This is a genomic window from Micromonospora sp. BQ32 (genome assembly GCF_059358895.1).
The window spans coordinates 571575-684828 of sequence record NZ_JCADBI010000001.1; the positions used below are offsets into that span (position 1 = coordinate 571575).

Consider the following 113254-nt stretch of genomic DNA (forward strand, 5'->3'; position numbering starts at 1 on the left):
CAGGTCCCAACTGGCCGCCGACGAATCCGGGGCGACCAGCAGCAGGTGCTGCGCGTCCGCGACCGGCAACAGCAGGTCCAGTCCCTGCCGCGCTGAGCCGCCCGCCCCGTGCAGGAGCAGCACCAACCGGTACGCCGAACCGTCGGGCGCCGGCTCCGGGGCGTACCCCAGGGCCAGTTGCTTCCCGTCGGGGCCGGTCATCGGCACGAGCCCGGTGTGGCCCGGTGCCACCGGCGGGTGGTGGCGGACGGTCAACCGGCCGTCCCGAGGGCTCGGCGCCGGGTCCCAGTGTGACGGCGCGGAGTCGGACACGGGTCGGCGCTCCTCGTGGTGGACGAAAGGTCCGACCCGGTTACCCGGCCCGTGCGGGGTTAACCGTTCAGCGTTCACCTGGTCGTCGACTCAGGCGCTGGCGCGTGCCACCAGGGCGGACGGGAAGAGGGTCACCGGAGCCGCCGGGCGCCCGTCCAGCAGAGCGGTGGCCGCGGCGACGGCGATCCGGCTTACCGGATGACTCGCCGTCGTCAGGGCCGGGGCGGTCATCCCGGCCAACGGAATGTCGTCGAAGCCGGCCACCGCGACGTCGCCGGGCACCCGGGCGCCGGCGTCCCGCAGGCCCGCGATCACCCCGAGCGCGGTGTCGTCGCTGATCGCGTAGATCGCGTCGATGTCCGGCCAGCGGCGCAGCGCCTCGCCGGCCGCCGTCCGGCCGCGCGCCGCCCTGAAGTCCCCGGGCAGGATCCGCTCCGGTAGGCCGGCCTCGGCCATGAGCCGGCGGTACGTCTGCACGGGGCGTTGCGCGCAGGGCAGCCACCGAGGGCCGGTCACCATGGCGATCCGGCGGCGACCCGAGGCGTACAGATGGCGCAGCACCGCTTCGGAGCCGGCGGCGTTGTCGACGTCGAACGACGGCACGGTCGCCGAACCGACACCGATCGAGACCACCCGACCGCGTAGCGACCGTGGCACCGCCTCCAGCAGATCCTCCGTGGTGTTGACCAGGATCACCCCGCACACGCTGCGATCCCCGTCGAGTTGGTCGAAACGGCGGGGGTCGCCGAACGGCAGCCAGTACAGCGCCACCCCGACACCGGCGGGCGTGCAGACCCGGGCCGCCGAGCCGACCACCTGGTGCACGTACGGGTCGTCCAGCACCGCGGCGCTGGTCCCCTGAACGGCCACGACCAGGCGTACGCCGCCGCCGCGGACCAGCGCCCGGGCGGCCGGGTTGGGCACGTAGCCGAGCTGGTCGACGGCTGCCGTGACCTGTTGCCGGGCGGCTGGCGAGGCGAACCCCGTGCCGGCGATCACCCGCGACGCCGTGGACCGGGACACCCCGGCGACCCGGGCCACGTCCTCGAGGGTGGCCGGTCGGTGTGCCGCTGTCGTCATCGTCGCCTCCTGCGGCGGCCCGTCCGGTCGGGCCAACGCCTGCTCACATCATGCCCCGGCCGGACCAGCAGCGGTAAGGGGCGGTCCCCGGTTGTGGTGGTAGCGCTCTCAGGTGTGCGATCGTGCCAGGAGATCACCCCGAGAAAGAGGACACACCCTCGTGAGCGCCCCCACCAGTCGACCCGTCGCCCCGGACACCGCATCGCCGACCCTGCGGACGGTGCGGCTCGCCCGCAACGGCGTCGCTGTCACCTTCACCCTCAACGGGCTGGCCGTCGGCAGTTGGTTCGCCCGCGTCCCGGCGGTCCGTGAGGCGTTGGACCTCTCCGCCGGTCGACTCGGGTTGCTGCTGCTGGCGATGAGCATCGGCGCGCTGCTCGCCATGCCCACCTCCGGCCTGCTCGCCCAGCGATTCGGCGCGGCCCGCACCGTCACGATGGCCACCGTGCTGGTCGCGGTCGGCCTGACCGTGGCGGGGCTGGGCGCCACCATGACCGGGTCGTTCGCCATCGTCGCCCTGGGGTTGGTCGCCCTCGGCTACGGCTCCGGCGCCTGTGACGTGGCGATGAACGTCGAGGGCGCTGCGGTCGAACGGCGGCTGGGCCGGACGATCATGCCCCGTTTCCACGCCGGGTGGAGCCTCGGTTCGGTGGCCGGCGCGGCGCTCGGCGCCGGGGCGGCCCGGTTCGACGTGTCGGTCGGCGCGCACCTCGTCGCGGTGGCGGTGGTCGTGTTGGCCGGCACCGCGCTCGCCGCCCGGACGTTCCTGCCCGTGGGTAGCGATCACACGGGCAACCCGGCGGACGCCACCCCGGCCGCCCGCCGACGGGCGCAACTCGCCGCCTGGCGCGAGCCGCGCACCCTGCTGATCGGGCTGTTCGTGCTGGTGGCGGCGTTCACCGAGGGCGCCGCCAACGACTGGCTGGCGGTTGCGTTCATCGACGGACGGGACCTGAGCGAGGCCGCCGGCGCGGCGGTCTTCGCAGTCTTCGTGGTGGGCATGACCGTCGGGCGCACCGCCGGCACCATCGCGCTGGACCGGTGGGGTCGCGTGCCGGTGCTCACCGGCACCATCGGGCTCGCGGTGGTCGGCGCCGGCTTGGCCGTGCTGGCGGGCTCTGGGCCGGTGGCCATCATCGGCGTCGCGCTGTGGGGCCTCGGTGCGTCGCTGGGCTTCCCGGTCGGGATGAGCGCGGCGGCCGACGACGAGGCGCACGCGGCGGTGCGGGTGAGCGTGGTCGCGGTGATCGGCTACACCGCGTTCCTCGGTGGCCCGCCGTTGCTGGGGCTGGTCGGCGACGAGGTCGGCACCCTGCGCGCGTTGCTGGCGGTGCCGCTGCTGCTGCTGCCGACCCTGCTGTTGGTGCCGGTGCTGCGCCCACCGCACAACGCGGGAACGGCTCCGTCGGTAGGTAAAAACTAACCCATCTCGCCGCCGGGCGGTATCGGGTGCGTGGCCGACTGCGCCGCGCACCCGTACTGGTTACGGTCGCCCGATGCCAACCGACAAGATCACCGCCGCTGCGGCGGGCACCTGGACCCTGGGCGATCGCACCGTGCGCCGGATGGGCTTCGGCTCCATGCGGATCACCGCGAACCCCGACCCTGACCGGGCCGTCGCCCTGCTGCGCCGCGCCGTGGAACTGGGCGTCAACCACATCGACACGGCCGCGTTCTACGTCTCGCCCGGCGGCACACTGCGCGTCGGCACCGGCCCGGCCCGCTACGCCACCGAGCTGATCCGCACGGCACTCGCCCCGTACCCGGACGATCTGGTGATCGCCACCAAGGTCGGTTTCGGGTACGACCCGGAGGCGGGCTTCACCGAGGCGTTCACCCCGGCGCAGTTGCGGGCCCAGGTGGAGGAGAACCTTCGGCGGCTCGGCCGCGACCAGCTCGACGTGGTGAACCTGCGCCTCGGCCGGGGGCCGGGCCCGGTGCCGCTGGCCGACCGGTTCGGTGCGCTCGCCGAGTTGCGGGCCGCCGGGCTGATCCGGCACCTCGGGCTCTCCAACGCCCGGCCGGAACAGCTGGACGAGGTGGCGGGCATCGCGCCGGTGGTCTGTGTGCAGAACAACTACGGGGTGGACGCCTACCGGGAGCAGGACGCGTTCGTCCGGCTCTGCGGCGAGCGGGGCATCGCCTACGTGCCGTTCTTCGCGCTGGCCGGCACCGGACGGGAGGCGGGCGCGAGCACCGCGCGGAACGAGGCCGTCGAGGCGGTCGCCCGGGCGCACGGCGTCACCCCGCAGCAGGTACGCCTCGCCTGGACCCTGCGCCAGGGCCCCCACGTGCTCGCCATCCCCGGCACCTCGGACCCGGAGCACCTGGCGCAGAACATCGCCGCTGGAGCCCTACGCCTGACCCCGGAAGACCTGACCCGTCTCCACTGATCGTCCACCCCGTCGCCGCTCAGGCCCGCACGACGTGCACCACAATCTCCTGGCCGTCGCCCACCGTGCCGGAGAACCCCTCCGACAACGCGTCCGCAACCGTCAACTGGAGCGCAAGGGTCTCGTGCGCGATGAGCTTCTGATGCGCGGAGATCGCCGCGGCGACCTCCGCGGGCGCGGCGATCGACACCGTGATCCGGTCGGAGACCTCGAATTCAGCGTCGCGGCGGGCTTGCTGGATGATGCGTACGACGTCGCGCGCGACGCCCTCGGCTGCCAGTTCGGGGGTGATCTCGGTGTCCAACGCGATCGTCGCGCCGCGCTGTGACTCCACGACCCAACCGGTGCGCGGCACCTCCGTGATCAGGATGTCGTCCACGCCCACCTCGACCTGCGCACCGTCGACCGACAGCGGGTACGTCCCGTTCGCCCGGACACCGTCGACCAACTCCCGGGGGGCCACGGCGGCGATGGCCTTGGCGACGTGCTGGGTGCGGTTGCCGAACCTGCGGCCCAGGGTCCGGAAGTTCGCTTTGACCCGCACGTCGATGACCCCGCTTTGAGGATCGAGCGGCTGGAGAACCTTGACGTTCAACTCGTCGCCGATGTCGTCCAGCAACGCCTGCGGGAGAACGGTGCCGGCCGGCAGCCCCACGAGCGCCCGGCTCAACGGTTGACGGATCCGCAGACTGCTCGCCTTACGCGCGGACCGGCCCGCCTCAGCCAACGCCCGCGCCGTGGCTACCTGGGCCGACAACTCCGCGCTGATCAGTGTGGTGTCGGGGGTGGGCCAGGTAGCCAGGTGCACCGACTCCGGGGCCGACGCGGCCCCGCGCCGGACGACCTGCTGCCACACCTCCTCCGTGACGAAGGGAATGAACGGCGCGAGCAGCCGCGTGAGGATGTCGAGGCACTCGTACAGGGTGGTGAGCGCGTTGGGGTCGCCCTCCCAGAAACGCTGCCGCGAGCGCCGTACGTACCAGTTCGACAGATCGTCGATGAAGTCGGCGAGCAGTCGGCCGGCGCGCGCCGTGTCGTAGTTCTGCATCCGTTCGTCGACGGCGGCGGCGAGGGCGTGGACCTCGCCGACGATCCACCGGTCCAGCACCGGTCGCTGGGCGACCGGCTGCGCCAGGTGCGGCGCCCACGTCGAGTTGGCGGCGTAGAGGGAGAAGAACGCCGCGGTGTTCCAGTAGGTCATCAACACCTTGCGGACGATCTCGTCGAGTGGGCCGGGCCCGATCCGGCGCGGCGACCACGGTGAGCCGGAGCAGGCCATGAACCAGCGCACCGCGTCGGCGCCGTGCGTGTCCATCAACGGGATCGGCAGCAGGATGTTGCCCAGGTGTTTGCTCATCTTGCGGCCGTCCTCGGCCAGGATGTGCCCGAGGCAGACGACGTTCTCGTACGGGGACCGGTCGAAGACAAGCGTGCCCACCGCCATCAGCGTGTAGAACCACCCCCGCGTCTGATCGATCGCCTCGCAGATGTACTGGGCCGGGTAGGTGCGTTCGAAGATCTCCTTGCTACCCGGCACGTGGGGGTAGCCCAACGACGCGAACGGCATCGCTCCGGAGTCGTACCAGGCGTCGATCACCTCGGGGACCCGGGTGGCGACCTGGCCGCAGTCCGGGCAGGCGAAGGTGATTTCGTCGACGTACGGGCGGTGCGGATCCAGCTCGGACAGATCGGCGCCGGCCAGCTCCCCGAGCTCCGTACGGGAACCGATCGCGGTCACGTGGTTGTCCGGGCATCGCCACAGCGGCAGCGGGGTGCCCCAGTACCGGGAGCGGGACACCGCCCAGTCGATGTTGTTCTTCAGCCAGTCGCCGTAGCGGCCGTGTTTGATGTGCTCCGGGTACCAGTTGGTGTTCTCGTTCTCCCGTGTCAGCTCGTCGCGGACCTCGGTCGTGCGGATGTACCAGGAGGGCTGCGCGTAGTACATCAGCGGGGTGTGGCACCGCCAGCAGTGCGGGTAGGGGTGCTCGAACGGTTCGTGCCGGAACAGCCGGCCAGACGTCCTGAGACGGTCGATGAGCAACGCGTCGGCGTCCTTGAAGAACACCCCACCGACCAGGTCGATGCCGTCGTCGAACCGCCCGTTCGGCGCGACCGGGTTGACCAGCGGCAACCCGTAGCCGCGGCAGACGGCGAGGTCGTCCGCGCCGAAGGCGGGCGCCTGGTGCACCAGGCCGGTGCCGTCCTCGGTCGTGACGTACTCCGCGAGGACCACCCGGTGCGCGTCCGGGATGTCCACCAGGTCGAACGGCCGCTCGTACCGCAAACCCTCCAGGGCCGACCCCGGTACCGTCGCCAGGATCTCCGCCTCGTCGCCGAGGACCCGCCGGGCCAGCGGTTCGGCGACGACGAACGTGCCCTGCCCGGTGCGGGCGAGGGCGTACGTCACCGTGGGATGCACGGCGACGGCGGTGTTGGACACCAGGGTCCACGGGGTGGTGGTCCAGATCAGCAGGTCGACGCCGCTGTGTCCGGCTACCTCCCCGCGCACCGGAAACCGCACGTACACGGACGGGTCGGTGACGGTCTCGTACCCCTGCGCCACCTCGTGGTCGGACAGGGTCGTGCCGTCGCGGGTGCAGTACGGCGCGACCCGGAAGTCCTCCACCAGGCGCCCGCCGTCGTGGATCTGCTTCAGTGACCACCAGACGCTGTCCACGTACTCCGGTGACATGGTCTGGTACGGATGCTCCAGGTCAATCCAGTACCCCATACGTTCGCTGAGCTGGACAAACTCGTCCACGTGCCGCAGCACCGAGGTGCGGCACAGGGCGTTGAACTCCGCGATGCCCATCTTCTCGATGTCGGGCTTGCCGCCCAGCCCCAGTTCCTTCTCCACCGCGAGCTCGACCGGCAGGCCATGGCAGTCCCACCCGGCACGGCGTGGCACCGAGAAACCCCGCATCGTCCGGTACCGGGGGAAGAGGTCCTTGAAGACCCTCGCCTCGATGTGGTGGGTGCCCGGCGTGCCGTTGGCGGTCGGCGGCCCCTCGTAGAACACCCACGGCTGACCGTCGGCCGTCTGCTCCAGACTCCGGTTGAACACGTTGTTGGTCTGCCACCACTCGATGACCGCACGGTCCATCCCACCAAAATCGATCTTGGTGGGCAGTGGCACGAATGGCGACTTCGACGGACCGTCCGGCACCGACGTTCTCCCTACACTTCACGTCCGCTCGCGCGGGCATCAGCTCACTGCCCACGCGGGGACGAAGCGCCGGGCGTATGGCCAGGACTCCGCGGTACCACCCCGCTTGCGCCTCGACGGTGCAGGCGCCGCTCAATTTCGCGGCGTGACGTGCCGCTACGTCCGGTTCTACTGGGGCAGCCGAGCTGCCCGTTCTTCCGGAGGCTCCCCGGTGATGGCCGGATCGGTGCCGATGCCGCCCAGCATAGCTGTCCGTGCGCGGAGCCAGTGGCCGGAGCGCTAGGTGTGCAGCCAGACGCGCAGAGGGCCGGTGGTGGTGAAGCCGGCGCAGAGCGCCGGCGTCAGGTCCGGGGTGGTTTCGTAGCCGACCAACGGCGCGTTGGGCAGAGTGGCGCACACCGCGCGCCAGATGTCGCGGGGGTTGTCGGTGCGGGTGAACAGGTTGGAGACGCCGTACGGGTTGTCGCCGCTGAGCACCGCTCCACCGGTGATCACACCACGGTCGTCGTGGCGGGCGAGCACCCGTACGCGGGGGTCGGCCAGGAGTGCGGGGCGGAACAGCTCCGCGCCGCCGTGGGCCGCCGCCCAGGAGGCCAGCTCGTCGGGTGTGGTGACCGCGGCCAGCGGCGTGTCGACAGGTGGTGCCGACGGTGGCCGGTGGATCCACTGCGCGTCGAAGAGCACCCCGAACCCGTACCCGGACAGGTCGAGGTCGGCGAAGCTGTCCTTCACCGACGCGCCGGGTCCCGCGTCGATCCGGGCCAGCAGGGCCTCGGCGTCGACGCCCGGCCGCACTGTGACCGCGTCCGGGTACCACTGTGGCGAACGGTGGGGGACCGACCAGGCGTCGCCATCGGTACGGCCGGCCAACCCATGGCTGCGGCAGACGATGTCGCACCATTCGGCGTTGTTGCGGGCCGCCGCCGCCCGCGCGTCCATGGGCATGATCGGCAGCCTAGGCGGCCCGAGGTGCGGTCAGGGGGCGTAGACCAGGTCCATCGTGTCGGTGTGCCCGGACCAGCGCAGGTCGAGGCGCCAGCAACCGGCCTGTGGCAGGTCGATGATCGACGGACCGGGGCCACCGGGGACCTCCCGGATCACCCGGGTATCGGTGCCGTCCAGCGTCGCGGTGATCACCAGGGTTGCCGGTGCGGTCGGGTCGGGCGAGGTCGTGGCGGCGCGGGCCACCCAGAGGATCTTGTTGTTCGACCCGTCCGTCCGGACCTGTCGCAGCGGATGGGCGAACAGCACCGCCACGATGTCACCCTTCGCGCCGAAGACGTGCGGAACCCGAGCGTCCCCGCTGAACCCGGCGTCCGCCCAGTCGGGCAGCGACCCCGTCTCGATCCGCGCCGCGCAGGCGGTCGCGGTGCTCGCCGTGGTGGCCGTACCCGCCGCCGGCGCCGTGCCGCTGGTCGTGGGCGTGCACCCCGCCAGCAGGACCACCGAGGATGCCAGCATCAACCTGCCCCAGGAACCCATCTCGCCCCTTCCGGTACGCGTCGACGACTCGTCGCATCTAAGCGACACCGCCCAGGCCCGCCAGGTTCCTACGGCAACGAGCGCGCGATCTCGATCGCCTCGGCCTTGGTGAGGGTGCCCTCAAGCCGGTAGCTCACGTCGTCGTCCTGCCAGATCAGGGTCGAGGCGGCCAGTCGGGCGGTCTCCCTGCGGGTCTCACCCGCCCGGTCCACGTAGGACAGGGCGTGTGAACCGCCGACCCAGATGGCGAAGTCGCCGTTGACCTCGACCCAGTTCGCGCCCGGCGGGCTGACCTCCTTGTGGAACGCCAGGTCGAGGCGACCGTCGAACGCGTCGACGCGCAGCGCGCCCCCGTCGTAGAGCAGCGTCGCCACCCGGTACCGGCCCGTGGTGTCCGGGTCGGCGACCAACACCTGCTCGGGCGGGCCCAGCCTCGCCGGCAGGCGGATCGGAAACCGCACCGCCTGTTGGGCCTCGTCCAGGGCTACGGCCCGCTGCCCGGGCAACGACGACGCGGTGCCGCCGGGCGGCGTCGGGGCGGGTGAGGTGGCGATGCTGACTCCGGCGAAGCGCAGCAGCCCCGTGACGACGTCGGCGATCGCGGCCCGCGTCGGCGGCAACACCGCCACCAGCAGGGTGACGAGCGCCACCGCGGCGAGGGACCGCCACCGGCGCCGCCGGGGCGCGGGCGTGCCGAGTCGTACGCGGACGCGGGCGGTCACGTCGGGCGGATCGGGGGTGTCCAGCCAGGCGGCGAGGTCACGCAGTTCCCGTTCGAGGTCACCCATGCCGGACCTCCTCACGGTCGAGCAGGTGGCGAAGTTTCGCCAGCGCCCGGGACGTACGCGACTTCACCGTGCCTCGGGGCCAGCCCAGAGCCGCCACCGTCTCCTCCTCGGTGAGATCGAGGAAGAACCGGCAGACGATCACCTCGCGGTCCCGTACCGGCAGTTGCCGCAGCGCCTGCACCAGCGACGCCCGGCGCTCCCCGGCGAGGACCGCGCCGACCGCGTGGTCCTCGACGATCTCGGGCGCCGGGTCCGCTGCCGCCGCCCGCAGGACGAGCCCGTCCCGCCGCCCCCGCGAGCGGTGCAGGTTGCGGGTCTCGTTGGCGACGATCGCGAGCAGCCACGACCGGAAGGATGCCTCGCCCCGGTAATGGGACAACTTCCGGTACGCCTTCACAAACGCCTCCTGGATGACGTCCTCGGAGTCCGAGCCCGCGCCGAGCAGCACCGCGGTCCGGTACGCGGACGCGGTGTGCCGGGCGACCAGGAGGTTGTACGCCTCCAGGTCACCTGCCCGAGCGCGGGTGACGAGCGCGTCGTTGTCCAGGGGAGACCTCCGTTCGGATCACACTCATGACACCGCCCACCCGCCGTTGGTTCCACCGGTGATTCCTGGACGAGCCAGGTGTCTCCCACCCGGCGTGCAGCGTATTGCCAGGAATCGGTGCTGCACTGGAGGGCGTCGAGGGAAGGGGTGGGGCATGAGCTGGTTCAATCGCCGGTCACGGGGTGCCGAGGCGACCCCGACGAAGCTGGACCGGGAGGCGACCCGCGACGACCTCGCGGCGCTGGAGGCGTTCGTGGCCACCCGGCGGGGGGTGGAGTTCTACCTGGAGCCGGAGACGACCGCGACGGACACCACAGTGGTGGCGATCGCCCACGACGGCGAGTGGATCCGTCGCCGTACCGGAACGCCCCGCGCGGCCGGGGCCATCGCCCGCAAGCACGCGGTGCCGCTGTACGAGGCGGCGCGCACCGGCTACCCGGAACGGATGCGGACCTGGAGCCGGGCCCACCCGGAACGCCACGCCCGCTGAACGCCGGCTCTGCGGATCATGACCGTGCCGCCGGCTGACCCCGATGTCGAGGTCGATCATGGAGGCGTGGTGCCCAGTTTGAAGATGAAAGGCCGTTTTGTCGCTCAGCACAACTCCATGATCGGCAAGGCGAGATGTTGCGCTAGCTGTACTGCCCAGCTAGCTAGGTCGGCGATGGCCTTCCATCCTGGTCGGGTTCCGCACCTGCGAGTGATCGCTGAACGAGCTTGAGGATGGGCGGAAGGAGCAGGTTGTTGCCGCCGACCGTGGCGACAGCGTCCACGCTGTGCGGCGTGCCGTCAACGTCGACGACCAGGGCACCAGCCTCGCGGGCGACGACGACGCCAGCGGCGGTGTCCCAGGGCTTGTTGTTGAGCATGATGAACGCGTCGATCCTGCCGTGAGCCAACCAGGCGAGGTCGATCGCGGCAGAACCATGCATGCGTATTCGTTGCACGTGCCGGGTGAGCTGCTCGGTGATGGCAAGTCGTTCGGCGTTCTTCCGGCTGGCCTCGTTGCCGACCGCGTAGTCGCCGATGGCGACCACGGCGTCCTTGAGGTCGGTGACCCCGCTGGTGTGGATGAGTCGGTTGTTGGCGTAGGCGCCGTGTCCCCTGGCGGCGTGGTAGCGGGTGCCGAGGAAGGGAAGGTCGATGACGCCGAGGACGGCCTCGGCGCCGTGGACGAGACCGAGGGAGATCGCGCACAGGGGTGACCCGTGGATGAAGTTGACGGTGCCGTCGACGGGATCGAGTGCCCAGGTGAGAGTGCTGTTGTCGTCGCTGCTGCCGTACTCCTCGCCGAGGAACCCGACGTCAGGGGCCTTGGCGGCTAGATGATCGCGAACCCTCCTCTCGATGGCGTAGTCCAACTCGGAAGCCATGTCGCGGTCACCCTTGAAGGTCAGCGCGCCGGGCTGAAGCGTCCGCATCAGATCCTGCGCCAGGTCGACGGCCTCCTGTGCGAGGGGAAGGAGGCGGGCGTAGTCGGTCATAGCTGGCGGCTGCGATCCCAGAGCGAGCTGAACATCGCGTCGAATATCGGGTAGAGGCCGGAGGGGCCCGCGCTGCGCTCGATGACCATCGTCGGGCAGTCGACGCCCCGCATCTGCGGTAGGTAGTGCTGAACGACGCAGAGCCGGTCATCGATCAGAAGCACGTTGGCCCGAACGGACTCGTCGTAGACGCCGATGGTGAGGTGGTCCCGGGCACCTGCGGGGAGCCGGTCACGAATGCGGCGGGCCAGGTTCTGGATGTTGAGTTCGGTGAGAGCGCTCAGGTGTCCGTCCGGATAGTCGTCCTCACGCTCCTGCCGCCTGATCGCCTCACCGGCCGGATCAAGGAACAGGCAACGGAGGTGGGTGCCGGCGGCGAGGAGCTTCAGGAGGCGGTTGTCGGCGTACTGCTGACAGATGAGGTTGAGCGACAGGCCGGACGCCCGGATGTCCGTGGCACGGTCGAAGAGAACGTGCGGCGGCAGCTCCGCCAGGAAATCTGAGCGGCTGGAATAGATCGCGGTGACATCGGCGCATTGGTCCCGCGCAGTCTTCGCGGCCTGCGGGCCACTGACGTCCCGCTCGGCCGGCATCCGGTCGCGTTCGCCGAGCAGGAGCGTCATACGTGCGTGGCGCGGCATCGACAGGCCGGTGCAGATGCGGTTGAGGACATCGATGCTGCTGACCCGGCGGGCACCGCTGGTGATCTCGCTGACCTGAGCCTGGCTGAGACCGGTGGCGACACCGAGGGTGGTTTGGCTGGCGCGGGTGGCTCGCTGGACGAGGCGGAATACTTGAGCGACGTCGCGAGCGGCCAAGGCATCAAGCATGTCGGTGCTGTCCCACAGCAGGTCGGAGATAGAAAGCGTGGTAGTTGTCCGGACGCTCACGGATGGCTCCCTTCCTGCTCAAGGGGTGAGGGTCAGCTTATCCAGTGGCCGGATGGCCGCACCGGGAGGACATCCGGAGGGCGGAAGAAAGTTATCCGCCGAGGAATCACCCGCTGTGATGGATGGTGGCAGTTGCGGTGAGCAGGGTCGTGGTGTGAGTCTCCGGTCCCGTCCGCACCTACCCATGCGCCCGGCCTGGTTGTGCCGCAACTGCGCCGCCGCGTGGCCGTGCTCCCGCGCCCAACTTGATCTCGTCGCCGAGTTCTACGGCCACTCGCTGGCGCTGGCTCTCTACCTGACGTCCTGCATGAACGAGGCCATCCACGACATGTACAGCCTCGGCGGTCGCCCCGACCCTGCCGTGATGCATGTACGTTTCCTCGGCTGGCTGTCGTTGACCCGCCGGCCGCGCCGCTCTGAGCACGAGTAACCCAGGCTGACCGCGTCGTCGATGAACCCCGCCGGAGCTGAATCGTCTACGACATCAGCTCCAAAGGGGACCGCACACGCACTGTCCCGCCATGGGATGGTTCCGACACGGATCAACCAGCTCAACAGCCCGCCGTCGTGGAAGGCGACCCCCCGCGCCGATATTTTCGCAGGTCAATGTGGTGAGCGAGGCCGGGTGACAGCGGGGTCCGCGTTGACCGGCGGCGCGGCGGTGTGGCAGCATTCGCGGCCTGACGGCAGTGAAGGAAGTCGGTGCGAATCCGACGCGGTCCCGCCACTGTCACCGGGGAGCGATCCCCCCTCGTGAGTCACGGCCGTGTGTCTGCGGTTGGAAGGCCGGGGGAGAGCGTCGATCCGGAAGCCAGGATACTTCGGCCGTCGGGACGTACCCCAGGGCGTGGACACCCGAGGAGGACCCGATGACGCACGGCGTCTCACCCATCGACGATCATCGTCATAACCTGTGCGCCGGTCGCCGCGCCGCGCCCGGAACCGGCCGCGCCCGCACGCCTCGGGCCGGCCGCTGCGGCGTGCGCCAGGTCGCTGGCTTCCGGTACCGCTGAGCCGGGCGCCCGCCGCTGACCGGCCCCGACGCCCGCGTCGGTGTGTCGTTCACCCGGGCCGTCGTACCGGCTGACGCCGTACCCACCCGCATCGTCCCGTCGCCCCCGTTGGGCGCAGGACGTCACTTTCCGGAGCCTGCCGTGCGCATTCTGCTGCTGTCCACCGCCGACACCGACCTGCTGGCCGCCCGCGCCAGCGGCGCCGACTACCGGTTGGCCAACCCCGCGCGAGTCACCGCCGAGGAGGTGCCCGCCCTGCTCGACGGAGTCGCCCTCGTCGTCGTACGCCTGCTCGGCGGTCGGCAGGCGTGGCCGGACGGCCTCGCCGCGGTGCTCGCCACCGGCGCGCCGACGGTCGTGCTCGGCGGTGAGGCGCTGCCCGACGCGGAGTTGATGGCCATCTCCACCGTGCCGTCCGGCGTCGTCACCCAGGCGCTGGCGTACCTGGTCGAGGGCGGCCCGGACAACCTGGGGCAGCTCGCCCGGTTCCTCTCCGACACGGTGCTGCTCACCGGCGAGGGGTTCGCCCCACCCGCGCCCACCCCGGCGTACGGCGTGCACGGCGAACACCCCGCCGACCCGAACCGGCCCACCGTCGGCATCGTCTTCTACCGGGCGCACGCCCTCGCCGGCAACACCGACTTCGTCGACGTGCTCGCGGACGCGGTCCACAAAGCCGGCGGCAACCCGCTGCCGATCTTCTGCGGCTCGCTGCGCGGGCTGACCGCGGGCGCCGGCCCCCTCGGGCTCTTCGCCCGGTGTGACGCCCTGCTGGTCACGGTGCTCGCGGCCGGCGGTGCGGTCGCCGCCGACGCCTCCGGTGGCGGCGACGAGGACGCCTGGGACGTCGGCGCCCTGGCCGCCCTCGACGTGCCGGTCATCCAGGCGCTCTGCCTCACCAGCACCCGCGCGCAGTGGGCCGACAGCGACGCCGGGCTGTCCCCGTTGGACGCCGCCATGCAGGTGGCCATCCCCGAGTTCGACGGCCGGATCGTCACCGTGCCGTTCTCGTTCAAGCAGATCGACGCCGACGGGCTCTCGGTCTACGCCGCCGACGCCGAGCGGGCCGCCCGGGTCGCCGGGATCGCGGTGCGCCACGCCCGACTGCGCTACGTGCCGCACGCCGACAAGCGGGTCGCCGTGGTGCTCAGCTCGTACCCCACCAAGCACTCCCGGGTCGGTAACGCCGTCGGGTTGGACACCCCGGCCTCGGCGGTCCGGCTGTTCGCCGCGCTGGCCGAGGCCGGCTACCACCTGGGCGACGCGCCACCGCCCGACGACGGCGACGCGCTGATCCACGCGCTGATCGCCGCCGGTGGTCACGACGTGGAGTGGCTCACCCCGGAGCAGTTGGCCGCCGCCGAGGCCCGGATACCGGGGCCGACGTACCGGCGCTGGTTCGACCAGGTCCCGGCCGAGCTGCGTGAGCGGATGCGGGAGCACTGGGGTGAGCCGCCCGGCGAGCTGTACACCGAGGGCGGCGACATCGTGCTCGCCGGGCTGCGCTTCGGCAACGTGGTGCTGCTGATCCAGCCACCCCGCGGCTTCGGGGAGAACCCGATCGCCATCTACCACGACCCGGACCTGCCGCCCAGCCACCACTACCTGGCCGCGTACCGCTGGTTGACCGCGCCCGTCGCGGACGGCGGCTTCGGCGCGGACGCGGTGGTGCACCTGGGCAAGCACGGCACCCTGGAGTGGCTGCCCGGCAAGGGCCTCGGCCTGGCCGCCGACTGCGCGCCCGACGCGGTCCTCGGTGACCTGCCGCTGGTGTACCCGTTCATCGTCAACGACCCCGGCGAGGGCACCCAGGCCAAGCGGCGGGCACACGCCGTGGTCGTCGACCACCTGGTCCCGCCGATGGCCCGCGCCGAGACCTACGGCGACCTGGCCAAACTGGAGCAACTGCTCGACGAGTACGCGACCGTGCAGGCCCTCGACCCGGCCAAGGTGCCCACCGTGCGGGCCCAGATCTGGGACCTGGTGCGCGCCGCCGAGCTGCACCACGACCTGCACGCCGAGGCGATGCCGGACGCGGACGACTTCGACGACTTTGTGCTGCACCTCGACGGGTACCTCTGCGAGGTCAAGGACGTGCAGATCCGCGACGGGCTGCACATCCTCGCCGACGCGCCCACCGGCGAGCCACGGGTCAACCTGGTCCTCGCGGTGCTGCGCGCCCCGCAGATCTGGGGCGGCGCCCGCGCCCTGCCCGGCCTGCGCCAAGCCCTCGCCGTCGGGTACGGGCTCGACGAGCAGGAGCTGCTCGCGGCGCCGGGACGGCGACTGGCGTTGCCTGCGGCGCTGACCGACGTGGTCGACGGGCCGGCCGGCACCGCCGCCGACGCGATCGACCTCATCGAGGCCCTCGCGCGGCGGCTGGTCGTCGGCATGGAAACCCTGGACTGGGCCGTGGACGCGGCCGACGCCGTGGTGACGGAGGTGACCGGTCGGTCGATCCCGGACGTCGCCGCGGTGCTGCACTTCGCCGCCACCGAGCTGGTGCCCCGACTGGACCGGACCACCGACGAGCTGACCAACACCCTCGGGGCCCTCGACGGGAGGTTCGTGCCACCCGGCCCGTCCGGCTCACCCACCCGGGGCCTGGTCAACGTGCTGCCCACCGGGCGCAACTTCTACTCCGTCGACCCGAAGGCCATCCCCAGCCGCAACGCCTGGGACGTCGGGGTGGCCCTCGCCGACTCGCTGCTGGCCCGACACCTCGCCGACACCGGCGCGTACCCCCGGTCGGTGGGGTTGACCGTGTGGGGCACCAGCGCCATGCGGACCCAGGGCGACGACATCGCCGAGGTGCTCGCGCTGCTGGGCTGCCGGCCGGTCTGGGACGACCGGTCCCGGCGGGTCACCGGCATCGAGGTGGTGCCGACCGCCGAGCTGGGCCGGCCCCGCGTCGACGTCACCGTGCGCATCTCCGGCTTCTTCCGCGACGCGTTCCCGCACGTGGTGGCGCTGCTCGACGACGCCGTCCGGCGGGTCGCCGCCCTGGACGAGCCGGACGAGGACAACTACCTGCGGGCGCACGTCGCCGCCGACCTCGCCGAGCACGGCGACGAGCGGCGGGCCACCGCCCGGATCTTCGGCTCCAAGCCCGGCGCGTACGGCGCTGGGCTGCTGCCCCTGATCGATGCCCGGACCTGGCGCAGCGACGCCGACCTGGCCGAGGTGTACGCGGTGTGGGGCGGCTACGCGTACGGCCGGGGCCTGGACGGGCGGGAGGCGCGCGCCGACATGGAGCGCTCGTTCGCCCGGATCGCGGTGGCGGTGAAGAACCAGGACACCCGCGAGCACGACATCGTCGACTCCGACGACTACTTCCAGTACCACGGCGGGATGGTGGCGATGGTCCGTCACCTCACCGGCACGTCACCGCAGGCGTACGTGGGTGACTCGGCGATGCCACACGACGTGCGCACCCGCACGCTGGGCGAGGAGACCCGGCGGGTGTTCCGGGCCCGGGTGGTCAACCCGAAGTGGATCGCCGCGATGCGCCGGCACGGCTACAAGGGCGCGTTCGAGCTGGCGGCCACCGTGGACTACCTGTTCGGCTACGACGCCACCGCCGGTGTGGTCGACGACTGGATGTACGAGCACCTGGCCGCCGCGTACCTCTTCGACGAGACCACCCGGGAGTTCCTGGAGCAGTCCAACCCGTGGGCGCTGCGCGGCATCACCGAGCGGCTGTTGGAGGCCGCCGACCGGGGGCTGTGGGCCAAGCCGGAGCCGGCCACCCTCGACCGGCTACGCGACACGTACCTGGCCAGTGAGGGCGACCTGGAGGACCGGGCATGACGACGACCTACCCGTTCAGTGCGGTGCTCGGCATGGCCGACATGCGACTGGCGTTGCTGCTCAACGCGGTCTCCCCGGCGATCGGCGGGGTGCTGGTCCGGGGTGAGAAGGGGACCGCCAAGTCCACCGCCGTGCGGGCCCTCGCCGCGTTGCTGCCCCCGGTGCGCAGGGTGGCCGGCTGCCGCTTCGGCTGTGACCCGGCCGAGCCCGACCCGGCCTGCCCCGACGGCCCACACCCGGCCGACGCCACCGCCGAGACCCGCCCGGCCCGCCTCGTCGAGCTGCCGGTGGGCGCCGCCGAGGACCGGGTGGTCGGCGCACTGGACCTGGAGAAGGCGATCGGCGAGGGGGTACGCGCCTTCGAGCCGGGCCTGCTCGCCGCCGCGCACCGGGGTGTGCTCTACGTCGACGAGGTCAACCTGCTGCACGACCACCTCGTCGATCTGCTGCTCGACGCGGCGGCGATGGGTCGCAGCCACGTCGAGCGGGAGGGCGTCTCGGTCAGCCACGCGGCCCGGTTCCTGCTGGTCGGCACGATGAACCCGGAGGAGGGGGAGCTGCGCCCGCAGCTGCTCGACCGGTTCGGGCTCACCGTGGAGGTGGGCGCCAGCCGGGATCCGGAGATCCGGGTCGAGGTGGTCCGCCGCCGGCTCGCCGCCGACGCGGACCCGGTCGGCTTCGCCGCCCGCTGGGCCGACGCCGACGCGGAGATCGCCGCCCAGGTGGCCGCCGCCCGCCGCCGGCTTCCCGGGGTACGCCTGCCGGACGCCGCGTTGCGGCAGATCGCCGAGGTGTGTGCGGCGTTCGACGTAGACGGGATGCGGGCCGACATCGTCACCGCCCGTACCGCCCTCGCCCACGCCGCCTGGCACGGCCGGGACCGGGTCACCATCGACGACGTTCGGGTGGCCGCCCGGCTGGCCCTGCCGCACCGCCGCCGCCGCGACCCGTTCGACACCCCGGGGCTGGACGAGAAGCGCCTCGACGAGGCGTTGCAGCGCGCCCAGGACGCCCACCCCGACGACCCGGACGACGCCGGCCCCGACGACCGCGGGCCGGACGACAGTGGCCCGGACGGCGGCGGCCCGCAGGGCGGTGGCCCGGCCGGTGACGGCGACCCCAACGGGGGAGGCCCGGCTGGCGACGGCTTGCCGGGCGGCGACGGCGGCGGCGACCGGGGTGAACCCGGGTCGGCCGGACACTCGTCGGCGCGGAATGGCGTTGGCCCGGACGCGCGCACCGACGGCCCGGACGGTGCCGACGGCTGGCCGCAGCGCCAGCCGGGCGACCGAGGCGACGACGATGGCTGGCCGCAGCACCCGACCGGCGACGACCGGGGCGACGACGGCCAGAACTCGAGCCCGCGCGGTGGCCGGCAATCGGCGACCGGTGACGACGACCCGGCCTGGGGCGGAGACTCCCAGCCGGTGGCCGTACCCCGGGGTGGGCTGAGGGCTCGGACGTTCACCGCGCCCGGCCTGGGTGACGGGGTGCCGGGCCGCCGGTCGCGGGCCCGCACCGGGCGGGGCCGCACCACCGGCGCCCGGGTGCCGGCGGGTCGGGTGAGCGCGCTGCACCTGCCGGCCACGATCCGCGCCGCCGCGCCGCACCAGGCGGCCCGGGGCCGGCTCACCGGTCCGCTGCGTCTGCGCCGGGACGACCTGCGCGAGGCGGTTCGTGAGGGACGCGAGGGCAACCTCGTGCTCTTCGTGGTGGACGCGAGCGGCTCGATGGGTGCCCGGCAGCGGATGACCACAGTGAAGGACGCGGTACTCGCCCTGCTCACCGACGCGTACCAGCGGCGGGACAAGGTCGCGGTGATCGCGTTCCGGGGTGCCGACGCCCGGACCCTGCTGCCGGCGACCTCGTCGGTGCTAGCCGCCTCGACCCGGCTGGCCGAGCTGCCCACCGGCGGGCGTACGCCGCTGGCCGAGGGGCTGCTCGCCGCCGCGGACCTGTTACGGGTGGAACGCCTGCGCGACCCGAAGCGCCGCCCACTGGTCCTCGTCGTCACCGACGGCCGGGCCACCGCCGGCACCCGCCCGCTAGACCGGGCGGCGGCAGCGGCAGCCGTCCTGGCGGCCACCGGCGCCCCGTGCGTGGTCGTCGACTGCGAATCCGGCCCCGTCCGCCTGCACCTGGCCGCCCGCCTGGCCACCCAGCTGAACGCCCCCCGAACCCCCCTGGAAGCCCTCACCCACCCCCGCGATCGTGCACTTCCTGTCGCGGCATAACGGACCAAGCGCACGTATGACCAACAGAAACCGCAAGATCGCGGGAGTGCTGACGCGAGGGAGTGAGTGCTGATGCCGCAGGGACAACCGAGTTCGGTGCCTCTTGACGGGTTGACCACCCGGCAGCGGCGGCACCGGCCACTGCTGATCGTGCACACCGGACAGATGAAGGGGAAGTCGACGGCGGCCTTCGGGCTGGCGTTGCGGGCCTGGACGGCCGGCCTGCCGGTCGGGGTGTTCCAGTTCGTCAAGAGCGCCAAGTGGCGGGTGGGGGAGGAGAACGCCTTCCGGGCGCTCGGCGAGGTGCACGAGCGCACCGGCCAGGGCGCGCCGGTCGCCTGGCACAAGATGGGCGAGGGCTGGTCCTGGATCCAGCGCGGCGGCGACGCCGACCACGCCGCCGACGCCCTGGAGGGGTGGCGGCAGATCCAGCGTGACCTGGCCGCCGAGCGCTACGGGCTGTACGTGCTGGACGAGTTCACCTACCCGATGAAGTGGGGCTGGGTGGACGTCGACGAGGTGGTCGCCACCCTGGCCGACCGGCCCGGCTTCCAACACGTCGTGATCACCGGTCGGGACGCCGACCCGCGCCTGGTCGCCGCCGCCGACCTGGTCGCCGAGCTGACCAAGGTCAAGCACCCGATGGACGCCGGCCAGAAGGGCCAGAAGGGCATCGAGTGGTGAGCGCGCACTGGACGCTGCCCCGGGTGGTGGTCGCCGCCCCGGCCAGCGGCCACGGCAAGACGACGGTGGCCACCGGGCTGCTCGCCGCGCTACGCCGTCGGGGCCTGACGGTCAGCCCGCACAAGGTCGGCCCCGACTACATCGACCCCGGCTACCACGCCCTCGCCGCCGGGCGAGGAGGGCGCAACCTCGACCCGTTCCTGGTCGGGGCCGACCGGATCGCCGCCCTGCTGCGCCACGGGGCGAGCGTCCCCACGCCCGCCGACATCGCCGTGGTCGAGGGCGTCATGGGACTGCACGACGGCGCGGTGGGCCGCCGCGACTACGCCTCCACCGCGCACGTCGCCCGGCTCATCGAGGCACCCGTGCTGCTGGTGCTGGACACCACCGCGCAGGGCCGGTCGGCCGCCGCGCTCACCCTCGGCATGGCCGCGTTCGACCCGGCGGTACGGATCGGTGGGGTGATCCTCAACCGGGTCGGCTCACCCCGGCACGAGACGCTGCTGCGCGACGCCCTCGCCGAGGTGCGCGTACCGGTGCTCGGGGCGGTCACCCGCGCCGCCGAGGTGGCCGCGCCGGCCCGGCACCTCGGGTTGGTGCCGGTCGCCGAGCGGGCACCCGAATCCGTCGCGATGGTCACCGCCCTCGCCGAACTGGTCGAGGCCACCGTGGACCTCGACGCCGTGCTCGACCTGGCCCGGACCGCCCCGCCGCTGACCACCCCGGCGTGGGACCCGGTCGCCGCCGTCGGTGGGCCGGCCGGCGTCGAGCGGCCACGGGTCGCCCTCGCCGGTGGTCCGGCCTTCACCTTCTCGTACGCGGAGACCGCCGAACTGCTCACCGCGGCCGGCGCGGACGTTGTCACCGTCGACCCGCTGCGCGACCCGGCGCTGCCCACCGGCACCCGGGCGGTGGTGATCGGCGGCGGCTTCCCCGAGGCGTACGCCCAGAGGCTTGCCGACAACACCACGCTCCGCGCCGAACTCGCCGACTTCGACGGGCCGATAGTGGCCGAGTGCGCCGGGCTGCTCTACCTCGGGCGGTCCCTGGACGGCGTACCGATGTGCGGCCGGCTGGACCTGACCGCCCGGATGACCGACCGGCTCACCCTCGGCTACCGGGAGGCCCTCGCCGTCACCGATTCCCCGGTGGCGCGCGCCGGCGAGCCGGTACGCGGCCACGAGTTCCACCGCACCACCACCGACCCGGGGCACGGCGACGCACCGGCGTGGCGCTGGAACGACACCGAGCATGGCTTCGTCGCCGCCCGGGTGCACGCCTCCTACCTGCACACCCACTGGGCCGGTCACCCGGCCGCGGCCCGCCGACTGGTCGAGGCGTGCCGATGAACGCCGACGCCACGCTCACCGGGGTCGGCGTCGGCCCGGGCGACCCGGACCTGCTCACCGTCAAGGCGGTGCGGCTGCTGCGCGAGGCCGACCTGGTCTTCGTACCCGTGATGGCGGACCGGGTCGCGCCCACCGCCATCGCCGGTCCGACGACGACGGACGCGGACGCCGGGCGGGCCGAGGCGACCGTGCACGCCCACGTCACGGCGGACCGGCTGCGCCGGCTGCCGTTCGCGCTGGACGACCGGGGTGGGGTGACCGCGCGCCGGGCGGCGGCCTGGGACGACGCCGCCCGGGTGGTGGTCGAGGCGATCGACGCGGGCGCGCGGTCCCTCGCGTTCGCCACCATCGGCGACCCCAACGTCTACTCCACCTTCGGTTATCTGGCCCAGAGCGTCCGCGCGCTGCGCCCGGCGGTGCGGGTGGCGACCGTGCCCGGCGTCACCGCCATGCAGGAGTTGGCGGCGCGCAGCGGCACCCCGCTCTGTGAGGGACGCGAACCGCTTACCCTGCTGCCGGCCACCGCGGGCCTGGCGCTCTTCGCCGACGCCCTCGCCGGGCCGGGCACCGTGGTCGCCTACAAGGGCTGGCGGCGGCACCCGGAGTTGCTCGCCGAGCTGCGCCGGCAGGGCCGCCTCGGTGACGCGGTGCTCGGCCGCAGCCTGGGGCTGCCCGGCGAACGCATCGGGCCCGTCGACGACACCGAGCACGACCTGCCGTACCTGTCGACGCTGCTGGTTCCGGCCCGCCGCGAGCACCGAGGAGGAAAGCTGTGACCAGCGACGGCAAGGTGTGGTTCGTCGGAGCCGGCCCGGGGGCGGCGGACCTGCTGACCCTGCGGGCCGCCCGGGTGATCGCCGAGGCGGACATCGTGATCTGGGCGGCCAGCCTGGTGCACGCCGACGTGCTCGACCACGCCCGCCCCGGCGCGGAGATCGTCGACTCGTCGCAGCTGCCCATCGAGGGTGTGCTGCCGCTCTACCGGCGCGCCGCCGAGCAGGGGCTGACCGTGGCCCGGATCCACTCCGGAGACCCGGCGCTGTGGGGCGCGGTGCAGGAGCAACTGGACCTGTGCCGGGCGCTCGACCTGGCCGTCGAGATCGTGCCCGGGGTGTCCTCGTTCACCGCCGTCGCGGCGATCGTCGGCCGGGAGCTGACCGTGCCCGAGGTGGCCCAGTCGGTGATCCTCACCCGCCTCGAAGGCGGCAAGACCCCGATGCCGCCCGGTGAGCGGGTCCGCGACTTCGCCCGGCACGGCACCACCATGGCGCTGTTCCTCTCCGCCGCCCGCTCCGGGCAGGTGCAGGTTGAGCTGCTGGCCGGCGGCTACCCGGAGGACACCCCGGCCGTGGTGGCGTACCAGGCGACCTGGCCCGACGAGCTGGTGGTGCGCTGCACCGTCGGCACCCTGGAGGCGACGGTCAAGCAGCACAAGCTGTGGAAGCACACCCTCTTCCTGGTCGGGCCGGCTCTCGCCGCCGAGGGCACCCGCTCGCACCTGTACCACCCCGGGCACTTCCACACCTTCCGCCGGGCCGAGCCGGCCGCCCGCGCCGAGCTGCGCCGCCAGGCCAGCGCCCGCACCGGGGGGACCGCCACACCGGGGCACACACCGTGATGTACGACGAGCCGCCGCTGCGCGAGCCGGACCTGCCGCGTACCGCGAAGGTCCGGCCCACCGCGCTGCGCACCGGCTGGACCACCGGCGCGTGCGCGACGGCGGCGGCCAAGGCCGCGGTGACCGCGCTGGTCACCGGCACCAGCCAGCAGGAGGTGGAGATTGGGCTGCCCGCCGGACGCCGGGTCCGCTTCCCGGTGGAGCGCTGCGAGGTGACCGGCAGCCCACCGGTCCGGGCCGAGGCGGTGGTGGTCAAGGACGCCGGGGACGACCCGGACGTCACCCACGGAGCCGAGCTGACCGCCACCGTGAACTGGACCGACGTGCCCGGCCTGCGGCTGGCCGGCGGCGCCGGCGTCGGCACGGTCACCAAACCCGGCCTCGGGCTCGCGGTCGGCGGCCCGGCGATCAACGACACCCCCCGCCGGATGATCGGCGAGGCGGTGGCCGAGGTGGTCGACCTCAGCGAGGTCGGTGTCCGGGTGGTGATCAGCGTGCCCCGGGGCGAGATCATGGCCCGCAAGACCACCAACCGCCGGCTCGGCATCCTCGGCGGCATCTCGATCCTCGGCACCACCGGGATCGTCCGCCCGTTCTCCACCGCGTCGTGGCGGGCCAGCGTCGTACAGGCCGTGCACGTGATGGCCGCCCAGGGCGAGCCGACCGTGGTGCTCTGCACCGGCGGGCGCACCGAGCGGGCCGCCCGCGCGCTCCTGCCCGACCTGCCCGAGGTCTGCTTCGTCGAGGTCGGCGACTTCACCGGGGCCGCGGTGACCGCCGCCGTGGGTGACGCGATGACCGGGGTGGTCTTCGTCGGCATGGCCGGCAAGCTGGCCAAACTCGCGGCCGGCATCCTGATGACCCACTACACCCGCTCCACGGTGGACCTCTCCTTGCTCGGCGCGGTGACCGCCGAGGCCGGCGGCGACCCGTCGCTGGTCGCCGCCGTGACCGAGGCGAACACCGGGCGGCACGCGTACGAGCTGTGGGAGGCCGCCGGGCTGCTCGCCCCGGCCGGAGACCTGCTCTGCCAGCGGGTCCGCCAGGTGCTGCGGCGCTTCGCCGGGCCAACGGTCAGCGTGGACGTGGCGATGGTCGACTTCGCCGGAGCGCACGTCGTCGCCTCGTCCGGCAGGTGGCCCCGATGACGCTGGTGGCCCCGGTGACCGGCGTGACCGTGGTCGGTCTGGACGCCGCGGGCGCCCCGCCGCACCCCGCCCTCGCCCCGGTGCTGGCCACCGCCGGGCTGGTGGTCGGGGCCGCCCGGCACCTGGCCGCGGTGCCCGTACCGGCCGGCGCGGACACCGTCGCCCTCGGGCCGCTCGCCCCCGCCCTGCGCCGCCTCGCCGAGGCTGTCGACGCCGGGGTGCCGGCCGTGGTGCTGGCCAGCGGCGATCCCGGCCTGTTCGGCATCGTCCGGCGACTGCGCGTGGCCGGGCTGCCGCTGCGGGTGGTGCCGGCGGTGTCCAGTGTGGCCGCCGCGTTCGCCCGCGCCGGGCTGCCCTGGGACGGCGCCGCCGTGGTCACCGCGCACGGGCGTGACCCCCGAGCCGCCCTGAACGCCTGCCGGGCGCTGCCGCTGGTCGCGGTGCTCACCGCGCCGGGCGCCGGTGCGGCCGAGCTGGCCGCCGGCCTGATCGGCTGGTCCCGCCGCCTGCTGGTCGCCGAGCATCTGGGCACCCCCGCCGAACGGATCCGTGCGGTGACCCCCGAGCAGGCCGCCGCCGCGACCTGGGCCGACCCGCACGTCCTGCTCAGCCTCGCCGACGCCGCGCCCGCCGACGACGCCGCGCCCGCCGCGTCCGGTCGGGCTACGGCCGGCGGGATGCGCGCCGACAACCAGCCCGCCGCCGCGCCGGCCGGCGGCTGGGCGCTGCCGGAGGCCCGGTACGCCCACCGCGACTCCATGATCACGAAGTCGGAGGTGCGCGCCCTCGTCGTCGCCCGGCTGCGCCCCCGACTGGGCCGGCTGATCTGGGACATCGGGGCGGGCAGCGGCTCGGTCGGCATCGAGTGCGCGCTGCTCGGCGCGGCCGTGCTCGCCGTCGAACAGGACCCCGAGGCCGGCGCGACCGTCCAGGCCAACGCCGCCGCGCACGCCGTGCACGTCCGGCTCGTCACCGGCTGCGCCCCGGCGGCGCTGGCCGACCTCCCCGAGCCCGACGCGGTCTTCGTCGGCGGTGGCGGCGTCGACGTCCTCGCCGCCGTGGTGGCCCGCCAACCCGAGCGGGTGGTGCTCACCCTGGCCGCACTGGACCGAGTCGCACCGGCCATGGGTCTGCTGCGCGCCGCCGGCTACACGGTCGAGGGCAGCCAGCTCTCCGCCGCCCGCCTCGCCGACCTGCCCGGCGGGTCGATCCGTCTCGCGGCCACCAACCCGGTGGTCGTCCTCACCGGAGAGCGCCCGTGACCAACCAGAATTCGCCCGCCCGGATCGGCCTGGTGGCGGCCACCGCCGCCGGCCGCCGGCACGCCGACACCCTCGCCGCCGCATGGCCGCACGCCCGGCTGGTCCCAAAAGAGACCGTCGCCGACGCGCTGCGGACCGCCTGGGCCGAATGCGACGCGGTGATCGCGTTCCTGGCCACCGGGGCGGTGGTGCGGATCGTCGCGCCGCTGCTCGACGACAAGCGCACCGACCCGGCCGTGGTGGTCGTCGACGAGGCGGCCCGGCACGCCGTGGCGCTGCTCGGTGGGCACGCCGGCGGGGGCAACGCCCTCGCCGAGCAGGTCGCCGCCGTGCTGGGCGCCCGACCGGTGATCACCACCGCCACCGACGCGGTCGACCTGCCGGGGTTGGACACCCTCGGCTGGCCGGTGCAGGGCGCGGTCGCCGCGGTGTCCCGGGCCATCCTGGACGGCGAGCCGGTCCGGCTGATCGCCGACGCCGACTGGCCACTGCCCGCCCTGCCCCCGAACGTGCGCGCCGCCGCCGAGGACCCGGCGGACGGCGGGTACCGGTTGCTGGTCACCGACCGGGTGGTGCCGCTCGACGGGCGGACCGCCGTGCTGCGGCCGCCGTCGCTGGTCGCCGGCGTGGGCGCGAGTCGGGGCGTACCCGCCGCCGAGGTCGCGGAGCTGCTGCACCGGGTGCTGGCCGAGGCCGGCCTCGACCCGGCGAGCCTGCGCTGCCTGGCCAGCGCCGACATCAAGGCCGACGAGGCGGGCATCCGCAGCACCGCCGACGCGCTCGGCGTACCCCTGGTGACCTGGCCGGCGACGCGGCTGGCGGCGGTCGACGTGCCGCACCCCAGCGAGGTGGTCCGCGCCGCGGTCGGCACGCCGAGCGTGGCGGAGGCCGCGGCCCTGCTCGGCCCGGACGGCCGGGCCGACGACGCGACGCTGCTGGTTCCGAAGACCGCGACGGCGATGGCCACCGTGGCGGTGGCCCGGCACGCGCCACGCGGCCGGCTGGCCGTCGTCGGCCTCGGGCCGGGCGCCGCTGACCTGCGCACCCCCCGCGCGGTGGCCGAGCTGCGTCGCGCCGCCGTGGTGGTCGGCCTCGACCAGTACCTCGACCAGGTCCGCGACGTGCTCCGCCCGGGCACCCGGGTGCTCTCCAGCGGGCTGGGCGCGGAGGAGGCGCGGGCGCGCGCCGCCGTCGCCGAGGCCACCGCCGGCCGGGCGGTCGCGCTGATCGGCTCCGGCGACGCCGGGGTGTACGCGATGGCCAGCCCCGCCCTGGAGTACGCCGACGAGCGGATCGACGTGGTGGGCGTGCCCGGCGTCACCGCCGCGCTGGCCGCCGGGGCGCTGCTCGGCGCCCCGCTCGGCCACGACCACGCCTACCTGAGCCTGTCCGATCTGCACACCCCGTGGGACGTCATCGAGCGGCGGGTGACCGCCGCCGCCGAGGGTGACTTCGTAACGCTCTTCTACAACCCGCGCAGCCGGGCCCGCGACTGGCAGCTCGGCAAGGCGCTCGGCATCCTCGCCGCGCACCGGCCACCGGACACCCCGGTGGGCGTGGTGCGCAACGCCAGCCGTCCCGGCGAACGGGTGCACCTCGCCACCCTGGCCACGCTCGACCCGGCCATCGTCGACATGTACAGCGTCGTGGTCGTCGGCAGCAGCGACACCCGGCTGGTCGCCGGCCGGATGGTCACACCCCGGGGGTACCGGTGGCGCTCGTGACGATCGACGCCTGCCAGGGCTGCGGCGCCTGCCTGCTCACCTGCCCCACGCACGCGATCCGACCGGTCGCCGGTGGCCTCACGGTCCGCGCCGACCGGTGCACCGGCTGCCTGGAGTGCCTGGAGATCTGCCCGGTCGACGCGATTCGCGTCGTCGAGCCCGACGCTTGTGGAGGAACCCGGTGAGCCGGGTGGTGCACCCCATCGAGGCCGAGTCGTACCGCATCCTGCGCGAGCGCGTCGACCTGTCGCACCTGCCGCCGCTGAGCCGCGCGGTGACCGAGCGGGTGGTGCACGCCAGCGCCGACCTCGCGTACGTCGACGAGCTGGTCTGCGACGAGGCCGCCCTGGAGGCGGGGCTGGCCGCGCTGCGCGCCGGGGCGCCGGTGGTCACCGACGTGGCGATGGTCGCCGCCGGCATTACCCGGGCCGGCCTGGAACTGGTCTGCCCGGTCGCCGAACCGGCCGCCGCCGCCCTGGGCCGCTCGGCCGGCATCACCCGCTCGGCGGCGGCCGTCCGGATAGCCCTGGAGCGGGTCGGTCCCGGAGCGGTCTGGGTGGTCGGCTGCGCGCCCACCGCGCTCGTCGAACTGCTCACCCTGGACGCCGCACCGGCGCTCGTCGTCGGCCTGCCGGTCGGCTTTGTGGGCGCCGCCGAGTCCAAGGCGGCGCTGCGGGCCAGCGGCCTGCCCGCCGTGTCCAACGTGGGGGAGAAGGGTGGCTCGGCGGTCGCCGCCGCCGCCCTCAACGCCCTGCTCTACGTCGAGGAGAAGTCATGACCGGGTTGGTCATCGTCGGGCACGGCACGCGCAGCGCGGCCGGGGTCGAGCAGTTCGCCGCTCTCGTCGAACGGGTCCGCGGTCGCGGTGACATCGGCGACGTCGAGGGCGGCTTCATCGAGCTGTCCCGCCCACCGCTGACCGACGCGGTCGGTGCGCTCGTCACCCGGGGGCACCGGGCGCTGGTGGCGCTGCCGCTGGTGCTCACCGGCGCCGGTCACGGCAAGGGCGACATCCCCGCCGCGATGGCCCGCGAGCAGCAGCGCCACCCCGGGCTGAGCTACCGCTACGGCCGCCCGCTCGGCCCCCACCCGCTGCTGCACGAAGCCCTCGAACAGCGCATCGACGCCGCACTGGCCGGTGCGGACCGGGCCGGTACGTGGGTGGCGTTGATCGGGCGGGGGTCCACCGACCCGGACGCCAACGCCGAGGTCGCCAAGGTCGCCCGGCTGCTTTGGGAGGGGCGCGGCTACGCGGGTGTGGAGCCGGGGTTCATCTCGCTGGCGCAGCCGTCGGTGCCGGCCGTGCTGGAGCGGCTGCGCCGCCTCGGCGCGCGGCGGATCGTGGTGGCGCCGTACTTCCTGTTCGCCGGGGTGCTGCCGGACCGGATCGTCGCCCAGTCGGCCGAGTTCGCCGCCGCCCACCCCGACCTGGACGTCCGCGTCGCCGAGGTGATCGGCGACTGTGACGCCCTCGCCGACCTCGTCCTGGAGCGGTACGCCGAGGCGCTGGGCGGGGACATCCGGATGAACTGCGACACCTGCGCGTACCGGGTGTTGATGCCCGGCTTCGCGGACAAGGTCGGTCGCCCGCAACGCCCGCATGACCACCCCGACGACCCGGTCGGCCACCACCACCACCACGGCCACCACCACGCGCATGACCATGGTTCGGTCGCCGTGGTCGGCGGCGGGCCGGGACCGGACGACCTGATCACGGTACGCGCGAGGGCGCTGCTCGACGCGGCGGACGTCGTGGTGGTCGACCGCCTCGCCCCGCAGGGGCTGCTCGCCGGGCTGCGCCCCGACGTGCTGGTGGTCGACGCCGCGAAGGTGCCCCGTGGCCCGTCGATGGCCCAGGAGGCGATCAACGAGGCCCTCGTGTCGCACGCCCGCGCCGGTCGCCGGGTGGTCCGGCTCAAGGGTGGTGACCCGTACGTCTTCGGGCGCGGCCACGAGGAGGTGCATGCCTGCGTGGCGGCCGGCGTTCCGGTGACGGTGGTGCCCGGGGTGAGCAGCGCGCTCGCCGCACCGGCCCTCGCCGGGGTGCCGGTGACGCACCGGGGCGTGGCGCACGACGTCACCGTGGTGTCCGGGCATTTGCCGCCCGGGCACCCCGACTCGCTTGTCGACTGGGCGGCGCTGGCCCGGGCCCGGGGCACCGTCGTGCTGCTGATGGCCGTCGACACCATCGCCAAGATCGCGACCGTGCTGATCGAGCACGGTCGCGCCCCGGAGACCCCGGTGCTGGCCGTGCAGGACGCCGGGCTGCCCGACCAGCGGTCGGTGCCCGCCCGGCTGGACGAGATCGGCGCGGTCGCCGCCCGGGAGGGCGTCGGTCCGCCCGCCGTCTTCGTCCTCGGCCCGGTGGTCGCTCTCACCACCACCGGGCCGACGGGATGACGACTACTCGCTGCGGGCGGTCTCCGGCCCGGTGATGCGTTCCAGCAGCGGCAGGGTGGAGGCGATGACGCCGAGGCAGGCTGCCAACCCGACGACGACGATCACGTAGAAGCCCGGCTGCGGCGCGACGAGGGTGTAGTCCATCTGCGCCCGGAGGAACAGCTGGGCGGCGAGGAGGCCCATGCCGATGGCGACGGCGGCGACGGCGAGCATCGGCACGGCGCTCTCCAGCGCCACCACCCGACGCAGGACCCGCACCGGAGCGCCGCTGAGGCGCAGCAGGCTGAACGGGCGTCGGCGTTCGGTGAGACCGCCGATGACACTGACCGCGAGGCTGCACCCGCCGAGCGCGAGGCTGGCGACGATGATGACATTGGCCAGTTGTTCCCAGCCGCGCAGCGTGTTCGCGAAGTCCGACTCGAAGTCGCCGGGCACGTTCGGCCCGACCCAGAAGGTCGGGAAGGCGACCTCCAGCACGGTGCGGGTGCGCTCGACGGCGGCGGCGGAGCCGTCCGTGCCGATGACCATCGATCCGACCGGTAGCCGCTGGAGTTCGTCGAGGGTGAGCGACGCGGCGGGCCAGACGGTCGCGGGCGACGCCGACTCCCGCCAGCGACTGAGGCCCAACGGCACCTCGATGACGCTCGCGCCGTCGGCGCACCGGCCGTACGCGCTCGGGAGGTCGGTGCAGGCGATCACCCCGACCTCGCCGGAGTCGGTCATCACCGGGTTCTCGCGGATGGCGGTCACGGACCGCACCCCGCTGATCGCCCGCAGCTCGGCGAAGACCGTGTCGGGCACCGACGGCACCTTCTCGTTGAAGACGGTGGTCACCGTGCCCGCGTCGGTCGAGCCGGTGGGCGCCGGGCCGCGGTTGGCGACGATCGTGGTGATCACGCCGACGGACACGCTCGTGACGAAGAGCGCGAGCATGATGCCGCTGATCGCCCGGAAGCCGGCCTTGGGATTGTCGGCGAGGCGTCGCGCGGCGATGAGCGTGGCCGGGCGGTTGGCGTACCGGGCCATCACCCGGGCGCCGACCATCGTCAACCAGGGGCCGGCGAAGACCAGACCGGCCATGATGAGCAGCAGGCCGGGTAGGAACACCGCGGCCTGGCCGTCGGACGTCGCGGGCCGGAAACCGATGGCGAGGACCAGCACGGCGACGCCGAGCACCATCGGGATCAGCCGGTACGCGCGCGGTGCCCGGGGGGTGACCCGCCGGGTGACGCCCAGCGGCGAGATCCGTACCCGGCGCAGCGAGACCTGGGCCGCCAGCGCCGCGCCGGCGGGGACGCCGAGCGCCACCAGCAGGACGTCCAGCACGCCCAGGGACATGTCGCTGGGGAAGAACGGCATGCCGCTGAACGGGATGCCCGCGAGCAGGTCGCGGAAGGCGTAGAACAGGCCGAAGCCGACAGCGGTGCCGGCGACGGCGGCGGCGGCCGCCTCCACCGCGGCGACCATCGAGATCTGCCGGGGCGTCGCGCCGACCAGGCGCATCGCGGCGAAACGCTGCTCCCGGCGGGCGGCGCTGAGCCGGGTGGCGGTGCCGATGAAGATCAGCACCGGGAACAGCAACCCACCGGCGACCACACCCAGGATGAGGTTCACCGTGGCCTCGGGGAGGGCGGGGGTGTCACCGACGCTGGTGACCTGCCGCGCGTTGGGCAGTTCGGCGACCTGCTCGGGGGTGCCGCCGGCGATGACGAGCAGGGTGTCCGGCGAGGTCAGCGCGGCCGGGCCAACGGTGCCGAGGTCCCGCCCCGGGTAGCGGTCGCGCAGCTGGTCGGCGGGGTGGGCGGCCAGCAGTTCGCGGAACGCGGGCGAGGCGTAGTACTCGCCGGGGCCCGGCGTGTCCGGGATACCGACCGGGGTGGGCGCGGTCGAGCCGGTCGCGGCGACGTCGATCCGAATGATCTGCTCACCGTGGAAGTAGTCCTGCCGGTTCGACCACCACAGTGGGTCCGCGTCGCCGGCCGAGGCGCTGGGATACATCGACGCGTACCGGGTGAGTTGGGCGTTGACCGCGTTGACCCCGGCGAGAGTGGTCAGCAGCAGCCCGCTGCCGACCGCGACGGCGGCGGCGATGACGACCAGGCGGGTGAGCGCCTCACGGCCGCCCGCCAGGGCGAGGCGGAGCCCGAAGCGGATCATGAGGCGATCCGGTCCGGCGCGTTCACGCGCCCGTCGCGGACCATGACCTCGCGGTCGGCGTACGCCGCGATCCTGGGTTCGTGGGTCACCAGGATGACCGTGGTGCCCTGCTCACGGGCGGCACCGACCAGCAGGTCCATCACCTGCTCGCCGGTGAGCGAGTCGAGCGCGCCGGTCGGCTCGTCGGCGAAGAGCACCTGCGGCTCGGCGACCAGGCCGCGAGCCAGGGCGACGCGTTGCGCCTGCCCGCCGGAGAGCTCACCCGAACGGCGCTGCTCCAGGCCGTCCAGGCCGAGGCGCGCGAACCAGGCCCGCGCCTTCGGCAGCGCCTGCTTGCGGTGTACGCCGCTGAGCAGCAGCGGCAGCGCGACGTTCTCCACCGCGGTCAGCTCGGGGACGAGCTGGCCGAACTGGAACACGAAGCCGAAGCGGTCCCGGCGCAGGCTGCTGCGCTCGGTCTCGGCCATGGCGTGCACCCGGGCCCCGTCGAAGAGGATCTCGCCGGAGTCGGGCACCAGGATGCCGGCCAGGCAGTGCAACAGGGTGGACTTGCCCGAGCCGCTGGGGCCCATGACGGCGAGGATCTCGCCCGCCTCCACGGCGACGCTCGCGCCGCGCAGGGCGGGGGTCTGACCGAAGGAGAACTCCACGTCGCGCGCTTCGATCACGACGCTCATGGCCGTACCTCTTTCCGCAGGGCGTCCAGTCGGGCGCCGGTCATCTCGATCCATCGGAGGTCCGCCTCCAGGTGGTAGAGGCCATGGTCGGCGAGCAGCGCGTCGACCAGGCTGCCGGCGCGCTTGATCTCGGTCAGCTCACGCATTCGGCGCAGGTGCGCGCTGCGCTGGGTGTCGAGGTATTCGGTGGCCGGCCGGTCCAGCATCAGCGCGAGCACGACCTTGGCGAAGAGCACCGTCTGCAGGTGCGGTTCCGGGTCGACCGGCTGGGTCAGCCACTGTTCGACCTCGGTCGCGCCGACGTCGGTGATGATGTAGCGCTTGCGGTCGGGGCCGGAGCCCGGGGCGACGTCGCTGATCACCACCTTGCCGTCGCGGGCCAGTCGGCTGAGGGTGGAGTAGACCTGGCCGAACGGCAGCGGCTTGCCCCGGCCGAAGAAGGCGTCGTAGTCGCGCTTCAGGTCGTAACCGTGGCTGGGCTCCCGTTCGAGGAGGCCGAGGAGGGTCAGTGGCACGCTCATGCCAGCAGACTACACCGAGGGTATACCTCGCGTATATACCCTCGGTGTGTTGCTGATCGACGCCTGGTCCAGGCGTTGGTGTCGACGGGATCGGGCGTGGCGCGGCGGGTGCCTGATCAGCCGCCCAGGGCGCGGGCCAGGGCGTAGCCGGCGGTGGCGGCGACGAGCCCGGCGGTCACGCTGCCCAGCACGTTGACCAGCGCGAGGAGCCGATGGCCGCTCCTGGCCAGCCGCAGCGTCTCGTAGCTGAAAGTGGAGTAGGTGGTCAGCGCGCCGCAGAACCCGGTGCCGAGCAACGCGCCGACCGCCGGGCCGGCCGGCCAGCCGACCAGGACGCCGAGCAGCAGCGACCCGGCCACGTTGACGACCAACGTGCCCCAGGGAAACGCCGAGCCGTGCCGGGACTGCACGGCCCGGTCGGTGAGGTAGCGCAGCGGCGCGCCGACGGCCGCGCCCAGGGCGATGAGCAGGACGGTCACCGGGTCGACCGCCGCAGCAGCCCGGCCGTGACGGCGTCACCCAACCCGACCGCGACGAGCGCCCCGAGCACCGTCGCGGCGAGGTACGCCAACGCGGTGCCCGGTGCGCCCGCGACGATCGCCTGCTGGACGTCGACCGCGTAGGTGGAGAAGGTGGTGAACCCGCCGAGCACCCCGACGCCGAGGAACGGACGCGCCAGCGGGGGGCCGCCGTCGAGGTGCCCCAGCACCGCCATCAGCACGCCGATCAGCAGGCAGCCGGATGTGTTGATGGTGAACGTGGCCCACGGAAAGCCGGTCGGCGGGTGCGGAACGGCGTGTTGCAGGCCGGCCCGGGCCAGCGCGCCGAACACCCCGCCGGCCGCGATCGCGGCGAGAACCGTCGCGGGGCGCGCGGTCAGCTCCCGGCGGTCGGCGGGGACGCGCAGGTCGACGTCGGGATCGGTACGCGGCTCGAACGGCTCTGGCACGGCTCCTCAGCGTAGTGCCGGCCAGGGCGGCGTCAGCGCGGTGCCGGCGAGGGCGGCGTCAGCGCACTGCCGCGACGGCGGCGTCCGGGCCGCCTCGCCAGACCGTGCCGACCTCGCTGAAGCCGGCCGCGGTGAGCGCGGCCAGGTGCCAGGAGACCGGTGGGTTCCACTCGGGGCTGTGCCCGGTCGGGTAGATCGCCTGTCGCTGGGCGACCAGCGGGGCGAGCGCCGGGTCGGCGCCGGCCCGCTCCCACCAGTCCGACCAGGACAGCATCGCGCCGGCGGCGTACCGGGCGTCGCGCCGGTCCCGGGCCCGGTCCATCAGCCGCTTGGTCAGCTCCGGCAGGGTGTCGTCCGGCATGTGGTCGGCGTTGACGAAGACGCCGCCCGGGCGCAGCACGTCGCGCAGTTCGGCGTAGAGCTGCCCGAGCCGGTCGGCCGGCAGCCAGTGCAGGGCGGTGGCGGTGAGGACGGCGTCGTACTCCTGGTGGGGGAGCGTGGAGCGCCACTCGGGGGTGCCGAGGTCGGCCGTGATGATGGTGGCCCGGTCGGCCAGCGAGGCGGCGGCGATGGCGAGCAGTGCCGGGTCGAGGTCGACCACTGTCGTCTCGGCGGCGGGGAAGCGCGCCAGCGTCCGCAGCGAGATGGTGCCGGTGCCGCCGGCCAGGTCGAGCACGCGCGGCGGCCGGCCGTCGAGGACCGCGTCGACGGTGTCGAGCATGGCGGTGAACCGGTGTTCCCGGTCCGGGAGGTAGGCCTCCTGCTGGCGGTCCCAGCTCTCCTGCCAGGCCCAGGGATCCACAATGTAAGGACTCATAGCGATCAGGCTAGTTACGGCACGAGGGTGCTGTCCAGACCTTGTTGCACATCTTTTGCAATTGCGAGAAGATGGCAGGGCGATGATCAGAGCGACGCCGGGCCGGGCAACCGCCCGGCCCGGCGTCCTCCTCGCGGCGGGGTCAGACCGTGCTCTCCACCAGGCTCGCGTCGGCCCGGGCCGGCTCGTCGCGCCGGGCCAGCCGCAGCGCCCCGAGGAGTACGCCCAGCCCGATGAGGGTGAGTGCGGCGCCGGCCCAGATCGGCGAGGTGTAGCCGAGTCCGGCGGCGATGGTCACCCCGCCGATCCAGGCGCCCAACGCGTTGCCGAGGTTGAACGCGGCGATGTTCGCCCCGGACGCCAGGGTCGGCGCCTGGTGCGCGTACCGCATGATCCGCATTTGCAGCGGCGGCACGGTGGCGAAGCCGAACCCGCCCATCAGCACCAGCGCGACGATGGTCAGCGCCGGGTTCGCGGCGGTCAGCGCGAAGCCGACGAGCACCACGGTGAGCACCGCCAGGACGGTGACCAGGGTGCGCGACAGTGACCTGTCCGCCGCCCGGCCGCCGAGCAGGTTGCCCGCGAAGAGCCCCACGCCGAAGAGGACGAGCAGCCACGGCACGGTGCTGGTGGCGAAGCCGCTGACCTCGGTGAGCGTGTAGGCGATGTAGGTGAACGCGCCGAACATCCCACCGAAGCCCAGGACGGTGATCACCAGGGAGAGCCAGACCTGCGGGTGGGTGAAGGCCCGCAACTCGCCACGCAGCCCGCCGGCCGGACGGTCGGCGGTGGCGGTGTCGCCGGCCGGGATGAGCAGGGCCAGCCCGATCAGGGCGACCACCCCGATGGCGGTGATCGCCCAGAACGTCGACCGCCAGCCGAAGTGCTGCCCGAGGAAGGTGCCGAAGGGCACGCCGAGCACGTTCGCGATGGTCAGGCCGGCGAACATCATGGCGATGGCGCCCGCCCGGCGGGCCGGTGCGACCAGCCCGGCGGCGACCACCGCGCCGATGCCGAAGAACGCCCCGTGGCAGAGCGCGGCGACGATCCGGCCGGCCATCATCACGGCGTAGTCGCCGGCGACGGCGGAGAGCAGGTTGCCGATGATGAAGAGCACCATCAGGCCGAGCAGCACCGGTTTGCGCGGCAGGCGGGTGACCGCCGCGGTGAGGGCGACCCCGCCGACGGCCACGCTGAGCGCGTAGCCGGAGATCAGCCAGCCGGCCACCGGCTCGGTGACCGCGAAGTCGGCGGCCACCTCGGGCAGCAGCCCCATGATCACGAACTCGGTGAGCCCGATGCCGAATGCGCCGATGGCCAGCGCGATCAGGCCAGGCGGCAGGGACTTGTGGCGTACGGACATGGTCTTCCCATCGAAAGAGGGCAGATATCAAGCGCATGCAACTACACGCGCCAGCAACGAAATACTTGCACGCGCTCTATATCGGCGCAAGCGTGGTAGCCTGGGGCCCGTTCAGATCACACCGAGGAGGCCGGCATGGGCATCGCCGACGACGCGGTCGAGATCCGCGCGCAGGGCTGGCGCACCCTCGCCGCCCTGCACGGGCTGATCGAGACGTCCCTGGAGCGGGCCCTACAGGCCGGCCACGACCTCTCCGTCGTCGAATACACGGTGCTCGACGCGCTCTCCCGGCAGGACGGCTGGCACATGCGGATGAGCCAGCTCGCCCGCGCCGCCGCGCTCTCCGGGAGCGCCACCACCCGGCTGGTCACCCGGCTGGAGCAGCGGGGGCTGCTCACCCGCATCCTCTGCGCCGACGACCGGCGAGGCATCTACACCGAGCTGACCCCGGCCGGCTCCGAGCTGCTCGCCCAGACCCGACCGACGCACGACCGGGTGCTCACCGACGCGCTCGCCCAGGCGGAGGCCACCCCCGAGCTGGCACCGCTGGTCGACGCCCTGCACCGGCTGCCGGCCGCCCGCTGACCGCCCCGCCGCCCGGGCCACGGCGGGCGTACGGTACCCGCAGCCCCACCGGGACCGCCGCGCCAAGGAGGCAGCCGATGCAGGACCGCACCCCTCGTCCGGAGGAGCTGGAGCCGATCGAGCGCGCCGGCATCGACGAGCTGCGCGCCCTGCAACGCGACCGACTGCGCTGGTCGTTGCGGCACGCGTACGACAACGTGCCGCACTACCGGCGGGCGTTCGACGCGGCCGGGGTGCACCCCGACGACTGCCGGGACCTCGACGACCTGGCGCGCTTCCCGTTCACCGGCAAGGCCGAGCTGCGGGAGAACTACCCGTTCGGCATGTTCGCCGTACCCCGGGAACGGGTGGCCCGCCTGCACGCCTCGGCCGGCTGGACACCCTGACAGTGCGGGTGGAGCGGCGAGCCGACGTCGACATGGACGCCGCCGAGCGGGCCGGCGGCGCCCTGGTTCAGCTGGTGAAGAACACCATCGGGGTGAGCGTGGCGGTCGACGTCCTCGCCCCGGACACGGTGGAACGGTCGATGGGCAAGATGCGCCGCATCGTCGACCAGCGACCTGCCTCGATGTCGTCGTCGACATAGGATCCTGTTCATGCGCGTGCTGGTGGTCTCCGCCCCGCTCGTCGGGCACGTCTTCCCGCTGGTGCCCCTCGCTGTCGCGTTGCGCGACGCCGGCCACGACGTGCTGGTCGCCACTGGCGGCGGTGCTCTGGCCGCCGCCGACGCCGGCCTGCCGGTGCACGACGTCGCGCCGGGCTTCGACTTCGGCCGGATCGCGCTGCGGGTCTTCCCCCGCCATCCGCTGATCGCGCGGGCAGAGCTGGCCGGCACCGCCGGCACCCGGGGCGCCGGCCTGCTGTTCGGCACGCTCAACGACCAGCTCACCGACCCGGTGGTCGCGCTGGCCACCCGATGGCGGCCGGATCTGGTGCTGTACGAGCCGTTCGCGGTCGCCGGCGCGGTGGCCGCCGCGCGGCTCGACGTGCCGGCCGTACGCCAGGAGAACGCCCTCTTCGACGGCCGGGACCTGGTCCGCGCCACCGTCGCCCGACTCGGCGCCGCACTGCGCCGCCATGGCCTCACCGAGCTGCCCGCGCCGGCCGCCGCCCTCGCCGTGGCCCCGCCCAGCGTTGCCACGCAGAGCGGTTGGCCGATGCGCTACACGTCCTACGTCGGCGGCGGGGAGCTGCCGGCCTGGCTGCGCGAACCGGGTGAACGCCCCCGGATCCTGGTCACCCGCAGCACCCTGACCGGCCCCGGCGACCGGGGGCCGATGCCCGCCGTGGTGGCCGCCGCCGCCGAGGTGGACGCCGAGATCGTGCTGGTCCGCCCCGACGAGCGGTCGGCCCGCTCGTTGCCCGGCAACGTGCGGGTGGTCGACTGGATCCCGCTCGACGAGGCGTTGCCGGCGAGCGCGGCGCTGGTGCACCACGGCGGGGCGGGCAGCGCCTTCGGTGCCCTCGCCGCCGGCCTGCCCCAGCTGGCCACCACGGGTCCGGGGGACCGGCGACACAACGCCGAGCTGGTGGCCCGCCGGGGCGCCGGTCTGGCGCTGCGACCCCGGGACATCACCGCGCGGGCGCTGACCCAGTTGCTCACCGACGAGCGTCTACGCACCGCTGCTGGGCAGGTCAGCCGCGAGATCGCCGGGATGCCGCCACCGACGGACCTGGTCGCGCGGCTGGCGGCACTGGTCTGACGCCCACCCGCGTGGCCACCCGGGACAACCGGCCGACTGCGGCAGGATGACCGGATGCGTAACGTCGTGCTGTTCCACTCCGTGTACGGGCTGCGGCCCACCGTGCGCGCCGCCGCCGACCGGCTGCGCGCCGCCGGGCACCAGGTCAGCACCCCCGATCTGTACGGCGTCCCGGCCACCGACACCGTCGAGGAGGGCTTCGCGCTGCTCGACAAGATCGGCCAGGAGGTGGTGCTGGACCGGGCCCGGGCCGCGCTGCGTGACCTGCCACCGGAGACGGTGCTCGCCGGCTTCTCGATGGGCGCCGGGGTGGCCGGGGCGCTGCTGGCCGAGCGCCCCGACGCCGCCGGTCTGCTCCTGCTGCACGGCACCGGCGGCGCCCCGGACACGGTCCGACCCGGGTTGCCGGTGCAGCTGCACCTCGCCGACCCCGACCCGTACGACGCGCCGGACGAGGTCGACGAGTGGCAGCAGGCCATGACCGACGCCGGTGCCGACCTGACGGTCTTCCGCTATCCCGGCGTGGGCCACCTGTTCACCGATCCGGACGTGGCCGAGTACTCCCCGGACGCCGCCGCGGCGGCCTGGCCGCGCGTGCTGGCCTTCCTGGCCGCCGGCTGAGCGCCCGGCCAGCGGCGGCCAGTGGGGCCGACGCCGCGGCGTCGACGTCGGCGAGCGGCGCAGCCGAAGGTTGACGAACGGCAGGTGTCGACCCTAGGGCTGACTCGACCCTGAGTTACCTGGTGGCCTCCGTCGTGCGCTCGGCTGACCCGCCATGTCGATCTGCCGAGGAGCGGTATACCTCAGAGGTATGAATATGCCCCTGAGGTATACCGCTTGATGCCGCAGCCGCCACGACAAGCTGACCGACGGCCGCGTCGAGTCGTCGACCTGGCAGCCGGGCGGGCTTGGTCGCCGACGTCGCGCCCGGGTCGGGGGACTCGCGGCCCTCGCTCAGCGCACGCTGGCGCCGATGCGCGGGGGCGTGGCGGTGCCGTGCACCCGCTTGGCGTGGCTGGCGAAGAGCCGGGGTGCGATGATCGGCATGAGTAGCCGCGCCGGCAGCGGGGCGTGCGCCAGCACCGCCTTGACCACCTCCGGGTCGCCCTCGTACATGGCCAGGCCGAAGGCCAGCGGCAGCTGCTTCTTCGGGGACTTGCTCATGCCGTGCTCGCCGAGCTGCATCCACTCGCGGGCGGTGACGTGCCGTTGCGCCAGCGGCAGGATCTCGCTCTCCTCCAGGGCCATGTGCGCGATCAGCGCGGCGCGTAGCTGCTCCAGGGCGTCGGCGAGCGGCTCACCGCCGCGAGCGGTGCGCCGCCACTCGGGGAGGAGGGCGACCACCGCCGCGTGGGCGTCCTCGATGGCGTGGTGCTGCGCCTCCATGGTGGGGACGATGGCAGCGGCCTCCGCGCCGCCGCGCTCCAGCAGCCGGGGCCACAGCAGCAGGTCCTCGCCCTCGTGGTGCACGTGCAGGATGTGGCAGAGCATCTCGGCGTGGGCGCCGACGACCTCCGCGCGCGTGGCGTCGCCCGGGGTGACGTCGCGGACGAGCTGCGGCAGCAGGCTGAACTCGCGACGGAGCGCGGAGTGCGCCATGTACATGTCGCGCACGTCGGCCATGGCTTCGCGGTGGTTCTGGTTCACGGTGACCTTTCCGAGGGATCAACTGGCACAGATCTGTTGATCATGCTCGGTGCCACTTGGAGCCGGCTTGGAATCCACCAACCGTGGCCGTCAGCGGGCCAGGGCGGCGGTCGCCTCGGCCAGCCAGTGCGGCGACTCCCATCGGCGGGCCACCCGGGCGGCGAGGGTGAAGTGCCGGGTCGCCTCCTCGGTGCGGCCCACCAGCCGGAACAGCTCCCCGAGCGTCAGCGCGACCGGTCGCACCACGGCCGCGGTGGTGGAGAAACCGGCCAGTTGGTCGCGTACCGGCAGCAGCGCGTCGATCACGGGTTGGGCCAGGTCCTGTCGCCCCAGCGCCGCGACCACCATCCCGCGCACGCTGAGCAAGGCCGACTCGAAGTAGTCCGGGCGGTAGGTGTGCCGCCCGATCGGCATGGCCCGCGCTTCGTCCACCCGTCCGCTTTCGATCAGCGCCAGCGCCAGCAGGTCGTCCACGATCGGACCCAACGACCCGCGCACCCTCCGGGTCGCCTCCAGGTGCTCCCCGAACCGTCCCTGACTGATCAGCAGGGTGCCGGTGGAGAAGTAGTGGAAGGCATCGGCGTGCAACGAACCCTGCCGCCGCATCTGCACGGCGACCTGGTCGTAGTGCCGCCGCGCGGCGGCGAAGTCGCCGGCGACGTGCGCCAGGGCGCCCAGCGAGCACAGGTTGATCGTCTGCGCCTCGTTCAGCTGGTACGTCTCCGCCAACCACCCCTGCCGGGCGACGCTGAGGCGCAGTTCGTCCGGCTCGTTGAGCGCGGCAGCGGAGTGGCCCAGCACCTGCTCGGCGACCGAGCGGTACGTCACCAGCCCGTGCTCGTCGGCGAGGTCACGCAGCTCAAGGGCGAACTCCCGGCGGTCCGGCGCCTCCCGCTCATAGCTCATCGTGCGCATCCGCGCGGCCAGCCCGAGGGCGCGCAGCTCGGGGTCGTCCAGCCGCCGCGAGAGGGCGAGCGCCTCCCGTCCGGCGGCCACGCCTCGCGGATCGGACTCGCCGTCCAACTCCGTGGCCAGCGCCTCGAGCAGCCGGCAGCGGGCGACCGGGTCCAGGTCGTCGGCGCGCAGCAGCCGGGTGAGTAGCTCGACGACGCGGTGGTCCACCGCGCCGTACTCGTGGGTCAGCCACGGGGTGGGGACGGTCCACGCGGTGAACGCCGCGACCAGCAGTTCGTCCCGGCCGGACGCCGCGGCGACGTCGATCGCCCGAGCGCGGGTCTGCCGGGCGGCGGCCACCGCACCGGCCCGCGCCTGGGCGCGCAGCAGCCGCCCGAGCAAATCGACCCGGAGCGCGTCGCGATCCCCGGCGACCGTGGCGGCGGCCTCGACAGCGTTGCCGAGCAGTTCGATCGCGGCGTCGTACGCGTACCGCCGCTCGGCCAGTTCGGCGGCTCGGATGGCGTAGTCGACGGCGAGCGGCGCGGTGTCGGCCGACGCGGCGCGGGCGTACTGGTGAGCCAGGGCCGGGTAGTCGTCGGGCCGCAGCCGGCGGGTGGCGGCGGCGATCCGCGCGTGCAGGCGGATGCGGCGCAGCTGCGGCAGGTCGGTGTAGATGGTGTCGCAGACCAGGCCGTGTACGAACCGCACCCGCCCGGGCGCCGGTTCGGTGAGCAGCCCGGCGGTCAGCCCGGCTTCCAGCGCCCGCAGGACGGTGCCCTCGTCGGTGCCGGCGGCGTCGACGAGCGTTCGCACATCGGCCTCCCGCCCGACGGCCGCGGTGAGGCGCAGCACCGAGACGGCCGTCGACGGCAGGCGGGAGAGCCGTCGGCGCAGCACGTCGCGTACGCCCTCGGGCACCTCGGAGGTGGCGACGAGCGTGCCCTCCGCGGCGAGCAGCCGCGCCGACTCCCGGACGTAGAACGGGTTGCCGCCGGTCCGCTCGGCCAACGCGGCGACCGTGTCCGGGTCGACGGTGGTCCGGGTCAGCGCGCCGAGCAGCCGTTCGACCTCGAACGTGGTCAGACCGCCCAACGGGATCCGACGGGGTGACCGGCGGGCCAGGACGGCCATCGTGTCGGCGAGCCGCTCGGCGCTGTCGGCGGGCCGCAGCGCCGCGACGAACAGGACGGTGCCGGTGGTCATCTCGGTGACGCTCTGCAACAAGAGCAGCGTCTCGGCGTCGGCGGCGTGCAGGTCGTCGAGGACGACGGCGACCGGTCTGCCGGCCGCGGCGGCGTCCAACCAGGCGCCGACGGCGCGGTGCAACCGGAACCGGCCGGCGGTGACGTCGCCACCGGGCTCGCCGTCGCCCCCGCCGAGCAGCGGGGCGAGCGCCGGTGCGAGGTCGCCCGGGGGTGCCTGCTCGGCGAGCTGCCGCAGCGCCTCGACCCAGGCCCAGGCCGGTGGGGCACCCTCGACCTCGGGGCAGCGGCCGACGGTGACCAGCCAGGCGTGGGCGGTGAGCCCGTCCCGGAACCGGGTGAGCAGGCTCGTCTTGCCGGCCCCGGCCTCCCCGCTGAGCAGCGCGACGCGCGGCCCGCCCGCCACCGTGTCGGCGGCCGCCTGCCGGAGCGCCTCCAGCTCGGCCTCCCGACCGACGAAGACGTCCTCGGGCACCTGTCGCTCGACGCGTACCGTCGTCGCCGGCACGGGTGGCAGCAGGTCGAGCCGCTGGCCCAGGATCGCGGACTCCACCTCGACCAACGCCGGCCCCGGGTCCAGACCGAGCTGCTCCGCCAGGGTCGCCCGGGCCCGGCGCAGCGCGGCGAGCGCGTCGCCCTGCCGACCGGTACGCCACAACGCCAGCGCGAGCAGCCGCCAGCTCTCCTCCCGCAGCGGCGCCTGCCGGGTCAACAGTTCTGCCTCCGGCACCGCCTCGGCCGCGTCGCCGCAGCGCACAGTCACGTCCAGTAGCAGCTCCCGGGCGCCGAGCCGTAGCTCCTCCAGCCGCAGCACCTCCGGCTGCGCCCACGGCTCACCGGCGAACTCGGCGTACGCCCGACCGCGCCACAGCTCGAGCCCGCCGCTCAGCAGCTGACGTGCCCGGCCCGGGTCGGCGGGGCCGACCACACGCGCCTCGGCGAGCAGTGCCTCGAACCGGCCGGCGTCGACGGCGTCGGCGGGCAGCCGCAGCGCGTAGCCCGGCGGCGCGGTGACCAGGACCCGGGCCGGCGCCCGGCGCTCGCGGGCCGGCTCCAGGATGCGACGCAGGTGCGAGACGTACGCCTGGAGGGAGGCGATAGCCCGTGGCGGCGGGTCACCCCGCCACAGATCCTCGATCATCTGACCGACGGAGACGACCTCGCCGCGGGCCGCGAGCAGCAGCGCGAGCACGGCGCGTTGACGGGGGCCGCCGAGGTCGACCGGCCCGCCTGTGTCGACCTCGACCTCAAGCGGCCCGAGCACCCGTAGCAGCATGACAACACCAATCCTAGTCGCGCTGGTGAGCAGCTCACCCGTTCCCACGGGACACGGGGCAGCCAGCTCACCGCGGGGTGCGTTCGGCGGCCCACCACCGCGCGGGGCCGCCTCCCGTTCGCCTTCCGGTCGTTCGGCACGGCGCTGCTGGCCCCGGGCGTCCGTGCCGAAGCGGCCAGGGCGACACCCCGGCCCGGCTGGGTGAGCGGCACTGCGGCGAGAATGCGGCGTGGAGTTTCTCTGTTACCACAGTGACCGGCCCGGCTCGGCGGCGTTGCGCGACGAGCTGTTGCCTGAGCACTGGTCCTATATGGACCGGTACGCGGCGGGAATGATCGCCCGTGGCCCGACCTTCGTCGGCGACACGCCCACCGGCAGCGTGCACATCGTCGACGTGCCCGACCCGGCCGCCGCGCGGGCATTCGCCTTCGAGGAGCCGAACTACCAGGCCGGCGTGTACCGGGACGTGGTGCTGCGCCGGTGGCACAACACGCTGGGCCGCACCATGTGGGACTTCCCGGGCGGCCGGACCGGCGGCCGCCGTTATCTGGTGCTCGGCCTCGGTCTCGGGCCGGCCGCCGATCTGGCCGTGCCGCCCGACCCGGACGAGCTGATCGCGTACGGGCCCCTGCTGGCCGACGACGGTGTCACCTGGCTCGGCACCGCCGCGCTGCTCCGGGCGCCGAACCCGGACGCGGCGCGCGCGATCCTGACGGCGGACCGGTACGCCGACATCGAGGTGCACAACTGGCAGTTCGGCGGGCGACCGTCCTGAGCTGTCCTTTCCCGCAGTCAGGCGGTGGCGGGCAGGTCGTCCAGTCGGCGGATCAACGACGGGCGGGGTATCGCCCGTACCGCGCCCGGCGGAGTGCCGGCGTCGGCGAGTGTCCAGTGACCAGCTGAACTCGCCGGCGTGCGGCGAATCGGCGCGGCGGGCCGTCCGATGTCCCGGGGCGGGACACCGCCCGCACTGCGCGGAGACCGGGTCGCCGCTGGGCCCGGCGTCGGGGGTACGTCGCCCGCCGAGGCGACGGCTCGGAGCCGGCGTGGGCCCGCCGTACGGTTCGCGCCGGGGTTCGACACGGCTGGCCGGGCGGCCATCGCCGGAGTGGGGCTACCGCGCCTCAGCGCTGTCGGGCTGGTGACACCCTCCGGCCCCGCCGGGGTCAGCGCCGCGAAGACGGCGTCGAGGCGGCCGGTCCGAGCGCCAACGGTGTCGAGGCGCACGATCTCGGCGCTCCTCGCCGCCGAGCCGTTGACCGCAGCAGCGCGCTGCTCCGGCGGGTTGGCGTCCCGGTGCACGGTGTCGAGGCGCGGCACGTCGGCGGCTCGGCTGGCGAAGACGGCCCGCAGGGCGCGGGGCAACCGCTCGGCGGCGACCTGGCGCAGCGCGGGCGCGGCGAACGCGTACCCGTCGACGCGGTGGGGGAGTAGCAGCCCGGCGGCGACCAGCCCGCGCAGTGCGGGTGCGGACCGGCCGGGCGTCCAGCCGAGTGCCCGGTCCACGGCCGCGCCGGAGATCAGGCCACCGAGGGTGCCGGCGGCCATCAGCACCGCCCGCCGCTCACCGTCGAGGTGGTCCAGCTCCGCGCCGACGGCCCGGCGTACCGCCTCGGGCAGCGGGAGCGCCGCCGGATCGGCACCGTCCACCAGCGACGTGACGTACGCCGCCGCGTGCCCCGGGCGGCCTCCCACCAGCGGCAGCAGCCGATCGACCAGGGCCACCGGCTGCCCGGCCCGGGTGAGAAGGTGGCGCAGCAGCCGCCCGGACTGCACCGTGGCCAGCGGTCGGATCGTCACCCGGCGGGCCGGACCGGGTCGGGTGTCGGCCCACTGCGGCTGATGCACGGTGAGCAGGGCCAGCGGCAGCCCACGCTCCGTCGCCGCGCTGAACAGCGCGTGCAGGAACCGGCTCACCGTCGGCGCGGCGCGGTCCAGGTCGTCGACGGCCACGATCAGCGGCTGGTGGGCGGCCAGGCGCAGCAGGACCTCCCGGCAGACCGCCGCGCCGGCGAGGGCGACGGCCGAGCCGTCCGGGGTGGTCAGCATCCGTTGGAGCGCCGGGACCGCGGTGGCCACCCTGGTCGGCGGGAACAGCGGCGTCAGGGCGGCGACGAGCCGGTTGTGGACCGCCGTCGGGCCGTCGCTGTGCCGGATCCCGGCGAGGCCGCGGAGCAGGTGCGCGACCGGCGCCAACACCTGATCGGGGTACGGCTGGCAGGTCGCCACGCACCAGCGCACCGCCAACCCGTCCACCGTGGTCAGCCCACGGGTCAGTTCGTGCAGCAGCCGGCTGCGGCCACTGCCGGTGGGGCCGACCAGGGAGATCCAGCGCGGCGTCCGGTCCCGAATGGCCCAGCCCAACTGGTCGCGGATGGTGGCCAGCTCGCGGCGTCGACCGATCAACGGGCCGTCGTGCCGGTCGACGCCGGGGCGTACCGGGCCGACGGCGTGCCAGACCGGCACCGGCGGCACCCGACCGGCGACCGGCACCGGCGTCAGCTGACGCTGGGTGATCAGACCAGCGGTGGCGCGAGCGGTGGCCGCACAGAGCGCGACGGCGCCGGGTGGGGCGTACTCCTGCAGGCGGGCGGCGGTGGTGATCACCGCGCCGCTGGCCACGCCGTGCCCGCCGCTGACGGCGTCGCCCAGGTCGACCACGACCTCGCCGGTGGCGACCCCGACCCGGACGCGCAGCCTGATGTCGCCGACCATGGGTCGCCGGTCGAGCGCGGCCTGGATCTCGAGCCCGGCGCGCACCGCCCGGTACGCGTCGAAGCCGTCGGAGTGCCGAGCGCCGAAGAGCGCCATCACGGCGTCGCCGATGTACTTCTCCACCACCCCCTGCCAGCGGTGCAGCACACCGGCGACGGTGTCGAAGTAGGCCCGCTGCAACGCTCGGACGTCCTCCGGGTCGAGCTGGTCCACCAAGGCGGTGGAGCCGACGATGTCGGCGAAGAGGACGGTGACGATGCGCCTCTCCTGGGGTACCGGCCAGAGCGGGGTGACGGTCCGTTGCGTGTCGACGATGATGCTGGTGGTCATGGGTTTCGCACCGGCCTTTCTCCCCGCTGTTGCCTGATCACCTCCGGAGATTGGCATTCCTGGGCCGACGGGGGATCTGCCGAACGACGTATGTCGGCCACCTGCAACCTTTAGTCGCAAAGTCGACGCGAGGAGTACCACAAGCGGCAGCCGGCCGTAGAACGGTGTGGGGCTCTGTGATTAGGCTGCGTTGCATGGCCAGCGATGTGGACACCGCACCGCTCGTGGGCCGGGCCGAGCTGGTGCAGACGGTTCGGTCCGCGTTGCTCGGTGACGCCGCGCACGGGCAGACCGCGGCGGTCTTCCTGACCGGCGAGAGTGGTGTGGGAAAGACCCGGTTGTTGGGCGAGATCGGCGACCGCCTGCGCGAGCGGGGTGCCGTGGTGCTCACCGGCAGCTGCCTGGACATCGGTGACGCCTCCCCGCTGCACCCGCTGTTGCAGGCGCTGCGTCGGTTCGACACCGAGGTGTCCACCTCGCACGCCCGCACCTCCTCGGCGGTGCGAGGGCTGTTGCAGATGTTCGCCGACGAGACCGCCGGCCCGGACGGCGCGGGCGCGTTGCTGGAGCGGGTCTCCCGCGGCCTGCACCTGATCGCCGAGGGTCGCCCGCTGGTGCTGATCCTGGACGACCTGCAGTGGGTCGACCGCAGCACCCGGCAGCTCCTGCTCTACCTGCTCGCCGGCCTGGGTGACCTTCAGCTGTCGGTGCTGGCGGCGGTACGCGCCGAGTCGTTGCAGGGCGCGCACCCGCTGCGCCGGGTGCTCACCGAGCTGCGTCGGCTCCGTACGGTGCGGGTGCTCGACCTGGCGCCGTTGGGCCGGGCCGACACCGAGACGCTCGCCGCCGCGGTGATCGGCCGGACGCTGACCGCCGACGCGGCCGAGCAGGTGTGGCAGCGCAGCGGTGGCAACCCGTTCGTCATCGAGGAGCTGGCCCGGGATCTGCGTGACGGCCGCGACGGCCTGTCCGAGACGCTGCGGGAGATCTTCCTCGATCGGGTCGACGCGTTGCCCCAGCACGCGCACGCAGTGGTGCACGCGGTGGCCGCCGGTGTCGAGCCGGTGCAGCACTGGCTGCTGGCCGAGGTGCTGCGGATGCCGGAGGACGAGCTGATCGCCGCGGCCCGGGCCGCGGTGGCGCACCGGCTGCTGGTCGGCGCCGACGAGGGCTACCGGCTGCGGCACCGCCTGGTCGCCGAGGTGCTGGCGCACGAGCTGCTGCCGGCCGAGCGCTCCGGGCTGCACCGCCGCTACGCCGAGGCGCTGACCACGGCGCCGGGTGAGCTGCACCAGGCCCGGCTGGCGCACCACTGGCGGTTGGCCGGCGAGCCGGCGCGTGCCCTGCCGGCGGCGGTGGCCGCCGCCCAGGAGGCCGAGCGGCTGCACGGTTACGCCGAGGCGCATCGACACTGGTCGGCGGCGTTGCAGTTGGCCGCCGAGCCGGGCCCGTTGACGGTGGACCGGGTCGAGTTGCTCGAGAACGCCGCCGAGGCGGCCCACCACTGTGGGGAACACGCCCGCGCGTTGGCCCTGCTGGAGGAGTTGGTCGCGCTGCGGGGTGGCGAGCCGAGCTGCGCGTTGCACATCCGCCGCGCCCGCTACCTGGCCGCCGCCGGTCGTTCCGCGCTGGCCGAGGAGGAATACCAGCGGGCGCTGAAGGCGGAGGACTGCTCCCCTCGGGACCGGGCGAGCGCCGCCGCCCGCCTGGCCGAGCTGCTGCTGCACCTGGGTCGGTACGCCGACGCCGGCGAGCGGGCCCGCGAGGCGCTGGCGTTGGCCGAGAACGTGGAGGGCTCGGCCACCGAGGTGGTGCTGGCCAGCTCGGCGCTGGGCTTCAGCGACGCCTGTCTGGAAGACCCGGACGCCGGTCTGGCGGTCATGCGCGACGCCCTCGACACGGCCGAGCGTGCCGGTCAGCCCGAGGACGTGGCCTGCGCGTACCTGCACCTGGCGGAACTGTTGACCGGGCCACTGAACATCCTCGAGGAGGGCGTGGTGGTGGCCCGGCGGGGCGCCGAACGGGCGGCCGAGCTGGGGCTGGGCCGCACCTGGGGCACCCGGCTGCTGGCCATCGCCATCAACGGGCTGTTCCGGGTGGGCCAGTGGGCCGAGGCGGAGAAGGTGGTGGCCGCGGCCCTGCGGCACCGACCGTCCGGTGCGGACGCGGTGGAGCTGCTGCTGGCCCGGTGCCGGCTCTCGGTCGGCTACGGCGACATCGAGGCCGCCGGTCGGGACCTCGACGCGGTGGCGACCCTGCTCGCCGGCGGCGGGGCGCGACACGTCATCCCGCTGCTCACCCTGCGTTCCGGGTTGGCCATGTGGGAGGGCCGGCATGACGTGGCGCGGCAGGCGGTGCAGCGCGGTCTCACCGAGAGCCGCTCCGACGACGTGATGATCCTCTCCGCGTTGGTCTGGCACGGCCTGCGCGCCGAGGCGGAGGCACACGCCAGCCGCACCATGGAGGTGGACCCGACGGCGGTGCGCCGGCTGCGGGACGTGGCCGAGCGGGTGGCCCGCAAGAGCGCCGGGGCCGCCCGGCCGGTGCGCTCGGTGGTGGAGGGCTTCCTGGCGCTGTGCGCCGCCGAGGTGAGCCGCCTCGACGGCAGCGACCCGGAGCTGTGGGCCGTGTCGGCCGCCGAGTGGGATCGACGTCATCACCCCTATCCGGCGGCCTACTCGCGGCTGCGGCAGGCCGAGGCGCTGCTGGCTCGTCGCAGCCGGGTGGCCACCGCCGGCAAGCTCCTGCGGGAGGCGTACCGGATCGCGCAGGGGTTGGGCGCTGTGCCGTTGACCTCGGAGATCCGCGAGCTGGCCGGGCGGGCCCGGGTGTCGCTGGACGAGCACGACCCCACCACCGGTACGCGCAGCGTCACGGCCGAGGCGTCCGACGACGAGTTGACGGCGCTCACCGCCCGGGAGCGGGAAGTGCTCGCCCTGGTCGCGGAGGGGTTGACCAACAAGGAGATCGGGCAGCGGCTGTTCATCAGCGAGCGGACCATCGGGGTGCACGTGTCGCACATCTTCGACAAGCTCCAGGTCCGTACCCGGGTGCAGGCCAGCGCGATCCAGTTGCGTAACCAACGGGGCTGACCCACCACTTCGTACGTATCCCGGCGCGTGTGCGCGCCGGGATACGTCGTTCTACTGATCCGGCAGGCCGGTGTCGGCTGAGAGGCTGGGCCGCGTCGACGACGGCACGGGGGATGCCGCCGACCACCATGGAGGAGAAATGATCGAACCGGTCTGGGGGCCCGTGCACCGGGACATCGTCGACCTGCTCGCCGACCATCCCGCGGACGTGCCGGCCGTGGTCGATCACCTGACCAAGCTCCAGGACATGCTGGTCCGGCTGCCCCCGTTGGAAGCCAGTTGCCCACTGGCCGACTTCAACAAGCTCTACCTGACCATCACCAGCAGCGTCCTCGACGGGCTGTACGACGACCGCTTCGTCGATCCGGTCTTCCTCTCCCGGCTCGACGTCGAGTTCGCCGCCCGGTATTTCGACGCGATGCGGCTGTGGACCGACTCCAGCCCCGGCACCCCGAAGGCGTGGTCGTGCCTGTTCGAGCGGATGCAGGGGCCGGACGCGCGCCCCCTGCCCTCGGCGGCGGCCGGGGTGAACGCGCACATCAACTTCGACCTGCCGTTCGCCCTGGTGACCACGTTCGACCACCTGGAGTCGGAGCCGGTCGACGGCAGCGACCAGCACCACGACTACCTCGAAATCAACAACATCTTCGCGGACAAGATCCCCGGCCTGCGCCGTGGCTATCTGGAGCGGTGGCAGCTGCTCATCGACATGCTCAACGGCGACATCGACGACTGGTACCAGGGGGAACTGGTCGAGTACACGCGCGATGTCGCCTGGCGTAACGCGCAGAAGATCTGGCGGTGCCGGCACGACCCGGACGCCCGCGAGTGTGAGCGCACACGGTTGGACGACAACGCCGCGGCGCTCGGCCGGCTGCTGCTCTCGCCCCTCGGGGCGTTCCTGCAGTAGCCGGGACGGGGGGCCCCCGCGCTCCGCCCCGTGGGGGGCGGCGGAGCGCGGGGGCGCGTCCCACCAGTTCCACCCCGCGTGGCCGCCCGAGGTCGGGTCGGCCAGGTTGGGGGACAGCCGGTCGGCCCGGGGGGTGTCGACCGTCCGCCACCGTCGGCCGGCCCGGGGGGTGCCGGCCGGCGGTGGGGGAGCGCCGGGTGAGGTCACGTCGACGGCGTGCGGATCCGCAGGTGTCGGCGGGCTCGGATCGGGTACGCCCGCGCCATGACCGTCCTGGCCCGGCGTCGGCCCGCCGCCCGCCCCCGGCCCGCGCGGCCCGGCCCTCTACGGCCGGGTGGCCCGGTGTCGCGACCCACCGCTCGGCCCGGCGCCCGATGACCGGCGTCGCGACGCGGTTCCCGTTCCGCTTCGATCCGGTGTTCCGCCCGATGCTGGCGCTGCTGGGGGTCCGCCCGACGACGGCCTGGGTCGCCGTCACCGACCGCGACCTGATGATCCGGTACGGGCCGTGGCGGCTGCGGACCGACCGGGACAACGTCATCGCCGTCGAGCTGAGTGGGCCGTACCGCTGGTGGCGGGCGATCGGCCCGCACCTGTCGCTGGCCGACGGCGGTGCCACCTTCGGCAGCAGTGCGGCCGGCGGGATCTGTCTGCGCTTCCGCGCCCCGGTGCCGGCGCTGGTGCCCGGCGGGCGGCTCCGGCACCCGGCGGCCACGGTGACCGTCGCCGACCCACCCGCGCTGACCCGGCTGCTCGCCGTCCCGGATCTGTCCTGAGCAGGCCGAACAGCTGCCCGGTTCCGCCGACCGGGCGCCGGGGCACCGCCTACCGTCGGATCAGGACCTGTGAGGGTGGGACGGGCGATGGGTGACGAGCACCGGGCGAAACCGCGACGTTGGAGCGGACGCCGCCACACGCCGACCGGGCCGGACCCGGCACTGCGGGCGGCCCGCGATCCGGCCCGTCCGCACCGGGGCGGCCGGCAGGGGGTCGTGGTGCCCGAACGAGTGGCCACCCCGGCCCAGTCGGCGCCGCCGACCAGCCCGCTGCGCCGGTGGCTCTTCCAGCACCAGGTGCAGCCGCCCGGCCCCGAGGCGACCGAGGGGCAGAGCCGTCGGCACGCCTGGTGGCAGGTGATGTGCCTGACCGGCGTGGACTACTTCTCCACGCTGTCGTATCTGCCGGGCATCGCGGCGGTGGCGGCCGGTGCGCTCTCCCCGCTGGCGACCCTGTTGATCGTCGCGCTCACCCTGCTCGGCATGCTGCCGATGTACCGGCGGGTGGCCCACGAGAGCCCGCATGGTCAGGGTTCGGTGGCGATGCTGGAGCGGTTGTTGCCGTTCTGGCGGGGCAAGATCTTCGTCCTCGTGCTGCTCGGCTTCGTGGCCACCTCCTGGATCATCACGATCACCCTCTCCTCGGCCGACGCCACAGTGCATTTGTTGGAGAACCCGTACCTGCCGGACACCCTGCACGGATCCGTGGTGTCGGTCGTGGTGACCGTGGTGCTGCTGCTCATCCTCGGCGGGGTGTTCCTGCTCGGGTTCCGCGAGGCGGTGGTTGTGGCCATCCCGCTGGTCGCGGTCTTCCTGGTGCTCAACGCGGTGATCGTCGTGGTCGCGGTGGCGCGGATCGCCGAGGACCCGGGCATCGTGTCGAACTGGACGGCCGCGGTGACCTCGACCGGCGGCGGACCGGGCCACGTGCTGCTCACCGCCGTGTTGGCGTTTCCGCTGCTGGTGCTGGGGCTGTCCGGTTTCGAGACCGGCGTCAGCATGATGCCCCTGGTCGCGGCCGACGGCGCGGACAAGCAGGCCCGGCTCGCCACCCGGATCCGCAACACGCGTCGGCTGCTCACCACCGCCGCGTTGATCATGTCGGTGTACCTGATCTCGACGACCTTCGTGACCACGGTGCTCATCCCGGAGGAGGAGTTCCGGCCGGGCGGCGCGGCGAACGGGCGGGCGCTGGCGTTCCTGGCGCACACCTACCTGGGTGAGGTGTTCGGCAGCGTCTACGACGTGAGCAGCGTGCTCATCCTCTGGTTCGCTGGTGCCTCGGCGATGGCCGGGTTGATCAACATCGTGCCGCGCTACCTGCCGTCGTACGGCATGGCGCCGGAGTGGGCCAGGGCGGTACGCCCCGTGGTGATCGTCTACACGGTCGTCAGCGTCGCCATCACGATCGCCTTCCGCGCCGACGTCAACGCCCAGGCCGGGGCGTACGCCACCGGGATCCTGGCGATGATGGTCTCCGGGGCGGTGGCGGTGACGATCTCCGCGGCGCGTCGCCACCGGCGCGCCTCCGCGATCGGTTTCACCGTGCTGACCCTGGTGCTGCTGTACGCGCTGCTGGAGAACGTCATCGAACAGCCGGACGGGATCACGATCTCCGCCCTGTTCATCCTCGGCATCATCGTGGTCTCGTTGGTCTCCCGGGTCACCCGGACCACCGAGTTGCGCGCCGAGCGGATCGAGTTCGATGAGGCGGCCCGTCGGTTCATCACCGAGTCGCTGGCGCACGACGGGCAGCTGCACCTGATCGCGAACAAGCGGCAGAAGGGGTCAGTGAAGGAGTACACGCTCAAGGAGCGGGCTCAGCGTGGGATGAATCCGGTGCCCGGGGCCGCGGACGTGCTGTTCCTGGAGATCGATGTGGTCGATCCGTCGGAGTTCAGTCAGGTGCTGCGCGTGCACGGGATCGAGGTGGGCGGCTTCCGGGTGCTGCGAGCCAACAGCCCGGCCGCGCCCAACGCTATCGCCGCGATCCTGCTGGCCCTGCGCGACGCCACCGGGGTCCGGCCGCACGCGCACTTCGAGTGGTCGGAGGGGAGCCCGATCGCGCACCTGGCGCGCTACCTCATCCTGGGTCGTGGGGACACCCCGCCGGTGGTGCGGGAGATCATCCGCCGGACCGAACGGGATCCGCTGCGTCGGCCCGGCATCCACGTCGGCGGGTGAGCCCGGCGCCCCATGGGGGCGGCCCCTGGCACTGGAGCGGCCCGAGCCGGTGTTTCGTCGGCATTCGATCCTGCTGTCCCGTCGGCGGTGGATGGGGTGCCCCAGCAGAATGGCAAAGTTATTCACGTTCGCCTGCCTTGTCACATTTGACCGCCGTATCGTCATTTTCGGTGGCGCTAGGGACGTTAGCCACCCCGCGCCTGTTTCGGTGCGGCCGGTTCAGATGCACGAGGGGCAGGGGAGTTTCTATGTTCACGTACCGAGCGAGTCGACGCCCAGCGCGGCCCAGGCGGCGGTCCCGGTGGTTCTTAACCAGTGGTCTGGTGGCTGGCGGCATGGTGGTGGCGACGACGGGTCTGACCGGCGTGGCGGCCGCGGCATCCGACCGGGTGACGGTGCCCTGCGACTCCGACCGACTCATCGCGGCTCTCGTCCGGGCCAACGCCGAGGGTGGCGGCGAGCTTCGCCTCGCGCGCAAGTGCACCTACACCCTCACCGAGGCATTTCAGCAACCCGACGATTACGACGGCGGCATCCGGGACGCCCGCGAGGCTGCCGACACCGCCGAGAACCCCGGGGACGCCGAGACGCCCCCGCGCGATCCGAAGGACGACAAGGCGGGCCTGCCCGTCATCTACCACGCCATCACCATCCGCGGGGAGGGCGCCACCATCAGGCGCGCCCCGAACGCCGACGAGTTCCGGTTCTTCACCGTCCGCGACGGTGGTGAGCTGGACCTGAGTGACGTCGTCCTCAAGAACGGGCGGTCGGCAGCCGAGGGGGGCAGCATCCACGTGGTCCACGGCGCCGCCGCCGCCGTGCGGCGCACGACGATCATCGGAAGCACCTCCCGCTCCGCCGAGGGTGGCGGTGGCGGAATCTTCAACGACGGCAACATGGTGATCAGCGACAGCACCTTCGTCGGCAACCGGGCCATCGGCAAGGAGGGCAAGGGCGGGGGCCTGCTCAACGGCGGCGTGCTCACCCTGGACAGGTCGAAGTTCTTCGAGAACAGCGCCGCCAGCTACGGCGGTGGGCTCGGCAACTACCGGGGGGCGGCCGAGGTCCACCGGAGCACGTTCGCCGACAACAAGGCGGCGCAGGGCGGGGGCTTCGCCAGCTTCTCGGCCCGCAGCAAGGTCTCGGACGTCCGGGTGATCGGCAACACCGCCGAGGTCGGCGGGGGCATCGCCAACTCGGACGCGGTGCTCTACCTGCGGGGCATGACGATCCGCGACAACACCGCCACGGTCAAGGGCGGCGGCATCTCCACCTTCCAGGGTCTGCTTCCGCTCGACGAGAGCACCATCGCGCACAACACGTCCGAAGGCGACGGTGGTGGGATCTACTCCGAGAAGTCCAACCTGCTGGTGCGCCGTAGCGACGTCAGCCGCAACGACGCCGACAAGAAGGCGGGCGGCATCTTCGTCACCATGGGCCAGATCTCGCTGTTCAAGAGCCGGGTGGCCGACAACGTCTCCGACGTGCGACCGGGCGGCCTCCTCGTGGACAAGGCCCAGGCCAAGGTCGATGACGAGACCGAGATCAGCGGTAACGAGCCCAGCAACTGCCTGGACAGCACGGCGCCGGTTCCCCACTGTTTCCGCTGACCCGTCAGTAGGGTGGCCCGTCAGGTGGCCGACCCCGTTCCAGGACGCACCCGACCCGCAGGAGCGATCAACCGATCGCCGGTGGGCCGGGTGCTCCGGCTGTGCCCCTGGGTGTAGCCCGGCGGCGAATGTTCCACGCCAGCCTGCCTGCCTGCTCGTCAGCGAGCGGATGGTGCGCCTCAGCCCATCGCGCGGAGGCGGCCGGAGAGGTCGTTGGCGAAGAAGTCGAGGAAGCCGTCCGGGTCGGGGCCGGCGTTCTGCAGGACGATGTGGTCGAAGCCGGCCTCGACGTACGGCCGGACCTTGGCGACGTGTGCCTCCGGTTCGGGGCCGACGGCGAAGAGTTGCCGAATGTGCTTCTCCTCGACGTGCGCGCTCGCCGCGTCGAAGTTGACCGGGTTCGGCAACTCACTCATCACCTTCCAGCCGGTGACCATCCACCGGCTCGTCTGCAATACCGCCTGCACCGCTTGTTTCTCGTCGGTGGCCCAGGCCAGCGGGACTTCGGCGTAGCGCGGGCCCGAACCCTTCGCGCGTCGGTAGTGCTCGACGATCGACGCGTCCGGTTCGGTGGCGAACAGCCCGTCGCCCAGCTCGGCGGCGAGCCGGGCCGACGCCTCACCGCTGGCGGCCACCGCGATCACGGGCAGGGTGTCCGGCAGATCGAAGATGCGGGCGTCCTCCAGGTGCAGGTGTCGGCCCTCGTACGACTGGTAGCCGCCCTGCCAGAGCAGCCGGATGATCTCCAGCGCCTCGCGTAGTCGTTCGTGTCGGCCCCGCACGCTGGGGAAGCCCTGCCCGACCACGTGCTCGTTGAGCCGCTCGCCGGCGCCCACCCCGAGGGTGAACCGGCCGTCGGAGATCAGGGCCATGGTCGCCGCGGCCTGCGCGATGATCGCCGGGTGGTAGCGGACGGTCGGACAGGTGACCCCGGTGGCCAGGCGCAGGGTGCTGGTCTTGGCCGCGATGGCGCCGAGCACGCTCCAGGTGAAGGACGAGTGGCCCTGCGCTTCCAGCCAGGGGTGGAAGTGGTCGCTCATCTCGACGAAGTCGAAGCCAGCCCGCTCGGCCAGGATGGCCTGTCGGATGATCTCCTGCGGCCCGTACCCCTCCGAGGCCAACTTGTAGCCGATCTGCATGCCGCACTCCCGATCCCGTTCGCTGGCTGAAGTTGCGCGGTTCCCGGCCCCGGCGCGGACAAACGCCGTCGACCTGCAAACCAGCCTCCTAGGATGCCTTAGGCGGTGTGCGGTGCACGGCGTCGGACGCCGAGAACCGCTACCGCCAAGGACCAGCGTCAACCGGGCCCCGTCACCGCACCAGCAGATCGATGACGCCCGTCAGGTCCTCCTCGCCGCCGGCCTCCGCCAGACGGCGGCGCATCAGGTCGAAGTAGGGGCTGAGCAGTTCGGGGCTGACGCCCTGCTGCTCGGCGGTGCGCAGGAAGGTCGGGGTGCCGGCCACCTGCATGGCGAGATTGGAGACGACACCTGTGGTGTAGTCGCCGCTGCGCGGTTGGTCGGCAGTCTGGTGGACCGCTTCCCGGGATCACCGACGACATCTCCGGCGGCTGAGCAGCCCTCCTCAAACACAGCGGCCCGCGCCCCTCGATCCGGGGGCACGGGCCGCTGTGTGTCTGTCCTACTTGGAGGGCTCGGGCAGCTTGCAGTCGACCTTCGGGTTGGCGCCGATGTAGTTCAACGGCCCGGCCACGATGGTGACCAGGATGGTGCCGGCCTCGGCGCAGTTGGTGTCGTCGCCGCTGTAATAACCGCGCTGGCCACCGGCGATCGCGCCGATCACCAACCAGATCACGACGATGACTCCGAGAATCGAGGTGCCGCGCATCGCTGCCTCCTGAGGTATGTGGTGGATCTGAGGTGCAGCCGTTGTACCCAATCGGGTCGCGCGGCTAACGGTTGCGTGCTAGGGCCCCCGCCGGATCCTCCATCCGGCCGATGGCGCCCGCCGTTGTGTACCGCCCGGGCATCCGCCGCCCGCACCGGGTAGTGCCTGTCGGCTATCGGATCGGCGACCGACCTCGCCGTCATCCGGGTGAGTGGACGTAGAACTGCCTCACGGCCCCGCCGAGGAGGACTGATGGACGCCCCGACACCGCCCCTGTACATCGACCGCCCCGAGGACGTCGCGGTCGCGGCCCGCGCGCTGGCTGGCGGCGCGATCGTCGCGGCGGCGTTCGCCAACTTCTACGTCATCGTGACGCGTCCCGACGCGGCCACCGTGCGCCGGGTCAACCTGGCCAAGGGCCGACCGGTCCACCAGGTCGGCAGCGTCACCACCGCGATCGGCCGGATCCCCGGGATGTTCGACTGGACACGGATCTCGCCGCGCCTGCCGGTCGGTCGGGTGCGAGCGCTGATGGACGCGCTCTACGGGGCCGGGCCGTTCGGCTTCCGCGGGCCCGCGGCGGATCGGCTCCCCGAGCACCTCACCCAGGTCGACGAGGGGATGCGGACCACCCAGGTGATAGCGCCGGGCCTGACCTGCCCGTCCAACGCCTTCTTCGAGCGGGCGCTCGCCGAGACCGGATCGGACCACCTCTACATCACCTCGGCGAACCGGTCTCGGCATCTGACCGGCGCGGCGGAGGAACCGGCGCACTGGAAGGCGGGTGCCCTCGCCGCCGACTTCGCCCACCTCGACGATCTGGTGGTGCTGGTCCACCGGGACGAGGCCGCCGCCAGAGCCGCGTACCCGGGTTACCTCACCACCTCGGTCACCCTGCTCTCGTTCCACGCGCCGGAGGGTGACCTCGAAGAACCGCCGGTGCTCACCGTTGACCGGCACGGATCGCTGCACCTGGACGACGTCCGCCGCGCCGCCGCGCCGCTCGGCCTACAGGTGCGCCTGGCCGGCAGCGCCCGGGAGCGGTTGCAGGTCCGGGGGTACGCCGGGGCGCTGGTGTGAGCGGCTACCGCGTCGGCCTGGTAGTGCCCAGTTCCAACACCACCATGGAGACCGAGGTCCCGGCGATGCTGCGCCGACGCGAGACCGTCGACCCGACGGTCCGCTTCAGCACCCACGCCAGCCGGGTACGGCTGAGTCAGGTGACCCCCGACGAGTTGGCCCGGATGAACCGCTCCGCCCTGCGGTGTGCCGCCGAGCTGGCCGACGCCCGCTGCGACGTGCTGGCGTACGCCTGCCTGGTGGCGGTGATGTGCGAGGGCGCCGGCGCGCATGAGCGGGCTGAGCGGCGATTGGGTCGCGCGGCCGGTCGCGCCGGGCACGACATGCCGGTGGTGACCAGTGCCGGCGCGCTGCTCGCCGGGCTGCGGGCGCTGGGTGCCCGCCGGGTCGCCCTGATCGCGCCGTACCTGCCGCCGTTGACCGCGACCGTCGTCGGCTACCTCGCCGCGTACGGCGTACAGGTGACCGAGGCGGTGAGCCTCGGCGAGCCGGACAATGTGGCGGTCGGGCGCATCCCCGCGACGCGGCTGGTCGAGCTGGCCGATCGGCTGGACGTGACCGACGTGGACGCGGTGATCCTCTCCGCCTGCGTGCAGCTGCCGTCGTTGGCAGCGGTGCCGCAGGTGGAGACCCGTCTCGGACGCCCGGTGCTCACCGCGGCGACCGCGACCGTGCACCAACTGCTCACCGGTCTGGGTGTCGAGCCGTACGTGCCCGACGCCGGCCGGCTGCTGGCCGGCTCGATTACGGGGTGAATGGCAGGGCCGGCGAGGGCTGGTTGGTTCAGTGCGGCGGTGACGGCGCCTCCGGCGGCTTGCCGTGGCTACGCCGGAAGTCTGCGTAGGCCACGCCGGCCAGCACCAGCAGCCCGCCGAGGGAGGCGAACACCGGTGGCAGGTACAGCAGGGCGGGGGCGATGGTCAACAGCGCCAGCACCCCGCCGGGTCGGGACCAGGACACCCGGCTGAACACCTCGTACTCGAACGCGGCCCGGCCGGCCAGGAACAGCGCCGGGCCGCCGAGGATCACCGCCAGCCAGGCCGGCGGCGTCCGCCCGGTCGGCTCGTGCAGCACCAGGTGGAAGCCGGCCGCCGTGGTGACCACGCCGGCGATCATCACCAGATGGGTGTACGGCGCGCTGAACAGGAACTTGCTGGGCGACTGGGCCGCCTGGATGGCGGTCGGCAGCAGCTCGCCGGACTTGTGCACGTAGATCCGCCAGAGCAGCAGCGTGGTCAGGAACGCCACCGCGAACGCCCCGATGTTCTCCGCCTCGTTGTGCTCCATGCTGAACATGGTGCCGATCGTCAGGATGGCGTCGCCGAGCGCGATGATGAAGAACTGCTGGTAGCGCTCGGAGAGGTGCTCCGCCGTGACGTTGCGCTGCTTCTCGGGCACCACCCCGAGCCCCGGCACCGGGTACGCGAGCCGGAAGCCGATGTAGTCGATGGCGAGCGCGATGGCCCAGCACACGATTCGGGCGTCCCCGCTGACGAATGCGCCGATGAGCCACGGGATCGCCGACACCGCGAACCAGAGGAAGATGCGGGCCGCCCGGCGCTGGGTCTGTGGTTCGCGGCGTACCGCCGGCATCAGGAACAGTCCACGCCCCAGGTGGATCGCCACGTAGGTGCCGGCGAAGACCAGCCCTCGATCGTTGAACGCCTCCGGGATCGCCGTGGTCATCAGCAGCGCGCCGAACATCACGGCGCTGATCAGCAGCTTGATCTCGGTGCGTTCCGGGTTGTACAGGTCGGTGACCAGCGTGGTGATCGTCCAGGTCCACCAGACGGCGGCCAGCATGATCAGTGCCTCGGCGGCGCGGTGCCAGTCGAGCTGGTCGACCATTCCCCGTGAGATGAGCGCCAGCGCGACCACGTACACCAGATCGAAGAAGAGTTCGAGGAGGGTGACCCGGCGCGGGGCCTCCGGGTCGCGCACCGGCGGACCGCTGGCTCGCGGCGATCCGGGCTCCGGCGCGGCGAGGTGCACGGGATACTCCTGCGGAACCGCTCGACTCGACAGACCTGTCCGATCCGCCTCCACGGACGGTAACCAGCGGACGAGCGCGGTATCGCGCGTTCGCCCGCTCGTCCCCCGACGGGGTTGATCGACTCGGGCTCCCGGAGGTCGGGGTGGTTACCCCGGTTGCCGGGATGTCGACGGGATGTCGTCCCCACGGGGGGCGGCGAGGGCGTCTACCAGGCGGCGGGCCGAGCCGGCGAGGTTCCATCGTTGGGCGAGCTCGAGCAGCCGGTCCGGGTCGGCAGGGGCGCTCGGCAGCGCGGTGGGCAGCTCCGGCAGGGGCACGTCCAGGGCGACCCGGACCACCGTCGGCGCGACGCCCAGGTAGTCGCGCGCCGCGGCCAGCTTGGCGCGCAGGCCCGGTGCGAAGGACGAGTCGGAGTCGTCGAGCGCGGCCAGGATGCCGGCGATGCTGCCGTAGCGCTCGATCAGCCGGGCGGCGGTCTTCTCGCCGACGCCCGCCACACCGGGCAACCCGTCACTCGGGTCGCCGCGCAGCGCGGCGAAGTCGGCGTACCGGTCGGCCGGCACGCCGTAGCGGGCCCGCACCGCCGCGTCGTCGCAGTCGTCGAGCTTGGCGACACCGCGCCCGACGTAGAGCAGCCGGACCGGTCGGGCGTCGTCGACGAGCTGGAACAGGTCCCGGTCTCCGGAGACGACCTCGATTGGGCCCGGCTGGGTCACCGAGAGGGTGCCGAGCACGTCGTCCGCCTCGTAACCGGTCGCGCCGACCGCGGTGATGCCCACCGCGGCCAGCACCTCCAGGATCATCGGCACCTGCGGGGAGAGGGTGTCCGGAACGACCTCGCCGCCCTGCGGGGCGACCCGGTGCGCCTTGTACGACGGCAGCAGGTCGACCCGCCACGCCGGGCGCCAGTCGTAGTCCAGCGCGCAGACCATCCGGTCGGCGCCCCGCCCTCGGATCAGGGTGGCGAGCATGTCGAGGAAGCCGCGCACCGCGTTGACCGGGGTGCCGTCCTCGGCGCGGGCGGCGGACTCCGGAATGCCGAAGTAGGCCCGGAAGTAGAGGCTGGGAGCGTCGATCAGCAGGATCGGGGATCGGTGTGCCACGCCGGACAGCCTGGCACAACCCTCCGACGATCAGGCGTACGCCCGGCCGTCGGTGGATGTCAGCCCTGCTCGTCGTGCTGGTAGACGGTCTCCCGCCGGGCCAGGTGCTGCACGACGTAGCTGGCCACCAGCAGCAGGATCGCGACCACCACCTCGACCCAGGCGGCGATCCCGTCGGCGACGGTGACGCCGATGATCAGCAGCACCAGGCCGGCGAGTGCGAGGACCCCGGCCCACAGTTGGCGGCGACGGCGGGTCGCCGCTTGGTTCACCTCGTTCCCTGCCACGACGGTCCTCCCGGTCGGGGGAGTCCGGGCGGCTCCCCGCGTCCAGGCTATGGCTCCCGGTGGCGTTCGATCAGGGAAACCGACGCGCGGACCGCTGCCGACCGCAGACACGAAGCGTTCCAATTCGGAACGGACTATAGTCGGACGGAGCCAATGGAGGTAGCGGGTGCGGCGAGAGGATCTTGCCGATGCGGACTGCGGCATCGCGCAGGCGCTCGGCGTACTGGGGGACTGGTGGACGTTCCTCATCGTGCGTGACGTCGCCGGCGGGACGACCCGCTTCGACGCGCTGCAACGTGAGCTGGGCGTCAGCCGTCGGGCGCTGACCGAGCGCCTCGGCGCGCTGGTCGAGCGCGGTGTGTTGGAGCGCCGGCCGTACTCACGACACCCCCCGCGCTACGACTACCTGCTCACCGGGAAGGGCGAAGGGCTTCTGCCGGTGCTGATCGCCCTACAGGACTGGGGGACGAGGCATCTGATGGGTGACGGTAAGCTGACCGCGACGGCCGACGCCGGGTCTGCCGAGGCGCGCCGGGCGCACGACCTGATCGGGCGGCGGTTGCCCGAGGCCGTGCTGCCGGGTTCCGACGGTCAGCCGGTCTCGGTGGCCGCGGCCGGCACATGGAGCGTCCTCTACCTCTTCCCGGGGGCGTACGCGCCGGGGACGCAGGGCTATCCGCCGGCCTGGTCGGAGATCCCAGGTGCCCGCGGCTGCACCCTGGAGTCGACCACCTACGCCAAGCGTCATCCGGACTTCCAGGCCGCCGGTGTCCGGGTGTACGGCATCAGCACCCAGCGGCCCGACCAGCTCGCCGACTTCGCCGCGTACGCCGACCTGCCGTTTCCGCTGCTGTCCGATGAGGACGGCCGGCTGGGGGCGGGGCTGCTGCTGCCGGTGTTCCGCGCCGGCGGGGTGACCCGGTTCAAGCGGCTGACCCTGCTGGTCGACCCGCAGGCCGTGGTGCGAGCCGTGCAGTTCCCGGTCACCGACCCGGCCGGCTCGGTGCAGGAGATGCTCACCCTGGTCCGCGAGCACGCGAGGATCCCCGGCTGACGCGGGGCGTCAGCAGGGGACCCTTGCGACGCACCGTCAGGCCGGGAGCGTCCAGCGCTGGTTGGCGCCGGCGAAGCAGTCCCAGATCTGCAACCGGGTGCCGTCGGCGGAGCTGTTGTCGCTGGCGTCGAGGCACTTGTTCGACTGCGGGTTGCGCAGCGTGCCGTTGGACTGCGCCTGCCAGACCTGCGCGCCGCTGCCGTTGCAGTCCCAGAGCTGGACCTTGGCGCCGTTGGCGGTGGAGCCGCTGGTGATGTCGGCGCACTTGCCGAGGGCGCGCAGCGTGCTGTCGCTGGCCACGGTCCAGGTCTGCGCGTTGGTGCCGTTGCAGCTCCAGAGCTGGATGGCGGCGCCGTTGGCGGTGCTCGCCGAGGCCACGTCGACGCACTTGCCGCCGATCCCGGTGATCCGGCCGGTACGTCCGGTCGGCGGCGGGGTGGTGCCGCCCATGATGGTGTCGTACATGGCGCTGAGCAGTGAGGTCGAGCCGCTGGTGTCCTGCGACAGCTCCCAGTTCATCACGCCGCCGGCGTTGGCCAGCGCCCACTGCGTCTTGCGCTTGACCGTCGGGATGCCGTTCCAGCACTGCTGGCTGCCGCCGATGGTGGCGCAGTCCCGGTTGGCGTTCGCCGGGTCGAGTCCGACCAGGTACGAGTAGTTGTAGTAGACGGGGCGGCTGTAGAACGGGATGCCGAGCACGGCCTTGCTGGCCGGCAGGCCGCGGGCCTTCCACAGATTGATGCTGTTGATCGACCAGTCGTAGTTGGCGTGCGGGCTGCCGCCGTCGTACGCCATGATGTTGAGCCAGTCGACCTGGTTGAACACGGCCGGCTGGACGCCCTGCATGCTGCCGCCCTCGGAGACCACGGCGGCGGTGAGCAGCTTGCCGCGGCTGCGCAGGGCGCTGCTGAGCTGTGTCATCAGCGCCGTGTAGTTGTTGGCCGAGGTGCCCGGGTCGGGGTACTCCCAGTCCATGTCGACGCCGTCGAGGTTGTACTGGTTGACGAAGTTGACCAGGTTGTTGACGAAGTTGGTGCGGCTGCCGGCGTTGGCGGCGAGCGCCTCGAAGGCCGAGTCGTTGCCGTCGTTCCAGCCGCCGACGGCGATGGAGACCTTGACGTTGTTGGCGTGCCCCTGCGAGACCAGCGAGGAGAGCCGGGCCCCGTCCACCCCCTGCAGGCTGCCGTCGCTGTTGGGCAGGATGAAGGCGTAGTTGATGTGGGTGAGCTTGTTGTACTGGATGGTGTTGATGTTGCCGGCCCAGGAGGGCATGTAGCCGACGCTCTTGAAGTTGTTCGGCAGCACGACGGCCTGCGCGGGGGCGCTGGTGACGGTGAGGGTGGCGCCGGCCGTGGCCAGCGCGAGCAGGCCGGCGGCGAGGGCGCGGCGCAGTGGTGAGGACATCGAGGGCCTTCCCGTGGGCGGGGGACGACACCCGCCCGCGCAGGGTTGTCGCGGGCGGGAGGTGCGGGACGCAGGGACGGGTGGGCCTCGAGGCAGCCAAATCTTAAAGAGTGTTAACTGTCCGCGTCAATCAACGTCGATGGATTTCCGGCCGACCGGTGTCAATATGGGGTTTGCCCAAACGACCGTTAAGCTGACGGGGTGGGAACCGACGAGCTGTATCCGCCCGACCGGCTGATCGCCGCGCAGCGCGCCACATCCGCCGCCGGCCTGGACGCCCTGCTGCTCACCCCCGGCTCTGACCTGCGGTACCTCACCGGGTACGACGCGCACGCGGGGGAGCGGCTGACCTGCCTGGTCCTGCCCGCCGAGGGCGAGCCGACCCTCATCGTCCCCCGACTCGAACGCCCGGCCGCCGAGGCGTCCCCAGCCCCGGCCACCGGCGTGCGCATCGTCGACCACGTCGACGGCACCGACCCGTACCCCCTGGTCGTCGCCGCCCTCGACGGCCCGGTCACGGCGGTCGGGCTCGCCGACCGGATGTGGGCCGAGCAGGTCCTCGGCCTGCGCGCGGCGCTGCCCGACGCCGGGCAACGGCTCGCCGGGGAGGTGCTGCGCGAGCTGCGGATCCGCAAGTCCCCGGCGGAGATCGCGGCGCTCGCCGAGGCCGGCGCGGCGATCGACGAGGTGCACCTGCGGATGGGGGAGTGGCTGCGCCCCGGTCGCACCGAGGCCGAGGTCGCCACCGACATCGCCGCGGCGATCCGCGCCGCCGGGCACGTCACCGTCGACTTCGTCATCGTGGCGGCCGGGCCCAACGGCGCCAGCCCGCACCACGGCACCTCCGACCGGCCGATCGGCGTCGGCGAGCCGGTGGTGGTCGACATCGGCGGCACCATGGCCTCGGGCTACCGCTCGGACTGCACCCGCACCTATCTGGCGGGCGGGTCGGCGCCGGCCGACTTCCTGGACTACTACGCGGTGCTGCTCGACGCCCAACGCGCCGCCGTCGAGGCAGTGCGGCCCGGGATCACCGCCGCGGCGGCCGACGCCGCGGCCCGGGCGCCGATCGCCGCCGCCGGCTACGGTCCGGCGTTCCTGCACCGCACCGGCCACGGCATCGGTCTCGACGGGCACGAGGAGCCGTACCTGGTGGCCGGCAACGACCGGCCCCTGGAGGCCGGCATGGCGTTCTCCATCGAACCGGGCATCTACCTGGCGGGCCGGCACGGCGCCCGCATCGAGGACATCGTCGTCTGCACCACGGACGGCGTGCAACGGCTCAACACCACCCCCACGGAGCTCATCGCGCTATGACTGTCGACCGGATCCTCCCCACCGACGACGCCCACGACCTGCTGGGTCTCGCCACCGAGCTCGCCGACGGCGAGCTCGCGCCGAAGGCCGCGGCCTTCGAGGAACGCGCCGAGTTCCCCCGCGAGGTGCTGCGGACCCTGGGCCGGGCCGGCCTGCTCGGCCTGCCCTACCCCGAGGAGTACGGCGGCGCGGCGCAGCCGTACGAGGTGTACCTGCAGGTGCTGGAGATCCTGGCCAGCCGTTGGCTCGCGGTCGCCGAGGCGGTCAGCGTGCACACCCTGTCCTGCTACCCGGTGGCGGCGTTCGGCAGCGACGAGCAGCGCAAGCTGCTGCCGGACATGCTCGGTGGCGAGTTGCTGGGCGCGTACTGCCTCTCCGAGCCGCAGGGCGGCTCGGACGCGGCGGCGCTGACCACCCGGGCGGATCGGGACGGCGACGCGTACCTGGTCTCGGGCACCAAGGCGTGGATCACTCACGCCCGCACGGCCGACTTCTACAACGTCTTCTGCCGCACCGGCGGGCCCGGTCCGAAGGGGATCTCCTGCCTGCTCGCCGACGCGGGCACGGCCGGCATCACCCCGCAGGCGGCCGAGCGGACGATGGGGCTGCGCGCCTCCCCGGTGGCGCAGATCGCCTTCGACGAGGCGCGGGTGCCGGCCGACCGGTTGATCGGCGGCGAGGGGATGGGCTTCACCATCGCCATGTCCGCGCTGGACTCCGGCCGGCTGGGCATCGCGGCGTGCGCGGTCGGGCTGGCCCAGGCCGCCCTGGACTACGCGGTCTCCTACGCCCGGGAGCGGCAGCAGTTCGGGCGCTCCATCATCGACTTCCAGGGGCTGGGGTTCCTCCTCGCCGACGCGGCCACCCAGATCTCCGCCGCCCGCGCGCTGACCCTCGCGGCGGCCCGGCTGCGCGATGCCGGCCGCCCGTACGCGATCGAGGCGGCCAAGGCGAAGCTCTTCGCCACCGACATGGCGATGCGGGTGACCACCGACGCGGTGCAGGTGCTTGGCGGCGCGGGTTACGTGGCCGACCACCCGGTGGAGCGGTACATGCGGGAGGCGAAGGTGTTGCAGATCGTCGAGGGCACCAACCAGATCCAGCGGATGGTGATCTCCCGGGCGCTGGCCAAGGGCTGACGACGGTGCGTGGTGGTGGGGCTGCGGTGGGTGCGCCGCGGCCCGTCGCGGCCCGTCACCCGGGTACCTCGTCGCCGTGGGACGGTTTTCCCGGTAGGTTGCACGCCGTGGAGGAGATCGACCGCGCTATCGTCGCCGCGCTGACCGCCGACGGCCGTCTGTCGTACACCGACCTGGCCGAGCGGGTGGGGCTGTCGGTGTCCGCCGTGCACCAGCGGGTCCGCCGGCTGGAGCAGCGCGGGGTGATCAAGGGGTACGCCGCCCGGGTGTCGTTCGAGGCGCTGGAGCTGCCGCTGACCGCGTTCGTGGCGATCCGGCCGTTCGATCCGTCGCAGCCGGACGACGCCCCGGAGCGGCTGGCCCACCTGCCGGAGATCGACTCCTGCTATTCGGTGGCGGGGGAGGACTTCTACCTGCTGCTGGTGCGGGTGGCCAGCCCCACCGACCTGGAGCGGGTGCTCCAGGAGATCCGTACCTCGGCGAACGTCACGACCCGGACGACGGTGGTGTTGTCCACCCCGTACGAGAACCGGCCGCCGAAGATCAGCGCTGCGGCACCGAGTCGGTCGCGGTCCCGGGCGCCGGAGGAGCCGGCTGGTTCCACCGCAGGATGACCTGCCGGCCGTGTTCGTGACCGAGCGCGCTGACCGTGGCGGTGTCCAGGCGTAACCGTCCACCGGCGGACGGGGGCAGGCCGATCCAGCGGGCACCGAGCACCCGCAGGCTGTGCGCGTGCCCGACCAGCGCGACGGTGCCCCGGTCGAGCAGCGGGGTGACGCGGGCCAGCACCCGGTCGAGCCGTTCGCCCACCTGCGCGGGGGACTCCCCGCCGGGGCAGCCGTCGGTCCAGATGTTCCAGTGCGGATCGTCGCCGTGGATGTCGACGGTGGTGCGGCCCTCGTACTCGCCGTAGTTCCACTCGCTGAGGTCCTCGTCGATGCCGTCGATGGTGAGCCCGGCCAGCTGCGCGGTGCGCAGCGCCCGGGAGCGGGGGCTGGCCAGCACGGTGACGAAGCGCCGGCCGGCCAGGAACGCGGCCAGGGTGCGGGCCTGTCGCTCGCCGTCGGGGGTCAGCTCCAGGTCGGTGTACGAGGTGTGCCGCCGAGTGGCGCTCCAGGTGGTCTCGCCGTGCCGGATCAGCAGGAGCTCTCCCATGCGGTCAGTTAACCATCGTGGGGCGGGGCCGACAGGCCACCCTCCCACTACCTATCTTCCTAGGATGCCTTAGCGGGTGTGCCGACCGGCACGGCCGGTTTCGGCACCCGGAGACGGGGCAAGCGGCCAGGACAGCCGCCAGACCGAGGAGGCGCGATGAGCTTCACCGAGAAGGCCAAGAACAAGGTTGGGCAGATGGCCGGCGCCGCGCGGGAGCGCGTCGGCGATATGACCGACAACGAGCGGATGCGTGGCGAGGGCGCCAGCCAGCAGAGCGACGCGCGCGCCAAGCAGGCCGGTCAGAACGTCAAGGACGCTGGCCGCAACGTGAAGGACTCCTTCACGAAGTGACCTGAGCGGTCCACGGGTCCCCGGGCGCACCGTCGCCCGGGGACCCGCCGTGCTGCGGCTACCCTGTCGCTGCTCGGGTAGCGGCCTCGGTGCCCGCCTGGGGGAGTGTCGCCGATGAGCGATATACCAGGGAGTCATATTCATGCCCCTGAGGTATGTCGCTTACCGGAGCGGCACCGCCCGACGGGCGTAACGCGCAGAGTTCGGGCGGCGCGCGCGGGGCAGTGAGACGTTTTCGCGTCTGCGATGATCTGCGGCGTGATGCGACCCCGGCTTCGCCCGTTGTGGTGTGGCGTACTGGTTGCGGCGGCCGTTGGCGGCAGTGTCGCGTGCACGGCCTCCCGGGTGCCACCACCGGAGCGGCCGGTCTTCGTCGGCTCGTCCGCCACCACGGCCGCACCGTCGGCCAGCGCTTCGCCGGCGGTTGCAACGCCGACGCTTCCCGGCACACCGCAGGCCGTCCCGACGTCGACGGTTCCGGGGGCCACGGCGGTGGGGACCCGGGCGCCGGTGGTGGATCACGGGCCGCGCACCGGTGCCAAGGTTGCGCTGACCTTCGACGCGGACATGACCGACGGGATGCTGGCCAGCCTGCGGGCCGGCCGGGTGAAGTCGTACGCGAACCTGCGCATCCTCGACCTGTTGGAACGGGAACAGGTGCCGGCGACCTTCTTCCTGACCGGCAAGTGGGTGCGGCGGTATCCGGACGTGACCCGGCGGATCGCCGGCAATCCACGTTTCGAGTTGGCCAACCACACCTACGGGCACGCGGCGTTCACCGCCGACTGTTACGACCTGCCCCGGCTGCCGGTCGACCAGCTGGCCGGCGATGTGGCGAAGACGTTCGAGGTGATCGCGCCGTACGGGGGTCGGCAGACCCGGTACTTCCGGTTTCCGGGGTTGTGCCACGACCCGGCGGCGTTGGACGAGTTGGCGCCGTTGGGGGTGACGGTGGTCGACGGTGACGTGGTCAGCGGCGATCCGTTCGCGACGGCGTGGAAGCCGTTGGTGCGGGCGGTGTTGGACCACGTTCGCCCCGGTTCGGTGGTGATCATGCATGTGACCGAGGCGAACGCGGCGATGACGGACGAGGCGTTGCCGCACATCCTGGCCGGGTTGCGGGAGCGGGGGCTGGTGCCGGCGCCGCTGTCCGAGGTGCTGGCCGGCGGCTGAGGCTCAGCCTTCCTGCACGCCCCCGCCCATCGCAGCCACGAGCCCGCTGGGGTCAGTCGTCGCGGTGGTCGGCCCACCACTGCTGGCCGTCGGCGGGAAGCGTGTCGATCGGGTCGTAGTAGGCGTAGCGCTTGTTGAGCGCCTCCAGGTCGGCGGACTCGATGGAGGTGCGGTAGTTCTTCGTCCAGTAGGAGATGCCGCGCTCACGGTCGTACTCGGTGAGCATGTGCACCCAGCGCTTACCGACGAACGGGACGTCGCAGACGATGCGAGGGGTGGCGTAGCCGGGGAGGTAGCCCATGATGTCGTGCTGGAGCTGCTGGGCGTGCCAGACCGGGACCCGCCAGTGTTCGGCGTTGGGGATCATGTCGCACATGTAGAAGTAGTACGGCAGGATCCCGGCTTCGCCCTGGAGGGCGAAGCAGAGGTCGAGCAGTTCCGGGGTGGTGGCGTTGACGCCGCGCATGAGGACGCCCTGGTTGCGGACGTCGCGGACGCCGACATCGAGGGCGGTCTGGGCGGCCTTGGCGACCAGTGGGGTGAGCGACTGGGCGTGGTTGACGTGGGTGTGGATGGCGAGGTTGACGCCGCGGCGGGCGGCGGTGCGGGCGACGCGTTCCAGGCCCTCGACGACGTCGGGTTGCAGCCAGTGCTGGGGCAGGCCCATGAGGGCCTTGGTGGCGAGCCGGATGTCGCGGACCGTCTCCAGTTCCAGCAGGCGCATGAGGTACGACTCGAGGTTGCGCCAGGGGACGTTGGCCACGTCGCCGCCGGAGACGACCACGTCGCGGACGCCGGGATGGGCCTTGAGGTAGGCGATGTGGGCGTCGTAGCGGTCGACGGGCTTGAGGGTGAGCTTGAGTTTGTCGACGGCGGGGGTGGAGTTGCCGACGAGGTCCATGCGGGTGCAGTGCCCGCAGTACTGCGGGCAGGTGGAGAGCAGTTCGGCGAGGACCTTGGTGGGGTAGCGGTGGGTGAGCCCTTCGGCGACCCACATGTCGTGTTCGTGGAGGCTGTCGCGGCTGGCGTAGGGGTGTGAGGGCCAGTCGGTGCGTCGGTCGGAGGCGACCGGGATCATGTAGCGGCGGATGGGGTCGGCGAGCAGCGCCTCGGTGGTGAGGGTCGCGAACGGCACCATCGTGTTGATCATTTGTGGTGGGACCAGCATGGACATGGTGGCCAGGGCCAACTGGTCGGCCTCGAGGTCGGCGTAGAAGGTCTCGTCGATCAGGTCACCGAAGACGGCGCGGAGCTGCTTGATGTTCTTGACGCAGTTGACGCGCTGCCACTGGGCGGATTCCCACTGGTCGCGGGTGACGTGGCGCCAGCCGGGGAAGCGGGTCCAGTCCGGCTCGACCAGGGGGCGGCGGTGGTACTCGTAGGGCTGCCCGGCGGTCGGTGCGGCGACCGGGGCGTGACGGGGTTGAGGGATGGTCTCAACCGGTTGGGTCTGGGTCACGGCCCCTCCTCGGTGCTGCGGCTGATCATCGGAGCCCGAAGGCTACTGGAAAATATTCGGTACAGAAACTAGTCTGCCGTAAGTTTTCCCGTTACGCGAGCCTTGACCGGGGCTTCGGGCGGCTGGACAGGGGAGGTCGGCGTGACGTCACCGGTGGGACTGCACCGCGTCGTGCAACCGGCGGGGGTGCTGCCGCAGGCGGCCTGGCGGCTGGACACGTCGGCGGAGATCGCGCCGAACGAGGTGCGGATCCGGGTGCAGCGGCTCAACCTGGACGCGGCGAGCTTCCGGCAGTTGTCGGAGAAGCACGGCGGGAACGGTGACGCGGTCCGCGCCGAGGTGCTGGAGATCATCGCGACCCGGGGGAAGATGCAGAACCCGGTGACCGGGTCGGGTGGAATGCTGATCGGCACGGTCGAGGAGGCCGGTCGGCGGTCCCCGCTGGGGCTCAAGACGGGGGAGCGGGTCGCCACGCTGGTGTCGTTGACGTTGACGCCGCTGGTGATCACCGACGGGTTGGCCCGCTGGGACGGGCGCAGCGAGCAGGTGCCCTGTGACGGGTGGGCGATCCTGTTCGCGCGGTCCATCGCCGCGGTGCTGCCCCACGACGAGGACCCGCAGTTGTCCCTCGCCGTGCTGGACGTGTGCGGGGCGCCGGCGCTGACCGCCCGGGTGGTGTCGCGCTATGTCGAGGAGCGTCGGCGTTGCGGTGATCCGACGCCGGTGCGGGTCGCGGTGATCGGTGGTGCCGGTAAGAGCGGGTCGCTGTCGCTGGCGGCGGCGCGGCGCGCGGGCGCCGCCCGTACCGTCGGGGTGGTGCCGGTGGCGGCGGAGCGCGACGCGCTGACGGCCGCCGGTCTGGCGTCGGTGGTGGCGTTGGCCGACGCGCGCGACCCGGTGGGGTTGTCCACGGCGGTGACCACCGCGCTGGGGGCGCCGGCGGACGTGACGGTGGTCTGCGTGGACGTGCCGGGGTGTGAGCACGGGGCGGTGCTGGCCACCGCGGACGGCGGCACGGTGATTTTCTTCTCGATGGCGACGAGCTTCGCCGCGGCCGCGTTGGGCGCGGAGGGGTTGGCGGCGGACGTGACGATGCTGGTGGGCAACGGGTACGTGCCGGGGCACGCGGAGTTGGCGTTGGGGCTGCTGCGGGCCGAGCCGGGGGTGCGTCAGCTGTTCGCGGCGCGGGTCGCGGCAGACTGAGGTCATGACGAACCCCTCGACGTTGTACCGCGGCGGCGTGCTGCACTGCCCCGCCGACCCGAGCGCCACCGCGCTGCTGGTGTCCGGTGGGCGGATTGCCTGGTTGGGGACCGACGGTGACGCGCCGCCGGCCGACCGGGTGGTGGAGCTTGGTGGGGCGTTGGTGACGCCGGCGTTCGTCGACGCGCACGTGCACGCCACCGACACCGGGTTGGCGTTGTCCGGGCTGGAGTTGTCCGGGGTGCGCTCGGCGGGGCAGCTGCTCGACGCGGTGGCCGGGTTCGCGGCGGGTCTGCCGGCGGACGCGGTGGTGCTGGGGCACGGGTGGGACGAGTCGGGCTGGTCGGATCCGGCGTTGCCGGACGCGGCGGCGTTGGACCGGGCGGCCGGTGGTCGGCGGGTGTACCTGTCGCAGGCGTCGATCCACTCGGCGTTGGTGTCGTCGGCGTTGCTGGCGGCGTGCCCGCAGGCGGTGCGGGCGGCCGGGTATGACGCGTCGGGCTGGTTGCGGCGCGACGCGCACCATGTGGTGCGGGCGGCCGCGCAGGGGTCGGTGAGTCGGGCGCAGCGGGTCGCGGCGCAGCGGGTGGCCCTGGCGCACGCGGCGTCGTTGGGGATCGCGGCGGTGCACGAGTGCGGTGGCCCGGAGATCTCCGACGAGGAGGACTTCACCGGTGTGCTGGGCATCTCCGGCGCGGGGTTGCCGGAGGTGTACGGGTACTGGGGTGAGCTGGGTGGCGCGGCGCGGGCCCGGGAGTTGGGTGCGGTGGGTGCTGGTGGGGACCTGTTCGCCGACGGGGCGTTGGGGTCGCGCACGGCGCACGTGTCGCAGCCGTACGGCGACGGTGACGGTTGCGGGCACGGGTACCTGTCGGCGGAGCAGGTGCGTGATCACCTGCTGGACTGCGCTTCGCACGGCATGCAGGGCGGGTTCCACGCGATCGGTGACGCGGCGATCGGCACGGTCCTGGACGGTTTCGCGGCGGCGGCGCGGACGGTGGGGGTGGAGCGGTTGCGGGCGGCCCGGCACCGCATTGAGCACGCGGAGATCATGAACAAGGGGTTGATCGCGCGGTTCGTGGAGTACGGGGTGGTGGCGAGCATGCAGCCGGCGTTCGACCGGTTGTGGGGTGGCGCGGGTCGGATGTACGAGGCGCGGTTGGGGTTGGACCGGTCGTTGGAGTCGAACCCGATGGGTGCGATGCACTCGGTGGGGGTGGCGTTGGCGTTCGGGTCGGATTCGCCGGTGACGCCGCTGGATCCGTGGGGGTCGGTGCGGGCGGCGGCGGCGCACCACAACCCGGCGCAGCGGATGAGTGTGCGTTCGGCGTTCGCGGCGCACAGCCGTGGTGGGTGGCGGGCGGTGCACCTGGACGTCGAGGGGGTTCTGGCGTTGGGTGCGCCGGCGACGTTCGCGGTGTGGTCGACGCCGGCGGGGGTGGAGCGGGGTCTGCCGGTGTTGCTGGCCGAGGACCCGGAGGCGCGGGGTCCGGACGACCCGACGCCGCTGCCGGTGTGCCGGCGTCTGGTGCTGCGCGGTGAGGTCATCTATGAGGAAGGGTCATCATGACCGGGAAGCTTGATCTTGATCCGGTGCTGGTGGCGCGGGCGCGGGAGTTGGCGCGTCGGGCCGGGCAGCCGGTGGTGGACCTGGCGCGCAGCCACACCACGGTGTCGGTGGAGCGGGCGGTGCTGCGGTTGGCCGGGGTGACCGGGGCCGACCCGGACGGCATTCCGTGGGTGAACCGGCTCGTCGACGCGGTCGCCGCGGACGTGGGGTTGGGTCACGGGGTGGCGGTGCCGGTGTTCGACGCCCTGGTTCGTGAGGGCAGCACCGACGTGACGTTGTTGGCGCAGAAGGCCGCCGCCGGTTCGGTGCGGTTCACCCAGCCCACCGGGCGGGCGGCGACGGCCGCCCGGTCGGCGGCGCGTAAGGCGGTCGGCGCGGGCATTCGGCGCATCGACCGGCGGCGCGCCGAGCGGGACCGTCTGATCAAGCGCCACGGTGACCCGGCGCAGCGGCCGTGGATCTACCTGATCGTCGCCACCGGGGACATCTACGAGGACATTCCGCAGGCGCAGGCGGCGGCGCGGGCCGGCGCGGACGTGATCGCGGTGATCCGTTCCACCGGGCAGTCGTTGCTGGACTACGTGCCCGAGGGCGCGACCCGGGAGGGGTTCGCCGGCACGTACGCCACCCAGGAGAACTTCCGGCTGATGCGCGCGGCGTTGGACGAGTCGTCGAAGGAGGTGGGCCGCTACGTGCGGTTGACCAACTACGCGTCCGGGTTGTGCATGCCGGAGATGGCGACCCTGGCCGGGCTGGAACGCCTTGACATGATGTTGAACGACTCGATGTACGGGATCCTGTTCCGCGACATCAACCCGGTGCGCACCTTCGTTGACCAGCGGTTCTCCCGGCAGGTGCACGCCCGCGCCGGGATCATCATCAACACCGGTGAGGACAATTACCTGACCACCGCCGACGCGGTCGACGAGGCGCACACGGTGACGGTGTCGCAGCTGCTCAACGAGTTCTTCGCGCACGAGGCGGGGTTGGCGGACTGGCAGTTGGGGTTGGGGCACGCGTTCGAGATCAACCCGGAGGTGCCGGAGTCGTTCCGGTTGGAGTTGGCGCACGCGTTGCTGGCCCGGGAGTTGTTCCCGGACGCGCCGTTGAAGTGGATGCCGCCGACGAAGCACATGACCGGTGACGTGTTCCGGGGCAACCTGCTCGACGGGTTCTTCAACCTGGCGGGCGCGCTGACCGGTCAGGGCATCCTGCTGGTGGGGATGATGACCGAGGCGGTGGTGACGCCGTGGTTGTCCGACCGGGACATCGCCCTGCAGAACGTGCGTTACGTGCTGGGCGCGGCCGGTGGGCTGCACGAGGACTTCGTGCCCGCGCCGGGCGGGTTCATCCGCCGCCGCGCCAACCAGGTCCTCGGTGAGGCGCTGGACCTGTTGGAGCGGATCGGGGAGCAGACGTTGCTGACGGCGATCGCCGAGGGCACCTTCGGGATCATGAAGCGGCCCGCGGATCGGGGTAAGGGCCTGTCCGGGGTCGCCGCGCACGAGGCGGACTACTGCAACCCGGCCACCGACATCCTGGAGGCCGCCGCGTGAGCGGGGAGAAGCAGATCGTGCGCCCGTACGGGGACACCACCGGTGACGGGATGGTGCAGGTGTCGTTCACCCTGCCGGTGGCCCATGACAAGCGCGCCGAGGGCGCGGCGGTGCAGTTGGCCAACAAGATGGGCATCGACCCGACGATGGTGGTGCACGCCAAGCCGATGGGCGACGGGTTCACGTTCTTCGTCGTCTACGGGCGGGTCAACCACCTGGTGGACCTGGGCGCCGTGCAGGTGGTGGAACGGGACTTCGCGTTGTTGTCGGCGAAGGACGTCAACACGGTGATCAAGCAGCGGTTGCGGCGCAAGCTGTCCGTGGTCGGGGCGTGCATCGGCACCGACGCGCACACCGTGGGCATCGACGCGATCCTCAACGTCAAGGGCATCGCGGGGGAGAAGGGCCTGGAGTACTACCGGGAGTTGAAGGTCACCAACATGGGCGCGCAGGTCAGTGTGCCGGAGTTGGTGGAGACCGCCCGGGCGGAGAAGGCCGACGCGGTGCTCGTGTCGCAGGTGGTCACCCAACGCGACGCGCATCTGCACAACACCCGGGAGATGTCCGCCGCGTTCCGGGAGGCGATGCCGGCGGGGCGGCGGCCGCTGCTGATCGTCGGTGGTCCCCGCTTCGACGAGACGATGACCGACGAGTTGGGCGTGGACCGGATCTTCGGTCGGGGCACCACGCCCGGTGAGGTGGCCAGCTACCTCGTGCACGCCCTGATCACGCAACGGAAGGCGATGGCATGACCGACGCACGGCTCGGGTTGACGGTGACGCACCGGCGGTATGTGCCGTACTCGCACGCCCACTACGCCGGCAACCTCGTCGACGGGGCGTACGCGCTCGGGTTGTTCGGTGACGTCGCCACGGAGGTGTGCATCCGCACCGACGGCGACGAGGGCCTGTTCGCCGGGTACGCCGACGTGCGGTTCCACGCGCCCATCCACGCCGGGGACGTGGTGGAGGTGACCGCGCGGGTGTCGAGGGTGGGCACCCGCAGCCGGACCCTGGAGTTGGGGTGCGCGGTGGTGTGCCGGGGTCGCCCGGACCGCTCCGCGTCCGCCGCGGAGGTCCTCGACCCGCCGATCGTGGCGGTCACCGCGACCGGCACCGTGGTCGTCCCCGCCGCGTCGTGACCCTGGCGGTCTGCGCCGACGTCGGTTCCACGTACACGAAGGTGGCGGTGGTGGACCTGGCCGCCGGTGTGCTGGCCGGCGCGGCGTCGGCGCCGACCACGGTGGGCACCGACGTGCTGCACGGCCTGGACGCCGCGGTCGCGGCGGCCACCGCGGGGCTCGGGGTGCGCGACGTGCCGTGGTACGTGTGCTCGTCGGCCGGTGGTGGGTTGCGGCTGGCCGTGATCGGCTACGAGCCGCTGGTCACCGCGCAGGCCGGCCGGCGGGTCGGGTTGTCCGCCGGCGCGCACGTGGTGCACGTCGCGGCCGGGCGGCTCGGCGCGGCCGACCTTACGGCGTTGCGGGCGGCCCGCCCGGATGTGGTGCTGCTCGTCGGCGGCACCGACGGCGGCGACGCCGACACGATCACCCACAACGCCACCCGTCTGGCGCGGGCCCGGTGGCGTCGGCCCGTGGTGTACGCGGGTAACGCCGACGTGCGCGAAGAGCTGACCGGTTTGCTGCGCGACGCCGGGGTGCCGGTCACCGACGCCGACAACGTCCTGCCGCGTATCGGGGTGCTCGCCCCGGCGTCGGCGCGGTCGGCGATCCGCGCGGTGTTCCTGCGCCACGTCATCGGTGGTAAACGGCTGTCCAGGGGCGCCCGGTTCGCGCGGCTGGTGCGGGCGGCCACCCCCGACGCGGTGCTCACCGGTGTGGAGGTGCTCGCCGACACCCTCGGCGGTGACCTCGCCGTGGTCGACGTGGGTGGGGCCACCACCGACGTGTACTCGGTGCTCACGCCCGACGAGCGGGCCACCGGGCCGGGCCGGGAGGTCGCCGGCAGTCTGTGGCGGGCCCGCACCGTGGAGGGTGATCTGGGTATGCGGTGGAGCGCCCCCGGGGTGGTGCGGGCCGCCGCGGAGGAGCGGCTGCTCGCCGCCGGCGAGTCCGACGACCTGGCCGCCGCCGCGGCGCGTCGGGCGGCCGACCCGGCGTTCCTGGCCGTCGACGGCGTCGAGCGGGCCGTGGACCGGCGCATCGCCACCCTCGCCGCGACGGTGGCGCTGCGCCGGCATGCCCGGGGCGCCGCGACCGGTGAGCGGGCCGGGCGGGACCTGCGCGACGTGCGGCTGCTGGTGGGCTCCGGTGGGGTGCTGCGGCACGCGCCGGCGGACGTGTCCGGGCAGGTGCTGACGGCGGTTCTGGCCGATCACGCCGGCGGGTGGGCGTTGCCCCGCGCCGCCGCCGCGGTGGTCGACGCCGACTACGTGCTGGCCGCCGGAGGGCTGCTCGCCGAGGAGCACCGGGCCGCCGCGCAGGCGCTGCTGCGTCACCATCTGCGTACGCATTGAGACTCGCCGACCGACACGCCGTGTCGCAACACACGACAGGCCGGGTGCGGGTTGACAACCGACGGGGGTCGGCACGTACCGTCTTTGAGTCCTACCACGGGAAGCGGCTGTTGTTCGCTTCGTCCCTTCGTCCGCTGGCCGAGCGACATGTTTGAGCGTCATCGTCGCGGCGGCCAGGTCCAGCGGGCGGGGGTCGGCGGGGCGGCGCGAACCGGCCGCGGTTACCGGTGTACGGGCAGGGTGAGGTGCACGGCCAGTAGACAACGGCCCGGCGGGGGCAGCCAGTCCACGTCCGGTCGGTCCGAAGGTCGTCGTGCCCCATCCTCGCCACACCGGCCGGGAAGGGCCTGGGAGCATCGGGGCGCGGCGCGAGCCGCGCCCCGATTTCATGTTCCCCGGGCGGTTCGTGCCCGACGGCCCGACGCGGCCGGTGCACCCGCCAGCCAGGTAACCTTCGCCCCGTGATCGAGGTGAAGCGGTGACGACCCTGGACCGGGATGAGACGCACACCCCGGCGGCGCTGCCCCGGCCGGTCGTTTCCGGTCGGCCGCTGCCGCTGCGGGTCGCCGTGCCCCTGGCCGTGGCCGCCGGGCTGGCCCTGCTGGTGGCGTTCCCCCCGTACGGGGTGTGGCCGCTCGCGCCCGTCGGGGTGGCGTTGCTGGCCGCCGCCGCGCACCGGCGGCGGTTGCGCGCCGGCGCCGGCCTGGGCTTCCTGACCGGGGTGGCGTTCTTCGCCCCGCTGCTGGCCTGGACGAACCTGCACACCGGTTATCTGCCGTGGGTGCTGCTGTCGCTGCTGCAGGCCGGCTACCTGGCGCTGCTGGGCGTGGCCACCGCCTGGGTGTCGCCGCTGGTCGACCGGAGCCGTTGGGCGTGGCCGGCGCTGACCGGGCTGCTCTGGGTCGGGCAGGAGGCGCTGCGGGACCGCACCCCGTTCGGCGGGTTCCCGTGGGGGCGGTTGGCGTTCAGCCAGGACAGCTCACCGCTGCTGCGCCTGGCCGCGCTGGGCGGCGCACCGCTGGTCACCTTCGCCGTGGCCCTCATCGGCGGGTTGCTGGTCACCGCCGTGTGGCGGGCCTGGGTCACCGCCGGCCGCCAGGCACCCCAGGACGCCACACCGCACGTGGACGGCCCGCTGGCCGCACCAGCGGGCCCCGAGGGCCCACCGGCCACCACAGCAGGCCCCCAGGGCCCAGTGAACGTCACGTCGGGCTCCGTCGGCCGGCAGGGCGGCTCACCGGCGCGGCGGTGGGCGCCGGTGGTCGTACCGGCCGTCGTGGCCGTCGCGCTGACCGTCGGGGGTCTGCTCGTGCCGGTCGCCACCGCCGGGTCCGGCGCCACCGTCACCGTGGCGATCGTGCAGGGCAACGTGCCCCGGCTGGGTCTGGACTTCAACGCCCAACGGCAGGCGGTGCTCAACAACCACGTCGACGCCACCGTCGAGCTGGCCGGGCGGGTCGCCGCCGGGCAGCAGCGCCAACCCGACCTGGTGGTGTGGCCGGAGAACTCCAGCGACATCGACCCGCTGCGCAACCCCACCGCCGGTGCGCGGATCTCCCAGGCCGCCGACAGCATCGGCGCGCCGATCCTGGTCGGCGCGGTGCTGCTGGGCCCCGGCGTCGGGGAGGTCCGCAACGCGGGCATCCTGTGGCGCCCCGGTACCGGCGCGGACCTGGACCAGCTGTACACGAAACGCCACCCGGTGCCGTTCGCCGAGTACGTGCCGCTGCGTGACGTGGCCCGGATGGTCAGCAAGCAGGTCGACCTGATCCGCAACGACTTCGTGCCCGGAAGCACCCCGGGCGTGGTACGCGCCGGCCCCGCCGTGCTCGGTGACGTGATCTGCTTCGAGGTCGCCTACGACGAGGTGGTCCGCGACACCGTCACCGGCGGCGCGCAGTTGCTGGTGGTGCAGACCAACAACGCCACCTTCGACGTGGCGGAGGCCCGCCAGCAGTTGGCCATGGTGCGGTTGCGGGCGGTGGAGCACGGCCGGCCGGCGTTGATGGCCTCCACGGTCGGGGTGTCCGGGTTCGTCGCACCCGACGGGCGGGTAAGCGATGCCACCGGGTTCAACACCCGGGAGGTCGTGGTGCGGCAGTTGCGGCTCGACGACGGACGCACCCTCGCCACCCGCCTCGGCTGGTGGCCGGAGGTGGCGCTCGCCGCGCTGACCGTGGCGGCCCTGGTCGGCGCGGCGGTGTTGCGCCGGCGGCAGCGGGTCAGGCCCGGATAGCAACAGCCGGTACGCCGGCGGGAGCGGAGGAACCGTGATCCAGGCGACCGATACGATCCGACGCGCGGACGAGGTGCCCGGGGTGGGCCGGGTGCTGGTGGTGATCCCCACCTACAACGAGGCCGACAACATCGCCGCGATCGTGGGCCGGGTCCGGCGGGCCGCCCCGGCGGTGCAGATCCTCATCGCCGACGACAACAGCCCCGACGGCACCGGCGCGATCGCCGACGCCCTCGCCGACGGTGACGCGCACGTGCAGGTGCTGCACCGTCAGGGCAAGCAGGGCCTGGGTGCGGCGTACCTGGCCGGGTTCGGGTGGGCGCGTGAGCGCGGCTACCAGGCGGTCGTGGAGATGGACGCCGACGGCTCCCACGCCCCGGAGGACCTGCCGGCGTTGCTGGCCGCCGCCCGCGACGCCGACGTGGTGATCGGGTCGCGGTGGACCAGCGGCGCGCGGGTGCTCAACTGGCCGCTGCGGCGGCTGTTGCTGTCGCGCTGCGGCAACCTGTACGCCCGCCTGGCGCTGGGCATGCCCGTCTCGGACGCCACCGGCGGTTACCGGGTGTACCGGGTCAGCGCGTTGGACGCCATCGACCTGGAGTCGGTGACCTCGCAGGGCTACTCGTTCCAGGTGGAGCTGTCCCGGTTGGCGCACCGGGCGGGGGTGCGGATCGTGGAGGTGCCGATCACCTTCGCCGAGCGGGAACGCGGCGACAGCAAGATGAGCCCGAAGATCGTGGCCGAGGCGCTGTGGCGGATCACCGCCTGGGGTGTGCGCGACCGGCGCCAGGCGGTACGCCGGGGTGTGCACGGCACGGCCACCGGTCAGGCGCGGTGGCCGTGAGCGCGACCGTGTCATGCTGGATGGGCGGAACACGTCCGTGGTGTCCGCAGGATTGGCGATGAGGTGAGATGCGCCGAGGACTGAGGTTCGTGCCGTTGGCCCTGTTGCTGGCGGTGGTGCTGGAGCTGGCGGTGTTCGTCGGCGTGGGACGGGCGCTGGGGTTCGGGGCGGCGGTGTTGCTGGTGTTCGCCGCGTCCCTGCTGGGGTTGGTGCTGCTGCGCCGCGAGGGGATGCGCGCCTGGCGTGGTTTCCGCTCCGCAGCGGCGGCCGGGCAGCCCCCGGGCGGGCAGGTGACCGACGGGCTCGTCGGGTTGGCCGGGGCGCTGTTGCTGGCGGTGCCGGGCCTGGTCAGCGGGTTGGTCGGGTTGCTGTTGCTGGTGCCGCCGGTGCGTCGACTGGCCCGCGTCGGGGTGCGGCGCGCCACCGAGCGGCGGGTGTCGTCGATGGTCGCCGGTGACCTGTTCGGGCCTCGCACGGTGCGGGTGCGCCAGGGTGCGCCGCAACCGACCCCGCAGCCGGAACAGCCGGTGGTGGTCGACGGCGGTCGGGCCATCGAGGGCGAGATCGTCGAGCCCGGTCGGCACTGAGACCAGGCCACCACTCGCGCACAGACGTGACGACGCCCCCGGGGGTTTTCCCCCCGGGGGCGTCGTCGTGGTGCGTCGTGCGGCTCAGGCGCGGCCGCGGCGGGTCCGAACCTCCTGAAGGCGCTCCTCGAGGATGTCCTCCAGCTCGGCGATCGAACGCCGCTCCAGAAGCATGTCCCAGTGGGTACGCGGCGGCTTGGCCTTCTTCTGCTCCGGCTCGCTACCGTCGACGAGTCGGGCGACGCTGCCGTCGAACTTGCATTCCCAGGTCGTCGGGACCTCGGCGTCGACGGCGAACGGCACCTCGAACTGGTGGCCCTTGGCGCAGAGGTACTCGCGGGTCTGACGCGGCGCGAGCTCCGTGTTGCGGTCGGATTCATAGCTCACCGCGCCAAGGCGGCTTCCGCGCAGCATACGCTCGCCCATGATCGACTTCCCCTCGTTCGTGGTGCTGGTCTTCTGGGTGTAACGGTGCGTCCCCGCCGAGCCATTCCCGCCCGAGGGCGTGAGGCGTCCACGGGTGGGCCGGGACCAAGGGTAGCCGGCCGGGACGGTCACCCGGTGAGGTGATCCCCGGGCGGGTCGCGACAACGGTGTGTGCCTGCGGCCACCGGGGAGGTTAACCGCTCAAGCCTACCGAAGGTTGCGCCGCGATCATCAGGTGGCGTCGCCGGGGGTGGCGGCGCCGAGGCGGGCCAGCGCCAACGCCAGGTCACTGACCTGGTCGCCGAGCTGCGCCACCCGCCGCTGGGCCAGGTCCCGGTCGGTTTCGGCGGCGTCGAGTCGTACCGTCAGGGCGGTGCGCTGACCCTCGGCGGCCGCCGCGGCCTGCCGGGCCACGGTCAGCTCGGCGGTGAGCGTGTCGCGCTGGGCGGCCAGGGCGGCCACCTCCGCGCGCAGCCGCGCGGCCAGCTCCGCGGCCTCCTGCCGGGCCTCGTCGGCCTGCCGGGCGGCGACCTCGGCGCGGTCACGGGCCCGGTCGGCCTGCTCGCGCGCCCGGGCGGCGTCGGCGGCCTCGGCGCGGGTCCGCGCCGCGTCGGCGCGGGACTGCTCGATCTGACGCCGCACGTCCTGCACCTCGGCCTGCCAGCGCCCGGCCCGCTCGGTCGCCTCGGCGGCGGCCCGGGCGCCCCGTTCGGCCTCGGCGCGCAGCGCGTCGCGTTCCACGCTCAGGTCGGCCACCCGCTGCCGTTCGGCGTCGCGCTCCGTGCGCAGGTCCCGCGCCTCGGCGCGGGCCTGGTCGCGGTCGCGCTCGGCCTGGGCGCGCAGCGCCTCGGCGGCGCTGGCGTCGTGGCGCGCCTGGTCGCGGGCGGCCTCGGCGTGCCGCGCCCGCTCGTCGGCGGCGGTGGCCTGCCGCTGCGCCTGCTCGGCGCGCTGACGGGCGTCGTCGGCTTCAGTGCGGGCGTCGCGGGCCTGCTGCCGGGCGCGCGCCGCGTCGGCCGCCGCGGTCTCGGCGTCGTCGCGGGCCTCGTCGCGTTCGGTCTGCGCCGCCGCGATCTCGGCGGCCGCCTCCGCGCGGGCCTGGGCGAGCTGCCGCTGCACACCCACCGGGGACAACTCGGCGTGCAGCGACTCGGTCAACGTCTCGACGATCTGGTCGAGCCGGTCCACCGCCTCCCAGGTGCGGGCCACCTGCCCGGGCAGGCCGGGGGCGTTGCGGTGCCGCATCCGGCTGTTGCGGGAGGCGCGCTGGCACGCGCCGTCGTTGTCGCGGCAGTAGCGAAACGGTCGGCCCGCGCCGACCCGCTGCGCAACCGGGCGTCCACAGTGGGCGCAGGGGCGGGTCTCGGTGGTGCTGGGCTGGGCGTCCATCGAGGGAGAAGTCTAGTGCCGGCCGGTCAGCTCGTCGCCCGGGCCGTCGCGTCCAGGGTGTAGCGGCGTTGCAGCAGCAGCGCCGCGAGCATCGCCACCGCCGGCAGCAACCCGAAGCCGTAGCGGACCGCCGCGAGCGCGGCGTCCGGCTGCACCGGCGACTCACCGGCCGTCGAGGCCACGAAACCACCCACGGTCAGGCACAACGCGTACGCGTACGGGCCCAGGGCCGCGCCGGTGGCCTCGGTGGCCGTCCACACCCCGGTGTAGGTGCCGGCCCCGGTGCCGCTGGTGGTGCCGGCCGCGCGGATCACGTCGGGCAGCATCGAGAACGGCAGCAGCTGCATGCCGGCGAACGCCACCCCGAGCACCGCCACCGCGGCGACCAGCACCGGCAGGCCGGCCGGGCGGCCCACCGCCAGCACCAACGAGCCGAGGGCGAACGCGCCCTGCGCGCCGAGCAGCGCCCGCTGCTTGCCGACCCGGCGGGCCACCACCAGCCAGGCCGGGGTGACCAGCAGCGCCGGCGCCACGAACGCCGCCACCAGCACCGTGGTCAGGCCGGGCGCGCGCAGCTCGTACTCGGCGTAGTAGGGCACCCCGGCGAGCACCAGGTGGGTGGTGGTGGACATCGCCAGGTACGCGGCGACCAGCCACCGGAACTGCCGGTCGCGCAGCGCCGTGCGCAACGCCCGCCACCCGCCGTGCCCGGACGCGGTGGTGGCCGGCGCGGACCCGCGCAGCCGGGCGATGCCGGCGACACCGACCAGCATGGCCACCAGCATCCCCACGGCGAGGACCACGCCCATCCGCTGGTAGCCGCCGCGCGTCGCGGTGTCGCCGCCGGTGAGCAGCGGGGCCAGCAGCCCGGAGACCAGGATGCCCAGGGTCAGCACCACCATCCGGAACGCCATCAGCCGGGTGCGTTCGTGGTAGCCGATGCGCAGGTCGGCCGGGGTGGCCAGGTAGGGGACCTGGTAGGCGGCGAAGAGCAGGTTGCCGGCGATGAAGAACACCGCCACCCACGCAGCCGCCGCCGGGCCGGTCAGGCCGCCGGGCACGGCGAAGAGCGCGGCGAACGCTATCGGCAGGGCACAGCCGAGCAGCAGCAGGCGACGCCGGTCGCCGCGTCGGGTCTGCTCGACGTCGGCGCGGTGCCCCACCCAGGGGTGCAGCAGCACGTCGGCGATCTTCGGCAGCAGCAGCGCCAGGCCGGCCAGCCACGGCCCGACGGCCAGCACGTCGGTGAGGAAGTAGAGCAGCAGCAGGCCGGGTACGGTCACCCAGACGCCCATGCCGAGCGAGCCGGCCGCGAAGCCCGCCAGGGGGCGGCGCGGCAGCGTCGCGTCGGTGGCGGCCGCGGGCCGCCGGTCCAGCCCGGTCATCGCCGCATCCTCTCCGCAATCCAACGGTTGCTGGATTCTAGGGGCAGAATGGCGGCCATGACCATGCCCCGCCGCCGCCCGGGTCGGCCCCGCCGCGACGAGACCCGGCCGACCCGCGAGGTGGTGCTCACCGCGGCAACCGCGCTCTTCGCCGAGCGGGGTTTCGACGCCGTCGGGCTGCGGGAGGTCGCCGCCGCCGCCGGGGTCGACGTCGCCACTGTCGCGCACCACACGGGTACGAAGGCAGCGCTCTACGACGCGTGCTTCGCCCGGGTGTTCGCCGCCGAGCGGGAGGTGCTGACGGAGGCCGCCGAGCAGGCCCGCGCCGCTCTCGACGCCGGTCCGGACGCGGCACGGCGGGCCCTGCACGAGCTGGTCGACGTCTTCGTCGACTTCTTGGAGGACCGGCCCGAGACCACCGCGCTGTGGCTGCGCCGTTGGCTGGAACCGCAGCGGCACGCCGTGCTCGACCAGCGCTACGCCGATCCGTTGTACCGGCTGGTCGCGGAGTTGCTCACCGCCGCGGCGGCGGCCGGCGCGCTGGCCGAGCCGACCCCGCACATCACCGTGCGGAGTCTGGTGTGGGCGACGCACGGGCACGTGGTGGCGCTGGCCGCGGGCGCGCCGGGCGCCCGGGAACGGCGCGAGTTCCGGGCGTTCGTGCATCGCCTGCTCGACGGGCTGTACGGATCGCCAACCCCTTGACGGGCCGCCGCCGCGCGACGATTATCCATCGGACGTTGGATTAATGGGGGCGGCAATGGGCGTACCACCTCGGGTGGCGGTGATCGGGGCCGGCGCCGCCGGGCTCGCCGCGGTCAAGGCACTTCGCGACGCCGACGTGCCGACGGTCGGCTTCGAGGCCGCCGAGCAGGTCGGCGGCCTCTGGGTGTACGGGGCACCCGACTCGCCCGCGTACCGCACGCTGCACCTCAACACCAGCCGTGGTCGCACCCAGTTCGCCGACCACCCGATGCCCGCCGACTGGCCCGACTACCCCGACCACCGTCGCGTCGCCGGCTACCTCGCCGACTACGCCACGCGCTTCGGGCTGGCCGACACCATCCGGCTGCGGCACACCGTCGAACGGGTCACCCGGAACCCCACCGGCACGTGGACGGTTACCGCCAGCGGCCCGACCGGTCCGGTCGAGGTCACCGTCGACGCCGTGGTCGTCGCCAACGGGCACAACCGGGTGCCCCGGCTGCCCGATCCCGGGTACCCCGGCACCAGCACCGCCGAGCAGATCCACAGCCACGACTACCGGGGCCCGGAGCAGCTGGCCGGCCGACGGGTCCTGGTCGTCGGCGGCGGCAACTCCGCCATGGACATCGCCGTGGACGCGTCGTACGCGGCCACCCGCACCCTGCTGTCGCTGCGCCGCGGCGTCTGGGTGGTGCCGAAGTACCTGCTGGGCCGCCCCTCGGACACCCTCAACGGGGCGCTGGCCCGCCGACTGCCGTGGCGTCTGCGCCAACGCATCAGCCAGACGATGCTGAGCGCCACCGTCGGCAACCCCGCCCGCTACGGGCTGCCCGCGCCGACGCACGGTTTCCTCCAGGACCATCCGACGCTCTCCGACGGGTTGCTGTCGCGGCTGACCCACGGTGACGTCGAGGCCCGGCCCGGCATCGCCGCCCTCGACGGTGACCGGGTGGAGTTCACCGACGGTCGCAGCGACAGCGTCGATTTGATCATCTGGTGCACCGGTTACCGGGTGGACGTCCCGTTCCTCGACCCGGCGCTGCTCGCCGGGGGCGCCGACACCCTGCCGCTGTACCGGCACGTGTTCCACCCCGACGCCCCCGGGTTGAGCTTCGTCGGGTTGATGCAGTCCACCGGTTCCGCGTTCCCTCTGGTCGAGGCGCAGGCCAAGCTGATCGCGGCGCAGCTCGCCGGCCGGTACGCGCTGCCGGACCCGGAGCGACAGCGCGCCGTCTGCCGGGCCGAACTGCGGGCCGCGACCGCCCGCTGGGGTCAGCGCCGCCCGGCGATGCGGGTGGACTTCGACGTCTACCTGGCCGAGCTGGCCCGGGAGTTGACCGCCGGGACCCGCCGCGCCCGCCCCGGTGCGGCGTCCCCGGTGGGGGCACCCCGGTGAGCGGTCGGTCCCTGGCCGGTCGGCGGGTGCTGGTCACCGGGGCGAGCGGAACCTTCGGCCGCCACCTCGGCGCCGCACTGAACGCGGCCGGCGCCCGGGTGGTGGGGCTCGACCTGCACGCCCGCCCCGACGACGACCTGCCGGTGCTGGGCTGCGACCTGACCGACCCGGACGCCGTACCGGCGGCGGTGCGGGCCGCCGTCGACCGGCTCGGCGGGCTGGACCTGCTGATCAACAACGCCGGGGTCGGTGGTCCGGCGCCGGCCGAGTTGCCGCCCGACGAGGTGGTCCGCCGGCAACTGGAGGTCAACCTGCTCGCCGCCTGGCGCACCACCGCCGCCGCGCTGCCCCCGCTGCTCACCGCACGCGGACGGGTGATCTTCGTGGCCAGTCGGATGGCGGTGCTGCCGCTCCCGCTCGCCGCCGCGTACGGGGTGAGCAAACGGGCCCTGGTCGCCTACGCCGACGCGCTGCGCCACGAGGTGGGCACCCACGTCGGGGTGAGCGTCGTCTACCCGAGCATGGTCGCCTCCCCGATCCACGACAGCACCGCCGAGGCCGGGCTGTCCCTGCGGGGGGTGTCCCGCCCCGAGCCCGTCGAAGGGGTGGTCGCGGCGATCCTGCGGACCGCTACCGCCCAACGGGCCCCCCGTGACGTGGCGACCACCGCACGCGGCCGGCTGGAAATGGCCGTCGGCCGGCACGCGCCCGCGCTGGCCGACCGGCTGGTCCGCCGTACCCTCGCGGCCCGGCTCGCCGCCGGTGACCTGGACGCCGCGCCACTGGCCGCCGGGATGGTCGACCGCCACCGAAGGCGGTGACCACCCCCGGTCAGGAAGTGGCGACCGCCGCGCGCGAGCGGTCGGCGGCGATGCGTACGGCCAGCGCCGCGAGCGCCGTGCCGGTCACCCACCGCTGCACCCGCAGCCACACCGGCCGGCGGGCGAAGAACCCGGCCAGCGCGCCGGCGCTGAGCACGATCAGCGCGTTCACGCTCAGCGCGACGGCGATCTGGGTCAGGCCGAGCAGCAGGCTCTGGGTGGCCAGGTGCCCGCGCGTCGGGTCGACGAACTGCGGTAGCAGCGACACGTAGAGAATCGCGATCTTCGGGTTGAGCAGGTTGGTAATCAGACCCATGGTGAACAGTCGCCGGGGCGGGTCCGGCGGCAGCGGCGTGGGCGTGAACGGCGAGTGCCCGCCCGGACGCAGCGTCCGCCAGGCCAGCCAGAGCAGGTAGCCGGCACCGGCCAGCTTCACCACCGCGTACAGCGTCGGCACCAGGACGAAGACGGTGGCCAGACCGGCGACCGCCGCCGCCAGGTACACACCGAAGCCGGCGGCCACCCCGAGCAGCGAGACCAGCCCGGCCCGGCGGCCCTGCGCCACCGAGCGGGACACCAGGTAGACCATGTTCGGGCCGGGCGTGAGCACCAGCCCCAACGCCACCAGCGCGATACCCAGCAGTGCACCCGTACCCACCACGACACTTCCCCCGTTCGGTAGACCCCACACCGACCGTAATCGGGACGAACGTCCTGGCCCAGGGCCACCTGGCAGCCCGTGGCCTGCGATCCGGGGCGATCCACTCGTGTTCGACGAGACCCGGCGGCACCGTTGCGGGAATGCCCACCGTCGCGGGCGCGCTGACCCCTGACAAGTGCGCGTCGCCGGGCGGACGCGGCGCGTTACGGTGGCCAAGGGGAGGTGCCGCAGGGTGAGCGAGGCGTGGGAAGCGTCCGTGGAGGCAAAGATCCAGGATGCCGTGCAGCGCGGCGAGTTCGACAACCTGCCCGGCATGGGCAAGCCGATCCCCGGTCGTGGGGCGCCGTACGACGAGTCGTGGTGGATCAAGAGCTTCCTGGAGCGCGAGGCGCTCCCCAGTGACCTGCTCCTGCCCACCTCGCTGCAACTGCGCCGACGCATCGAGCAGGTCCCCGACGAGGTCCGTGACCTGCCCACCGAACAGTCCGTCCGCGACTTCGTGGCGCAGTTGAACGCGCAGATCGTGGCGTGGCTGCGCAATCCCGACGGCCCTCGGGTCGTGGTGCGTCCGGTGAACGCCGATGACGTGGTCCGCCGTTGGCGCGCCGAACGGGCCCGGCCCGAGGTCACGACGACCGTCACCGAAGCGGCGGCCGTCGTGGCGCCGCCGCGCCGGCCCCGCCGCGGCTGGTGGCAGCGGTGGCGCCGCCGTCGGGGCTGACCGCTGCGTCGCGGCCACGGCAGACTGTGCCGATGCTGATCGAATCGCGGACACCCGGCACGCCCTCGACGCCGGGGGTCGCGCTGCGTCCCTGGTGCGCCGACGACCTGGATGACCTGGTGCAGGCGTACCGGGATCCGGTCCTGCGCCGCTGGACCAGCGTTCCGGTGACCACCGCCGCCGAGGCCCGGCGGTGGCTGGACGGCGCACTGCGGGACTGGGCCGACGGCCGGCGGTACACCTTCGCCGTCCTCGAAGAGCAGGCCGGCGGCGCCCGACTGGTGGGCAACGTGGTCCTCAAGGGGGTCACGCCGCGGCGTCCGGCGCCGGAGGTGGGCTACTGGACGGCGTCGTGGGCGCGCGGTCGCGGCGTCGCCTCGCGCGCGGTCACCGCGCTGAGCCGCTGGGCGTTCGACCGGTTTCCCGAGGTGACGCGTCTCGACCTGCTGCACCAGGTGGACAACGTGGCGTCCTGCCGGGTGGCGCAGAAGTGCGGCTTCGTGTTCCAGGAGGTGTTGCCGGCCCGGCCGCCCTTCCCGCTCGACGGTCACCGGCACTCGCTCGACGCCGGATAGCTGGGGCGGCACGGTCGACACCTGCCCTCCGGCCGTCCGAGAACGGATCCGAACAGGTCCGAACGCCTGCTCCCGGCCCCGACGGCGCGAACGCGGATACGGTCTGCGCCAAGCGCCCGGACGACCGCCGGCGCGGGAGGGGACGGGGCGAGGTGACCGAGCGCGCCGCGACGTACGCCGAGGTGTTCGCGGTGCGCGAATACCGGCACCTGTTCGGTGCGTACCTGCTGTCTCTGGCCGGCGACCAGCTCACTGCCGTGACCGTGGCCTATCTCGTCTTCAGCGAAACCGGCTCGGCCGCGCTGGCGGCGGCCGCCTACGCCAGTTCGTACCTGGCCTGGCTCACGGGCGGACCGCTGTTGTCCGGTCTCGCCGACCGGTTCCCCCGGCGAAGGGTGATGATCGCCTGCGACCTTGGCCGCGCGGCGCTCATCCCGCTGGTGGCGCTGCCGGACCTCCCCGCGCCAACCCTGGTGGTGCTCCTCTTTGTGGTCAACCTGATGCGGCCACCGTTCGTGGCGGCGCGGGCGGCGTTGATGCCGGAAGTGCTCGACGGCGACCGCTACGCCGTGGCCAACGGTGTGGACAACATCTGCGCCCAGGTCGTGCAGGTGGTCGGCTTCGCCGTCGGGGGGAGTCTGGTGGCGGTGCTGTCGCTGCGCGGTGCCCTGCTGGTGGACGCCGCCACGTTTCTGGTCTCCGCTCTTCTGATCGGGATCGGCGTGCGTTCCCGCCCCGCGCCTCGACCGCCGTCGCGCCCGACCGGCCAGGGCCGGGCGGTCGGGCTGCGGGTGATCTTCGCCGATTCCCGGCTGCGGTCCTACGTTCTCGTCCTGTGGACGGCCAGCGCCTTCACGTACGCGGCCGAGGGGTTGATGGCACCGCTGGCCCGACAGTACGGCGGCGGCGCTGGCACCGTCGGACTGTTGCTGGCGGCGGCACCGTTGGGGATGGCCCTCGGCGGGGTCGCGCTCACCCGGTTCTGTCCACCGGCGACCCGACCACGGCTCATCCTGCCGCTGGCCGCGATGTCGGCCGGGGTGCTGACGGTGACCTGGCTCGTCCCTCCGCTGTGGATGATGCTCCTGCTGTTGGTGCTGGCCGGCGCCGCGAGCGCCTTCGCCATCCCACTGAACGCGCTGTTCGGCCGCGCGGTGCCGGCGCAGTACCGGGGACGCGCGTTCGGGGTGGCCATCACCGGTCTCAGTGGGCTACAGGGATCGGCGATGGTCCTGGCGGGTCTGGCCGCCGACCGATGGCCGGCCACCACGGTGATCGGGTTCAGCGGATTGTCGGGCGCGGTGGCGGTCCTGGCTTTCGTGCCCCGGTGGCCTGCCTGCACACCTGTGACGTTCGAGTCTCCGGTCGAACAAGCCCGAACGACTCCGAACGCCGACATCCCTACCGCCGAAGCGGGCCCCGGCCGACGCTGACGTCAGCTGGCGGGCACGGGGACCGCCACCGAGGGGGAGGAGAAGGACATGCGCAGCGTTCGCAACCGTGGCATCAGCTGGACCTGACCGGAACGCTCCAACCGGGTGGTCGCCTACCGGCGACCACCCGCCCCTCGGCGCTGGTGCGAGTCACTCGAGCGCGGCCCGCCAGCTCCACGACGTGCGTCTCGCCCGGCCGGGCAGTTCACCGCGACCGGTCATCCACAGCAGCACCTCGGGTGCCGCCCCGGCCGGGGCGTCCGGGAAGAGTCGGCGCAGCACCAGCGCGCTCAACCGCTGCGGCGGCTGCCACGGCACACCGAGACCGAGGGTGATGTCGTGGGTGTGCAGCAGGGTCTCGGCCACGCCCATCGCGGCGAAGCCGGCCGGATCACACGGGCCGAAGTGCCAGGCCCGGGTCTCCGGCGGGGCGGCGTCGACGGCGGCGGCGAGCAGCCCGGCGCAGGCCCGCACCACGGTGAGCACCTGCGTCGGGCTCGCGTCGGGGGAGACCCGCAGGTCGTACGGCAGATAGCCGTCATCCGGGCGGCCGGTGACCTGGCCCGCGTACGCGAGGAGGTCGTGCGCGACGTGCGCCGCGGTGGTCCAGCAGCTCCACCTCAGTGAGCCGGCCGGCACCGACCAGTCGCGTTCCCGGTGTGGCACCAGCACCCGGGTCATCTCCTCGGCCGCCTCCCGCAGGTCGGCGCCGGTCACCGTCGACATTCGCCAACCCACCGGGCGTCACCGGGCGTGGGAATCCCGTCATGGGTGAAGAGCATCGAGGCGTGCAAGAATCCATGCTCGCATGTGGGGGAGGCGAGAATAGTGTTGCCCAACCAGGTGGTGGACACGACGGTGCTGCCGCCCACGGACCGGTTCGCGTTCTGGTATGCCCTGGTCGCTCAGGAGACGGCGCCAGCGCACATCAGCAGCGGCCACCTGGACAACTTCGTCGCCTACGCACAGGCCATCGATCTCGGCCGCATTCGGATGACCTCGCTGCGGTACCCGTCGCTGGACTCGATCCGGCCCGCGAAGCTGGTCCGCAGAGCCGAGGGCGATGTGTATCAACTCGCGCTACCGCTGACGGGTCACAGCACCTTGATCCAGGACCGCACCGAGTCCACGCTCGAAGCCGCCAACCACTTCACGCTCCTGGACACCGCGCGGCCGCACATCGCCCGGCACCGCGCGGACAGCCCTGGTCTCGCCACCACGATCACCGTGCAGATACCGCACGCGACGCTGCCCCTGGCGCCGGACCGGCTCCGCCGGCTGCTGGCCATCCCGATGCCGTCGCACCTCGGCGTCGGCGGGTTGTTGGCCCACCACCTGCGCAGCATCGCGGCGCACCCGGAGCAGTTCGAGCCGGCCCAGGCCGAGATCCTGGGCGGTGTGGCGGTGGACCTGCTCACCGCCGCGCTCGCTCAGTACCTCGACATCGAGGACACCGTGTCACCGGAGGCCCGGCACACCGCGCTGCGGGCCCGCGTCGTCGATTTCATCGACCGGCACCTGGACAGTAACGAGCTCACCCCTCGTAGCGTCGCCACCGCCCACCACATCTCGCTGCGATCGCTGCACCGCCTGTTCGAGGCGGAGGCGACCACGGTTGCCGAACTCATCCGCGCCAAGCGCCTCGAGCAGTGCCGTCGCGATCTCGGCAACCCGCTGCTGCGGCAGCCGATCCATGCCATAGCCGCCCGCTGGGGCTTTCCGGACAAGGCCCACTTCAGCCGCGCCTTCCGTGCCCACTACGGACGTTCACCCCAGGAATACCGCACGGGCGTCGCTCACCAGGACCGGTGACCCGCCCGAGCGACCACTACCGTCGGCGGTCGGTCGGATCGGTCTCGACGAAGTCACGCACAGCGGCGCGGATACTCTCGCCGTACGGGTCGTCCGGCAGCCGCACCAGGTGTTCGCGGGCTCGGGCGAGGTGCTCCCGGGCCGGACCCACGTTGCCCAGGCGTCGGTGGCAGTCGGCCAGGTTGAGGTACAGCGACGGCAGGAACGCCTGGACCTGGAGCGAGGACAGGTGCCGCTGGGCGCGTTCGTCGGTCAGCTCGGACACGGCGGCCAGGGCACGTTCGTCCCAGGCCAGCTCCGCCTCGGTGGTGTCCTGGAGGTCGGCGAGGTAATGCGCCAGGGTGCACCGGTGCAGGGCGTCACCGGTGGGGCCCAGCTCGGCCCACAGCGCGGTGAGCAGCTCACGGGCCGGGGCCGGTGCGCCACTCTGGCCGAGCTGCACGGCCTCGACGATCCGGGTCATGGTCGGGTCGGCGGTCGGTTGGTCGGTCATGTCGCCGATGGTCGGGCCTCAACCCGGTCGAGGGTCAAATTGCTCTCGGGCCCGTGCCGCACCCGCGTCATCTCGTCGGCCGCCCCGAGCAGGTCGGCGCTCGTCGCCACTGGTATCCGTCGACCCTCCAGGGGCGCTCCGACGGTGCAACGTCTCAGCTCCGCGCCGGCGACCACCCGTCGGCGACGAACCGGGAGGCGTCGGCACCCTCGCCGGAGAAGAGCATGCCGTGCCGGTCCGCCGCTACGACCCGGTCGACGTAGACGCCGCGCCCCTGGCTGGAGCCGTCGGTGCTGCTGCTCCACCGCAGGTGGGTGGTCTGGTCGGGCAGCGCCACCGAGACCTGCCACCACACCCGACCTCCGTAGCCGGTGACCGTGCCGTCGGCGCTCCACCGGCGGGCCGCGTCGCGCAGGCGCATCGTCGTCGGCGCCCAGGTCTGCCCGCCGTCGGTGGAGACCTCGAATCGCGCGCTGTCGAAGCGGGGCTCGGTGTCGTACCAGAGAAGAAAACTCGCCGTCGCGCCACGGCCCGGCCGGCGCAGCGGTGCCGTCAGAGTGCTCGTCGCGGAGTCGTCTGGGTCGGCCCGCCAGGCGCTGGCCGAACGCGGCCGCACCGGCATCGCCTCGGCGAAGTCACGTGCGACGGCCCGCCGGGCCACGTTGTTGCTGCCCCAACCCCGGTCGGGGTGCACCCGGTTGCTGAGCATGACGACGAACGAGTGGGAGATCGGGTCGACGACGATCGACGTTCCGGTGAAGCCGGTGTGTCCGAAGCCCACGGGCGAGGAGAGCCCCATCATGTACCAGTGCTTGTTCAGCTCGAAGCCGAGCCCACGGTCGCTCTCCGGGTAGGCCGACTCCAGCGGCGCGTTGCCGTTGACCAGCATCGCGCGCACCGTGTCCGACCGCAGGATCCGCCGGCCGTGGTAGTCGCCGCCGTTGAGCAGCGACTGGCACAGCACAGCCAGGTCCGCCGCGGTGGAGAAGACTCCCGCGTGCCCGGCCACCCCGCCGAGCGACCAGGCGTTCTCGTCGTGCACCTCGCCCCACACCATGCCGCGTCCGGCGTACGGCTGGTATTCGGTCGCGGCGATCCGCGACCGTCGCTCCGGGCCCGGGTTGTAGCCCGTGTCGGTCATGCCCAGCGGCCCGGTCACGCCGTCGCGAACCAGGTCAGCCAGCGACCGGCCGGTCACCCGCTCCACCAGGACGCCCAGCGCGATCAGCCCCAGGTCGGAGTAGACGTATTGGGCACCGGGCGTCGCCCCGGCCGCGAGCGGCGTGGCGAGCGCGGCGGTGAAACGCTCGGCTGGCGTGGGGTACCTGCTCCACAGCGGCGTGAACGCGGGCAGGCCCGAGGTGTGGGTGAGCAGCATCCGTACGGTCACCGCCGTCTTGCCGCCCGCGGCGAACTCCGGGACATACCGCGCGACCGGAGCATCCAGCTCCACCAGCCCCCGCTCCACCTGCTGCAGGGTGACGATCGTGGTGAACAGCTTCGACACCGACGCCAGGTCGTAGATGGTGTCGGGTCGGGTCGGGATCTGCTCCTCGGCGGGGAGTTCCACGCCGACCAGTCCGGGCGGCGGCCCGACGGAGGCGTACTTCACCGCGCTGCCCACCGCGGCGTGCTGGACGATCACGCCGTCCTTGGCGGCCAGGACCACCGCGCCGGCGTACGCCGGATGTCCGGGGTGGTCCGGTGTCGGCTGGAGGTACGCCGCCAGGTCGACGGGCAGACGATCCACCTGGTCGGGGAGTAGTCCGACCTGCCGGGCGCTGCCGCGCCTCAAGGTGTCGTGGCGAAACTGGATGTCGGCGGGGGTGACGGTCGGCGGACCGGACCCAGCCGGTGCGGCAACCGCGGGCACGGCGGGCATTGCCGTGCCCGCGACCACCAGGGCCAGGCCGAGCGCGAGTGAGCGGAGCGGGCGATGCATCGACCTGGTCATGACCGCACTCCTCAGTAGAGCAGGTAGGGCCGGCGGCGCCGGTTGAAGGTGGCCAGCTCCTCGGCCCAGGCGCCGACGACGTCGTCCACGTCAGCTCCGGCGTCGATCTGGGTACGCAGTCGTGGCGACCCGGTGAGCTTGTCGATCCAGTACGGGCGCACGGCGTCCCACGAGTCGCGCCGCCAGGCGAACGCCGGGTACCGGTGCGCCTCCACGAGCATGGCCACGCCGGTGCGGATCGGGTCGTACACCGCCGGGTCGACGACCTTGACCTCGACGCCGGCGCAGAGCTTGTTGAGCAGGTCCGGCTTCTGCCCGGCCGAGGTCGGCGAGAAGTACGCCTCGCGGAACTCGACCCCGGGCAGGTTGCGGGCATTGAGCCGGTCTCCCCAGTGATGGTCGAAGTCGGTCGCCAGCCCACCGATCAGCTCGAACGGGCGGCAGGTGCCGCGCCCCTCGGTGATGGACGCGACGCCCTCGAACAGGCCGGTGCCGGGATAGACCAGGGCGGTGTCCGGTGTGGGCATGTTCGGGCTGGGCATCACCCAGGGCACGCCGGTGTCGGCGGGAAGGGCGTCGCGTTTCCAGTGCCGGCACCGGACCACGTGCAGGTCGACCGGCCGTCCCGCCTCGGCCGGCAGGAAGGTGGCGTTGAAGAAGCGGGCCAGTTCCCCGACGGTCATCCCGTGCTGCTGGATGATCTCCTTCAGGCCCACTCCCGAGGTGTACGGGCTGGTCATCATCGGCCCGTACGCGCGCCCGCCGATCGGGTTGGGCCGGTCCAGCACGACGTAGCGTTTGCCGACCCGGGCCGCGGCGACCATCGAGGTGTACATCGTCCAGATGTAGGTGTAGAAGCGGACCCCGACGTCCTGGATGTCGAAGACCACCGTGTCCACCGCGGCCTCGGTGAACATGGTCTCCCACCGGGCCAGGTTGGCGCCGTACGCGTCGTAGACGGGAATGCCGGTGCGGGCGTCGACGCCGGTGCCCTCGCTGCCTCCGGCCTGCGCGGAACCGCGGAAGCCGTGCTCGGGGCCGAACGCGGCGACCAGTTGTACCCGACCTGAGCCGTGCATCAGGTCGACGAGGTGCCGGTAGGCCGCGTCGACGCCGGTCGGGTTGGAGACGACGCCCACCCGCTGGCCCGCGAGTTCGGCGAATCCGGAGGACACCAGCTCGTCGAGTCCGGTGCGGACCCGTCGGCCACCGGAGTCGGCCGCCGCCGTTCCGACACCGAGCGTCCCCGCCCCGAACGCGCCCGCACCGACGGCGCCGACCAGGAAATTCCTGCGTTGCATGTGGTTGCCTCCTACCAGCTCAGGCCGTGTCCGTAGGGGTAGAGCACGGAGCCCGCCCCCTCGGCCGTGGGGATCGTGACGGGCAGCCGCCCGCGCGGCGACAGCTCGCCGTGCAGCGCGCGGACGAGAGCGTCCATCGCCGCCCGGGTGTACGAGTAGGTCGCCAGGTAGGTGGTCACCCCCGGCAGGTACGCGATGTCGTACGGGTCGCGGACAGCCACGACGATCACGGGTTTCCCGGTGCCCAGCAGTGCCGCGACGAGGCGCTGCTGACTGGCGCGCGGGTCGGTGACGGCGGTGTCCCACGCCTTGTTCACCAGCACGACGGTGAGGTCGTGCTCGGCGGCCTGGCTCGCCGTCGCGGCGATCGTCGCGTCGGAGGGCAGGGTCGCCGGCCGGGCGGTGACGCGGGCACCGCGGGCGGTGAACCCGGCGGTGACCGCCGCGACCGGGGCGAAGGCGGCGTTGTCCCAACCGGTGACCAGCACCGACCGGGCGGCGCGGGGCAGGGGCAGCACGTCGGCGTCGTTGCGGACGGCGGTGAGCGTCGGGTCGGTGACCCGGGCGACGGCGGCGAGATGATCCGGCGCGCCGACCGTCCGTACCGCCCTCTCGACGTCGACCACCGGGGAACGGGCCAGCCCTTGCCGATACTTCACACCGAGGATGCGCCGAACCGACTCGTCGATTCGGCGCTCGGTGAGTTCACCGGTGGCGACGGCCCGTAGCACCGCGTCGCGTGCCAGCGCGAGGTTCGGCGGCATTAGGAGCTGGTCGGCGCCGGCCTTGAGCGCCAGTACGGGCACCCGCTCGTCGCCGTACTTCGCGCGCACGCCAGCCATGTTCAGCGCGTCGGTGACGATGACACCCCGGAAGCCGAGCTCACCGCGCAGCACGCCGGTGAGGATCGTCGGCGACAACGTCGCGGGGTCGCCGGACGGGTCGAGTGCCGGAACCACGATGTGCGCGGTCATGATTGATTCGACGCCGGACCGGATCGCCCGTCGGAACGGCGGCGCGTCGATCCGGTCCCACTCGGCGCGGCTGTGGTTGATCACCGGAAGGCCGGTGTGGCTGTCGGTGGCCGTGTCGCCGTGTCCGGGGAAGTGCTTCGCCACGGCGGTCACCCCAGCCCGGTCCTGGAAGCCGGCGACCTGGGCGGCGGTGAGGTCGGCCACCAGGGTGGGGTCGGCGCCGAAGGAGCGGACACCGATCACCGGATTGGCCGGGTTCACGTTGACGTCGGCGATCGGCGCGTACGGCTGGCGGATGCCGACGGCGCGCAACTCGCGCCCGGTGACCTCCGCCGCCGTCTGGGCGGCCTGGGTCGACCGCCCCGCACCCAGCGCCATCGACCCGGGGAATTGGGCGGCGGGAGAGGGCATCCGCACCACGGCGCCCTGCTCCTGGTCGGTGGAGATGAGCAGGGGTACGCGACCTGTTGCCCGGTCGCCGAGGGCAGCCCGCTGGAGTCCGTTGGAGAGTGTCGCGATCTGGCGGGGACTGTCCAGATTGTGCGACCACGAGAAGTAGCAGACGCCGCCGAGGTGGTACCGCTCGACGACTTCTGCGGGCGTTTCCACGCCGAAGGCGGCGAGGTTCGCGGCCCGGTCCGCAGCCGTGGGCTCGGTGGCGTCACTGCCGTAGACGTAGGTGGCGAAGAGCTGTCCGACCTTCTGCTCCAGGCTCATGTGTCGCAGCGTCGACGTGACCCAGCCATGCTCGGCGGCCGAGGGGAGCGCCGGGGTCGATGCCTGGGCGGAGATGGGGGCGAGGGCGGCGACCAATGTGGTCACCAGGGTGGTCGCGGTAACGAGTCGGGTCTGCATAGACGCCTCTCAGTCCGGGTGGCTGAAACTTAGCTACATGGCAACCACTCGTCAAGAAGACAATCTACGGATAGCCGCTGATCAGCTGTGGCGGAGTCCGCTATGGCGTCCAGAAATTCCATGCTTCTGCAAAGATCTTGCAGTCTGCTGTCTGATTTCATAGGCTGCGATAGTGAACGATCATCCCCTCGTCGCGGCGCGAGGTCTGACCAAGATCTATCCGCCACGCGGCTCCACAGCGGAGTTCCGGGCAGTCGACGGCATCGACTTCGCGCTGGAACGGGGGGAGTCCTTCGGGCTGCTCGGGCCCAACGGGGCCGGCAAGTCCACCACCATGCGGATGATCGCCGCCACGTCGCCGATCAGCGGCGGCAGGCTGCGCGTGCTGGGCATGGACCCGATGACACACGGGCCCGAGATCCGCGCCCGGCTGGGCGTCGTCACCCAGGACGACTACCTGGACAACGAGCTCACCGTTCGGGAGAACCTGCACATCTACGGGCGGTACTTCGGCCTGCCGCGGGCCGTCATCCGGGACCGCGCGACCCGGCTGCTCGACTTCGCCCAGCTTCAGGAGAAGGCCGGCGACCAGGTCGAGACGCTCTCCGGCGGCATGCGTCGCCGGCTGACCATCGCCCGCTCCCTGATTAACGAACCGGACATCCTGCTGCTCGACGAGCCGACCACCGGCCTCGACCCGCAGGCCCGACACATCCTGTGGGACCGGCTCTTCCAGCTCAAACAGGAGGGCGTCACGCTGATCCTCACCACGCACTACATGGACGAGGCCGAGCAGCTCTGCGACCGGCTCATCGTGGTCGACCACGGCCGGATCGTCGCGCAGGGCTCACCCCAGGAGCTGATCACCAGGTACGCCACCCGCGAGGTTCTCGAACTGCGCTTCCGCCTCGACGAACGGGACACCGCGGCGGAGAAACTGCGGACGTCGGTGCTGGCCACCGGCGGCAACGACGCCGACGGCCGCGTCGAACTGCTCCCCGACCGGGTGCTCGTCTACACCGCCGATGGCGAGGCCGCCCTCGCCACGGTGCACGCCATGTCGCTCACGCCGCTCACCGCCCTGGTCCGCCGCGCCACGTTGGAGGACGTGTTCCTCAAGCTCACCGGCCGATCGCTCATCGAGTAGCAGGGGAGACCACTGGTGTTTCGCGTCTTCCGATACTGGGTCACGCTCTACCGGCGTACCTGGCGGGGCTCGATCGTGATCAACGTGCTGAACCCGTTGCTGTTCCTCATCGGCATCGGCGCCGGGCTGGGCGCCCTCGTCGACGACAACGCGCCCGCCCAGATCGCCGGCGTCTCCTACGCGGCGTTCTTCGCCCCGGGCATGCTGGCCGCCGCCGCTATGCAGAACGCGTTCCTGGAAGGGTCCGCGGGCGTCGCCCGGGCCGCGGGCTTCGGGGCGTACCGCAGCGCCACACCGACACCGCTGAGGCCGGAACAGCTCGCCGCCGGGCACCTGCTCTACATCACCTTCCGGGTACTCATCGCCAGCGGCGCCTTCATCCTGGTGATGGCCGCGTTCGGGTTGATCGGGGGATGGTGGGCCCTCGGCGCCCTGCTCGGCGCGACGCTGACCGGGGTCGCGTTCGCCGCGCCCGCCGCCGCGTGGGCCGTCGGCGTACGCAAGCTGCGCCACATCGACACGGTGTTCCGCTTCGCCATCATGCCGCTGTACATGTTCTCCGGCACGTTCTTCGCGGTCTCACAGCTACCCGAGTGGATCCAACCGGTGTCCTACCTGCTGCCGCTGTGGCACGGGGTGGAGCTGTGCCGCACGCTCAGCCTCGGCACAGCGACGATCACCGGCAGCTCGGTCCACATCGGCTACCTGCTGGCACTCGCGATCGGCGGCTTCCTGGTCGCCCGGGTCACCTACCGGCGACGGCTGCACCCGTGACGGCCCACGCCCAGAGCCTCGGGGAGGCACCATGACCACCGTCGCCGTACCCGCCTGGACGAGACGCCGGGCCCTGGCGCTCATCGAACGCAACTTCATGATCTACCGCCGGTCGGTGACGCCACTGCTCAACGCGCTCGTCGAACCGATCCTGTACCTGCTGTCGATCGGCGTCGGCGTCGGGATGCTCGTCGGCACGGTCCCCGGCGTCGACGTCCCGTACGCCGCCTACGTGGCTCCGGCGATCCTGGCGACCACGGCGATGAACACGGCATTCAACCAGACGAGCTTCGGCGTCTTCGTCCGGATGAGGATCGAGAAGACCTACGAGGCGATCCTGCCGACACCGCTCTCGGTCACCGACATCGCCGTCGGCGAGGTGACCAGCGCGATGATCAACGGGCTGCTGACGTCGATCGGATTCCTCACCCTCATGGCCGTTGGTGGGCTGGTCACGTCGGCCTGGGTGCTGCTGGCCCTACCGGCGTCGCTGCTGATCTCGTACGCGTTCGCCGCCGGCGGCCTGGCCGTCACGACGTACCTGCGCGACTTCCCCGACTTCCAGTACATCCAACTCTTCATGCTGCCGATGTACCTGTTCGCGACGACGTTCTATCCCCTGTCGGTCTATCCGGAGGCGGTGCGGCCCCTGGTCCAGGCGCTGCCGCTCTACCACAGCATCGAACTGGTCCGCGAGCCCGCGTTGGGCCGCTTCGGCTGGGACCTGCTGATCCCGGTGGCCTACCTGCTCGCGTTCGGCTCGATCGCGATGTCCGTCGCCACCCGTCGAATGACCCGGGCGATGCTGCGCTGACCGGCTCTCCCGCGCGTCACCGCTGGGCGACGATGGCCTCGAGCACCGAGCGGGCGGAGGTCGGGCGGCGCAGAGCGAGTCCCGGGAGGCGGCCTGGTGGCTGGTGTACAGGATTCGTTTGGCTCCTGCGGCGTGTGCGACGTCGATGGCGGCGCGGTTCGCGACGAGCGCGTCGGGGCCGCGGATGGAAAGGACTCGACGGCAACGCGCTCGGGAGCTAGTTTGCAGGTGACCGCGACACCGCCCGAGGAGGTGAGACCCATGAACGTTGTAGCGATGTGGGTGCTCCCCCTTGCCGTCACGGTCGGGCGATTGACATAGGTGTCGCCGGGAGCGCCCTGCCAACACGGCACTCCCGAGAGGCAACACCCATGCACCCTGCGCAATTCACCGCCGAGCCGTCGTCGACCGATCCGGCCTCCGCCGTGGGCGACATCCGCGGCCTTTCACCATCGTCGGCCGCCACCACCGACCACGCGCCCCGCACGTACGACGTGATCATCGCCGGGTGCGGGCCGACCGGTGCGATGCTCGCCGCCGAGCTGCGGCTGCACGACGTACGGGTACTCGTTCTGGAGAAGGAGACCCAGCCGGTGTCGGCCGTCCGCGTCGTCGGCCTGCACATCCGCAGTCTCGAACTGATGGCGATGCGCGGGCTGCTGGAACGCATCCTCCCGCACGGGCGGCAGCGTCCGGCCAGCGCCTACTTCGCCGCCATCGCCAAACCCGCGCCCACGGGCCTGGACTCCCGGTACGCCTATCTGCTGGGTATCCCGCAGCCGGTCATCGAACGTCTGCTCGAAGAGCACGCCATCGAACTGGGCGCGCAGGTCCGGCGCGGTTGCGCGGTCGCCGGGTTCGAGCAGGACGACGAGGGTGTGACCGTCAAGCTGACCGACGGGGAGCGACTGCGGTCGCGCTACCTCGTCGGCTGTGACGGCGGGCGCAGCACGGTGCGCAAACTGCTCGGCGTCGGCTTTCCCGGCGAGCCCGCACGGACCGAGAGCCTGATGGGCGAGATGGAAGTGGGCGTCCCGCAGGAGGAGGTCGCCGTCGCGGTGGCCGAGATCCGCGAGACCCAGCAGCGATTCTGGCTCCGGCCCGCGGGCGTCGGGGTCTACAGCGTCCTGGTGCCCGCCGCCGGGGTCAGCGACCGCGCCGAACCGCCCACCCTCGACGACTTCAAACACCAGTTGCGCGCCATCGCCGGGACCGACTTCGGCGTGCACTCGCCGCGCTGGTTGTCCCGCTTCGGCGATGCCACCCGGCTGGCCGACCGTTATCGGGTCGGGCGGGTGCTGCTGGCCGGCGACGCGGCGCACATCCATCCGCCCATCGGCGGGCAGGGCCTCAACCTGGGTGTTCAGGACGCAGTCAACCTCGGCTGGAAACTGGCCGCGCACATCCGGGGCTGGGCGCCGGAAACCCTGCTCGACAGCTACCAGGCCGAACGTCGTCCGGTCGCCGAGGCGGTGCTGGACAACACCCGAGCCCAGACGGAGTTGCTGTCCACCGAACCGGGCCCACAGGCCGTACGGAGGCTACTCACCGAGCTGATGGACTTCGACGAGGTGAACCTCCACCTGCTCGAGAAGATCACCGCCATCGGCATCCGCTACGACTTCGGCGCGGGCCCCGACCTGCTCGGTCGCCGCCTGCCCGACATCGACGTGAAACAGGGCCACCTCTACGGTCTGCTGCACCGCGGCCGCGGCCTGCTGCTGGACCGCACCGAACGCCTGACCGTCGGCGGCTGGTCAGACCGGGTCGACCACCTCGCGGATCCCACTGCGGCACTGGACGCTCCGGGCGTCCTGGTGCGGCCGGACGGCCACGTCGCCTGGATCGGCGACGACCAGCAGGATCTGGACGACCACCTCTCCCGCTGGTTCGGCGAGCCCGCCCACTGATCTCAGGCCGGCGGCCTCGACGTCAAGGTTGAGGAGTGCGGCCCAGAGCAACCAGCGGCGGACGGGCTCGGGGCGTCGCCCCGAGCCCGGTCACTCAGGTGCGGTTGAACCGCCAACGGGTCGCGGTCAGCCCGTCCGGCCCGTAGCCGAAAGCCCGGACGGGGGAGACGTCGTAAAAGGCATACTCGGGCGATCCCGGCAGACTCTCGTCATGGACTCGGCCGTCCCTGATGGCGAACGTCCAGCCGTACTTTGTTGCGAAGGCGGCGGCCACCCGGCGCAGCGCGGTGCCGCCCGACACCTGGTGAGCTTCGCCGCTTACCACCAGGTCGAGGTCCTCGCTGCTCACGGTGATGACAGCGCGGGGGTTGCGGGCCAGATTTCGGCCCTTGCGGGAGTTCGGGCGACTCGCAATGCACGGCACCCCATCCACCAGCACCAACATCACCGGCGCGGCATGCGGACGGCCATCCGGTCCCACCGTGGACAGCCAACACTTGTGCGCCGACTCCAGACAGGCCAGTGCCTGGCTCCAACGCTTGAGTGTCGCCACGTCGGTGTTGAAGGGTGTTGCATCTTCCTGCCGGAAGAGGAGCTCAGCGACCGGCGTGCCGACTGTCATGACGGATCCTTAGTCGCGTCGTACTCGTCGTGCAGCCGCCACCACTGGTAGGGCTGGGTCTGCGGCCAGCCTGCCGGCGAGTCCTCCCAGCTCTCCTGTCGGCCATATGGCGTCAGGTCGAGGAAGGCCCAGTTACTGCCGAGCCGCTCCACGCCCCGGGCGGTGGTGGTGTAGGTGCGGAAGATCCGGTCCTCGGCCCGGAGGAAGACGTTCAGCGCGAATCCGTCGCCGGTTCCCATGTCGGCGTTGAAGCTGTTGTTCAGCGACGAGTACCAGGGCAGGGCCCAACCCATTCGCCGCCGCAGCGCCAGCAGGTCGTCCAGTGGGCCATGGGACGTCAACGCCAGGGTGACGTCGCGGGCGTTGAGGTGGGCCAGATGTCCGACGTTGTCGGTGAACATCGAGCAACCGGAGCAGACGGCGTCGACGCCGTGCCACATGAAGGTGTACACGATGAGCTGGCGGCGGCCTTGGAACAAGTCGGTCAGAGTGGCAGGCCCGGACGGGCCCTCGAACACGTATTCCTGCTCGACCGGCGTCATCGGCAGCCGGCGACGCGCCGCGGCTACCGCGTCGAGTTGGCGGGTGAGTGCCTTTTCGTGGACTCGCAAGGTGTTCACTGCGTCTTGCCAGTCCCTGGTCGGGACGATCGGCGGTTGGTTCATGCGGGCCTCTTTCGGCTTCCATACGCGTGTGGAGGGGGCATAGACCAGCAGTCCGTTCCTTAAGGAGATGGACTGACGTGACGCTAACAGAGTCAGTTCCTTGAAGGAACCATCTTGCGTATCGTGGCGTCATGCAGCGAACGCAATTCGGCGCCATGGCGTGCTCGATCGCCCGCACCCTCGACGTCATCGGTGAGCCGTGGTCTCCGCTGATCTTGCGGGACATCTACGCCGGCACGCACCGCTTCGAGCAACTCCAGCGGGGCCTGGGCATGTCCCGCAAGGTGCTCGCCGAGCGGCTGAACTGGCTGGTCGAACAGGGCGTCCTAGCCCGGCGTGAGTATTCCGCCCGGCCGGTCCGGCACGAATACCTGCTCACCGACAAGGGGCAGGAGCTATGTGATCTGCTGCTTGTCATGGTGCGATGGGGTGACCGGTGGACGGCGGACGAGGCCGGCCCGCCGGTGCTTTACCGCCACCACGCCTGCGGCAAGATCAGTCACGTGGAACTACGGTGCTCGGAGTGCGAACAGCCCATGCGGGCTACGGACATCGATCTGTTGCCCGGGCCTGGAGCCCACCCCAAGTCTTGACCATCGGATCGGTCAACATCGCCGTGGTCTGGTGCGGAGCGGGACGACGAAGCGCGTCCCATCGACGGCGGCCACCAGCCAGCCCCACACCGAGCAGCCGCGCCGGGCGGAGCTAGGCTCGGGCGTCGATGAACACGGCGTTGGAAACTCGGTAGCAGCCCGGGCGCAGGCAGTGCTGGCTGCGGTGCCGTCGTACGTGGGACGTGAAGAGGTCGGAGTCTCAGTGTTTCTGAGGCAACTCGGCCTGTGGACTGCCGCTTCGTGCCGGCCGATCCATCGCGGCGAGTTCGGTGAGAATCGGGTGTAGCCGATCGGCCAGGGTCGCGTCGATGCGAGTGAGCTCCGCGCTCAGAGCCGTTGCGGTGGCCGAGAGTGCACGGCGTAACTCGGTCTCGTCAATGGAGCGGACCAGGGTCGTTTCGAGCGGACCGGTGATGTCGGGCGGCAGTAGGTGGGCGCCTTTGGCGTAGCTGGTGGGATGGCCCAGGCGCTGGCAAGCGAGCGCGATCGTCTGGGTGCGCATGGCACTGATCCAATGCTCCGCTTGCCAGTATCTGCCTCGTTCGATGCTGATCCGTGCGTGTAGCGCATGGTGCCATGCCAGGCCGGCCGTGTGGTCGTGGCCGCTCGGTGCGGGAGCCTGGGGTGGTGTGGCTCGCCCGAATACAAGTCGCCAACTCGGGCCTCGCGGCCCGAAATCGGCCTCCGGACTGAACGCGAGGTCGGCTTCCAGGCAGTGAGGCAGAAGGAACACCCGGTAGATCGCAGACCCCGACGTCAGATCCCAGTGGTGGACCGCCGCGAAGTCCTGATACAGCTGCTGCGTCCATCGACGCAGGACGGAGTCGAGCGGACCTCTGACCCCAAAGGCCAGATCGATGTCCGACCAGCGATCCTCATCGTCGGTGGCGTGGGAGCCAATGATCGCGGCGGCGACGACAGCGGGATCGTGTTCCGCCAAGTGCAGCAGCCGCCGCTGGATCAGATGGCGTTCCTCCACGGAGAACATCAGGTCACACTGCTCTGACACCTACTTGCCCCGGCTGCGGGAGACGCGGGGCTGAGGCGGCGGCGAGCCGTTCTCGCTCGCGCCATGGCTAGCGGATCGCGCGCGTCCATGAGGACATCATGCCTCGCCACGGCGGCAGCACCGGTTGGTCCCGCATCGGCCCTCACCCACATGACGCGGCCAGCCCGATCTCCTTCGACAGCCACATCCGCACACCGGTGCTCATCCTGCACGGCGCCGAGGACACCAACGTCCCCCTCGGACAGGCCGTGTACCTCCACCGGGCGCTGCGCCACTTCGACGTTGAGCACGAGTTCGTGATCTACCCGAGAGAGGGCCACTCAATCCGGGAACGCAACCACCAACTCGACGTCCTGCGCCGGACCCGCGCCTGGTTTGATCGCTGGCTCCGGGCTGCGCTCCGGCGATGTGTTCGTGCCCGGCTCACGATGGGTCTCGACTCTCCTGATAGCGGGCCGGCGGCTCAACTCACCGTCGGGGAACTCGACCGTGGCCGCATTTCCGCTCGCCTCAAACCAATCAAGAAGGTTTGATGTATCTTCGTGGTCATGGTGCCAGCGAGTCACACCGCGCCGCCGTTCGTCCGGCTGGCCGCACACCCGCTGCGCTGGCAACTGCTGACCGCACTCGCCCGCAGTGACCTGCGGGTCCGCGAACTGGTGAGCCTCCTGGCCCAGCCGCAGAACCTTGTCTCCTACCACCTACGGCTGCTGCGCGACGGCGGCCTGGTCACCGCCACCCGCAGCAGCTTCGACGGTCGTGACAGCTACTACCACCTCGACCTCGACAACTGCGCCCATGCGCTGGCAGGCACCGGCGCCGCTCTGCACCCCGCCCTGCAGTCGGGCCGGACTCCACCGGCCCCGCCGGCCCACCCGCCGAGAACGGTGCTGTTCGTGTGCACGGGCAACAGTGCGCGTTCCCCCATCGCCGAAGCCCAGCTCCGACGCCACGCCACCGGGAACGTGCAGGTGACCAGTGCAGGAACCCGCCCGCGAGCGCAACTACACCCCCATGCCGTGCGGGCTCTGCGCGACCAGTTCGGCGTCGACGTCGCGAGCCGGCACCCGCGGCACCTGGACACGCTCACCGGCCGCCGCTTCAACTACGTGATCACCCTGTGCGACAAGGCCCGAGAAGTCTGTCCCGACTTCGGTAACCCGGCCGGTCAGCTGCACTGGAGCATCCCCGACCCCGCCGCAGCCGGCACCCGCGACGACTACCCCGCCTTCTTGCAGGTTGCTGCCGACATCGACACCCGGGTGCGGCATCTGCTGCCCGTCCTCGCCACCGATCCTCAGGAGACCAAACCGTGAGCGCACCTGAGCAATACGTCAGCGTCCGCTACCTCGTCGACGATGTTCACGCCGCCGTCGACTTCTACACCGCCCACCTCGGTTTTCACCTCAAGACCAGCGCGGCCCCCGCCTTCGCCGACGTGGTCCGCGGCCCGTTACGACTGTTGCTGTCCGGACCCGCCAGCTCCGGTGCCCGCGCCACCCCGAACGACGCCACCAGCCCCGGCCGCAACCGCATCCACCTCATCGTCGACGACCTGGACACCGAGATCGACCGGCTCCGCGACGCGGGCCTGGCGTTCCGCAGCGAACTGGTCTCCGGGCCCGGCGGCCGTCAGATCCTGCTCGCCGACCCCGCCGGCAACCTCATCGAACTTTTCCAGCCCGTCCCCGAAGCCACCCCCGCCAACACCTAAACCCAGTCGCACTTCGCCGCCCGCAGCCGTACCTCGACGATGGAGGGGCAACGCACGTCGTGCGGGACCAATGGGGGCACTAGTGGCCTAGGCGACATCCCGGCCCAAATGATCGGCATGCGCGGTGATCCACCGCGCGTCGCGTCGGTAGAGCCCGACGTGACCGCGAATGTCCTCCTGCCCTCGATCAGCCCGGGCCTCGGTGAAGGCGGCGAGGTCGTGTAGTCGATGGACCGCGACCTGGAGGATGCGAGCAGGCTCTTGCTCCGAGCCGTAGGCATTGCAGAGCATGCGCAGCCGACGTGCCCGCTCGCCCAGGTCACTGTCGATAGCGTCGCCGTTGTTGGGATCGGCCAGCGGCACCAGCCGATAGGCAAGGTAGGCCAGATCCCACGACCGGGGACCGGGCCAGGCCGTGTCCCAGTCGATGACTCCGGTGAGCCGCCGGTCGGTGAAGACCATGTTGTACGGCGCGAAGTCGTTGTGACAGATGACCTCAGCTGGCTGCCGCACCGGGAACTGCCAAACTCCGTCGACGGTGTCGAAGCTCGCGGTGGCGTGGTGCAGTTGTGCGAGGTGGACACCTGCCTGGGTGAGGACGCTCTCACTCCAGATCCAGTCCGGCAACGGGTACTGCGGCACGATGCCTGGCAGGCACGAGACGCTGTCGCGTCCGTGCTCATCGGTCCCGAGCGGCTGCGGGACCCAGGTAAGGCCGCGCTCACGAAGATGTCCCAGCAGGCGTTGGATCGTGGGGCTCCAGGCCCCGGCGCCGCGCCGGACAGTGGCACCGACACGTGTCGCGCCCCCCATGTGGCCCCCGTGCAGCACCTCCTCCTGCTCGCTCACCGCGTTCGCGCTCTGGTCTGTCATGCCCGACATCCTCAGCGAGTGAGGGGCTGCAAAGCCACCGCGTTCCCGGGCCAAAGCCGGGGATCGGGCCATAGCTCATTTACTAGATTGCCGTTATCGATAATCCAATAAATAACGTCCACAAAAGGTGCGAACCGCACATGCATCATAATGACAGTTCTTGTGCGTAACGCATGAGGATGGTGTAACCATCTCAAGCCCGGCCTCACTCGGCTGGCTCAGCCGGCCGTCCGGTCGTCGCCCGGGACCACCAGCGCTCGCAGCTCGCCGGCCAGCGGGTGGAAATCCACCGACATTGCGTCGAGGGCGTCGGCCAACCGGCCGAGCTCGGTGTGCCAGCCGCGCTCCGCCGCCTTCGTCGCGAGGTGCAGGGCGAGGTCCCTGGTGCGTTCGGGACCGGCCAGCACGCTCAACGCACCAAGCACGTTGTGCATGAGGTCGAACGCCGCTTTGTCTTGCCGCATCGCCTCGTGGAGACGTGCATGGCGAGGCATGGTGAGGGCGATCACCCGCAGGTACGCCGTGACGATGTCGGATCCTGTCTCGTCACGCCGCTCGATTCCGGCCACGGCTCGGGTCCGCGCGCGGGCGTACAGCTCAGGCAGCGCCCTGCCGATGTCCGTCGGGTAACGCCAGAGGGCCTCGTCCGCCTCCAGCAGCCAGGTTTCCAGCAGATCGGCGGCCGCAGGGACGAGATCGCTGGTGAGCGAACCGCTTCGGCGGGCCAGCGGGCCGGGCTGGTATGCCCAGTCGGGCACGAAAGAAGCCGGGCCTCCCCGGTCTGCGGCCCTGATGACCCGGTGTTCCATGCCGCCGAGGTCGCTAATGCGGATGGCGTGAATGATGTCCTCGGCGCGAGGATCCAGCAGTATCCGGCGCAGCAGGGCGACCCCGGGCAGCACCGCGTCCTCCGGGACACAGGACCGGACCCATCGCGCGAGTTGGTCGAACGACAGACCGCTGCGATCACCGACCGCCTTGCGCGCCTTCTTGATCGCCGGGAGCAGCACGCGCGGAAGGATGCGGGCTCCCCAGGCCGCGTCGAACTCCAGCTTGGCCATGCTGCGCCAGTGTTGATCGGGATCCGTCAGGTCGTCACCGAAGCGCTCCATGGTCGCGATGACGTCGGGCTCGTCGAAATGCTCGGCGTAACGGTCGCGCACCTCCGTCTCGACCGAGAGCTGGACGATGTGCAGCTGGTCGGCGAAGGAGGGAGCGCCCACGCCGCGACTCAGTTCCGCCAGGTGCTGCGGGATGGCGAGGTCGAGTCGCCGGAGCGTCTCCTCGACCTCGCCCATCGCCTGCCAGTGTTCGGCGTCGTCCCGGGGCGGGAAGTGCGGATATCTGTGCAGGACCTCACGGAGCGACTCCTGGTGCCGGGGTCGCGGCTTCGTCGTCCGGCACTGCTCGCAGATCTCGACGAGCGTCCTGATCAAGTCGTCGGCGGCTCGCAGTGTGTCGGCAGGCACCCACGCCTTCAGGGCTGTGTCCCGTAGGGCCTGGTAACGAGCCTGTGGGGACGGATGAGTAGGCGGCCGGGCCAGGAAGTGCGACCGCTCCACGAGGTCCTGTGCCTCGAACAGCAGCCGCACCCCGCAGAGGGCCGCCAACAGCTCGAACTGCTCGTCGTCGTCAAGTTCATGATTGACGAAGCGGGCCATGGTCGCCGCGATGGCGCCGGCGTCGGCCTCGATCTCCTGCACGACGCCGGCATCCATCGTCGACGTCCGAACCGCTTCCGATCGTGGGTCGAGATGGCCGAGTGTGATGTGCTGGGCCTCGTGGTGAATCAGGAATCGTTCGGCGTGCAGCGTCGTGCTGAGCGCGACCATCAGTTGCGACTGCGTGTTCCACACCACGGTGGGTAGCTGGAATGAACCGTGCAGCTGCGCCGAGCCGAAATAACACCGGGCAAGGCGGGCGAGCACCTCGGTGGGTATCTCGGCGCCGGCACGATGGAGTTCCGCATCAGCGTCCTCCGTCCCGACCTGGACCGTCCAACTAACGATCATCAGCTTGGCGAGGAAATAGAGCGCGGAGAGAACTTCGCGGTCGATGGCGATGAGATAGGAGCCGCCCGCCGGCACCGTCATGGCGCTCCACGACCGCGACGGGAGGAACGCCAGATGGGTGCGACGAAGCCGGTCCGCATTTTCCGTCAAAGGGCTCGCCGGGAGCCGTTCGAAATCGGAAAGAACCTCGTTGAACAGCGACGAGGAGAGCTGTTCCGGCCATTTGTCGTGATCCACGCCAAGCATGGCCGCGACGACCTCCTCGTCGCGGGCGGTGAACCCCTGCTCGATCGCCTCCCTGACGCGCGTCAGCACCTGTTCCCGCCGGTCCTCCGGCAGGTCCTCGTTCCCCAGCAGCGTCATCTCGTCGGCCAGGATCTGCGCGGCGGACCGCTCGGGCTCGATCATGGGTGTGAGCTGCAGTAAGCCGACAGCCCCAGGCGCGTCACCAGCACGGCGAACAGGTAGATCGTCTCCTGGTCGAGCATCCCGGCCACCGCGTCGGCGACCGCTGCGGCCTCCACGACCGCGTTGTGCTCGGCACCGCCGTCGACGAAGACTCGCACGCCGTTGCTGGAGCAGATCCTGTCCTGCAACTGCCGCGTGTTCTGCTGGAACCAGGCGCGGCCCAGCCGTACGTACGCCTGCATGTCGTTGAGGCCGAAGTCCTTCGGGCCGGTCGCCTTGCCCAGCATCCCGAACAGCTCGTCCTCGTCCAGCAGCACCAATTCGTTCAATGCGTCCGTCATGCGGGGAGCCTAGGTCTGTTGTAGAGGGATCGACAGCCCCGGATCAGGCGACGGATCCGGCCGAACAGTCCGTGGCGCCGGCCGCACTGCACGCACGAAGTGACTACGAGCGGCCGTATGCTGCGCGGGCCTGGGCTACCTCGGCGGCCTCGCGTTCACGCCACCGGCGCTGAGCCTCCCGGTTGCACGTACGACAGACCCGACGGTACCGGCCGGTCGCCGGGTCGAGCTCACGGTCGTGACCGTTGCGGCACTGTGCCGGCTGGATTCGGCTGCGGCATGCCTCGGCCCGGCTGAGCTGGCGCAGATGTGTCGGCTCGATACAGTCGGCGACGCCGCAGGTCTGGTCGACGTCGAGGGCGGGGTCGTACCCGCCGACGAGGACGACGTACGCGGCGATGTGCGCCCATGCGCGACCGGCGACCTTCTGGTGCACCCCGCGTCGCCGTCCGTAACCTTCGACAATCAGGCAGCCGTTGTCGGTGCGGTGTGAGCGCTCCAGCAGGTAGGCGCGCAGCGACTCCTCGGTGTGGTACCGGGACAGACCCTTCACGGCCGAGAGCACGGTGTCACCGTACCCACGGCACGCGGCGTCGTCGAACGACGCCTGACACGCCGGCGTGCCTGCTCGGTGATTGGTCGCTCGGCGGTCCAGTCGACGTCACCGACACATGTCCGGGTCGGTGACGCCGACGACCGTCTCAGGTGCGAGTGCGGTAGTGCAGGGACGCCACACCGCTACTGAGCCGGCGACTGCTCAGTAGCTCCAGGCCGACGCGGGTACCGCTGGGCAGCCCGGGCTTGCCTCCGCCGGTGAGGATGGGGTGGATCAGCAGGTGGCACTCGTCGACCAGTCCGGCCCGGAACGCCTGCGCCGCGAGGTGCGCGCCGCCGATGGTGAGGTCACTGGTGGCCGAGGCTTTCAGGGCGCGTACCGAGGCGGGGTCGAAGTCTCTTTCGAGTCGGGTCCTGGCGGTCGATGTCGCGTCCAACGTGGTGGAGTAGACAATCTTGTCCGCTGTCTGCCAGACATCGGCGAAGTCGGCGGTGAGCTTCGACTGCGCGGCCAGGGCGGGTTCGGTCTCCCAGACGGCCATCGACTCGTACAGGCGCCGGCCGTAGAGGTAGGTGCCCATGGGCCGAACCAGGTCGGTGATGAACCGGAGGTACTCGTCGTCGGGTGGGGTCCAGTCGAATCTGCCGTGTTCGTCCTCGATGTAACCGTCGAGGGACACGTTGGTCACATAGATCAGCTTGGCCATGGCGCTACACCTCGACGTCGACTGCGACGGGGTGGGCATTCCTCAGCGCCGTGTCCAGCTTGGAGAATGCCTCGTTCCAACCCTGGTCGGCGGGAGCGGCCAGCTGCTCGGGGAGCCACTGACGGATCTCGAGTCTCGTCCGTCCATCGGCCTCGTCGTGGAACTCGACCCGCATTCTTGTTTCGTGCGGCTCGATTCCGTCCGGCAGCCGCCCGGTGACGTGCGCGACGCCGTCGAGCAGTTCGCCGTCGACGACGTCGGTGAGGTCGATGTGGACCTCGACTCGAAGACCGGGTTGGGTCGGGAAGACCTCGGTCCACCGCTGGTAGCCGCCAGGGCGGACGTCGAATTCCATCTCCTCGCGGGGCAGTGAGTTGCCAATCGGCCCCCACCATGCCGCCAGGTGGTCCGGGTCGGTGAAAGCGCGGTAGACCAGTTCCCGTGGCGCGTCCACCACGCGTGAGATGACGATTGGCGGCTTGTCGCTGTCCATCAATTCTCCTTCTCGTGTGCCCTGTTCGGGGATTCCCTGTCGGAAGTCGCCGGGCCGTGAGCCGTTCGGGCCGTTGCGCGACCGGCGGCCTGCACGGCCGCGAGATGGGCGTCGAGGCGGGTGAGGGACGTGTCCCAGAACCGCCGGTAGCGCTCGATCCACTCGGCCGCTTCGCGCAGCGGGGCGGCTTCGATGCGACTCATCCGCAACTTCCCCGACCGGGTGCGTGAGATGAGCCCAGCGCGCTCAAGCGCCTTCAGGTGCCGCGACACCGCCGGCATCGAGATCGGCAGCGGAGCGGTGAGCTCGGTGACGGTGGCGTCGCGATCGGCCAGCTCGGCGAGGATCGCCCGTCGAGTCGGGTCGGCGAGCGCCGAGAACACCGCACTGAGGTGATCGCTGCCAGACACCAGAGCCTCCAGTCACTTAACCAACACGTTAAATGTAGTGCCGGATGAACGCGTGTCAACACAGCGCATCAGTGACGTCGTCCGACTCCACCATGAGCTACGCCGGTACGGCGTTCCGGAGTACGACACCTTCCCTGCTCCGCGCGCCTCGCCGCCGGAGACGGATGTGGTGCGTGTCGTGGCTGCCGCCGTCAGCAGGACGGTGTCGGCACCACGACGAACGGCAGGTGCCTGGACGAGTGAGTCCCGACTTGGCTGGGGCTCTGGGCGCAGCCAGCGGTCGGCGGTGACCGTCGGTCGTCTCCGTCGGGGCGGATGCGGTAGTGAGCGGTATACCTCAGAGGTATGAATATGACTGTGAGGTATACCGCCCACCAGCACATCGACCTGCCGGGCCAGCCAACGCGCATGCTGCAGGTTGCGCTCCCGGACCTACTCCTCCACGCCAGCACGTCTCAACCCTGCGCAGTGGTGGAGGCGATCAGCGCAGCCGTAAGCCCCAGAGCCAGGACTTACTGAGCCCAGGGCGGTAGCCAGACCTCAGGATCGGGCGATTGCGTCCGCCGGGAGTCGAGGTAGTCGCGCAGTGCGCGCAGCGCGGGATGCGGGTTGTCGTCGCGCCAGATGAGTGACAGGGGATAGATGGGCGCCGGGTCGCG

The 113254-nt window shown here is 72.4% G+C and carries 105 protein-coding genes, 2 pseudogenes and 1 riboswitch (2 of these 108 only partly in view); of the genes and pseudogenes, 59 read left to right on the forward strand and 48 right to left on the reverse strand.

Features of this window, described 5'->3' with window-relative positions:
- Both AC5L30_RS02460 and AC5L30_RS02465 read right to left on the reverse strand, forming a co-directional pair.
- Nucleotides 1–312 carry the 5' end (the start) of an alpha/beta hydrolase gene (locus AC5L30_RS02460; RefSeq protein WP_494864997.1) on the reverse strand. The gene continues 417 nt to the left of window position 1, outside the view, so only the first 312 of its 729 coding nucleotides appear in the window; its start codon is at nt 310–312; its stop codon lies off the left edge, out of view.
- 90 nt (nt 313–402) lie between these two features.
- Nucleotides 403–1392 (reverse strand): LacI family DNA-binding transcriptional regulator, encoded by a 990-nt coding sequence (locus AC5L30_RS02465; RefSeq protein ID WP_494864999.1) that lies wholly within the window; start codon nt 1390–1392, stop codon nt 403–405.
- Between the two features lie 160 nt (nt 1393–1552).
- Here AC5L30_RS02465 and AC5L30_RS02470 point away from each other — a divergent pair, with 160 nt between their 5' ends.
- The gene (locus AC5L30_RS02470) at nt 1553–2815 is read left to right on the forward strand and encodes an MFS transporter (RefSeq protein ID WP_494865001.1); all 1263 of its coding nucleotides are present in this window, start codon (nt 1553–1555) and stop codon (nt 2813–2815) included.
- Between the two features lie 73 nt (nt 2816–2888).
- A complete protein-coding gene (locus AC5L30_RS02475) occupies nt 2889–3785 on the forward strand; it encodes an aldo/keto reductase (RefSeq protein ID WP_494865003.1) in 897 nt (298 codons plus the stop codon).
- A 19-nt stretch (nt 3786–3804) separates the two neighbouring features.
- Here the strand turns inward: AC5L30_RS02475 and ileS are convergent, their stop codons facing one another.
- From ileS to AC5L30_RS02500, 5 genes are all read right to left on the reverse strand, one after another.
- Nucleotides 3805–6951 carry an isoleucine--tRNA ligase gene (gene ileS, locus AC5L30_RS02480; protein ID WP_494865005.1) on the reverse strand — a complete coding sequence of 1049 codons (3147 nt, stop codon included), beginning with the start codon at nt 6949–6951 and terminating at the stop codon, nt 3805–3807.
- 279 nt (nt 6952–7230) lie between these two features.
- Nucleotides 7231–7896: a hypothetical protein gene (locus tag AC5L30_RS02485; RefSeq protein WP_494865007.1), complete on the reverse strand. Its 666-nt coding sequence runs from the start codon at nt 7894–7896 to the stop codon at nt 7231–7233.
- A gap of 30 nt (nt 7897–7926) precedes the next feature.
- Nucleotides 7927–8412 carry a hypothetical protein gene (locus tag AC5L30_RS02490; protein ID WP_494865008.1) on the reverse strand — a complete coding sequence of 162 codons (486 nt, stop codon included), beginning with the start codon at nt 8410–8412 and terminating at the stop codon, nt 7927–7929.
- 89 nt (nt 8413–8501) lie between these two features.
- Nucleotides 8502–9221 carry a hypothetical protein gene (locus tag AC5L30_RS02495; RefSeq protein ID WP_494865010.1) on the reverse strand — a complete coding sequence of 240 codons (720 nt, stop codon included), beginning with the start codon at nt 9219–9221 and terminating at the stop codon, nt 8502–8504.
- Nucleotides 9214–9669 (reverse strand): RNA polymerase sigma factor, encoded by a 456-nt coding sequence (locus tag AC5L30_RS02500; RefSeq protein ID WP_494865012.1) that lies wholly within the window; start codon nt 9667–9669, stop codon nt 9214–9216. Before AC5L30_RS02500 ends, AC5L30_RS02495 begins: the two co-directional genes overlap by 8 nt.
- 253 nt (nt 9670–9922) lie before the next feature.
- Here AC5L30_RS02500 and AC5L30_RS02505 point away from each other — a divergent pair, with 253 nt between their 5' ends.
- The gene (locus AC5L30_RS02505) at nt 9923–10258 is read left to right on the forward strand and encodes a hypothetical protein (RefSeq protein WP_112588084.1); all 336 of its coding nucleotides are present in this window, start codon (nt 9923–9925) and stop codon (nt 10256–10258) included.
- 163 nt (nt 10259–10421) lie between these two features.
- Here the strand turns inward: AC5L30_RS02505 and AC5L30_RS02510 are convergent, their stop codons facing one another.
- Both AC5L30_RS02510 and AC5L30_RS02515 read right to left on the reverse strand, forming a co-directional pair.
- Nucleotides 10422–11252, reverse strand: a complete 831-nt coding sequence (locus AC5L30_RS02510) for an inositol monophosphatase family protein (protein WP_494865014.1) — start codon at nt 11250–11252, stop codon at nt 10422–10424.
- Nucleotides 11249–12142: a DUF5919 domain-containing protein gene (locus AC5L30_RS02515; protein ID WP_494865015.1), complete on the reverse strand. Its 894-nt coding sequence runs from the start codon at nt 12140–12142 to the stop codon at nt 11249–11251. The genes AC5L30_RS02510 and AC5L30_RS02515 overlap by 4 nt, the downstream gene beginning before the upstream one ends.
- A gap of 154 nt (nt 12143–12296) precedes the next feature.
- Between AC5L30_RS02515 and AC5L30_RS02520 the strand changes: the two genes are divergently transcribed.
- From AC5L30_RS02520 to cobA, 13 genes are all read left to right on the forward strand, one after another.
- Nucleotides 12297–12572, forward strand: coding sequence for a hypothetical protein (locus AC5L30_RS02520; RefSeq protein WP_494865017.1), 276 nt, complete (start codon nt 12297–12299; stop codon nt 12570–12572).
- A gap of 237 nt (nt 12573–12809) precedes the next feature.
- Nucleotides 12810–12986, forward strand: a riboswitch (cobalamin riboswitch).
- 310 nt (nt 12987–13296) lie between these two features.
- A complete protein-coding gene (gene cobN / locus AC5L30_RS02525; RefSeq protein WP_494865019.1) occupies nt 13297–16965 on the forward strand; it encodes a cobaltochelatase subunit CobN in 3669 nt (1222 codons plus the stop codon).
- Nucleotides 16962–19199: a magnesium chelatase subunit D family protein gene (locus tag AC5L30_RS02530; RefSeq protein WP_494865020.1), complete on the forward strand. Its 2238-nt coding sequence runs from the start codon at nt 16962–16964 to the stop codon at nt 19197–19199. Before cobN ends, AC5L30_RS02530 begins: the two co-directional genes overlap by 4 nt.
- A gap of 72 nt (nt 19200–19271) precedes the next feature.
- Nucleotides 19272–19883, forward strand: coding sequence for a cob(I)yrinic acid a,c-diamide adenosyltransferase (cobO, locus tag AC5L30_RS02535; RefSeq protein WP_357518557.1), 612 nt, complete (start codon nt 19272–19274; stop codon nt 19881–19883).
- Nucleotides 19877–21232 carry a cobyrinic acid a,c-diamide synthase CobB gene (locus tag AC5L30_RS02540; RefSeq protein ID WP_494865023.1) on the forward strand — a complete coding sequence of 452 codons (1356 nt, stop codon included), beginning with the start codon at nt 19877–19879 and terminating at the stop codon, nt 21230–21232. The genes cobO and AC5L30_RS02540 overlap by 7 nt, the downstream gene beginning before the upstream one ends.
- Nucleotides 21229–22008, forward strand: a complete 780-nt coding sequence (cobI, locus tag AC5L30_RS02545; RefSeq protein WP_494865025.1) for a precorrin-2 C(20)-methyltransferase — start codon at nt 21229–21231, stop codon at nt 22006–22008. Before AC5L30_RS02540 ends, cobI begins: the two co-directional genes overlap by 4 nt.
- Nucleotides 22005–22850, forward strand: coding sequence for a precorrin-4 C(11)-methyltransferase (cobM, locus tag AC5L30_RS02550; RefSeq protein ID WP_494865026.1), 846 nt, complete (start codon nt 22005–22007; stop codon nt 22848–22850). The genes cobI and cobM overlap by 4 nt, the downstream gene beginning before the upstream one ends.
- Nucleotides 22847–23998, forward strand: a complete 1152-nt coding sequence (locus AC5L30_RS02555) for a cobalt-precorrin-5B (C(1))-methyltransferase (protein ID WP_494865028.1) — start codon at nt 22847–22849, stop codon at nt 23996–23998. The genes cobM and AC5L30_RS02555 overlap by 4 nt, the downstream gene beginning before the upstream one ends.
- The gene (gene cbiE, locus AC5L30_RS02560; RefSeq protein WP_494865030.1) at nt 23995–25260 is read left to right on the forward strand and encodes a precorrin-6y C5,15-methyltransferase (decarboxylating) subunit CbiE; all 1266 of its coding nucleotides are present in this window, start codon (nt 23995–23997) and stop codon (nt 25258–25260) included. Before AC5L30_RS02555 ends, cbiE begins: the two co-directional genes overlap by 4 nt.
- Nucleotides 25257–26984 (forward strand): precorrin-3B C(17)-methyltransferase, encoded by a 1728-nt coding sequence (cobJ, locus tag AC5L30_RS02565; protein ID WP_494865031.1) that lies wholly within the window; start codon nt 25257–25259, stop codon nt 26982–26984. The genes cbiE and cobJ overlap by 4 nt, the downstream gene beginning before the upstream one ends.
- Complete coding sequence (locus AC5L30_RS02570; RefSeq protein WP_494865032.1) at nt 26972–27169, forward strand: DUF362 domain-containing protein; 198 nt, start codon at nt 26972–26974, stop codon at nt 27167–27169. Before cobJ ends, AC5L30_RS02570 begins: the two co-directional genes overlap by 13 nt.
- Nucleotides 27166–27762, forward strand: a complete 597-nt coding sequence (locus AC5L30_RS02575) for a precorrin-8X methylmutase (protein ID WP_494865033.1) — start codon at nt 27166–27168, stop codon at nt 27760–27762. Before AC5L30_RS02570 ends, AC5L30_RS02575 begins: the two co-directional genes overlap by 4 nt.
- Nucleotides 27759–29384: a uroporphyrinogen-III C-methyltransferase gene (cobA, locus tag AC5L30_RS02580; protein ID WP_494865034.1), complete on the forward strand. Its 1626-nt coding sequence runs from the start codon at nt 27759–27761 to the stop codon at nt 29382–29384. The genes AC5L30_RS02575 and cobA overlap by 4 nt, the downstream gene beginning before the upstream one ends.
- A gap of 3 nt (nt 29385–29387) precedes the next feature.
- On the opposite strand, the gene AC5L30_RS02585 is transcribed toward cobA, so the two are convergent.
- From AC5L30_RS02585 to AC5L30_RS02615, 7 genes are all read right to left on the reverse strand, one after another.
- Complete coding sequence (locus AC5L30_RS02585) at nt 29388–31541, reverse strand: FtsX-like permease family protein (protein WP_494865035.1); 2154 nt, start codon at nt 31539–31541, stop codon at nt 29388–29390.
- Nucleotides 31538–32218 carry an ABC transporter ATP-binding protein gene (locus AC5L30_RS02590; RefSeq protein ID WP_494865036.1) on the reverse strand — a complete coding sequence of 227 codons (681 nt, stop codon included), beginning with the start codon at nt 32216–32218 and terminating at the stop codon, nt 31538–31540. Before AC5L30_RS02590 ends, AC5L30_RS02585 begins: the two co-directional genes overlap by 4 nt.
- On the reverse strand, nt 32215–32739 hold the full coding sequence (locus AC5L30_RS02595) for a PadR family transcriptional regulator (RefSeq protein ID WP_494865038.1): 525 nt from the start codon (nt 32737–32739) through the stop codon (nt 32215–32217). The genes AC5L30_RS02590 and AC5L30_RS02595 overlap by 4 nt, the downstream gene beginning before the upstream one ends.
- A gap of 116 nt (nt 32740–32855) precedes the next feature.
- Nucleotides 32856–33218 (reverse strand): fluoride efflux transporter CrcB, encoded by a 363-nt coding sequence (gene crcB / locus AC5L30_RS02600; protein ID WP_494865039.1) that lies wholly within the window; start codon nt 33216–33218, stop codon nt 32856–32858.
- Nucleotides 33215–33688, reverse strand: coding sequence for a fluoride efflux transporter FluC (locus AC5L30_RS02605; protein WP_494865041.1), 474 nt, complete (start codon nt 33686–33688; stop codon nt 33215–33217). The genes crcB and AC5L30_RS02605 overlap by 4 nt, the downstream gene beginning before the upstream one ends.
- Before the next feature lie 58 nt (nt 33689–33746).
- A complete protein-coding gene (locus AC5L30_RS02610; RefSeq protein WP_494865043.1) occupies nt 33747–34505 on the reverse strand; it encodes a class I SAM-dependent methyltransferase in 759 nt (252 codons plus the stop codon).
- A gap of 142 nt (nt 34506–34647) precedes the next feature.
- Nucleotides 34648–35868: an MFS transporter gene (locus AC5L30_RS02615; RefSeq protein WP_494865044.1), complete on the reverse strand. Its 1221-nt coding sequence runs from the start codon at nt 35866–35868 to the stop codon at nt 34648–34650.
- A 135-nt stretch (nt 35869–36003) separates the two neighbouring features.
- Between AC5L30_RS02615 and AC5L30_RS02620 the strand changes: the two genes are divergently transcribed.
- The 5 genes from AC5L30_RS02620 to AC5L30_RS02640 all read left to right on the forward strand — a co-directional run bounded on the left by AC5L30_RS02620 (nt 36004) and on the right by AC5L30_RS02640 (nt 38777).
- Entirely contained in the window at nt 36004–36453 is a 450-nt protein-coding gene (locus tag AC5L30_RS02620; RefSeq protein WP_279515709.1) for a MarR family winged helix-turn-helix transcriptional regulator, read from the forward strand.
- Between the two features lie 77 nt (nt 36454–36530).
- Complete coding sequence (locus AC5L30_RS02625) at nt 36531–36839, forward strand: hypothetical protein (protein ID WP_494865045.1); 309 nt, start codon at nt 36531–36533, stop codon at nt 36837–36839.
- Between the two features lie 8 nt (nt 36840–36847).
- Nucleotides 36848–37039, forward strand: a complete 192-nt coding sequence (locus tag AC5L30_RS02630) for an acyl-CoA synthetase family protein (protein WP_494865047.1) — start codon at nt 36848–36850, stop codon at nt 37037–37039.
- Nucleotides 37040–37049: 10 nt separating this feature from the next.
- The gene (locus tag AC5L30_RS02635) at nt 37050–38156 is read left to right on the forward strand and encodes a nucleotide disphospho-sugar-binding domain-containing protein (protein ID WP_494865048.1); all 1107 of its coding nucleotides are present in this window, start codon (nt 37050–37052) and stop codon (nt 38154–38156) included.
- 54 nt (nt 38157–38210) lie between these two features.
- Nucleotides 38211–38777, forward strand: coding sequence for a dienelactone hydrolase family protein (locus AC5L30_RS02640; protein ID WP_494865049.1), 567 nt, complete (start codon nt 38211–38213; stop codon nt 38775–38777).
- A gap of 333 nt (nt 38778–39110) precedes the next feature.
- Here AC5L30_RS02640 and AC5L30_RS02645 read toward each other — a convergent pair whose 3' ends face one another.
- Both AC5L30_RS02645 and AC5L30_RS02650 read right to left on the reverse strand, forming a co-directional pair.
- A complete protein-coding gene (locus AC5L30_RS02645) occupies nt 39111–39803 on the reverse strand; it encodes a hemerythrin domain-containing protein (protein ID WP_494865050.1) in 693 nt (230 codons plus the stop codon).
- A 90-nt stretch (nt 39804–39893) separates the two neighbouring features.
- A complete protein-coding gene (locus AC5L30_RS02650; protein WP_494865052.1) occupies nt 39894–43178 on the reverse strand; it encodes an ATP-binding protein in 3285 nt (1094 codons plus the stop codon).
- Between the two features lie 229 nt (nt 43179–43407).
- On the opposite strand from AC5L30_RS02650, the gene AC5L30_RS02655 reads away from it, so the two are divergent.
- Complete coding sequence (locus AC5L30_RS02655) at nt 43408–43953, forward strand: YciI family protein (RefSeq protein WP_494865053.1); 546 nt, start codon at nt 43408–43410, stop codon at nt 43951–43953.
- Between the two features lie 17 nt (nt 43954–43970).
- Here AC5L30_RS02655 and AC5L30_RS02660 read toward each other — a convergent pair whose 3' ends face one another.
- Nucleotides 43971–46223 carry an AAA family ATPase gene (locus AC5L30_RS02660; protein ID WP_494865054.1) on the reverse strand — a complete coding sequence of 751 codons (2253 nt, stop codon included), beginning with the start codon at nt 46221–46223 and terminating at the stop codon, nt 43971–43973.
- A gap of 194 nt (nt 46224–46417) precedes the next feature.
- Here AC5L30_RS02660 and AC5L30_RS02665 point away from each other — a divergent pair, with 194 nt between their 5' ends.
- From AC5L30_RS02665 to AC5L30_RS02685, 5 genes are all read left to right on the forward strand, one after another.
- Nucleotides 46418–49315, forward strand: coding sequence for a helix-turn-helix transcriptional regulator (locus AC5L30_RS02665; protein ID WP_494865055.1), 2898 nt, complete (start codon nt 46418–46420; stop codon nt 49313–49315).
- 139 nt (nt 49316–49454) lie between these two features.
- Nucleotides 49455–50225, forward strand: coding sequence for a DUF5995 family protein (locus AC5L30_RS02670; RefSeq protein ID WP_354942729.1), 771 nt, complete (start codon nt 49455–49457; stop codon nt 50223–50225).
- A 374-nt stretch (nt 50226–50599) separates the two neighbouring features.
- Nucleotides 50600–51001, forward strand: coding sequence for a hypothetical protein (locus tag AC5L30_RS02675; RefSeq protein ID WP_494865057.1), 402 nt, complete (start codon nt 50600–50602; stop codon nt 50999–51001).
- 87 nt (nt 51002–51088) lie between these two features.
- Complete coding sequence (locus tag AC5L30_RS02680) at nt 51089–53185, forward strand: APC family permease (protein ID WP_494865059.1); 2097 nt, start codon at nt 51089–51091, stop codon at nt 53183–53185.
- A gap of 248 nt (nt 53186–53433) precedes the next feature.
- Nucleotides 53434–54795 carry a right-handed parallel beta-helix repeat-containing protein gene (locus tag AC5L30_RS02685; RefSeq protein ID WP_494865060.1) on the forward strand — a complete coding sequence of 454 codons (1362 nt, stop codon included), beginning with the start codon at nt 53434–53436 and terminating at the stop codon, nt 54793–54795.
- Nucleotides 54796–54974: 179 nt separating this feature from the next.
- On the opposite strand, the gene AC5L30_RS02690 is transcribed toward AC5L30_RS02685, so the two are convergent.
- The 3 genes and pseudogenes from AC5L30_RS02690 to AC5L30_RS02700 form a co-directional block, all read right to left on the reverse strand.
- Nucleotides 54975–55934 carry a TIGR03557 family F420-dependent LLM class oxidoreductase gene (locus AC5L30_RS02690; protein ID WP_494865062.1) on the reverse strand — a complete coding sequence of 320 codons (960 nt, stop codon included), beginning with the start codon at nt 55932–55934 and terminating at the stop codon, nt 54975–54977.
- 172 nt (nt 55935–56106) lie between these two features.
- A pseudogene (locus AC5L30_RS02695) lies at nt 56107–56322 on the reverse strand (imine reductase family protein); the annotation flags it as partial.
- A 114-nt stretch (nt 56323–56436) separates the two neighbouring features.
- Entirely contained in the window at nt 56437–56643 is a 207-nt protein-coding gene (locus AC5L30_RS02700; protein WP_007460667.1) for a hypothetical protein, read from the reverse strand.
- A 252-nt stretch (nt 56644–56895) separates the two neighbouring features.
- Here AC5L30_RS02700 and AC5L30_RS02705 point away from each other — a divergent pair, with 252 nt between their 5' ends.
- Both AC5L30_RS02705 and AC5L30_RS02710 read left to right on the forward strand, forming a co-directional pair.
- Nucleotides 56896–57723 carry a hypothetical protein gene (locus tag AC5L30_RS02705; RefSeq protein WP_494865065.1) on the forward strand — a complete coding sequence of 276 codons (828 nt, stop codon included), beginning with the start codon at nt 56896–56898 and terminating at the stop codon, nt 57721–57723.
- Complete coding sequence (locus AC5L30_RS02710; protein ID WP_494865066.1) at nt 57720–58478, forward strand: maleate cis-trans isomerase family protein; 759 nt, start codon at nt 57720–57722, stop codon at nt 58476–58478. Before AC5L30_RS02705 ends, AC5L30_RS02710 begins: the two co-directional genes overlap by 4 nt.
- 28 nt (nt 58479–58506) lie before the next feature.
- On the opposite strand, the gene AC5L30_RS02715 is transcribed toward AC5L30_RS02710, so the two are convergent.
- From AC5L30_RS02715 to AC5L30_RS02725, 3 genes are all read right to left on the reverse strand, one after another.
- Nucleotides 58507–59715 (reverse strand): low temperature requirement protein A, encoded by a 1209-nt coding sequence (locus tag AC5L30_RS02715; RefSeq protein ID WP_494865067.1) that lies wholly within the window; start codon nt 59713–59715, stop codon nt 58507–58509.
- Between the two features lie 147 nt (nt 59716–59862).
- Complete coding sequence (locus AC5L30_RS02720; RefSeq protein WP_494865068.1) at nt 59863–60819, reverse strand: 5'-3' exonuclease; 957 nt, start codon at nt 60817–60819, stop codon at nt 59863–59865.
- A gap of 59 nt (nt 60820–60878) precedes the next feature.
- Nucleotides 60879–61106 carry a hypothetical protein gene (locus AC5L30_RS02725; RefSeq protein ID WP_494865070.1) on the reverse strand — a complete coding sequence of 76 codons (228 nt, stop codon included), beginning with the start codon at nt 61104–61106 and terminating at the stop codon, nt 60879–60881.
- 166 nt (nt 61107–61272) lie between these two features.
- Between AC5L30_RS02725 and AC5L30_RS02730 the strand changes: the two genes are divergently transcribed.
- The gene (locus tag AC5L30_RS02730) at nt 61273–62160 is read left to right on the forward strand and encodes a winged helix-turn-helix transcriptional regulator (RefSeq protein ID WP_494865071.1); all 888 of its coding nucleotides are present in this window, start codon (nt 61273–61275) and stop codon (nt 62158–62160) included.
- Nucleotides 62161–62196: 36 nt separating this feature from the next.
- Here the strand turns inward: AC5L30_RS02730 and AC5L30_RS02735 are convergent, their stop codons facing one another.
- Nucleotides 62197–63564, reverse strand: coding sequence for a glycosyl hydrolase family 18 protein (locus AC5L30_RS02735; RefSeq protein WP_494865073.1), 1368 nt, complete (start codon nt 63562–63564; stop codon nt 62197–62199).
- Nucleotides 63565–63765: 201 nt separating this feature from the next.
- Between AC5L30_RS02735 and AC5L30_RS02740 the strand changes: the two genes are divergently transcribed.
- The 3 genes from AC5L30_RS02740 (at nt 63766) to AC5L30_RS02750 (ending at nt 66634) form a co-directional block, all read left to right on the forward strand.
- Complete coding sequence (locus AC5L30_RS02740) at nt 63766–64881, forward strand: M24 family metallopeptidase (protein WP_494865074.1); 1116 nt, start codon at nt 63766–63768, stop codon at nt 64879–64881.
- Nucleotides 64878–66020, forward strand: coding sequence for an acyl-CoA dehydrogenase family protein (locus AC5L30_RS02745; RefSeq protein WP_494865075.1), 1143 nt, complete (start codon nt 64878–64880; stop codon nt 66018–66020). The genes AC5L30_RS02740 and AC5L30_RS02745 overlap by 4 nt, the downstream gene beginning before the upstream one ends.
- A 107-nt stretch (nt 66021–66127) precedes the next feature.
- The gene (locus AC5L30_RS02750; RefSeq protein ID WP_452299767.1) at nt 66128–66634 is read left to right on the forward strand and encodes an Lrp/AsnC family transcriptional regulator; all 507 of its coding nucleotides are present in this window, start codon (nt 66128–66130) and stop codon (nt 66632–66634) included.
- Here AC5L30_RS02750 and AC5L30_RS02755 read toward each other — a convergent pair.
- The gene (locus AC5L30_RS02755) at nt 66564–67175 is read right to left on the reverse strand and encodes a histidine phosphatase family protein (RefSeq protein ID WP_494865076.1); all 612 of its coding nucleotides are present in this window, start codon (nt 67173–67175) and stop codon (nt 66564–66566) included. The genes AC5L30_RS02750 and AC5L30_RS02755 overlap by 71 nt on opposite strands.
- Nucleotides 67176–67331: 156 nt before the next feature.
- Here AC5L30_RS02755 and AC5L30_RS02760 point away from each other — a divergent pair, with 156 nt between their 5' ends.
- Together AC5L30_RS02760 and AC5L30_RS02765 are read left to right on the forward strand one after the other, a co-directional pair.
- The gene (locus tag AC5L30_RS02760; protein WP_494865077.1) at nt 67332–67526 is read left to right on the forward strand and encodes a CsbD family protein; all 195 of its coding nucleotides are present in this window, start codon (nt 67332–67334) and stop codon (nt 67524–67526) included.
- A 345-nt stretch (nt 67527–67871) separates the two neighbouring features.
- Nucleotides 67872–68699, forward strand: a complete 828-nt coding sequence (locus AC5L30_RS02765) for a polysaccharide deacetylase family protein (RefSeq protein ID WP_494865079.1) — start codon at nt 67872–67874, stop codon at nt 68697–68699.
- Between the two features lie 52 nt (nt 68700–68751).
- Here the strand turns inward: AC5L30_RS02765 and AC5L30_RS02770 are convergent, their stop codons facing one another.
- Nucleotides 68752–70158 (reverse strand): KamA family radical SAM protein, encoded by a 1407-nt coding sequence (locus tag AC5L30_RS02770; protein ID WP_494865081.1) that lies wholly within the window; start codon nt 70156–70158, stop codon nt 68752–68754.
- Nucleotides 70159–70299: 141 nt separating this feature from the next.
- On the opposite strand from AC5L30_RS02770, the gene kdd reads away from it, so the two are divergent.
- From kdd to AC5L30_RS02815, 9 genes are all read left to right on the forward strand, one after another.
- Nucleotides 70300–71361 carry an L-erythro-3,5-diaminohexanoate dehydrogenase gene (kdd, locus tag AC5L30_RS02775; protein ID WP_494865083.1) on the forward strand — a complete coding sequence of 354 codons (1062 nt, stop codon included), beginning with the start codon at nt 70300–70302 and terminating at the stop codon, nt 71359–71361.
- Between the two features lie 4 nt (nt 71362–71365).
- Nucleotides 71366–72931, forward strand: coding sequence for an amidohydrolase (locus tag AC5L30_RS02780; protein WP_494865085.1), 1566 nt, complete (start codon nt 71366–71368; stop codon nt 72929–72931).
- Nucleotides 72928–74487, forward strand: coding sequence for a lysine 5,6-aminomutase subunit alpha (gene kamD, locus AC5L30_RS02785; RefSeq protein WP_494865086.1), 1560 nt, complete (start codon nt 72928–72930; stop codon nt 74485–74487). The genes AC5L30_RS02780 and kamD overlap by 4 nt, the downstream gene beginning before the upstream one ends.
- On the forward strand, nt 74484–75239 hold the full coding sequence (kamE, locus tag AC5L30_RS02790; RefSeq protein WP_494865088.1) for a lysine 5,6-aminomutase subunit beta: 756 nt from the start codon (nt 74484–74486) through the stop codon (nt 75237–75239). Before kamD ends, kamE begins: the two co-directional genes overlap by 4 nt.
- Nucleotides 75236–75628: a 3-aminobutyryl-CoA ammonia lyase gene (gene kal, locus AC5L30_RS02795; protein ID WP_494865090.1), complete on the forward strand. Its 393-nt coding sequence runs from the start codon at nt 75236–75238 to the stop codon at nt 75626–75628. The genes kamE and kal overlap by 4 nt, the downstream gene beginning before the upstream one ends.
- Nucleotides 75625–76962: a glutamate mutase L gene (locus AC5L30_RS02800; protein ID WP_494865092.1), complete on the forward strand. Its 1338-nt coding sequence runs from the start codon at nt 75625–75627 to the stop codon at nt 76960–76962. Before kal ends, AC5L30_RS02800 begins: the two co-directional genes overlap by 4 nt.
- Before the next feature lie 478 nt (nt 76963–77440).
- Nucleotides 77441–79198 (forward strand): apolipoprotein N-acyltransferase, encoded by a 1758-nt coding sequence (lnt, locus tag AC5L30_RS02805; RefSeq protein WP_494865094.1) that lies wholly within the window; start codon nt 77441–77443, stop codon nt 79196–79198.
- 34 nt (nt 79199–79232) lie between these two features.
- Complete coding sequence (locus AC5L30_RS02810; RefSeq protein ID WP_494865095.1) at nt 79233–80042, forward strand: polyprenol monophosphomannose synthase; 810 nt, start codon at nt 79233–79235, stop codon at nt 80040–80042.
- 68 nt (nt 80043–80110) lie between these two features.
- Nucleotides 80111–80629, forward strand: coding sequence for an FxsA family protein (locus tag AC5L30_RS02815; protein WP_494865097.1), 519 nt, complete (start codon nt 80111–80113; stop codon nt 80627–80629).
- An 84-nt stretch (nt 80630–80713) separates the two neighbouring features.
- Here the strand turns inward: AC5L30_RS02815 and AC5L30_RS02820 are convergent, their stop codons facing one another.
- The 3 genes from AC5L30_RS02820 to AC5L30_RS02830 form a co-directional block, all read right to left on the reverse strand.
- Nucleotides 80714–81055, reverse strand: a complete 342-nt coding sequence (locus tag AC5L30_RS02820; protein WP_030327608.1) for an RNA polymerase-binding protein RbpA — start codon at nt 81053–81055, stop codon at nt 80714–80716.
- A gap of 231 nt (nt 81056–81286) precedes the next feature.
- Nucleotides 81287–82441 (reverse strand): hypothetical protein, encoded by a 1155-nt coding sequence (locus AC5L30_RS02825; RefSeq protein ID WP_494865098.1) that lies wholly within the window; start codon nt 82439–82441, stop codon nt 81287–81289.
- Nucleotides 82442–82467: 26 nt separating this feature from the next.
- On the reverse strand, nt 82468–83826 hold the full coding sequence (locus AC5L30_RS02830; protein ID WP_494865100.1) for an MFS transporter: 1359 nt from the start codon (nt 83824–83826) through the stop codon (nt 82468–82470).
- Nucleotides 83827–83883: 57 nt separating this feature from the next.
- Between AC5L30_RS02830 and AC5L30_RS02835 the strand changes: the two genes are divergently transcribed.
- From AC5L30_RS02835 to AC5L30_RS02845, 3 genes are read left to right on the forward strand one after another with little or no spacing between them, the layout of a single operon-like run.
- On the forward strand, nt 83884–84531 hold the full coding sequence (locus AC5L30_RS02835; RefSeq protein WP_494865102.1) for a TetR/AcrR family transcriptional regulator: 648 nt from the start codon (nt 83884–83886) through the stop codon (nt 84529–84531).
- Nucleotides 84532–84586: 55 nt separating this feature from the next.
- Nucleotides 84587–85927, forward strand: coding sequence for a flavin-containing monooxygenase (locus AC5L30_RS02840; protein WP_494865104.1), 1341 nt, complete (start codon nt 84587–84589; stop codon nt 85925–85927).
- On the forward strand, nt 85924–86748 hold the full coding sequence (locus tag AC5L30_RS02845; RefSeq protein ID WP_494865106.1) for an SDR family NAD(P)-dependent oxidoreductase: 825 nt from the start codon (nt 85924–85926) through the stop codon (nt 86746–86748). Before AC5L30_RS02840 ends, AC5L30_RS02845 begins: the two co-directional genes overlap by 4 nt.
- A 10-nt stretch (nt 86749–86758) precedes the next feature.
- Here the strand turns inward: AC5L30_RS02845 and AC5L30_RS02850 are convergent, their stop codons facing one another.
- A complete protein-coding gene (locus tag AC5L30_RS02850) occupies nt 86759–87409 on the reverse strand; it encodes a LysE family translocator (protein ID WP_494865108.1) in 651 nt (216 codons plus the stop codon).
- Between the two features lie 232 nt (nt 87410–87641).
- Between AC5L30_RS02850 and AC5L30_RS02855 the strand changes: the two genes are divergently transcribed.
- The 3 genes from AC5L30_RS02855 (at nt 87642) to AC5L30_RS02865 (ending at nt 90138) form a co-directional block, all read left to right on the forward strand.
- A complete protein-coding gene (locus tag AC5L30_RS02855; protein WP_494865110.1) occupies nt 87642–88130 on the forward strand; it encodes a DnaJ family domain-containing protein in 489 nt (162 codons plus the stop codon).
- 32 nt (nt 88131–88162) lie between these two features.
- Entirely contained in the window at nt 88163–88705 is a 543-nt protein-coding gene (locus AC5L30_RS02860; protein WP_494865112.1) for a GNAT family N-acetyltransferase, read from the forward strand.
- A gap of 152 nt (nt 88706–88857) precedes the next feature.
- The gene (locus tag AC5L30_RS02865) at nt 88858–90138 is read left to right on the forward strand and encodes an MFS transporter (protein WP_494865113.1); all 1281 of its coding nucleotides are present in this window, start codon (nt 88858–88860) and stop codon (nt 90136–90138) included.
- A gap of 150 nt (nt 90139–90288) precedes the next feature.
- Here AC5L30_RS02865 and AC5L30_RS02870 read toward each other — a convergent pair whose 3' ends face one another.
- Nucleotides 90289–90864 carry a maleylpyruvate isomerase N-terminal domain-containing protein gene (locus AC5L30_RS02870; protein ID WP_494865115.1) on the reverse strand — a complete coding sequence of 192 codons (576 nt, stop codon included), beginning with the start codon at nt 90862–90864 and terminating at the stop codon, nt 90289–90291.
- Nucleotides 90865–90909: 45 nt separating this feature from the next.
- On the opposite strand from AC5L30_RS02870, the gene AC5L30_RS02875 reads away from it, so the two are divergent.
- Nucleotides 90910–91950 carry an AraC-like ligand-binding domain-containing protein gene (locus tag AC5L30_RS02875; protein WP_494865116.1) on the forward strand — a complete coding sequence of 347 codons (1041 nt, stop codon included), beginning with the start codon at nt 90910–90912 and terminating at the stop codon, nt 91948–91950.
- A 16-nt stretch (nt 91951–91966) separates the two neighbouring features.
- Here AC5L30_RS02875 and AC5L30_RS02880 read toward each other — a convergent pair whose 3' ends face one another.
- From AC5L30_RS02880 to AC5L30_RS02895, 4 genes are all read right to left on the reverse strand, one after another.
- Nucleotides 91967–92443 (reverse strand): hypothetical protein, encoded by a 477-nt coding sequence (locus AC5L30_RS02880; RefSeq protein ID WP_494865117.1) that lies wholly within the window; start codon nt 92441–92443, stop codon nt 91967–91969.
- 154 nt (nt 92444–92597) lie between these two features.
- Nucleotides 92598–94397: a serine hydrolase domain-containing protein gene (locus AC5L30_RS02885; RefSeq protein WP_494865119.1), complete on the reverse strand. Its 1800-nt coding sequence runs from the start codon at nt 94395–94397 to the stop codon at nt 92598–92600.
- 11 nt (nt 94398–94408) lie between these two features.
- Entirely contained in the window at nt 94409–95698 is a 1290-nt protein-coding gene (locus tag AC5L30_RS02890; RefSeq protein ID WP_494865121.1) for an exo-beta-N-acetylmuramidase NamZ family protein, read from the reverse strand.
- Between the two features lie 11 nt (nt 95699–95709).
- Nucleotides 95710–97527 carry a glycoside hydrolase family 3 protein gene (locus tag AC5L30_RS02895; RefSeq protein WP_494865123.1) on the reverse strand — a complete coding sequence of 606 codons (1818 nt, stop codon included), beginning with the start codon at nt 97525–97527 and terminating at the stop codon, nt 95710–95712.
- A 169-nt stretch (nt 97528–97696) separates the two neighbouring features.
- Here AC5L30_RS02895 and AC5L30_RS02900 point away from each other — a divergent pair, with 169 nt between their 5' ends.
- The 4 genes from AC5L30_RS02900 (at nt 97697) to AC5L30_RS02915 (ending at nt 102172) form a co-directional block, all read left to right on the forward strand.
- Entirely contained in the window at nt 97697–98674 is a 978-nt protein-coding gene (locus tag AC5L30_RS02900) for an ABC transporter ATP-binding protein (RefSeq protein WP_494865316.1), read from the forward strand.
- A 15-nt stretch (nt 98675–98689) separates the two neighbouring features.
- Nucleotides 98690–99448 carry an ABC transporter permease gene (locus AC5L30_RS02905; protein ID WP_494865124.1) on the forward strand — a complete coding sequence of 253 codons (759 nt, stop codon included), beginning with the start codon at nt 98690–98692 and terminating at the stop codon, nt 99446–99448.
- Between the two features lie 31 nt (nt 99449–99479).
- Nucleotides 99480–100262: an ABC transporter permease gene (locus AC5L30_RS02910; protein WP_494865126.1), complete on the forward strand. Its 783-nt coding sequence runs from the start codon at nt 99480–99482 to the stop codon at nt 100260–100262.
- 527 nt (nt 100263–100789) lie between these two features.
- The gene (locus AC5L30_RS02915; protein WP_494865318.1) at nt 100790–102172 is read left to right on the forward strand and encodes an FAD-dependent monooxygenase; all 1383 of its coding nucleotides are present in this window, start codon (nt 100790–100792) and stop codon (nt 102170–102172) included.
- Nucleotides 102173–102266: 94 nt separating this feature from the next.
- On the opposite strand, the gene AC5L30_RS02920 is transcribed toward AC5L30_RS02915, so the two are convergent.
- Together AC5L30_RS02920 and AC5L30_RS02925 are read right to left on the reverse strand one after the other, a co-directional pair.
- Nucleotides 102267–102794, reverse strand: a complete 528-nt coding sequence (locus AC5L30_RS02920) for a pyridoxamine 5'-phosphate oxidase family protein (protein WP_494865127.1) — start codon at nt 102792–102794, stop codon at nt 102267–102269.
- Nucleotides 102791–103459 (reverse strand): DUF899 domain-containing protein, encoded by a 669-nt coding sequence (locus AC5L30_RS02925; RefSeq protein WP_494865129.1) that lies wholly within the window; start codon nt 103457–103459, stop codon nt 102791–102793. Before AC5L30_RS02925 ends, AC5L30_RS02920 begins: the two co-directional genes overlap by 4 nt.
- Before the next feature lie 131 nt (nt 103460–103590).
- Between AC5L30_RS02925 and AC5L30_RS02930 the strand changes: the two genes are divergently transcribed.
- Nucleotides 103591–104052, forward strand: a complete 462-nt coding sequence (locus AC5L30_RS02930; protein WP_494865131.1) for a winged helix-turn-helix transcriptional regulator — start codon at nt 103591–103593, stop codon at nt 104050–104052.
- A gap of 220 nt (nt 104053–104272) precedes the next feature.
- Here the strand turns inward: AC5L30_RS02930 and AC5L30_RS02935 are convergent, their stop codons facing one another.
- Nucleotides 104273–105061, reverse strand: coding sequence for a nucleotidyltransferase domain-containing protein (locus AC5L30_RS02935; RefSeq protein WP_494865132.1), 789 nt, complete (start codon nt 105059–105061; stop codon nt 104273–104275).
- A 131-nt stretch (nt 105062–105192) separates the two neighbouring features.
- Between AC5L30_RS02935 and AC5L30_RS02940 the strand changes: the two are divergent.
- From AC5L30_RS02940 to AC5L30_RS02950, 3 genes and pseudogenes are all read left to right on the forward strand, one after another.
- A pseudogene (locus AC5L30_RS02940) lies at nt 105193–105471 on the forward strand (alpha/beta hydrolase family protein); the annotation flags it as partial.
- A 159-nt stretch (nt 105472–105630) separates the two neighbouring features.
- A complete protein-coding gene (locus AC5L30_RS02945; protein WP_494865134.1) occupies nt 105631–106398 on the forward strand; it encodes an arsenate reductase/protein-tyrosine-phosphatase family protein in 768 nt (255 codons plus the stop codon).
- A complete protein-coding gene (locus tag AC5L30_RS02950) occupies nt 106395–106796 on the forward strand; it encodes a VOC family protein (RefSeq protein ID WP_494865135.1) in 402 nt (133 codons plus the stop codon). The genes AC5L30_RS02945 and AC5L30_RS02950 overlap by 4 nt, the downstream gene beginning before the upstream one ends.
- 87 nt (nt 106797–106883) lie before the next feature.
- On the opposite strand, the gene AC5L30_RS02955 is transcribed toward AC5L30_RS02950, so the two are convergent.
- The 8 genes from AC5L30_RS02955 to AC5L30_RS02990 all read right to left on the reverse strand — a co-directional run.
- Nucleotides 106884–107645: a phosphotransferase gene (locus tag AC5L30_RS02955; protein WP_494865136.1), complete on the reverse strand. Its 762-nt coding sequence runs from the start codon at nt 107643–107645 to the stop codon at nt 106884–106886.
- 242 nt (nt 107646–107887) lie between these two features.
- Entirely contained in the window at nt 107888–110089 is a 2202-nt protein-coding gene (locus AC5L30_RS02960; RefSeq protein ID WP_494865138.1) for a hypothetical protein, read from the reverse strand.
- A complete protein-coding gene (locus AC5L30_RS02965; protein ID WP_494865140.1) occupies nt 110086–110430 on the reverse strand; it encodes a hypothetical protein in 345 nt (114 codons plus the stop codon). The genes AC5L30_RS02960 and AC5L30_RS02965 overlap by 4 nt, the downstream gene beginning before the upstream one ends.
- 103 nt (nt 110431–110533) lie before the next feature.
- Nucleotides 110534–110995: an HNH endonuclease gene (locus tag AC5L30_RS02970; protein ID WP_494865141.1), complete on the reverse strand. Its 462-nt coding sequence runs from the start codon at nt 110993–110995 to the stop codon at nt 110534–110536.
- Between the two features lie 136 nt (nt 110996–111131).
- On the reverse strand, nt 111132–111692 hold the full coding sequence (locus AC5L30_RS02975; protein WP_494865143.1) for a dihydrofolate reductase family protein: 561 nt from the start codon (nt 111690–111692) through the stop codon (nt 111132–111134).
- Nucleotides 111693–111696: 4 nt separating this feature from the next.
- Nucleotides 111697–112185 carry an SRPBCC family protein gene (locus AC5L30_RS02980; protein ID WP_494865145.1) on the reverse strand — a complete coding sequence of 163 codons (489 nt, stop codon included), beginning with the start codon at nt 112183–112185 and terminating at the stop codon, nt 111697–111699.
- Nucleotides 112185–112595, reverse strand: coding sequence for an ArsR/SmtB family transcription factor (locus AC5L30_RS02985; RefSeq protein ID WP_494865147.1), 411 nt, complete (start codon nt 112593–112595; stop codon nt 112185–112187). Before AC5L30_RS02985 ends, AC5L30_RS02980 begins: the two co-directional genes overlap by 1 nt.
- Nucleotides 112596–113107: 512 nt before the next feature.
- A protein-coding gene (locus tag AC5L30_RS02990) for a LysR family transcriptional regulator (RefSeq protein ID WP_494865149.1) crosses the window boundary here: on the reverse strand, nt 113108–113254 show its 3' end. It continues 786 nt past the right edge of the window; only the last 147 of its 933 coding nucleotides appear in the window; its start codon lies beyond the right edge, outside the window; it ends in the stop codon at nt 113108–113110.

Excerpts from the sequence above, each read along its gene's own strand:
- AC5L30_RS02465 (WP_494864999.1), bottom strand. The coding sequence starts at position 1,392 with ATGACGACAGCGGCACACCGACCGGCCACCCTCGAGGACGTGGCCCGG.
- AC5L30_RS02475 (WP_494865003.1), top strand. The coding sequence starts at position 2,889 with ATGCCAACCGACAAGATCACCGCCGCTGCGGCGGGCACCTGGACCCTG.
- AC5L30_RS02485 (WP_494865007.1), bottom strand. The coding sequence starts at position 7,896 with ATGCCCATGGACGCGCGGGCGGCGGCGGCCCGCAACAACGCCGAATGG.
- AC5L30_RS02490 (WP_494865008.1), bottom strand. The coding sequence starts at position 8,412 with ATGCTGGCATCCTCGGTGGTCCTGCTGGCGGGGTGCACGCCCACGACC.
- AC5L30_RS02495 (WP_494865010.1), bottom strand. The coding sequence starts at position 9,221 with ATGGGTGACCTCGAACGGGAACTGCGTGACCTCGCCGCCTGGCTGGAC.
- AC5L30_RS02505 (WP_112588084.1), top strand. The coding sequence starts at position 9,923 with ATGAGCTGGTTCAATCGCCGGTCACGGGGTGCCGAGGCGACCCCGACG.
- AC5L30_RS02510 (WP_494865014.1), bottom strand. The coding sequence starts at position 11,252 with ATGACCGACTACGCCCGCCTCCTTCCCCTCGCACAGGAGGCCGTCGAC.
- AC5L30_RS02530 (WP_494865020.1), top strand. The coding sequence starts at position 16,962 with ATGACGACGACCTACCCGTTCAGTGCGGTGCTCGGCATGGCCGACATG.
- cobO (WP_357518557.1), top strand. The coding sequence starts at position 19,272 with ATGCCGCAGGGACAACCGAGTTCGGTGCCTCTTGACGGGTTGACCACC.
- cobI (WP_494865025.1), top strand. The coding sequence starts at position 21,229 with ATGAACGCCGACGCCACGCTCACCGGGGTCGGCGTCGGCCCGGGCGAC.
- cbiE (WP_494865030.1), top strand. The coding sequence starts at position 23,995 with ATGACGCTGGTGGCCCCGGTGACCGGCGTGACCGTGGTCGGTCTGGAC.
- cobA (WP_494865034.1), top strand. The coding sequence starts at position 27,759 with ATGACCGGGTTGGTCATCGTCGGGCACGGCACGCGCAGCGCGGCCGGG.
- AC5L30_RS02585 (WP_494865035.1), bottom strand. The coding sequence starts at position 31,541 with ATGATCCGCTTCGGGCTCCGCCTCGCCCTGGCGGGCGGCCGTGAGGCG.
- AC5L30_RS02590 (WP_494865036.1), bottom strand. The coding sequence starts at position 32,218 with ATGAGCGTCGTGATCGAAGCGCGCGACGTGGAGTTCTCCTTCGGTCAG.
- AC5L30_RS02595 (WP_494865038.1), bottom strand. The coding sequence starts at position 32,739 with ATGAGCGTGCCACTGACCCTCCTCGGCCTCCTCGAACGGGAGCCCAGC.
- AC5L30_RS02610 (WP_494865043.1), bottom strand. The coding sequence starts at position 34,505 with ATGAGTCCTTACATTGTGGATCCCTGGGCCTGGCAGGAGAGCTGGGAC.
- AC5L30_RS02615 (WP_494865044.1), bottom strand. The coding sequence starts at position 35,868 with ATGTCCGTACGCCACAAGTCCCTGCCGCCTGGCCTGATCGCGCTGGCC.
- AC5L30_RS02620 (WP_279515709.1), top strand. The coding sequence starts at position 36,004 with ATGGGCATCGCCGACGACGCGGTCGAGATCCGCGCGCAGGGCTGGCGC.
- AC5L30_RS02625 (WP_494865045.1), top strand. The coding sequence starts at position 36,531 with ATGCAGGACCGCACCCCTCGTCCGGAGGAGCTGGAGCCGATCGAGCGC.
- AC5L30_RS02635 (WP_494865048.1), top strand. The coding sequence starts at position 37,050 with ATGCGCGTGCTGGTGGTCTCCGCCCCGCTCGTCGGGCACGTCTTCCCG.
- AC5L30_RS02640 (WP_494865049.1), top strand. The coding sequence starts at position 38,211 with ATGCGTAACGTCGTGCTGTTCCACTCCGTGTACGGGCTGCGGCCCACC.
- AC5L30_RS02650 (WP_494865052.1), bottom strand. The coding sequence starts at position 43,178 with ATGCTGCTACGGGTGCTCGGGCCGCTTGAGGTCGAGGTCGACACAGGC.
- AC5L30_RS02660 (WP_494865054.1), bottom strand. The coding sequence starts at position 46,223 with ATGACCACCAGCATCATCGTCGACACGCAACGGACCGTCACCCCGCTC.
- AC5L30_RS02665 (WP_494865055.1), top strand. The coding sequence starts at position 46,418 with ATGGCCAGCGATGTGGACACCGCACCGCTCGTGGGCCGGGCCGAGCTG.
- AC5L30_RS02670 (WP_354942729.1), top strand. The coding sequence starts at position 49,455 with ATGATCGAACCGGTCTGGGGGCCCGTGCACCGGGACATCGTCGACCTG.
- AC5L30_RS02675 (WP_494865057.1), top strand. The coding sequence starts at position 50,600 with ATGACCGGCGTCGCGACGCGGTTCCCGTTCCGCTTCGATCCGGTGTTC.
- AC5L30_RS02680 (WP_494865059.1), top strand. The coding sequence starts at position 51,089 with ATGGGTGACGAGCACCGGGCGAAACCGCGACGTTGGAGCGGACGCCGC.
- AC5L30_RS02685 (WP_494865060.1), top strand. The coding sequence starts at position 53,434 with ATGTTCACGTACCGAGCGAGTCGACGCCCAGCGCGGCCCAGGCGGCGG.
- AC5L30_RS02690 (WP_494865062.1), bottom strand. The coding sequence starts at position 55,934 with ATGCAGATCGGCTACAAGTTGGCCTCGGAGGGGTACGGGCCGCAGGAG.
- AC5L30_RS02700 (WP_007460667.1), bottom strand. The coding sequence starts at position 56,643 with ATGCGCGGCACCTCGATTCTCGGAGTCATCGTCGTGATCTGGTTGGTG.
- AC5L30_RS02705 (WP_494865065.1), top strand. The coding sequence starts at position 56,896 with ATGGACGCCCCGACACCGCCCCTGTACATCGACCGCCCCGAGGACGTC.
- AC5L30_RS02735 (WP_494865073.1), bottom strand. The coding sequence starts at position 63,564 with ATGTCCTCACCACTGCGCCGCGCCCTCGCCGCCGGCCTGCTCGCGCTG.
- AC5L30_RS02745 (WP_494865075.1), top strand. The coding sequence starts at position 64,878 with ATGACTGTCGACCGGATCCTCCCCACCGACGACGCCCACGACCTGCTG.
- AC5L30_RS02755 (WP_494865076.1), bottom strand. The coding sequence starts at position 67,175 with ATGGGAGAGCTCCTGCTGATCCGGCACGGCGAGACCACCTGGAGCGCC.
- AC5L30_RS02760 (WP_494865077.1), top strand. The coding sequence starts at position 67,332 with ATGAGCTTCACCGAGAAGGCCAAGAACAAGGTTGGGCAGATGGCCGGC.
- AC5L30_RS02780 (WP_494865085.1), top strand. The coding sequence starts at position 71,366 with ATGACGAACCCCTCGACGTTGTACCGCGGCGGCGTGCTGCACTGCCCC.
- kamD (WP_494865086.1), top strand. The coding sequence starts at position 72,928 with ATGACCGGGAAGCTTGATCTTGATCCGGTGCTGGTGGCGCGGGCGCGG.
- kal (WP_494865090.1), top strand. The coding sequence starts at position 75,236 with ATGACCGACGCACGGCTCGGGTTGACGGTGACGCACCGGCGGTATGTG.
- AC5L30_RS02815 (WP_494865097.1), top strand. The coding sequence starts at position 80,111 with ATGCGCCGAGGACTGAGGTTCGTGCCGTTGGCCCTGTTGCTGGCGGTG.
- AC5L30_RS02820 (WP_030327608.1), bottom strand. The coding sequence starts at position 81,055 with ATGGGCGAGCGTATGCTGCGCGGAAGCCGCCTTGGCGCGGTGAGCTAT.
- AC5L30_RS02825 (WP_494865098.1), bottom strand. The coding sequence starts at position 82,441 with ATGGACGCCCAGCCCAGCACCACCGAGACCCGCCCCTGCGCCCACTGT.
- AC5L30_RS02830 (WP_494865100.1), bottom strand. The coding sequence starts at position 83,826 with ATGACCGGGCTGGACCGGCGGCCCGCGGCCGCCACCGACGCGACGCTG.
- AC5L30_RS02835 (WP_494865102.1), top strand. The coding sequence starts at position 83,884 with ATGACCATGCCCCGCCGCCGCCCGGGTCGGCCCCGCCGCGACGAGACC.
- AC5L30_RS02840 (WP_494865104.1), top strand. The coding sequence starts at position 84,587 with ATGGGCGTACCACCTCGGGTGGCGGTGATCGGGGCCGGCGCCGCCGGG.
- AC5L30_RS02860 (WP_494865112.1), top strand. The coding sequence starts at position 88,163 with ATGCTGATCGAATCGCGGACACCCGGCACGCCCTCGACGCCGGGGGTC.
- AC5L30_RS02870 (WP_494865115.1), bottom strand. The coding sequence starts at position 90,864 with ATGTCGACGGTGACCGGCGCCGACCTGCGGGAGGCGGCCGAGGAGATG.
- AC5L30_RS02880 (WP_494865117.1), bottom strand. The coding sequence starts at position 92,443 with ATGACCGACCAACCGACCGCCGACCCGACCATGACCCGGATCGTCGAG.
- AC5L30_RS02885 (WP_494865119.1), bottom strand. The coding sequence starts at position 94,397 with ATGACCAGGTCGATGCATCGCCCGCTCCGCTCACTCGCGCTCGGCCTG.
- AC5L30_RS02890 (WP_494865121.1), bottom strand. The coding sequence starts at position 95,698 with ATGCAACGCAGGAATTTCCTGGTCGGCGCCGTCGGTGCGGGCGCGTTC.
- AC5L30_RS02895 (WP_494865123.1), bottom strand. The coding sequence starts at position 97,527 with ATGCAGACCCGACTCGTTACCGCGACCACCCTGGTGACCACATTGGTC.
- AC5L30_RS02910 (WP_494865126.1), top strand. The coding sequence starts at position 99,480 with ATGACCACCGTCGCCGTACCCGCCTGGACGAGACGCCGGGCCCTGGCG.
- AC5L30_RS02915 (WP_494865318.1), top strand. The coding sequence starts at position 100,790 with ATGCTCGCCGCCGAGCTGCGGCTGCACGACGTACGGGTACTCGTTCTG.
- AC5L30_RS02920 (WP_494865127.1), bottom strand. The coding sequence starts at position 102,794 with ATGACAGTCGGCACGCCGGTCGCTGAGCTCCTCTTCCGGCAGGAAGAT.
- AC5L30_RS02925 (WP_494865129.1), bottom strand. The coding sequence starts at position 103,459 with ATGAACCAACCGCCGATCGTCCCGACCAGGGACTGGCAAGACGCAGTG.
- AC5L30_RS02930 (WP_494865131.1), top strand. The coding sequence starts at position 103,591 with ATGCAGCGAACGCAATTCGGCGCCATGGCGTGCTCGATCGCCCGCACC.
- AC5L30_RS02935 (WP_494865132.1), bottom strand. The coding sequence starts at position 105,061 with ATGTTCTCCGTGGAGGAACGCCATCTGATCCAGCGGCGGCTGCTGCAC.
- AC5L30_RS02945 (WP_494865134.1), top strand. The coding sequence starts at position 105,631 with ATGGTGCCAGCGAGTCACACCGCGCCGCCGTTCGTCCGGCTGGCCGCA.
- AC5L30_RS02960 (WP_494865138.1), bottom strand. The coding sequence starts at position 110,089 with ATGATCGAGCCCGAGCGGTCCGCCGCGCAGATCCTGGCCGACGAGATG.
- AC5L30_RS02965 (WP_494865140.1), bottom strand. The coding sequence starts at position 110,430 with ATGACGGACGCATTGAACGAATTGGTGCTGCTGGACGAGGACGAGCTG.
- AC5L30_RS02975 (WP_494865143.1), bottom strand. The coding sequence starts at position 111,692 with ATGGCCAAGCTGATCTATGTGACCAACGTGTCCCTCGACGGTTACATC.
- AC5L30_RS02980 (WP_494865145.1), bottom strand. The coding sequence starts at position 112,185 with ATGGACAGCGACAAGCCGCCAATCGTCATCTCACGCGTGGTGGACGCG.